This is a genomic window from Luteimonas sp. MC1825 (assembly GCF_014764385.1).
Taxonomy (GTDB): Bacteria; Pseudomonadota; Gammaproteobacteria; order Xanthomonadales; family Xanthomonadaceae; genus Luteimonas.
Genome location: NZ_CP061714.1, coordinates 2,488,233 through 2,599,484, shown reverse-complemented (window position 1 = coordinate 2,599,484; position 111,252 = coordinate 2,488,233). Strand labels below are relative to the sequence as shown.

General features: G+C 71.1%; 106 protein-coding genes, 1 tRNA gene and 1 pseudogene (2 of these 108 running past the window's edge). 73 read left to right on the top strand and 35 right to left on the bottom strand.

Annotated features, from left to right (window positions below; genetic code table 11):
- Positions 1-71: the beginning of a ShlB/FhaC/HecB family hemolysin secretion/activation protein gene (locus IDM46_RS12175; protein ID WP_221441888.1), read on the bottom strand. 1,588 nt of this gene lie to the left of the window's left edge; only the first 71 of its 1,659 coding nucleotides appear in the window; the start codon lies at positions 69-71; its stop codon lies off the left edge, out of view.
- A gap of 527 nt (positions 72-598) precedes the next feature.
- Between IDM46_RS12175 and IDM46_RS12170 the strand changes: the two genes are divergently transcribed.
- Both IDM46_RS12170 and IDM46_RS12165 read left to right on the top strand, forming a co-directional pair.
- Positions 599-1,024 carry a DUF2231 domain-containing protein gene (locus IDM46_RS12170; RefSeq protein WP_182824431.1) on the top strand — a complete coding sequence of 142 codons (426 nt, stop codon included), beginning with the start codon at positions 599-601 and terminating at the stop codon, positions 1,022-1,024.
- A complete protein-coding gene (locus IDM46_RS12165) occupies positions 1,021-2,313 on the top strand; it encodes a sorbosone dehydrogenase family protein (protein WP_185115869.1) in 1,293 nt (430 codons plus the stop codon). The genes IDM46_RS12170 and IDM46_RS12165 overlap by 4 nt, the downstream gene beginning before the upstream one ends.
- Before the next feature lie 393 nt (positions 2,314-2,706).
- Here IDM46_RS12165 and IDM46_RS12160 read toward each other — a convergent pair whose 3' ends face one another.
- Complete coding sequence (locus IDM46_RS12160) at positions 2,707-3,345, bottom strand: TetR family transcriptional regulator (RefSeq protein WP_185115868.1); 639 nt, start codon at positions 3,343-3,345, stop codon at positions 2,707-2,709.
- A gap of 196 nt (positions 3,346-3,541) precedes the next feature.
- Between IDM46_RS12160 and IDM46_RS12155 the strand changes: the two genes are divergently transcribed.
- Genes IDM46_RS12155 through IDM46_RS12145 form a run of 3 tightly spaced genes read left to right on the top strand, consistent with a single transcriptional unit; the run spans position 3,542 to position 9,389 of the window.
- The gene (locus IDM46_RS12155; protein WP_305067745.1) at positions 3,542-4,786 is read left to right on the top strand and encodes an efflux RND transporter periplasmic adaptor subunit; all 1,245 of its coding nucleotides are present in this window, start codon (positions 3,542-3,544) and stop codon (positions 4,784-4,786) included.
- A 3-nt stretch (positions 4,787-4,789) separates the two neighbouring features.
- The gene (locus IDM46_RS12150; RefSeq protein WP_185115866.1) at positions 4,790-7,942 is read left to right on the top strand and encodes an efflux RND transporter permease subunit; all 3,153 of its coding nucleotides are present in this window, start codon (positions 4,790-4,792) and stop codon (positions 7,940-7,942) included.
- The gene (locus IDM46_RS12145) at positions 7,935-9,389 is read left to right on the top strand and encodes an efflux transporter outer membrane subunit (RefSeq protein WP_185115864.1); all 1,455 of its coding nucleotides are present in this window, start codon (positions 7,935-7,937) and stop codon (positions 9,387-9,389) included. The genes IDM46_RS12150 and IDM46_RS12145 overlap by 8 nt, the downstream gene beginning before the upstream one ends.
- Before the next feature lie 76 nt (positions 9,390-9,465).
- Here IDM46_RS12145 and IDM46_RS12140 read toward each other — a convergent pair whose 3' ends face one another.
- On the bottom strand, positions 9,466-10,647 hold the full coding sequence (locus IDM46_RS12140; RefSeq protein WP_185115862.1) for a TerC family protein: 1,182 nt from the start codon (positions 10,645-10,647) through the stop codon (positions 9,466-9,468).
- 161 nt (positions 10,648-10,808) lie between these two features.
- Here IDM46_RS12140 and IDM46_RS12135 point away from each other — a divergent pair, with 161 nt between their 5' ends.
- Positions 10,809-12,326, top strand: a complete 1,518-nt coding sequence (locus IDM46_RS12135) for a glucan biosynthesis protein G (RefSeq protein ID WP_185115861.1) — start codon at positions 10,809-10,811, stop codon at positions 12,324-12,326.
- Positions 12,323-14,218 carry a glucans biosynthesis glucosyltransferase MdoH gene (gene mdoH, locus IDM46_RS12130; RefSeq protein WP_223877971.1) on the top strand — a complete coding sequence of 632 codons (1,896 nt, stop codon included), beginning with the start codon at positions 12,323-12,325 and terminating at the stop codon, positions 14,216-14,218. Before IDM46_RS12135 ends, mdoH begins: the two co-directional genes overlap by 4 nt.
- Before the next feature lie 82 nt (positions 14,219-14,300).
- Here mdoH and IDM46_RS13605 read toward each other — a convergent pair whose 3' ends face one another.
- Positions 14,301-14,666, bottom strand: a complete 366-nt coding sequence (locus tag IDM46_RS13605; protein ID WP_185115860.1) for a hypothetical protein — start codon at positions 14,664-14,666, stop codon at positions 14,301-14,303.
- Positions 14,667-14,991: 325 nt separating this feature from the next.
- On the opposite strand from IDM46_RS13605, the gene IDM46_RS12120 reads away from it, so the two are divergent.
- From IDM46_RS12120 to IDM46_RS12105, 4 genes are all read left to right on the top strand, one after another.
- A complete protein-coding gene (locus tag IDM46_RS12120; RefSeq protein WP_185115858.1) occupies positions 14,992-15,264 on the top strand; it encodes an energy transducer TonB in 273 nt (90 codons plus the stop codon).
- Between the two features lie 66 nt (positions 15,265-15,330).
- Entirely contained in the window at positions 15,331-15,999 is a 669-nt protein-coding gene (locus IDM46_RS12115; RefSeq protein WP_185115856.1) for a dienelactone hydrolase family protein, read from the top strand.
- A gap of 4 nt (positions 16,000-16,003) precedes the next feature.
- Positions 16,004-17,056 (top strand): histidine kinase, encoded by a 1,053-nt coding sequence (locus IDM46_RS12110; protein ID WP_185115854.1) that lies wholly within the window; start codon positions 16,004-16,006, stop codon positions 17,054-17,056.
- The gene (locus IDM46_RS12105; protein ID WP_182824454.1) at positions 17,053-17,781 is read left to right on the top strand and encodes a LytTR family DNA-binding domain-containing protein; all 729 of its coding nucleotides are present in this window, start codon (positions 17,053-17,055) and stop codon (positions 17,779-17,781) included. Before IDM46_RS12110 ends, IDM46_RS12105 begins: the two co-directional genes overlap by 4 nt.
- Before the next feature lie 48 nt (positions 17,782-17,829).
- On the opposite strand, the gene alr is transcribed toward IDM46_RS12105, so the two are convergent.
- Positions 17,830-18,912 (bottom strand): alanine racemase, encoded by a 1,083-nt coding sequence (gene alr, locus IDM46_RS12100; RefSeq protein ID WP_185115853.1) that lies wholly within the window; start codon positions 18,910-18,912, stop codon positions 17,830-17,832.
- Complete coding sequence (locus IDM46_RS12095; protein ID WP_185115851.1) at positions 18,912-20,198, bottom strand: D-amino acid dehydrogenase; 1,287 nt, start codon at positions 20,196-20,198, stop codon at positions 18,912-18,914. The genes alr and IDM46_RS12095 overlap by 1 nt, the downstream gene beginning before the upstream one ends.
- A gap of 119 nt (positions 20,199-20,317) precedes the next feature.
- Between IDM46_RS12095 and hemC the strand changes: the two genes are divergently transcribed.
- Positions 20,318-21,232, top strand: a complete 915-nt coding sequence (hemC, locus tag IDM46_RS12090; protein ID WP_182824460.1) for a hydroxymethylbilane synthase — start codon at positions 20,318-20,320, stop codon at positions 21,230-21,232.
- A 94-nt stretch (positions 21,233-21,326) separates the two neighbouring features.
- Here hemC and IDM46_RS12085 read toward each other — a convergent pair whose 3' ends face one another.
- The 5 genes from IDM46_RS12085 to IDM46_RS12065 form a co-directional block, all read right to left on the bottom strand.
- A complete protein-coding gene (locus IDM46_RS12085; protein WP_182824462.1) occupies positions 21,327-22,010 on the bottom strand; it encodes a DUF481 domain-containing protein in 684 nt (227 codons plus the stop codon).
- Positions 22,011-22,103: 93 nt separating this feature from the next.
- A complete protein-coding gene (locus IDM46_RS12080; protein ID WP_185115850.1) occupies positions 22,104-23,060 on the bottom strand; it encodes a DmsC/YnfH family molybdoenzyme membrane anchor subunit in 957 nt (318 codons plus the stop codon).
- A gap of 9 nt (positions 23,061-23,069) precedes the next feature.
- Positions 23,070-23,801, bottom strand: a complete 732-nt coding sequence (locus tag IDM46_RS12075) for a 4Fe-4S dicluster domain-containing protein (RefSeq protein ID WP_185115849.1) — start codon at positions 23,799-23,801, stop codon at positions 23,070-23,072.
- Between the two features lie 7 nt (positions 23,802-23,808).
- Positions 23,809-25,581, bottom strand: a complete 1,773-nt coding sequence (locus tag IDM46_RS12070) for an SLC13 family permease (protein ID WP_182824469.1) — start codon at positions 25,579-25,581, stop codon at positions 23,809-23,811.
- A complete protein-coding gene (locus tag IDM46_RS12065) occupies positions 25,578-28,442 on the bottom strand; it encodes a molybdopterin oxidoreductase family protein (RefSeq protein WP_221441886.1) in 2,865 nt (954 codons plus the stop codon). Before IDM46_RS12065 ends, IDM46_RS12070 begins: the two co-directional genes overlap by 4 nt.
- 115 nt (positions 28,443-28,557) lie before the next feature.
- Here IDM46_RS12065 and IDM46_RS12060 point away from each other — a divergent pair, with 115 nt between their 5' ends.
- Entirely contained in the window at positions 28,558-29,526 is a 969-nt protein-coding gene (locus tag IDM46_RS12060) for a YafY family protein (RefSeq protein WP_182825262.1), read from the top strand.
- A gap of 25 nt (positions 29,527-29,551) precedes the next feature.
- Here the strand turns inward: IDM46_RS12060 and IDM46_RS12055 are convergent, their stop codons facing one another.
- Positions 29,552-30,172: a lipocalin family protein gene (locus IDM46_RS12055; protein WP_185115846.1), complete on the bottom strand. Its 621-nt coding sequence runs from the start codon at positions 30,170-30,172 to the stop codon at positions 29,552-29,554.
- A 422-nt stretch (positions 30,173-30,594) separates the two neighbouring features.
- Here IDM46_RS12055 and IDM46_RS12050 point away from each other — a divergent pair, with 422 nt between their 5' ends.
- The 12 genes from IDM46_RS12050 (at position 30,595) to IDM46_RS11995 (ending at position 42,970) form a co-directional block, all read left to right on the top strand.
- Positions 30,595-32,709 (top strand): prolyl oligopeptidase family serine peptidase, encoded by a 2,115-nt coding sequence (locus IDM46_RS12050; RefSeq protein WP_185115844.1) that lies wholly within the window; start codon positions 30,595-30,597, stop codon positions 32,707-32,709.
- Positions 32,706-34,886 (top strand): S9 family peptidase, encoded by a 2,181-nt coding sequence (locus IDM46_RS12045; protein WP_185115842.1) that lies wholly within the window; start codon positions 32,706-32,708, stop codon positions 34,884-34,886. The genes IDM46_RS12050 and IDM46_RS12045 overlap by 4 nt, the downstream gene beginning before the upstream one ends.
- A gap of 56 nt (positions 34,887-34,942) precedes the next feature.
- A complete protein-coding gene (locus IDM46_RS12040; RefSeq protein ID WP_182824480.1) occupies positions 34,943-35,350 on the top strand; it encodes a YbaN family protein in 408 nt (135 codons plus the stop codon).
- A 55-nt stretch (positions 35,351-35,405) separates the two neighbouring features.
- The gene (locus IDM46_RS12035; RefSeq protein ID WP_182824482.1) at positions 35,406-35,690 is read left to right on the top strand and encodes a lipoprotein; all 285 of its coding nucleotides are present in this window, start codon (positions 35,406-35,408) and stop codon (positions 35,688-35,690) included.
- Between the two features lie 52 nt (positions 35,691-35,742).
- Positions 35,743-36,555 carry a diaminopimelate epimerase gene (gene dapF / locus IDM46_RS12030; RefSeq protein WP_223878081.1) on the top strand — a complete coding sequence of 271 codons (813 nt, stop codon included), beginning with the start codon at positions 35,743-35,745 and terminating at the stop codon, positions 36,553-36,555.
- On the top strand, positions 36,552-37,226 hold the full coding sequence (locus tag IDM46_RS12025; RefSeq protein WP_182824486.1) for a DUF484 family protein: 675 nt from the start codon (positions 36,552-36,554) through the stop codon (positions 37,224-37,226). Before dapF ends, IDM46_RS12025 begins: the two co-directional genes overlap by 4 nt.
- A 39-nt stretch (positions 37,227-37,265) precedes the next feature.
- Positions 37,266-38,192 (top strand): tyrosine recombinase XerC, encoded by a 927-nt coding sequence (gene xerC / locus IDM46_RS12020; RefSeq protein WP_185115841.1) that lies wholly within the window; start codon positions 37,266-37,268, stop codon positions 38,190-38,192.
- Positions 38,193-38,266: 74 nt separating this feature from the next.
- Complete coding sequence (locus IDM46_RS12015) at positions 38,267-39,169, top strand: amidohydrolase family protein (protein ID WP_185115839.1); 903 nt, start codon at positions 38,267-38,269, stop codon at positions 39,167-39,169.
- Between the two features lie 47 nt (positions 39,170-39,216).
- Positions 39,217-39,768, top strand: coding sequence for an ATP-dependent protease subunit HslV (gene hslV / locus IDM46_RS12010; protein ID WP_182824492.1), 552 nt, complete (start codon positions 39,217-39,219; stop codon positions 39,766-39,768).
- An 8-nt stretch (positions 39,769-39,776) separates the two neighbouring features.
- A complete protein-coding gene (gene hslU / locus IDM46_RS12005) occupies positions 39,777-41,168 on the top strand; it encodes an ATP-dependent protease ATPase subunit HslU (protein ID WP_223878080.1) in 1,392 nt (463 codons plus the stop codon).
- A 14-nt stretch (positions 41,169-41,182) separates the two neighbouring features.
- Positions 41,183-41,623 carry a hypothetical protein gene (locus tag IDM46_RS12000; RefSeq protein WP_185115838.1) on the top strand — a complete coding sequence of 147 codons (441 nt, stop codon included), beginning with the start codon at positions 41,183-41,185 and terminating at the stop codon, positions 41,621-41,623.
- 141 nt (positions 41,624-41,764) lie between these two features.
- Positions 41,765-42,970, top strand: a complete 1,206-nt coding sequence (locus IDM46_RS11995) for a VCBS repeat-containing protein (RefSeq protein WP_185115837.1) — start codon at positions 41,765-41,767, stop codon at positions 42,968-42,970.
- 22 nt (positions 42,971-42,992) lie between these two features.
- On the opposite strand, the gene IDM46_RS11990 is transcribed toward IDM46_RS11995, so the two are convergent.
- On the bottom strand, positions 42,993-43,448 hold the full coding sequence (locus IDM46_RS11990) for a nucleoside deaminase (protein ID WP_185115836.1): 456 nt from the start codon (positions 43,446-43,448) through the stop codon (positions 42,993-42,995).
- Between the two features lie 86 nt (positions 43,449-43,534).
- On the opposite strand from IDM46_RS11990, the gene ubiE reads away from it, so the two are divergent.
- The 3 genes from ubiE to IDM46_RS11975 all read left to right on the top strand — a co-directional run bounded on the left by ubiE (position 43,535) and on the right by IDM46_RS11975 (position 47,202).
- Positions 43,535-44,296, top strand: coding sequence for a bifunctional demethylmenaquinone methyltransferase/2-methoxy-6-polyprenyl-1,4-benzoquinol methylase UbiE (gene ubiE / locus IDM46_RS11985; protein ID WP_182824499.1), 762 nt, complete (start codon positions 43,535-43,537; stop codon positions 44,294-44,296).
- A 73-nt stretch (positions 44,297-44,369) separates the two neighbouring features.
- Entirely contained in the window at positions 44,370-46,424 is a 2,055-nt protein-coding gene (locus tag IDM46_RS11980; RefSeq protein WP_185115835.1) for a M1 family metallopeptidase, read from the top strand.
- A gap of 16 nt (positions 46,425-46,440) precedes the next feature.
- Positions 46,441-47,202 carry a hypothetical protein gene (locus IDM46_RS11975; RefSeq protein ID WP_185115834.1) on the top strand — a complete coding sequence of 254 codons (762 nt, stop codon included), beginning with the start codon at positions 46,441-46,443 and terminating at the stop codon, positions 47,200-47,202.
- A 6-nt stretch (positions 47,203-47,208) separates the two neighbouring features.
- On the opposite strand, the gene IDM46_RS11970 is transcribed toward IDM46_RS11975, so the two are convergent.
- Entirely contained in the window at positions 47,209-48,576 is a 1,368-nt protein-coding gene (locus IDM46_RS11970) for a hypothetical protein (RefSeq protein ID WP_182824503.1), read from the bottom strand.
- 2 nt (positions 48,577-48,578) lie between these two features.
- Complete coding sequence (locus IDM46_RS11965; RefSeq protein ID WP_182824505.1) at positions 48,579-49,511, bottom strand: carbohydrate kinase family protein; 933 nt, start codon at positions 49,509-49,511, stop codon at positions 48,579-48,581.
- Between the two features lie 274 nt (positions 49,512-49,785).
- Here IDM46_RS11965 and IDM46_RS11960 point away from each other — a divergent pair, with 274 nt between their 5' ends.
- The 15 genes and pseudogenes from IDM46_RS11960 to IDM46_RS11890 all read left to right on the top strand — a co-directional run bounded on the left by IDM46_RS11960 (position 49,786) and on the right by IDM46_RS11890 (position 66,928).
- Positions 49,786-50,829: a rod shape-determining protein gene (locus IDM46_RS11960; RefSeq protein ID WP_182824508.1), complete on the top strand. Its 1,044-nt coding sequence runs from the start codon at positions 49,786-49,788 to the stop codon at positions 50,827-50,829.
- A 23-nt stretch (positions 50,830-50,852) separates the two neighbouring features.
- Positions 50,853-51,761 (top strand): rod shape-determining protein MreC, encoded by a 909-nt coding sequence (gene mreC, locus IDM46_RS11955; protein WP_182824510.1) that lies wholly within the window; start codon positions 50,853-50,855, stop codon positions 51,759-51,761.
- On the top strand, positions 51,758-52,240 hold the full coding sequence (gene mreD, locus IDM46_RS11950) for a rod shape-determining protein MreD (protein WP_182824512.1): 483 nt from the start codon (positions 51,758-51,760) through the stop codon (positions 52,238-52,240). The genes mreC and mreD overlap by 4 nt, the downstream gene beginning before the upstream one ends.
- Positions 52,237-54,081: pseudogene (gene mrdA / locus IDM46_RS11945) on the top strand (penicillin-binding protein 2); the annotation flags it as partial. The gene mreD and the pseudogene mrdA, both read left to right, overlap by 4 nt.
- A gap of 128 nt (positions 54,082-54,209) precedes the next feature.
- Entirely contained in the window at positions 54,210-55,325 is a 1,116-nt protein-coding gene (rodA, locus tag IDM46_RS11940) for a rod shape-determining protein RodA (RefSeq protein ID WP_185115833.1), read from the top strand.
- Positions 55,326-55,387: 62 nt separating this feature from the next.
- The gene (gene mltB, locus IDM46_RS11935) at positions 55,388-56,527 is read left to right on the top strand and encodes a lytic murein transglycosylase B (RefSeq protein WP_185115832.1); all 1,140 of its coding nucleotides are present in this window, start codon (positions 55,388-55,390) and stop codon (positions 56,525-56,527) included.
- On the top strand, positions 56,524-57,942 hold the full coding sequence (locus IDM46_RS11930; RefSeq protein WP_185115831.1) for a septal ring lytic transglycosylase RlpA family protein: 1,419 nt from the start codon (positions 56,524-56,526) through the stop codon (positions 57,940-57,942). Before mltB ends, IDM46_RS11930 begins: the two co-directional genes overlap by 4 nt.
- A gap of 64 nt (positions 57,943-58,006) precedes the next feature.
- Positions 58,007-59,230: a D-alanyl-D-alanine carboxypeptidase family protein gene (locus IDM46_RS11925; RefSeq protein WP_185115830.1), complete on the top strand. Its 1,224-nt coding sequence runs from the start codon at positions 58,007-58,009 to the stop codon at positions 59,228-59,230.
- Positions 59,231-59,314: 84 nt separating this feature from the next.
- A complete protein-coding gene (locus IDM46_RS11920) occupies positions 59,315-59,593 on the top strand; it encodes a DUF493 family protein (RefSeq protein ID WP_182824525.1) in 279 nt (92 codons plus the stop codon).
- Complete coding sequence (gene lipB / locus IDM46_RS11915; RefSeq protein WP_185115829.1) at positions 59,581-60,264, top strand: lipoyl(octanoyl) transferase LipB; 684 nt, start codon at positions 59,581-59,583, stop codon at positions 60,262-60,264. Before IDM46_RS11920 ends, lipB begins: the two co-directional genes overlap by 13 nt.
- Positions 60,261-61,268 (top strand): lipoyl synthase, encoded by a 1,008-nt coding sequence (gene lipA / locus IDM46_RS11910; protein ID WP_182824529.1) that lies wholly within the window; start codon positions 60,261-60,263, stop codon positions 61,266-61,268. Before lipB ends, lipA begins: the two co-directional genes overlap by 4 nt.
- Before the next feature lie 175 nt (positions 61,269-61,443).
- Complete coding sequence (locus tag IDM46_RS11905; protein ID WP_185115828.1) at positions 61,444-63,630, top strand: carboxy terminal-processing peptidase; 2,187 nt, start codon at positions 61,444-61,446, stop codon at positions 63,628-63,630.
- A 108-nt stretch (positions 63,631-63,738) separates the two neighbouring features.
- Positions 63,739-64,680 carry a drug/metabolite exporter YedA gene (gene yedA, locus IDM46_RS11900; RefSeq protein WP_182824533.1) on the top strand — a complete coding sequence of 314 codons (942 nt, stop codon included), beginning with the start codon at positions 63,739-63,741 and terminating at the stop codon, positions 64,678-64,680.
- A gap of 26 nt (positions 64,681-64,706) precedes the next feature.
- A complete protein-coding gene (rarD, locus tag IDM46_RS11895; protein WP_185116093.1) occupies positions 64,707-65,570 on the top strand; it encodes an EamA family transporter RarD in 864 nt (287 codons plus the stop codon).
- Positions 65,567-66,928, top strand: coding sequence for an FAD/NAD(P)-binding protein (locus IDM46_RS11890; RefSeq protein WP_185115827.1), 1,362 nt, complete (start codon positions 65,567-65,569; stop codon positions 66,926-66,928). The genes rarD and IDM46_RS11890 overlap by 4 nt, the downstream gene beginning before the upstream one ends.
- Here IDM46_RS11890 and IDM46_RS11885 read toward each other — a convergent pair.
- Genes IDM46_RS11885 through IDM46_RS11865 form a run of 5 tightly spaced genes read right to left on the bottom strand, consistent with a single transcriptional unit; the run spans position 66,903 to position 71,702 of the window.
- Complete coding sequence (locus IDM46_RS11885) at positions 66,903-67,202, bottom strand: hypothetical protein (protein ID WP_185115826.1); 300 nt, start codon at positions 67,200-67,202, stop codon at positions 66,903-66,905. The two genes, IDM46_RS11890 and IDM46_RS11885, sit on opposite strands and share 26 nt — an antisense overlap.
- Positions 67,199-68,524 carry an ABC transporter permease gene (locus IDM46_RS11880; protein WP_185115825.1) on the bottom strand — a complete coding sequence of 442 codons (1,326 nt, stop codon included), beginning with the start codon at positions 68,522-68,524 and terminating at the stop codon, positions 67,199-67,201. Before IDM46_RS11880 ends, IDM46_RS11885 begins: the two co-directional genes overlap by 4 nt.
- A gap of 23 nt (positions 68,525-68,547) precedes the next feature.
- Positions 68,548-69,714: an ABC transporter permease gene (locus tag IDM46_RS11875; RefSeq protein WP_185115824.1), complete on the bottom strand. Its 1,167-nt coding sequence runs from the start codon at positions 69,712-69,714 to the stop codon at positions 68,548-68,550.
- A gap of 21 nt (positions 69,715-69,735) precedes the next feature.
- Complete coding sequence (locus IDM46_RS11870) at positions 69,736-70,428, bottom strand: ABC transporter ATP-binding protein (protein WP_185115823.1); 693 nt, start codon at positions 70,426-70,428, stop codon at positions 69,736-69,738.
- Between the two features lie 35 nt (positions 70,429-70,463).
- Positions 70,464-71,702 carry an efflux RND transporter periplasmic adaptor subunit gene (locus IDM46_RS11865; protein WP_185115822.1) on the bottom strand — a complete coding sequence of 413 codons (1,239 nt, stop codon included), beginning with the start codon at positions 71,700-71,702 and terminating at the stop codon, positions 70,464-70,466.
- Positions 71,703-71,990: 288 nt separating this feature from the next.
- On the opposite strand from IDM46_RS11865, the gene IDM46_RS11860 reads away from it, so the two are divergent.
- Genes IDM46_RS11860 through IDM46_RS11845 form a run of 4 tightly spaced genes read left to right on the top strand, consistent with a single transcriptional unit; the run spans position 71,991 to position 75,957 of the window.
- Complete coding sequence (locus IDM46_RS11860) at positions 71,991-72,173, top strand: hypothetical protein (protein WP_185115821.1); 183 nt, start codon at positions 71,991-71,993, stop codon at positions 72,171-72,173.
- Positions 72,174-72,217: 44 nt separating this feature from the next.
- Positions 72,218-74,071 carry a CIA30 family protein gene (locus IDM46_RS11855; protein ID WP_185115820.1) on the top strand — a complete coding sequence of 618 codons (1,854 nt, stop codon included), beginning with the start codon at positions 72,218-72,220 and terminating at the stop codon, positions 74,069-74,071.
- 18 nt (positions 74,072-74,089) lie between these two features.
- Positions 74,090-75,358, top strand: coding sequence for a sensor histidine kinase (locus IDM46_RS11850; protein WP_185115819.1), 1,269 nt, complete (start codon positions 74,090-74,092; stop codon positions 75,356-75,358).
- Entirely contained in the window at positions 75,355-75,957 is a 603-nt protein-coding gene (locus IDM46_RS11845) for a response regulator transcription factor (RefSeq protein WP_182824555.1), read from the top strand. Before IDM46_RS11850 ends, IDM46_RS11845 begins: the two co-directional genes overlap by 4 nt.
- Positions 75,958-76,327: 370 nt before the next feature.
- On the opposite strand, the gene IDM46_RS11840 is transcribed toward IDM46_RS11845, so the two are convergent.
- The 7 genes from IDM46_RS11840 to IDM46_RS11810 form a co-directional block, all read right to left on the bottom strand.
- Complete coding sequence (locus tag IDM46_RS11840; RefSeq protein WP_185115818.1) at positions 76,328-77,707, bottom strand: leucyl aminopeptidase family protein; 1,380 nt, start codon at positions 77,705-77,707, stop codon at positions 76,328-76,330.
- The gene (locus tag IDM46_RS11835; RefSeq protein WP_185115817.1) at positions 77,704-78,450 is read right to left on the bottom strand and encodes an HAD family hydrolase; all 747 of its coding nucleotides are present in this window, start codon (positions 78,448-78,450) and stop codon (positions 77,704-77,706) included. Before IDM46_RS11835 ends, IDM46_RS11840 begins: the two co-directional genes overlap by 4 nt.
- Before the next feature lie 20 nt (positions 78,451-78,470).
- Positions 78,471-79,628 (bottom strand): AI-2E family transporter, encoded by a 1,158-nt coding sequence (locus tag IDM46_RS11830; protein ID WP_223877970.1) that lies wholly within the window; start codon positions 79,626-79,628, stop codon positions 78,471-78,473.
- 19 nt (positions 79,629-79,647) lie between these two features.
- The gene (locus tag IDM46_RS11825) at positions 79,648-80,121 is read right to left on the bottom strand and encodes a hypothetical protein (RefSeq protein ID WP_185115816.1); all 474 of its coding nucleotides are present in this window, start codon (positions 80,119-80,121) and stop codon (positions 79,648-79,650) included.
- Between the two features lie 13 nt (positions 80,122-80,134).
- Complete coding sequence (locus tag IDM46_RS11820) at positions 80,135-80,683, bottom strand: phage holin family protein (RefSeq protein WP_255486536.1); 549 nt, start codon at positions 80,681-80,683, stop codon at positions 80,135-80,137.
- A 96-nt stretch (positions 80,684-80,779) separates the two neighbouring features.
- Positions 80,780-81,142: a hypothetical protein gene (locus IDM46_RS11815; protein ID WP_182824563.1), complete on the bottom strand. Its 363-nt coding sequence runs from the start codon at positions 81,140-81,142 to the stop codon at positions 80,780-80,782.
- 23 nt (positions 81,143-81,165) lie between these two features.
- Positions 81,166-82,620 carry a Do family serine endopeptidase gene (locus IDM46_RS11810; protein WP_185115815.1) on the bottom strand — a complete coding sequence of 485 codons (1,455 nt, stop codon included), beginning with the start codon at positions 82,618-82,620 and terminating at the stop codon, positions 81,166-81,168.
- Positions 82,621-83,075: 455 nt separating this feature from the next.
- On the opposite strand from IDM46_RS11810, the gene IDM46_RS11805 reads away from it, so the two are divergent.
- From IDM46_RS11805 to IDM46_RS11795, 3 genes are all read left to right on the top strand, one after another.
- On the top strand, positions 83,076-85,235 hold the full coding sequence (locus IDM46_RS11805; protein WP_185115814.1) for an adenosylcobalamin-dependent ribonucleoside-diphosphate reductase: 2,160 nt from the start codon (positions 83,076-83,078) through the stop codon (positions 85,233-85,235).
- Between the two features lie 132 nt (positions 85,236-85,367).
- Complete coding sequence (locus tag IDM46_RS11800) at positions 85,368-86,015, top strand: histidine biosynthesis protein HisIE (RefSeq protein ID WP_185115813.1); 648 nt, start codon at positions 85,368-85,370, stop codon at positions 86,013-86,015.
- Between the two features lie 65 nt (positions 86,016-86,080).
- Positions 86,081-86,818 carry an NrdJb gene (locus tag IDM46_RS11795; protein ID WP_182824572.1) on the top strand — a complete coding sequence of 246 codons (738 nt, stop codon included), beginning with the start codon at positions 86,081-86,083 and terminating at the stop codon, positions 86,816-86,818.
- A 50-nt stretch (positions 86,819-86,868) separates the two neighbouring features.
- Here the strand turns inward: IDM46_RS11795 and IDM46_RS11790 are convergent, their stop codons facing one another.
- Positions 86,869-87,363, bottom strand: a complete 495-nt coding sequence (locus IDM46_RS11790) for a hypothetical protein (protein ID WP_185115812.1) — start codon at positions 87,361-87,363, stop codon at positions 86,869-86,871.
- A gap of 70 nt (positions 87,364-87,433) precedes the next feature.
- Between IDM46_RS11790 and IDM46_RS11785 the strand changes: the two genes are divergently transcribed.
- Positions 87,434-88,546 (top strand): hypothetical protein, encoded by a 1,113-nt coding sequence (locus IDM46_RS11785; RefSeq protein WP_221441884.1) that lies wholly within the window; start codon positions 87,434-87,436, stop codon positions 88,544-88,546.
- Positions 88,547-88,556: 10 nt separating this feature from the next.
- On the opposite strand, the gene IDM46_RS11780 is transcribed toward IDM46_RS11785, so the two are convergent.
- A complete protein-coding gene (locus tag IDM46_RS11780) occupies positions 88,557-90,560 on the bottom strand; it encodes a pyridoxal-dependent decarboxylase (protein ID WP_223877968.1) in 2,004 nt (667 codons plus the stop codon).
- Between the two features lie 125 nt (positions 90,561-90,685).
- On the opposite strand from IDM46_RS11780, the gene IDM46_RS11775 reads away from it, so the two are divergent.
- Both IDM46_RS11775 and IDM46_RS11770 read left to right on the top strand, forming a co-directional pair.
- A complete protein-coding gene (locus tag IDM46_RS11775; RefSeq protein ID WP_185115810.1) occupies positions 90,686-91,552 on the top strand; it encodes an EcsC family protein in 867 nt (288 codons plus the stop codon).
- Positions 91,553-91,582: 30 nt separating this feature from the next.
- Positions 91,583-92,053, top strand: coding sequence for a YbjN domain-containing protein (locus IDM46_RS11770; protein WP_182824580.1), 471 nt, complete (start codon positions 91,583-91,585; stop codon positions 92,051-92,053).
- 28 nt (positions 92,054-92,081) lie between these two features.
- Here the strand turns inward: IDM46_RS11770 and IDM46_RS11765 are convergent, their stop codons facing one another.
- Positions 92,082-92,351 (bottom strand): hypothetical protein, encoded by a 270-nt coding sequence (locus tag IDM46_RS11765; RefSeq protein ID WP_182824582.1) that lies wholly within the window; start codon positions 92,349-92,351, stop codon positions 92,082-92,084.
- A gap of 124 nt (positions 92,352-92,475) precedes the next feature.
- On the opposite strand from IDM46_RS11765, the gene IDM46_RS11760 reads away from it, so the two are divergent.
- Positions 92,476-92,895 (top strand): hypothetical protein, encoded by a 420-nt coding sequence (locus IDM46_RS11760; RefSeq protein ID WP_182824584.1) that lies wholly within the window; start codon positions 92,476-92,478, stop codon positions 92,893-92,895.
- Positions 92,896-92,907: 12 nt separating this feature from the next.
- Here the strand turns inward: IDM46_RS11760 and IDM46_RS11755 are convergent, their stop codons facing one another.
- Positions 92,908-94,119: a PQQ-dependent sugar dehydrogenase gene (locus tag IDM46_RS11755; protein ID WP_182824586.1), complete on the bottom strand. Its 1,212-nt coding sequence runs from the start codon at positions 94,117-94,119 to the stop codon at positions 92,908-92,910.
- Between the two features lie 316 nt (positions 94,120-94,435).
- Here IDM46_RS11755 and IDM46_RS11750 point away from each other — a divergent pair, with 316 nt between their 5' ends.
- From IDM46_RS11750 to IDM46_RS11735, 4 genes are all read left to right on the top strand, one after another.
- Complete coding sequence (locus tag IDM46_RS11750) at positions 94,436-94,804, top strand: EF-hand domain-containing protein (RefSeq protein WP_185115809.1); 369 nt, start codon at positions 94,436-94,438, stop codon at positions 94,802-94,804.
- 329 nt (positions 94,805-95,133) lie between these two features.
- Positions 95,134-95,847: an HAD family hydrolase gene (locus IDM46_RS11745; protein WP_182824590.1), complete on the top strand. Its 714-nt coding sequence runs from the start codon at positions 95,134-95,136 to the stop codon at positions 95,845-95,847.
- A 74-nt stretch (positions 95,848-95,921) separates the two neighbouring features.
- Positions 95,922-96,347, top strand: coding sequence for a copper resistance protein NlpE N-terminal domain-containing protein (locus IDM46_RS11740; RefSeq protein WP_182824592.1), 426 nt, complete (start codon positions 95,922-95,924; stop codon positions 96,345-96,347).
- Positions 96,348-96,366: 19 nt separating this feature from the next.
- Positions 96,367-96,915 carry a hypothetical protein gene (locus IDM46_RS11735; RefSeq protein ID WP_182824594.1) on the top strand — a complete coding sequence of 183 codons (549 nt, stop codon included), beginning with the start codon at positions 96,367-96,369 and terminating at the stop codon, positions 96,913-96,915.
- Here IDM46_RS11735 and IDM46_RS11730 read toward each other — a convergent pair.
- Positions 96,912-97,409, bottom strand: a complete 498-nt coding sequence (locus tag IDM46_RS11730; RefSeq protein WP_182824596.1) for an acyl-CoA thioesterase — start codon at positions 97,407-97,409, stop codon at positions 96,912-96,914. The two genes, IDM46_RS11735 and IDM46_RS11730, sit on opposite strands and share 4 nt — an antisense overlap.
- A 120-nt stretch (positions 97,410-97,529) precedes the next feature.
- Between IDM46_RS11730 and dusA the strand changes: the two genes are divergently transcribed.
- The 5 genes from dusA (at position 97,530) to IDM46_RS11705 (ending at position 102,219) form a co-directional block, all read left to right on the top strand.
- Positions 97,530-98,534, top strand: a complete 1,005-nt coding sequence (gene dusA / locus IDM46_RS11725; RefSeq protein WP_185115808.1) for a tRNA dihydrouridine(20/20a) synthase DusA — start codon at positions 97,530-97,532, stop codon at positions 98,532-98,534.
- Between the two features lie 10 nt (positions 98,535-98,544).
- A complete protein-coding gene (locus IDM46_RS11720) occupies positions 98,545-99,456 on the top strand; it encodes an arginine deiminase-related protein (protein ID WP_185115807.1) in 912 nt (303 codons plus the stop codon).
- A 137-nt stretch (positions 99,457-99,593) separates the two neighbouring features.
- Positions 99,594-99,986 carry a hypothetical protein gene (locus IDM46_RS11715; RefSeq protein ID WP_182824602.1) on the top strand — a complete coding sequence of 131 codons (393 nt, stop codon included), beginning with the start codon at positions 99,594-99,596 and terminating at the stop codon, positions 99,984-99,986.
- Between the two features lie 82 nt (positions 99,987-100,068).
- Positions 100,069-100,755 (top strand): response regulator transcription factor, encoded by a 687-nt coding sequence (locus IDM46_RS11710; protein WP_182824604.1) that lies wholly within the window; start codon positions 100,069-100,071, stop codon positions 100,753-100,755.
- Positions 100,756-100,803: 48 nt separating this feature from the next.
- A complete protein-coding gene (locus IDM46_RS11705; RefSeq protein WP_182824606.1) occupies positions 100,804-102,219 on the top strand; it encodes a sensor histidine kinase in 1,416 nt (471 codons plus the stop codon).
- A 6-nt stretch (positions 102,220-102,225) separates the two neighbouring features.
- Here IDM46_RS11705 and IDM46_RS11700 read toward each other — a convergent pair whose 3' ends face one another.
- Together IDM46_RS11700 and IDM46_RS11695 are read right to left on the bottom strand one after the other, a co-directional pair.
- Positions 102,226-103,020 carry a M90 family metallopeptidase gene (locus IDM46_RS11700; RefSeq protein ID WP_182825274.1) on the bottom strand — a complete coding sequence of 265 codons (795 nt, stop codon included), beginning with the start codon at positions 103,018-103,020 and terminating at the stop codon, positions 102,226-102,228.
- On the bottom strand, positions 102,987-103,253 hold the full coding sequence (locus IDM46_RS11695; protein WP_182825337.1) for a hypothetical protein: 267 nt from the start codon (positions 103,251-103,253) through the stop codon (positions 102,987-102,989). The genes IDM46_RS11700 and IDM46_RS11695 overlap by 34 nt, the downstream gene beginning before the upstream one ends.
- Positions 103,254-103,370: 117 nt before the next feature.
- Between IDM46_RS11695 and birA the strand changes: the two genes are divergently transcribed.
- The 4 genes from birA (at position 103,371) to IDM46_RS11675 (ending at position 106,123) form a co-directional block, all read left to right on the top strand.
- Positions 103,371-104,411 (top strand): bifunctional biotin--[acetyl-CoA-carboxylase] ligase/biotin operon repressor BirA, encoded by a 1,041-nt coding sequence (gene birA, locus IDM46_RS11690; protein ID WP_185115806.1) that lies wholly within the window; start codon positions 103,371-103,373, stop codon positions 104,409-104,411.
- Positions 104,408-105,160 (top strand): type III pantothenate kinase, encoded by a 753-nt coding sequence (locus IDM46_RS11685; protein WP_185115805.1) that lies wholly within the window; start codon positions 104,408-104,410, stop codon positions 105,158-105,160. The genes birA and IDM46_RS11685 overlap by 4 nt, the downstream gene beginning before the upstream one ends.
- A 9-nt stretch (positions 105,161-105,169) precedes the next feature.
- A complete protein-coding gene (locus tag IDM46_RS11680; protein ID WP_185115804.1) occupies positions 105,170-106,015 on the top strand; it encodes an SPOR domain-containing protein in 846 nt (281 codons plus the stop codon).
- 32 nt (positions 106,016-106,047) lie between these two features.
- A tRNA-Thr gene (locus IDM46_RS11675) sits at positions 106,048-106,123 on the top strand.
- A 3-nt stretch (positions 106,124-106,126) separates the two neighbouring features.
- On the opposite strand, the gene IDM46_RS11670 is transcribed toward IDM46_RS11675, so the two are convergent.
- Positions 106,127-106,669 carry a hypothetical protein gene (locus tag IDM46_RS11670; protein ID WP_185115803.1) on the bottom strand — a complete coding sequence of 181 codons (543 nt, stop codon included), beginning with the start codon at positions 106,667-106,669 and terminating at the stop codon, positions 106,127-106,129.
- Between the two features lie 149 nt (positions 106,670-106,818).
- On the opposite strand from IDM46_RS11670, the gene rocF reads away from it, so the two are divergent.
- The 6 genes from rocF to IDM46_RS11640 all read left to right on the top strand — a co-directional run.
- Positions 106,819-107,742 carry an arginase gene (gene rocF, locus IDM46_RS11665; RefSeq protein WP_185115802.1) on the top strand — a complete coding sequence of 308 codons (924 nt, stop codon included), beginning with the start codon at positions 106,819-106,821 and terminating at the stop codon, positions 107,740-107,742.
- 144 nt (positions 107,743-107,886) lie between these two features.
- Positions 107,887-108,042 carry an entericidin A/B family lipoprotein gene (locus tag IDM46_RS11660; protein WP_185115801.1) on the top strand — a complete coding sequence of 52 codons (156 nt, stop codon included), beginning with the start codon at positions 107,887-107,889 and terminating at the stop codon, positions 108,040-108,042.
- A gap of 241 nt (positions 108,043-108,283) precedes the next feature.
- A complete protein-coding gene (locus IDM46_RS11655; protein WP_182824620.1) occupies positions 108,284-108,484 on the top strand; it encodes a CsbD family protein in 201 nt (66 codons plus the stop codon).
- Positions 108,485-108,623: 139 nt separating this feature from the next.
- Positions 108,624-109,961 (top strand): tryptophan--tRNA ligase, encoded by a 1,338-nt coding sequence (locus IDM46_RS11650; RefSeq protein ID WP_182824622.1) that lies wholly within the window; start codon positions 108,624-108,626, stop codon positions 109,959-109,961.
- Positions 109,958-110,284, top strand: coding sequence for a hypothetical protein (locus tag IDM46_RS11645; protein ID WP_182824623.1), 327 nt, complete (start codon positions 109,958-109,960; stop codon positions 110,282-110,284). Before IDM46_RS11650 ends, IDM46_RS11645 begins: the two co-directional genes overlap by 4 nt.
- A 29-nt stretch (positions 110,285-110,313) precedes the next feature.
- On the top strand, positions 110,314-111,252 hold the 5' portion of the coding sequence (locus tag IDM46_RS11640) for an MBL fold metallo-hydrolase (RefSeq protein ID WP_182824625.1). 15 nt of this gene lie beyond the right edge of the window; 939 of the gene's 954 nt are visible here — the first part of the coding sequence; the start codon lies at positions 110,314-110,316; the stop codon falls past the right edge of the window.

The window sequence follows — 111,252 nt, the reverse complement described above, 5'->3', positions numbered from 1 at the left end:
CCGGCACCGGGGAGCTGTTGCGCGACGGCGCCGTGGCTGATGGCGAGCAGCATCAGCGGCAACAGTTTCATTCGTGGATTCATGGCGTGCGTCCTGGCGGTGTCGGCCGCCGGGCCACGTGCGCGTAAGTGGCTCCGGGCAGTCGCTGGAGAGGTGGGGGGTGGGGGATGCGCTGCGCGGCTCGGGCGCGGCGTCTGGAGGCTGGCAAGGCGCAGGCGCTCACAGCACCCGCGGCTGCGGATGCGGTGCGAAGGCGGTATGCGGATGGCCCCTGTTCCTGGAACGTGTGCAGCGTCTTGTGCCGAAACCTGATTCGGCGACGCTGAGTTCCAGCCTTGCGTGGTGGAGCGGCACGGACGGGCCGTGTGGATGGAGCGGCAACCCCGGGCGCCTGGCGGCCGGTTGGATCGCAGTGAACACGGCCATTACCGGCCAGCCGGTCTGAATCGGCTGTGAAATCGTGGCCGGCCGCGCAATCGGTCCGCATTGTTCCAGTACCGTCGCGCCATGGGTACGCGCGGGTTGTTACCCTTCCCGGGCTCATCCGCGCCCGCACGTGTCAGCTGCCGGCGCTTCCCAACCTTCAAGGAGAAACGCCGTGGCTGTCGCTGCCGAGCGTCGTTATCAACGCGCAATCCATCCGCTGCATGCGTTCCTGCTTGCCGCGGCCTTCCCGCTGTTCCTCGGCGCGATGGTCACCGACATCGCCTACGGCCGCACGTTCGAGATCCAGTGGAGCAACTTCGCGTCCTGGCTGCTCGCCGGCGCGCTGGTGTTCGCGGCCTGCGCACTGCTGTGGAGCGTGGTCGACTACTTCCGCGGTGACCGCGGCACGCGCCCGCTGGTCTACATGTTGCTGCTGCTTGCCACGTGGGTCGTGGGCTTCATCGCCTCGCTGGTCCACGCCAGGGACGCGTTCGCCATGATGCCGACCGGCCTGGTGCTCTCGGTGATCGCCACCGTGCTCGCGGGCGCCGCGGCCTACCTCGGTTTTTCCGCCATCCGCGTGGGAGACAGGGCATGAAGCACCTGAAGCTGTTCACGGCCATCGGCCTCGTCACCCTGCTCGGCGCCTGTGGCGGCGGCAGCGATCCGGACCCTGCGCAGTACGGCGCCAACCCCGAGCTTCCGAAGCAGGAACGCGGCCTGATGCCCGACATGGTCATCGCGAAGCCGGCGGAGTGGGGCGACCTGGTGCCGAGCGTGCCGCAGGGCTACGCGATCAAGGCGATCGCCACCGAGCTCAACATCCCGCGGCAGACGCTGGTGCTCCCCAACGGCGACATCCTGGTAGCCGAGGGCCGCGGCGGCAACGCCGGCAAGCTGAAGCCCAAGGACGTGATTGCCGGACGCATCAAGGCGCAGGGCAATACCAAGGTGAAGAGCGGCAACCGCCTGACGCTGCTGCGCGACCCCGATGGTGACGGCAACTACGAGCGCAGCGTGTTCGCCGAAGAACTCAACGCGCCGTACGGCCTCGCGCTGATCGGCAACACGCTGTTTGTCGCCAACCAGGATGCGCTGGTGAAGTTCGACTACCAGGACGGCCAGGTGCGCGCGAGCGCGCCGCCGGTCAAGGTGGCGGACCTGCCTTCGGCGATCAACCATCACTGGACCAAGTCGCTGACGGCGAGTGCCGACGGGCGTTTCCTGTACGTCGGCATCGGCTCCAACAGCAACATCACCGAGCGCGGCATGGTGGCCGAAGCCGACCGCGCGCTGGTGTGGGAAATCGACGCGCAGACCGGCGCGCACCGGCCGTACGCGACCGGCCTGCGCAACCCCACCGCGCTGGCCATCGAGCCGACCACCAGCCAGCTTTGGGTGGTGGTGAACGAGCGCGACGAGCTTGGCCCGAACCTCGTGCCCGACTTCCTGACTTCGGTGCGCGAGGGTGGGTTCTACGGCTGGCCGTACAGCTACTGGGGCCAGAACGTCGATCCGCGCGTACGTCCGCAGGACCCGGAAAAGGTCGCCGCGGCGATCACGCCGGACTACAGCCTCGGCTCGCACGTGGCCGCGCTGGGCCTGGACTTCTCCACCGCCACGATGGGCGCCGGCTTCGCCGAAGGTGCCTTCGTGGGTGAGCACGGCAGCTGGAACCGCAACGACCCGGTCGGCTACAAGGTCATCTTCGTGCCCTTCAGCAACGGCCGTCCGTCGGGTCCGCCGGTGGACTTCGTTTACGGCTTCCGCGGCGAAGACGGCAAGACCCGTGGCCGTCCGGTCGGCGTGACCGTCGACCCGCGCGGCGCGCTGATCGTCGCCGACGACCTGGCCAACACCATCTGGCGCGTGACCCCGGCGCTCTGAGTCCGGTCCGCTGCAAGACAAAGGCCCACCGTCGCTGGTGGGCCTTTTTTTTGGTCCCTTTCCTGTCGAGTGAAGGCGTGGCGCTGATTGGGCGCCGGGTACCAAGGCCCTTGAGGACTCATGTCCCCCGGCGATGGCCTTGCGGCCATCGCCTCCTCCTTGACTTTGCCCTCAAGGGCCTTGGCACCCGGTCCGCGCAGTACGCGGTGGCGCCAGAGCACAACCCGCGTTCTGGTGCATTGCTCTTCGGTACCTGCCGTCAGCGCCGAGCCCCGAAGTGGCCGGGAGGCCTTCGCGGGAAAGTAAAAGAGGAGGCATCCGCCGCCAGGCGGATCCGGGGGCGAAGCCGCGAAGGCCTCCCGGCCACCGCGGCGAGGCCGCAAGCAGCTGCGGTCAGTCGCGCGGCAGGCGCGCGGCGGCGGTGGCCATCGCGCCGAGTGCCAGGTCCACGGCGCCCATGCCGTCGCGCTGCAGGTCGACGTGCTCCGGATCCACCAGGTAGGCGCGCATCACGCCCGAGATCATGAAGTGCAGGGCCATCGCGCAGGCGTGCGCGCTCATGCCGGCGCGCAGCTGGCCGAGGTCCTCGGCGCGCTTGAAGGCGGCATTGATGCGCGCGTGGGTGTTGCGGAAGCCGGCCTGGCGCAGGTCGTGGACCTGGGTGGTCTCGGCGCTGATCTCGCAGCGCAGCTCGATGACCTCGATGGCGTTGCGCACGTGCGGCTTGTCGACCACGTCCGCAAACGAGGCGCGCAGCTTTTCGCGGAGGTCGGCCAGCGGCGTCGAGCCCTCCGGGCGCGATGCGTACTCCAGCCCGTGCAGGAAGGGCACGGTGACGCGGCTGATCACCGCCTCCAGCACGTCGGTCTTGTTCTTGAAGTGCCAGTAGACCGCGCCGCGGGTCACTCCGGCGCGCACCGCGATCGCCTCGAGGCTGGTGCGCGACATGCCGTGCTCGCGGAAACACGCTTCGGCCGCGTCGAGGATGCCCTCGCGCGTGACCAGCGCTTCCTCTTTGGTTTTCCTGGCCATGGCGGCTGAACGCTCCTGTGCGAGATGAGAGTGTAGCCCACTTACATACATCCATGAATGGTTGTATATTGCGCCGTCCCCATTCAGACCAGCCCTTCGCCCTGTACCAACGAGGCGGAACAGGCGCTGGCTTTCCCTCATTCCAGCACGCCAAGCGAGCCGACCCATGTCCCAGCACCGCCGTCGCCACCTCCTGATGCCCCTTTCCGCCGCACTCGCCCTTGCGCTCGCCGCCTGCGGTGGTGGGCAGGACCCGCAGCAGGCGCCCAGGCCGGCGGTGACCGTTGCCACCCTCGCCGCGCAGCAGGTCACCCTGACCCGCGAGCTGCCGGGGCGCACGCATGCGTGGCTGGTGGCCGAGGTGCGGCCGCAGGTCAATGGCCTGGTCGCCAGGCGCCTGTTCACCGAAGGCGCCCTGGTGGAAGCCGGCCAGCCGCTGTACCAGCTCGATGACGCGACCTATCGCGCCGCCGCCAACAGCGCGCGTGCGCAGCTGGCGCGCGCCGAGGCCACGCGCACCGCGGCCCAGCTGACCGCGCGGCGTACCGCCGAGCTGGTCAAGATCGATGCCGTCAGCCGCCAGGACAACGACAACGCCCAGGCCGCGCTCAAGCAGGCCGAGGCCGATGTCGGTGCCGCGCGCGCCGCGCTCGACGCCGCCAACGTCCCGCTCGGCCATGCGCGCATCACCGCGCCGATCAGCGGCCGCATCGGCAAGTCCAGCGTTACCCAGGGCGCGCTGGTCACCGCCAACCAGGCCGCGCCGCTGGCCACGGTGCAGCAGCTCGATCCGATCCACGTCGACCTCACCCAGACCAGCGCGGAGCTGCTGCAACTGCGCAAGGCGCTGGCCGCCGGCACGCTGGAAAGCACCGCGTCGCTGCCGGTCACCATCCTGCTCGAGGACGGCACGGCCTACGCGCATCCCGGCACGCTGAAGTTCTCGGAAGTCTCGGTCGATCCTGGCACCGGCAGCTTCTCGGTGCGCGTGGAGGTCGCCAACCCCGACCAGGTGCTGCTGCCCGGCATGTACGTGCGCGCGGTGGTCGGCGCCGGCGTGCGCAACGACGCGATCCTGGTGCCCCAGCGTGGCATCGGCCGTGACGCCAAGGGCAACACCACGGCGATGGTGGTGGGCGACGACGGCACGGTGTCCGTGCGCCCGGTGCGCGTGAGCCAGACCATCGGCGACGCCTGGCTGGTCGAGGACGGCCTCGCCGCCGGCGACCGCGTGGTGACCGCCGGCCTGCAGAAGATCAAGCCGGGCGACGCGGTGGAAGTGACCGCGGACGTTGCCGACGCGAAGCAGGCGCAGCCGGCCATCGCCGCGCCTGCAGCCGCCGACACCGCCAATGCCAATGCCGATGCCGCTGACGCGGCCACCCCCGCCTCCTCCGGCGCCACCGCACCGGCGGCCGGGGCTTCGGCCTCGAAGGAGTAAGCAATGGCTCGTTTCTTCATCGATCGCCCCATCTTCGCGTGGGTCATCGCGATCATCATCATGCTTGCCGGCGTGCTCGCGCTGACCTCGTTGCCGATCTCGATGTACCCGACCGTGGCGCCGCCTTCGGTCGAGGTGCGCGCGACCTATCCGGGCGCGTCGGCCAAGGTGGTCGAGGATTCGGTGACGCAGATCATCGAGCAGAACATGAAGGGCCTCGATGGCCTGATCTATTTCTCCTCGAAGTCGTCATCCAACGGCATGGCGCAGATCACGCTGACGTTCGACAGCGGCACCGATCCCGACATCGCCCAGGTGCAGGTGCAGAACAAGCTGCAGCTGGCGATGCCGCTGCTGCCGCAGGACGTGCAGCGCCAGGGCGTGAACGTCTCCAAGTCGACGTCGAGCTTCCTGCAGGTGGTCGGCTTCGTGTCCGAAGACGGCAGCATGAACGCCAACGACATCGGCGACTTCATCGGCACCAACATCGTCGACCCGATCAGCCGCGTGCCGGGCGTGGGCACCACCCAGGTGTTCGGCGCCAAGTACGCCATGCGCATCTGGCTGGATCCCAACAAGCTGCACACCTACGCGCTGTCGGTGGCGGAAGTGACTGCTGCCATCCAGGCGCAGAACGCGCAGGTCGCCATCGGCCAGCTGGGCGGCGCGCCGTCGGTCGAGGGCCAGCAGCTCAATGCCACCATCAATGCGCAGGACCGCCTGCAGACACCGGAGCAGTTCCGCAACGTGGTGGTGCGCGCCGAAGCCGACGGTTCGGTGCTCAAGCTGGGTGACGTGGCGCGCGTGGAGATCGGCTCGGAGACCTACGAGTTCATCAGCCGCTACAACGGCCAGCCGGCCAGCGGCCTGGCGATCTCGTTGGCAACGGGGGCCAACGCGATCGAGACCGCGGCGGGCGTGAAGCAGGCGCTCGCCGAACTCGAGCCGTACTACCCCGAGGGCCTGGTGTCGGTGATTCCCTTCGACACCACGCCGTTCGTGCAGGTGTCCATCAAGGGCGTGGTCGTCACGCTGATCGAAGCGATCGTGCTGGTGTTCCTGGTGATGTACCTGTTCCTGCAGAACTTCCGCGCCACGCTGATCCCGACGATCGCGGTGCCGGTGGTGCTGCTGGGCACGTTCGCGGTGCTCGCGGTGCTGGGCTTCTCCATCAACATGCTGACCATGTTCGCGATGGTGCTGGCGATCGGACTGCTGGTGGATGACGCCATCGTGGTGGTCGAGAACGTGGAACGCATCATGAGCGAGGAAGGACTCTCGCCGCTCGAGGCCACGCGCAAGTCCATGGACCAGATCACCGGCGCGCTGGTCGGCATCGGCCTGGTGCTGTCGGCGGTGTTCGTGCCGATGGCCTTCATGTCCGGCTCCACCGGCGTCATCTACCGGCAGTTCTCGGCGACCATCGTGTCGGCGATGCTGCTGTCGGTGGTGGTGGCGATCGTGCTCACGCCGGCGCTCTGCGCCACCATGCTGAAGCCCATCGAGAAGGGCGTGGACCACCATGGCACCGGCCTGGCCGGGCGCTTCTTCGGCTGGTTCAACCGCGGTTTCGACCGCACCAGCGGCAAGTACCGCGGCGGCGTGCGCCGCATGCTCGGCAGCCCGAAGCGTTCGATGACCGTGTTCGCGCTGCTGGTGGTGGTGATGGGCGTGCTGTTCGTGCGCCTGCCCAGTTCGTTCCTGCCCAACGAGGACCAGGGCGTGCTGATGGCGCTGGTGCAGACGCCGGTCGGCGCCACCCAGGAGCGCACGATCGAGGCGCTCAAGGAACTCGAGGACCACTTCATCGCGAACGAATCCGACATCGTCGAATCCGTGTTCTCGGTGCAGGGCTTCAGCTTTGCCGGCATGGGTCAGAACGCCGGCATGTCGTTCGTGAAGCTCACCGACTGGGGCGAGCGCAAGGAGGCGTCGGAGGGCGCGTTCGCGCTCGCCGGCCGCGGCATGGGCGCGATGAGCCAGGTCAAGGACGCGCAGATCTTCGTGTTTCCGCCGCCCGCCATGCCCGAGCTTGGCATCGGCGCCGGCTACACCTTCTTCGTCAAGGACAACGGTGCGCAGGGGCATGAGGCGCTGATCAATGCGCGCAACCAGATGCTCGGCGCCGCCAACCAGAGCCCGCTGCTGCAGGCGGTGCGCCCGAACGGCCAGGAGGACACGCCGCAGTTCCGCATCGACATCGATACCGAGAAGGCGAGCGCGCTCGGGCTGTCGGTGGGTGCGATCAACTCGACCCTGGCCGCGGCCTGGGGCAGCGCCTACATCGACGACTTCATCGACCGCGGCCGCGTCAAGCGCGTGTACCTGCAGTCGGATGCGCAGTTCCGCATGACGCCGGACGATTTCAGCCTGTGGTCGGTAAAGAACAACCAGGGCGAAATGGTGCCGTTCTCGGCGTTCGCCAGCTCGCACTGGGACTTCGGCTCGCCGCGCCTGGAGCGCTACAACGGCGTATCGGCGGTCGAGGTCCAGGGCGAGCCCGCGCCGGGCGTGGCTACGGGCGACGCGATGCTCGAGATCGAGCGCCTCGCGGCTGAGCTTCCGCCGGGCTTCGGCATCGAGTGGACCGCGTTGTCCTACCAGGAGCGTGAGGCGGGTTCGCAGACGCCGCTGCTGTACGCGCTGTCATTGCTGATCGTGTTCCTGTGCCTGGCCGCGCTGTATGAAAGCTGGACGGTGCCGACCGCGGTGTTGCTGGTGGCGCCGCTGGGCATCCTCGGCGCGGTGCTGGCCAACTCGATGCGCGGCATGGAGCGCGACATCTACTTCCAGGTGGCGATGCTCACCACGGTGGGGCTGACCAGCAAGAACGCGATCCTGATCGTCGAGTTCGCCAAGGCGAACGTGGAGCAGGGCATGGAGCTCATCGAGGCCACCATGCAAGCGGTCCGTGACCGGCTGCGCCCGATCATCATGACCTCGCTGGCCTTCGGCCTCGGCGTGCTGCCGCTCGCCATCGCAAGCGGCGCGGGCTCGGGCGCGCAGCGCGCCATCGGCACCGGCGTGCTGGGCGGCATGCTGGTGGGCACGCTGCTCGGCGTGTTCTTCATCCCCCTGTTCTTCGTGGTGGTCAACCGCCTGTTCAGCCGCAAGCAGCACGCACCCGTCGCCACTGGAGTCGACCAGCATGCATAAGCCACTGCACGCGAGCCTCGCGCTGGCCATCGCGCTGGCGGTCTCCGGCTGCGCCACGCTGGTGCCGGCCACCCCCGCCGCCGCACCCGCGATCCCCGTGGAATGGCCGCTGCCCGCGACCACGCGCGCGGGCCAGGCCGGCGCGTTCGCGCCGGCCGATCCGGCCATTGCCGCGCTGCCCATGGCCGATGTCGGCTGGCGCGACTTCCTCGCCGACCCGGCGCTGGAGGCCGTCGTCGCCCAGGCGCTGGACAGCAACCGCGACCTGCGCGTGGCGATCCTCAACGTCGAGCGCGCGCGCGCGCAGTACGGCATCCGCCGTGCCGACCGCATGCCGTCGCTCGGTGCCAGCGCCACCATGGAGCGCGTCGGCGGCGATGTGCCCGACAGCGAGTCGTACGTCGCGGGCATCGGCCTGGCGGCGTTCGAACTCGACCTGTTCGGGCGCGTGCGCAACCTTGGCGAGGCGGCGCTGCAGCAATACCTGGCCACCGCCGAGGCGCAGCGCAGCACCCAGCTGTCGCTGGTAGCCGAAGTCGTCGGCGCATGGCTGGCGCTGGCCTCCGACCAGGAGCAGCTGCGCCTGGCGGAATCCGCGCTGGAGACCTACGAGCGCACGCTGTCACTCACCGCGCAGCGCCAGGCGCTGGGCGCCACGTCGGCGCTCGAGGTGGAGCAGGTGCGCACCCAGGTGGAAGGCACGCGTTCGGATGTCGCGCGCCTGCAGGGCCAGGTGGCATTGGACCGCAACGCGCTCCACCTGCTGGCCGGCGCGCCGGTGCCGCCCGAGCTGCTGCCGCTGCGTGATTCAGGCGCCGTGGTCGGCCTCACCGCGCTGCCGGCGGGACTGCCGGCGGAAGCACTGCTGCGCCGGCCCGACGTGATCGCCGCCGAGCACCGACTGCATGCCGCCAGCGCCAACATCGGCGCGGCGCGCGCCGCGTTCTTTCCGTCGATCTCGCTGACCGGCAGCGTCGGCTCGGCCAGCGATGCGCTGTCGGGTCTGTTCGACAGCGGCACCAGGGCCTGGAGCTTCATGCCGCAGGTCAACCTGCCGATCTTCCAGGGCGGACGCCTGCGTGCCGGCCTCGGCGTGGCCACCGCCGAACGCGACATCGCGCTTGCGGAGTACGAAAGGGCGATCCAGGTCGGCTTCCGCGAGGTCGCCGATGCGCTGGCGCAGGCGGACGCGCTGGCCCGCCAGGTGCGTGCGCAGCAGGCGCTGGTTGATGCCGCCACGCGCGCCGAATCACTGGCGCAGGCGCGCCACGCGGCCGGTCTGGACAGCTCGCTGGTGCGGCTGGATGCGCAGCGCGCGCTGTACGCCACGCAGCAGGCGCTGGTGGCCACGCGCATGGCCGAACAACGCAACCGGGTCACCCTGTACAAGGTGCTCGGTGGCGGCTGGCAGGAGCGCTCGACGGTCGCAGCCGCGCGCGTGGACTAGGGCCCGACCACGCACACGGGCCAGTCACCGGCACGCCGCGCTTCACTGCGCGGTGTGGGTGCCGCCGTCGCAGGCCTCAGCCGCGCTGCGCGGCGTGCACGCGTTCGACGTCGTGCTGCAGCCGCTTCGGGTGGGTGATCATCGCCTTGAAGCGCGGCTCCAGCGCGTGCACGCGTGCCTCGGCCGCCACGACCTGCGCATGCAGGCGCGCGCGCTCGGCGGCGGGGGCATCGTCGCCGAGCGCAAGGTAGTCGCCCACGTGCCGGCGCAGTTCGGTGACCGCGGCCTTGGCCCTGCCCTTGGGGCTGAGCAGCGACGCGAGCACCGTGACCACCAGCAGCCCGACGATCACCACCAGTGACAGCCCGGTGCTGATCTCGATCACCGGCACCGGGTCGCCATCGTTGATGAACGGCAGGTTGTTCTCGTGCAGCGCGTGCAGCACCAGCTTGACGCCGATGAAGCCGAGCACCGCCGCCAGGCCGAGTGACAGGTACACCAGCCGCTCCAGCAGCCCGCCTACCAGGAAGTACAGCTGCCGCAGGCCGAGCAGCGAGAACGCCGTGGCGGTGAACACGATGTAGATGTTCTGGGTGAGGCCGAAGATCGCCGGGATGGAATCGAAGGCGAACAGGATGTCGGTGCCGCCGATGGCCAGCATCACCAGCAGCATCGGCGTGAGCGCGCGCTTGCCCTGCCAGGTGGTGAACAGCTTGTCGCCGTCGTAGTGCGGGCTGGAGTGGAACACCTTGCGCACCAGGCGCACCACGATGTTGGGCTTCTCGTCCTCCTCGCCATGGTGCTGCGGCTTGAGCAGGTTGCCCGCGGTGAGCAGCAGCGCCAGGCCGAACAGGTAGAACACCCACGAGAAGCGCTCGATCAGCGCCGCGCCCAGCAGGATGAACACCGTGCGCGCGATCAGCGCAAAGGTGATGCCGAACAGCAGCACCTTCTGCTGGTCCTCGCGCGGCACCTTGAAGCTGGCCATGATCACCAGGAACACGAAGATGTTGTCGACCGACAGCGCCTTCTCGGTGACATAGCCGGAGAAGTACTCCGCGCCCATCGTGGCACCGCCCCAGTACCAGACCCCCGCGCCGAACAGCAGGGCGATCCCGACGTACAGCGCGGACCACACGGCGGCTTCGCGCAGGCTGGGTGCGTGCGCCTTGCGCACGTGGAAGAAGTAGTCGAAGGCGAGCAGCGCGACGATCAGCGCGATCGTGGCTTCCCAGACGAGCGGGGAGGTGGTCGGCATGCGCGGCCCTGGTGTCGACGGAGGCGGGGATTTTCGCACGCGGGTGTGATGCGCCGTGTCGTGGCGCGCGCGGCGCCGGCGTCAGGGCGGCGTGAATCGCGGGGCAGCAGCACGCCCCGGTTCATTGCTACATTGCCGCCTCCGCCCCCCGCGCCGCGCCCTTGCAACGTCGACAACTCCTCCTCGCCGGGCTTGCCCTGCCGCTCATCGCCGCCCTGCCGGCGCCGGGCCGGGCGCGCGCGCCAGTGGCCGCCGCGGGGTTCGATGCCGGCACCGTGCCGGCCATCGCGCGCAGGCTGGCCGCCGCACCGCACGTGCCGGTCCCGCGCGCACTGCCGCGTGCCCTTGCCGGACTCGGCTACGACCAGTACCGCGACTACCGCTTCCGCGGCGCGCGCGCCCTCTGGCGCGACGACGGCCTGCCGTTCCAGCTGCAGTTCTTCCATCGCGGCTACATCTTCCAGGACCGGGTGGACATGCACCTCGTAGAGGACGACCGCACGCGGCCGTTCCCGTATGCGCGCGAGCTGTTCGACTTCGACCACGGCGTGCCGAAGCCGCCGGAAGGCGAGGACATCGGCTTCGCCGGCTTCCGCGTGCATGCGCCGGTGCAGCGTGCCGGCCATTTCGACGAACTGGCCAGCTTCCTCGGCGCGAGCTACTTCCGCGCGGTGGCACGCGGCCTTGGCTACGGACTGTCGGCGCGCGGGCTGGCGCTGGGCAGCGGCGACCCGGGCGCCGAGGAGTTCCCGGTGTTCCGCGACTTCTGGCTGGAACGCCCGGCCGCGGGTGCCACGGGGCTCGTGGTGCACGCACTGCTCGATTCGCCGCGCGTCGCCGGTGCCTTCCGCTTCGTGATCACTCCCGGCGACGAGACGGTGTTCGAGGTCGACGCGCGCCTGTACCCGCGCGTCGCGCTGGCCAATGCCGGCATCGCGCCGTTGACCAGCATGTTCGAGTTCGACGCGCATGACCGCGTCGGCGTCGACGACGTGCGCCCCGCGGTGCACGACTCCGACGGGCTGGCGCTGTGGACCGGTGGCGACGAGCAGGCCTGGCGTCCGCTGCGCAATCCGGCCTCGCTCGAGCACAGCGGCTTCCAGGACCGTGACCCGCGCGGCTTCGGGCTGATGCAGCGCAAGCGCGATGCCGGCGAGTTCCAGGACTTCGAGGCCGGCTACGAGAAGCGCCCGAGCTGCTGGGTGGAGCCGCTGGACGCCTGGGGCGCGGGTGAAGTGCACCTGGTGGAGATCCCCACCGGCGACGAGTTCAACGACAACATCGTGGCGTTCTGGCGGCCAGCCGAGCCGCTGGCTGCCGGCCGCGAGCATCGCTTCCGCTACCGCCTGCACTGGTGCCGCGACCACGCCTGGCATCCGCGACTGGCGCGCGTGGCGGCGACCCGCAGCGGCGCGCTGGATGCCGCCAAGGGCCGCCTGTACGTGGTGGATTTCGCCGGCGGCGAGCTCGATGGCCGCGCCGACGGCGTGCGCGTGCAGGCCAGCGCCTCGGCCGGCATGCTGCGCAACGCGGTCACCTACCGCAACCCGGATACCGGCGGCTGGCGCATGAGCTTCGAGCTCGAGCCCGGCGCGGCGCGCGCGATCGAGCTGCGAGCCTGGCTCGAAGACGACGATGGGCGGCTGTCGGAGACCTGGCTGTCGCGGTGGACGCCGTGAGCACAGCCCAGGTACCCGGCGCGACCATCCCCGGCAACCTGCCGCCGGAGTCGCCGCTGGCGATGCCGGTGCAGACGCTGGCCGCGGGCACGCTGCGCAGTCCGCCGTTCCCGACGCGGCCGCCGAACATGCGCTGGCGGCGATTCGCGGTGATCGGCAGCGCGGTCAGCGTGACCCTGTTCGCGGCCTACCAGATCTGGTGGCTGCTGCGCGGCAACGGTATCGATCCGCTGGAAGGCACGCTGCTGGTGCTGTTCGTGCTGCTGTTCGCGTGGATCGTGCAGGCGTTCGTCGGCGCGATCGCGGGCTTCGTGCTGGTGCTGCAGAAACGCCCTGCGCGGCTTGGCATCCGCCCCGGCGACCCGTTGCCGGCGCTGGCCTCGCGCACCGCGCTGCTGATGCCGATCTACAACGAGGAGCCCGGGCGGCTGATGGCCGGCCTGCAGGCCATGCACGAGTCGCTGGCCGCGACCGGGCGCCTGGGCCACTTCGATTTCTTCGTGCTGAGCGACACCCGCAGGCCGCAGCTGCAGCAGGAGGAGCGCGCCGCATTCGCCGCGCTGCGCGCGCGGCTGGGCGCGGAGGCCCGCGTGCACTACCGCCTGCGCGACGACAACAGCGAGCGCAAGGCCGGCAACATCTCCGACTGGGTGCGGCGCTGGGGTGGGGCCTATCCGCAATTCCTGATCCTCGACGCCGACAGCCTGATGACCGGCGACACCCTCGTGCGCCTGGCCGCGGCCATGCAGGGCCACGACGACGTGGCGCTGATCCAGACGCTGCCGGTGATCGTGAACGGCAGCACGCTGTTCGCACGCATGCAGCAGTTCGCCGGCCGCGTGTACGGGCCGGTGATCGCCTACGGCGTGGCCTGGTGGCATGGCGCGGAGAGCAACTACTGGGGCCACAACGCGATGATACGCACGCGCGCGTTCGCAGAATGCGCTGGGCTGCCGGAGCTCCGCGGGGTGAAGCCGTTCGCCGGCACCGTGCTCAGCCATGACTTTGTCGAAGCCGCGCTGCTGCGCCGCGGGGGCTGGGCGCTGCACATGATTCCCGCACTCGCCGGCAGCTACGAGGAAGGCCCGCCGTCGTTGACCGACATGCTGGTGCGCGACCGCCGCTGGTGCCAGGGCAACCTGCAGCACGGTGCGGTGCTGCCGGCGCGCGGCCTGCACTGGGTCAGCCGCTGGCACCTGTTGATCGGCATCGGTCATTACTTCACCGCGCCGATGTGGGCGATGCTGATGATCGTCGGCATCGCCATCCCGCTGCTGCACGCGGGATTCTCGTTCGGCCAGGTGTCGCTGGAGGGGTTCACGCCCGCCGGCTACTGGCGCGAGCAGGACGAGGACCGGTTCCTCGGCGTGTTCGCGCTGACCATGTCGATGCTGCTGTCACCGAAGCTCATGGGCTGGCTGGCCACCATGGTCGACCCGGTGATGCGCCGTGGCTGCGGCGGCGCGCTGCGCTCTGCCGCCGGCGTACTGCTGGAAACCCTGCTTGCGGCGCTGATGGCGCCGGTCACCATGTACGTGCAGTCGCGCGGCGTGGCCGAGGTGCTGGCCGGCCGCGACTCGGGCTGGGAATCGCAGCGCCGCGACGACGGCAGCCTGCCGCTGCGCGAACTGCTGCGCCTGTATGGCGGCATGACGCTGTTCGGCATCGGTGCCGGGCTTGCCGCGTGGATGGTGTCGCCGGCGCTGGCGGCGTGGCTGGCGCCGGTGGTGCTGGGCCTGGTGCTGTCGATCCCGATCGTCGCGCTGGGTGCATCGCGCGCCGCCGGCGCGTGGCTGCGCCGCCACCGTGTGTTCGCCACGCCCGAGGAACTGGCGCCACCCGATGTGCTGGTGCGCGCGAATGCGCTGCGCGCGGCGCCGTCGCGGGACTGAAGCGCGACTGCAGCGGCAGCGTCATCGATGCGGCCTAGGCTTGCCCCGTTAAGCCACGGGGGGCTTGGAAATGAGGCTTGGACTACCGGTTGCGGCGCTGGCCGCGGCCCTGCTTGCATGCGCCTGCCAGCCGCAGTCGCCGCCCGCCGCCGGGGCGGACGCGGTGGACGGTCCGGGCACCGCCACCGGTTCCACCGCGGCGCCGGCCGTGGACCTGTCGCGGCGGCCGATCGATGAGCTGAAGGCGTCGGGAAGTCGCGCGCTGCGCGAAGGCCGGCTGCATGCGCCGGCCGGCGACAGTGCCATCGAGTACTGGCTGGAAGCCAGGCGTCGCGATCCCGATGACGCCGCCCTCGCCAGTGCGATCACCGACCTGCAGCCCTACCTGCTGATCGCGTGCGAGCAGGCGATCGCGCGGCGCGACGTCGGCGCGGCGCAGCGGCTGCATGGCTTGATTGCCGCGAGTGATCCGCACGCGCCGGCCCTGCAGCGGCTGGCCGGCGCGATCGCCGGCGTGGAGGCCGATATCGAAGAAGGCGCGAAGGCCGCGCGCGAACAGGACATGCGCCTGGCGGCCGTGGAGGTGCAGCGCGTGCGCGCCGACGCCGATGCACGCGCTGCGGCCACGGTGCGGGGTGCGACACCTGCCGGAGCGGGTCCGACGCCCGCGCTGCCGCCGCCAGCAGCCCCGCAACGTCCCCCGCCGCTGGCGGACGGCGACGCCGGGCCTGCGCCGGCAGGGGCGTTGCCGCCTGCGGCCGAGCGCAGCCGCGGTGGCGGAGTCGCCCGCGCCGGTGCCGCGCCTGCTGCACCAGCCCGCGCCGCGGTATCCCGCGGCGGCGCTGAACCGTCGCGTCGAAGGCGCGGTGCAGGTGGGTTTCACCATCCGCCCCGACGGCTCGGTCACGGCCGCGCGCGTCGTCAGTGCGACCCCGCCCGGCGTGTTCGACCGTTCCGCGCTGGCCGCGGTCGGCGAGTACCGCTTCGCACCCGGCGGCAGCAGCGTGGCCTCCGCGATCACCGTGCGCTTCTCGCTCGACCAGTAGCCGCGGCGCGGCGGGCCCGGCGGGCGTGCCATGCATAATGGCGCGCCAACCCTGCCGAGCGCCGCCATGCTGCTGGACTGCATCGAACACGAGACCGGGCCGTCACCCGCATGGAGCGTGATCTGGCTGCACGGCCTGGGCGCGGACGGCAACGATTTCGCCCCCATCGTGCCGCAGCTGGTGCGCCGCGACTGGCCGGCGCTGCGCTTCGTGTTCCCGAATGCGCCGGTGCGCAAGGTGACCATCAACGGTCGCATGGCGATGCGTGCCTGGTACGACATCGTCGACGCCGACCTCGACCACCGCGCCGATGAAGCCGGCGTCGACGAATCGGTGGCGCAGGTGGAGGCGCTGATCGCGCGCGAGGCCACGCGCGGCGTGGCGCGCGGGCGCGTGCTGCTGGCCGGGTTCTCGCAGGGCGGGGCGGTCACGCTGGCTGCCGGACTGCGGAGTGCGGCGCCGCTGGCCGGGCTGGTGGCGCTGTCCGCCTACGTGCCGTCCGCGCACAAGGCCCGCAGCGTGCTTGCCCAGGCGGCCGTGCGCGCGCCGGTGTTCTTCGGCCACGGCAGCCAGGATCCGGTGGTGCCGTTCCAGGCCGGGCAGCGAAGCGCGGCGCTGCTGCGCGAGCTGGGCTTCGACGTCGACTGGCGCGCCTATCCCATGCCGCATTCGGTGTGCGCCGAGGAGATCGCCGATCTCGGTGACTGGATGTCGCGCCGCTTTACCGCGGGCTGAGGCGATGGGCGACCCGCGCGCCGACGAGCCGTGGTTGCCCGACCTGTGCCGCCTGCCGCGGCTGGGTGCGATGCTCGGCATGGCGCAGCTGGTGGTCGTGGTGGTGGTGCTGGTGCCCGACGCCGGCTCGCGCTGGGACCTTGCACGCGTGCTGTCGACCAGCGGGTTCGCGCTGTGGCTGGCGCTGTCGGTGTCGGTGCTGCTGTGCGTGTCGCGACGCACGCTGTCGCGCCTGCCGCGGCGCACCGGAGCGCTGGCGGCGGTGGCGCTGTCGGCGCTGGTCGCGGCGGTGGTGGCGGCGATCGTGCACGCCCTGTTCGCGAGCGTCGGCGATGCCGGCGGCTGGCCGTCATCGTTGCGCTTCGTCAGTGGATCGGCCGGCGTGGTCACGCTGATCACCGCGCTTGCGCTGCGCTACTTCTACGTCATCGACCGCTGGCAGGCGCAGCTCGCCGCGCATGCCCGCGCCGAGGCCGACGCACTGCAGGCACGCATCCGCCCGCACTTCCTGTTCAACAGCATGAACATGATCGCCACCCTGCTGCGCCGCGATCCCGACGTCGCCGAGCGCGCGGTGCTCGACCTGTCCGACCTGTTCCGCGCCGCGCTCGGCGCGGGCGAAGGTGATTCCTCGCTCGCCGAGGAAGTGCGCCTGGCCGAACGTTACCTGGGCATCGAGCAGCTGCGCCTGGGCGAGCGCCTGCGCGTGGAATGGCGCAAGGCCGAACCGTTGCCGTGGGACCTGGCGATGCCGCGTCTGGTGCTGCAGCCGCTGCTGGAGAACGCCGTGCTGCACGGCATCTCGCGCCTGCCCGAAGGCGGGACCGTGCTCATCGAGGCCGCCGTGGACGGCGATACCCTGCGCCTGCGCGTCAACAATCCGTCGCTGCCGCCGCACGTGCCCGGCGTGCACGGGGCCGGCCACGCGCAGCGCAACATCGCGCACCGGCTGGGCTATGCGTTCGGCCCGCGCGCGCGGATGACCTGCGGCTGGGACGCGGGCTACTATGCCTGCGAGCTCAGCCTGCCGCTGCAGCCCGCCAGGAGGACGCCTTGAAGGTCGTCATCGCGGACGATGAACCGCTGGCACGCGAGCGCCTGCGCACGCTGCTCGCCGCGCTCGACGGCATCGACGTGGTGGCCGAGGCCGGCGACGGACGCAGCGCGCTGCAGGCCTGCGCCGAGCACGAACCCGACCTGGTGCTGCTCGACATCGCCATGCCCGGCATCGATGGCCTGGAGGCCGCGCGCCACCTGGCCGCGTTCGAGCCGCGCCCGGCGGTGGTGTTCTGCACCGCCTACGACGCGCATGCGCTGTCGGCGTTCGACGCCGCGGCGGTCGACTACATCGTCAAGCCGGTGCGCCCCGAGCGCCTCGAGGCTGCGATCGCCCGCGTGCGCACGTTCACCGCCGGCCTCGAGCGCAGCCGCGCCGATGCGCCCGGCAAGCTCCGCACCCACCTCTGCGCACGCCTGCGCGGCAGCCTGCGCCTGATCCCGGTCGAGGACGTGCGCTACCTTCAGGCCGAGGAGAAGTACGTGGTGGTGCACCACGCGCGCGGCGAGGACCTGATCGAGGAGTCGCTGAAGTCGCTGGAGGAGGAGTTCGGCGAGCGTTTCCTGCGCATCCACCGCAACTGCCTGGTCGCGCGCCACGAGCTGGTCGAACTCAGGCGCGACCCGGAAGGCCACGTGCACGCGATCCTGCGCCACGGCGCCGAGCCGCTCGAGGTCAGCCGCCGCTGCGTGGCGCAGCTGCGCGAGATGCTGCGCGAGCGCTGAGCGGCGACAGGCGCCGCAGCGCCAGGCATTGCCTTCGCGCGACAGTGGTCAGAGGCGCTGGATCGTCTGTCGCGTCGCCCGCTTCAGCCCGGTCAGCAGCCGGTACGGGCTGTTCCCGCTGCGCGCCGCGACTTCGGCCACCGGCAGGCGCGCGCCCCACAGTTCGATATCGCTGCCGATGCCGGCGCCGGGGTGGTCGGTCAGGTCGACGGTCAGCATGTCCATCGAGACGCGCCCGATCAGCTCGCCCGGTTGGCCGTCGATGATCACCGGGGTGCCGGAGGTCGCGTACTGCGGATAGCCGTCGGCGTAGCCGGCCGCCACCACGCCCACGCGCGTCGGGCGCGAGGTGATGAAGGCGCCCGCGTAGCCGATCGGTTCGCCCGCGGCGAGCTCGCGCACCGCGATGACCTTTGACGCCAGCTCCATCACCGCGCGCAGCGGCTCGGCCTCCGCGCACGGCGCGTCGAGCATGTGCGAGCCGTAGAGCATCAGGCCCGGGCGCACCCAGCCGCCGCGTGCCGCTGGCCAGGCCATCAGCGCGGCGGAGTTGGCCAGGCTGGTGGTGGTGCCGGGCGGAAGCCGCGCCAGCATCGCGTCGAACGTGGCCAGCTGTTCGGACGTGCTGGCGTGGCCGAGTTCATCGGCGCGCGAGAAGTGGCTCATCGCGACCATCCCGCCCACCCACGGCAGTGCGCGCAGGCGCCGCCATGCACCGGGATAGTCGTCGGGTGCGAGGCCCAGGCGGTGCATGCCCGAGTCGAGCTTCAGCCACACCGGCAATGGCTCCCGCAGCGGATGGCGCTCGAGCACGTCGACCTGCCAAGGCGAGGCGACGACCGTCCACAGCGCATGGCGTTCGATCAGTGGCAGCTCGTCGGCGTCGAAGAAGCCTTCCAGCAGCAGGATGGGCGCGCGGATGCCGGCCTCGCGCAGCTCGATCGCCTCCTCGATGCAGGCCACGCCAAAACCGTCGGCTTCGCCGTCGAGCGCGCGTGCGCAGGCCACTGCACCGTGTCCGTAGGCGTCGGCCTTGACCACGGCCAGCGCCCTGCCGCCGCCGAGCGTGCGCGCGTGGCGGTAGTTGTGGCGCAGGGCGTCGAGGTCGATGGTGGCGCGCGCGGGGCGCATCAGCGCAGCCCCGTGGGCGCGGCGGGCCAGGGGCGCCCGTAGCGGGAGATGTCGAGGCCCTCGCTGTCGATCGCGGGCGCACGGCCGTCGACCAGGTCGGCCAGGTAGCGCCCCGAGCCGCAGGCCATCGTCCAGCCCAGGGTGCCGTGCCCGGTGTTGAGCAGCAGGTTGCGGTACGCCGTGGGGCCGACCACGGGCGGGCCGTCCGGCGTGGAGGGGCGCAGGCCACTCCAGAAACTGGCGTTGGCAAGGTCGCCGCCATCGGGATACAGGCTGCGCACCACCATCTCCAGGGTGTCGCGGCGGCGCTGCGGCAGCGACAGGTCATAGCCGCTGACTTCGGCCATGCCGCCGACGCGGATGCGATCGTCGAAGCGGGTGATGGCCACCTTGTAGCTTTCGTCGAGCACGGTCGAGTGCGGAGCCAGCCCGGGGTCCGTGATCGGGATCGTCAGCGAATAACCCTTGAGCGGGTACACCGGCAGGCGGATGCCGAGGGGCGCGAGCAGGCGTGGCGACCACGCGCCCAGCGCCAGCACATAGCGGTCGGCGGTTTCGGTCCGGCCCTGGATGCGCACGCCGGCGATGCGGTCCCCGTCGCCCAGCAGGGCTTCGACGTCCTGCCCGTAGCGGAACTCGACCCCCGCGGCCTCGGCCATCGCCGCCAGCCGGGTGGTGAAGAGGTGGCAGTCGCCGGTTTCGTCGCCCGGCAGGCGCAGCGCACCGGCCAGCGTATCGGCGACCCTGGCCAGCGCCGGCTCCACGCGGACGATTCCGGCGCGGTCGAGGAGCTCGTAGGGCACGCCGTACTGGCGCAGGATCGCGATGTCCTTGGCGGCACCGTCGAGCTGCGCCTGCGTGCGGAACAGCTGCGTGGTGCCGAGCGTGCGCTGCTCGTAGGCGATGCCGGTATCGCGGCGCAGCTCCTCCAGGCAGGCCCGGCTGTACTCGGCGAGCCGCACCATCCGCGCCTTGCTGATGGCATAGCGGTGATGGGTGCAGTTGCGCAGCATCTGCCACATCCAGCGGTACTGCGCGGGGTCGGCGGTCGGCCGGATCGCCAGCGGCGCGTGCCGCGACAGCAGCCAGCCCACCGCCTTCAGCGGGATGCCCGGCGCGGGCCAGGGCGAGGCGTAGCCGGGCGAGACCTGGCCGGCATTGGCAAAGCTGGACTGCATCGCGGGGCCGGTCGCACGGTCGATGACGACGACCTCGTGCCCCTGTTGGCGCAGATACCACGCGCTGGTCACTCCGATCACACCGGAGCCCAGGATCAGGATACGCATTGGGATTGACTCGATGGGCCGGGCGGCCAGTGGTTGCGGCGTGGCCGACGGGTTCATGGAATGCGCCAGTATATGGATCGAAACCCGCGCCGGCCTGTGCGGAAGGCGATAATGGCGCGGTGAACACCCTCCGCATCGCCACCCGCAAGAGCCCGCTCGCCCTCTGGCAGAGCGAACACGTCGCCGACCTGCTGCGCGCCGCCCACCCCGGGATCGTGGTGGAGCTGGTGCCGATGTCGACCCGCGGCGACGAAGTGCTGGACCGCTCGCTGTCCGCGATCGGCGGCAAGGGCCTGTTCCTCAAGGAACTGGAACTCGCGATGCTGCGCGGAGAGGCCGACTGCGCGGTGCATTCGCTGAAGGACGTGCCGATGGAAGTCGACGCGCCGTTCGCACTGCCGGCGTTCCTGGCGCGCGCCGACCATGCCGATGCCTTCGTCAGCAACCATCATGCAAGCCTGGCCGCGCTGCCCGAGGGCGCGCGCGTCGGCACCTCGTCATTGCGCCGGCAGTCGCAGCTGCGCGCGCTGCGCCCGGACCTCGAGATCCGCGACCTGCGCGGCAACGTCAACACCCGCCTGGCCAAGCTCGATGCCGGCGAGTACGACGCGATCGTGCTGGCCTGCGCGGGTCTCGACCGCCTCGGCTTCAGTGCACGCATCCGCATGCGCCTGGATGCGCCGGACTGGCTGCCGGCGCCGGCGCAGGGCGTGATCGCGATCGAATGCCGCGGCGACGATGCCGCGGTGATGGCGCTGTGCCGCGCCCTCGACCACGCGCCCACCCGCACCTGCGCGTCGGCGGAGCGCGCCCTCAACCTGGCCCTGCACGGCTCCTGCCACGTGCCGGTCGCCGCATTCGCACGCCTTGAAGGTGACACGTTGCGTCTGGACGGCCTGGTGGGCAGCGAACACGACGGGCGCAGCGTCCGCGCCAGCGCCCAATCCCCCGCGTCGACGCCCGACGCGCTTGGCCAGGACGTCGCGGCGCGCCTGCTCGCCGCCGGCGCCGCCGAGTTCCTTCCCCCCAGGTAACCCCGGCCGCGACCAACCAGCCCCGATCGCCCCTTCGCGCCTTCGCGCCTTCGCGCCTTCGCGCCTTCGCGCCTTCGCGAGAAACCGCCCCCGCCTAGAACCGGTAGCGCAGCTGCAGCGAACCTTCGGTGGCCGTTGCGCCGCGTCCACCGTCGCCGGCGCTGTCGTGGCGCAGCTCGAAATTCGAATGCAGGGTCCATTGCGGCTGCAGGCGCAGGTCCACGCCGATCACCTGCCGGGTGGTGGTGTTCAGGCGGCCGGTCTCCACCAGGACCCGCTGGGTCAGCAGCGCGTTGTCGCTGAGGTTCTGCCGCAGCTCGAGGCGGCCGCGGGCGATCGGGCCTTCGCTCGCGGTGCCATGGTCGGCATAGGGCTGCAGGCGGTAGCCGGTGCCGAATTCCACGCGGAGATTGGTGTCCGGCGTGCGCACGGCCTCGTAGCCGAAGCCGGCATCGAAGCGCGAGTGGCTGCCGTGCGTGGTGCGCCAGTCGCGGCGCGACGCCGGCGAGTACAGCGGATAGCGCCGCGCCGCGATCGCCGGCAGCCGTATCGGCAGCAGCGGGTCCAGCGTGCCGGGTGCCTTGGGCCGGGCGATGCGCGTGAACCGCGTCGGCGCGCGCCAGCCGGCGTCGTTGCAGACCAGCTGGTAGCAGGGGCGGCGCAGGTCGGCGCGCCCGGCCGCCACGGCGAACAGCGCCGGCTCGCCGGGGGACTCCGGCAAGGGCGCGATCAGCACGGGCGGGGCGGCAATGGCCACCCACAGGGCGGCGGACAACATGCCGTAGGGCTCCGATGGAAACGATTACCGGGCAATTATCGCGTCTTTTAGACGCCGTTCAAAGGCGATGCCCCCGGAATACGGCGGTGCGGTTCAGTAATACGCCGAAACCACATGGCGCGCCTGTGCGAAAAACAGCCAGCGTTCCACGAAGGCCGCGGCCAGCAGCCCGAGGGCGGCCAGCAGCACGCCGGCAACCGGGGACAGCAGGGCGGTCGCCACCAGCAGGGTCGCCAGCAGCGGCGCCGCGACCAGCGCGAGGCTGGTGGCGATCCGCAGCCGCAGCGCATGGCGGCGGGCCACCGCGAACACCATCTCGCGGGTGATGTAGTTGGCCTCGGTGTGCGGATGCTCGAACACCCTGGCGTCGCGGCCCGGCAGGCCGAGCGCGGCGCCGCGCGCGGCCGGCGCGCCGGCACCGTCGATCGCCAGCCAGTACAGCCACTTCAGCCCGGCCAGCAGCGCGCCCAGGATCGCCAGGCTGGCGAGCATCATCGCGGGCCCCTGCCCGCGCAGCATCGCGGCCATCACCAGGAACTGCAGCGCAAGCCCGGTCAGCAGGGCAAACAGCAGGTACACCGGCACCACCAGCGGATGGCGCCACGCCGGGATCGGCTTGAGCGAGGCGTAGATCATTGCCGTGCAGGCCACCGTGGCCAGTGCCTGCACCGCGAGCAGCAGGCCGAGCAGCGCCAGCCACGCGGCGCGCGATGCGCCGGCCGGCATCCACACAAGCAAGGCGATGACCGCGAGCGCGGTCACTGCGGTGGCGATCGCCAGCACGCCCTCGCGCGACAGCCACGAGGTGCGCCATTGGCTGAGCGCGCGCCAGGCGCGGCGTGGCTGGCCGAGGTGGCCGAGCGAACTCAGCAGGCCCGCCGTCGACAGCACCAGCCCCAGTACCACGCCGGCGAACTGCACGCCATCCAGCGCGGTGGACAGCCCGCCGCGCAGCGCCAGCAGTGCGATCGCGATGCCGGTCCACGCCAGCAGGCCATAGCCGGCGCCGGAGAGCGTGGTGAAGAAGATGATCGACAGTGCGGGTCGCATCGGGGTCTCTCAGCGCCGGAACGTGCGGGCCAGCCAATGTAGTGGCGAGGCTGCACGCGTGGCTGTGTCGGGCTCCGCGCTTTCGCCATCGCCGCGCCGCGGTCGCGGCGGCAGGTAGCGGTTTACCGGCTGGTAGCCGAGTTCCGGCAGCAGCGCCACGCCGCCGCGTTCGGCGACCAGCTTCGACACCGCCGACGCCGGGTCGCCGAGATCGCCGAAGTGCCGCGCGCGCGTCGGGCAGGCCTGCACGCAGGCCGGCTGGCGCTCGGCCTCCTCGAGGTTCACGTTGTAGATGCGGTCGACGCACAGGGTGCATTTCTTCATCACCCCCTCGACCTCGCTGTACTCGCGCGCGCCGTAGGGGCAGGCCCAGCTGCACAGCTGGCAGCCGATGCACGTGTCCTCGTCGACCAGCACGATGCCGTCCCCGGCGCGCTTGTAGCTGGCACCTGTCGGGCACACCGTCACGCACGCCGGCGTCTCGCAGTGCAGGCAGCTGCGCGGGAAGTGCAGGGTCATGGCCGGCTGGGCCTCCGCCTCCGCCAGCTCGTAACTGTGCACGCGGTTGAACCACACGCCGGATGGATCCTTGCCATAGGGGTGTTCGTCGGTGAGCGGCCCGGCGATGCCGCCGGCGTTCCACTCCTTGCAGCTGGTCGCGCAGGCGTGGCAGCCGACGCAGGTGTCGAGGTCGATCACCAGGCCCATCTTCCTCGGCGACGGCGGTGGCAGGCTGGTCATCGTGGCCTCACGGCGAGAAGGGAAAGTAGCGCGGGATCAGCACGATCGCCATCGCGATGAAGATGACGTTGAGCGGCAGCCCCACTTTGAGGAAATCCTGGAAGCGGTAGCCGCCGGCGGCGTAGACCATGGTGTTGGTCTGGTAGCTGATCGGCGTGGCGAAGCTGGTCGACGCCGCGAACGCCACCGCCACAAGGAACGGCTTGCTGTCCAGGCCGAGCGATTCGGCGGTGGCGATGGCGATCGGCACCACCAGCGCGGCCGACGCGTTGTTGCTCATGATCTCGGTCAGCACCGAGGTCAGGATGTAGATCACCGCCAGCGTCGCCACCGGCCCGAAGCCGCCGACCACGTCGATCGAGAAATCGGCGACCAGCGCCGCCGCGCCGCTGTTCTGCAGTGCGATCCCCAGCGGCAGCACGCCGGCCAGCAGCAGCACCACGCGCCAGTCGATGGCGGCGTAGGCGTCTTCCGGCTCCAGCACGCGCAGCAGGATCAGTGCGACGCAGCCGAAGATCGCCGAGGCCACGATGCTCATCCAGCCGGCGGCGGCAACCGCGACCACCGCGGTCAAGATGCCGAGCGCCAGCAGCGCGCGGCGGATGGAGCTGCGTTGCTGGGGGCGCTCGGCGAGCAGCACCAGGCCGGGGTCGGCGCGCATCAGGTCGAGCGCGCTTTCCGGCGCATCCAGCAGGAACACGTCGCCCATCGCCAGCGGCACCTGGTCGAGTGGCTGGCGGATCGACAGGCGATGGCGGTGCAGGCCCTGGACGCGCGCGTGGTAGACGTGGGCGAAGCGCAGGCCGGCGAGCGTATGGCCGATCAGGTGCGAGCCCGGGGCGACCATCGCTTCGGCGTGCACGCGTCCGTCGTCCCCGCCCGCGTCCTCGAGCCCGCGTGCCACCTCGTCGAACTTCAGCTTCAGCTTGCGCCGCGCCGCATCGATGTCCGGCCAGGCACCGCGCACCAGCATGCGGTCGCCGGGCTCGATCAGCGTGTCGCGCGGCGCGGGCAGCGCGGTGCGGCCACGGAAGAGCTCCAGCACCACCACGTCGCCGCTGGTGTGCGGCAACAGGTCGCTGGCGCGCTTGCCGACCGCGCCGGACTTGTCGGACACCAGCAGTTCGGCCACGTAGCGGCCGGCATGGCCGCTGTCGGCCTGGTGCGGGACGCCGAGATCGGGCAGCAGGAAGCGCCGCGCGATCATCAGGTACACGGTGCCCACCACCACGAAGACGATGCCCAGGCGACTGAACTCGAAGATGGTGAAGCCGGCATGCCCGGCCTGGCGGGCCATCGAATCGACCAGCAGGTTGGTGGAGGTGCCGATCAAGGTGCACACGCCGCCGAACTGCGCGGCGTACGACAGCGGGATGAGGAACTTCGACGGCGGCAGGTTGTTGGCCACCGCGGCCGCGATGATCAGCGGCAGGAACACCGCCACCGCCGCCGTGTTGTTGATGAACGCCGAGACCGCCGCGGTCAGTACGATCATCACCAGCGCGAGCAGCCAGCCCCAGCGGATGCGCGCGATGGCCTCGCCCAGGCGGTTGAGCGAGCCGCTGCGCTGCAGGCCGGCGCTGAGCACGAACATGGCCGCCACCGTGACCGTGGCCGGGCTGCTGAATCCCGACAGCGCTTCTTCGGTCGTGACCAGGCGCAGGGTGAGCAGCGCCGCCAGGACCAGCATCGCCACCACTTCCGGCGGCAGCTTCTCGCTGACGAACAGCGCCACGGCGCCGGCGAGGACCAGGAAGGTCAGCAGCATCTCCTGGGTCATCGTCGGCGCGCACCGTAGCGGAGCGGACCGTCGGGCGCGTCACCCAGCGGCAGCGGCGCGAACTGCGGCTGCGCGCTTTGCGAATGTCCGGCATCGGCCTTGCGGATCGACACGCGCAGGTCGAACCACGCCGCCTGGCCGGTGACCGGGTCGGCATTGGCGTAGTCGCCGCGCGGGGTGCGGTCCGAGATGAGGTGGTTGAGCAGGAAGCCGGTGTCGCCTTCCGGTGCGTCCTTCGCCAGCCGCCAGGCACCGCGGCGCTTGCCGATCGCGTTCCAGGTCCACACCGTGTCCGGCTGCACGTTGCCGGCGAATTTCGCCTGCACGGTGATCTCGCCGTTGTGCGAGGCGACGGTGATCCAGTCTTCGTCGGCGAGCCCCAGGCCCGCGCCGGTGTCGGGATGCAGGTACAGCCAGTTGCGCGCGGCGATCTGCCGCAGCCACGCGTTCTGCGATCCCCAGGCGTGGTACATGAACATCGGTCGCTGGGTCACGGCGTTGAGCGGATAGGTCTTGCGGCTGGTCTGGTCGTGCTCGAACGGCTCGTACCACATGGGCAGCGGGTCGAAATACGTGGCCACGCGTTCACGATGTTCCTCGGGCGGCTGGTGCTCGCCGTGGCCCAGGGCGGCGAGCCGGAACTTCTGCAGCGGTTCGGCGTAAAGCTGCAGCACGATCGGCGCGGTGGAGCCGATGAAGCCCAACCTGTGCGCCCATTCGAGATAACCGCGGTTGGCCATCTTGAAATAGCGCGCGTGCTCGGGGATCTCCTCGCGCCAGAAGCCGCCGTTGTCGATGTAGCGCTGCAGCTGCTCCGGGTTGGGCGCGCCCTTGCCGTGCAGGTCGCCGTCCTCGCCGCGCCAGCCGGCGAGCAGCCCGACGCCCGGCGTGCGTTCGTGGCGGACGATGTAGTCGGCGTAGTCGCGGTACGCAGGCGAGCCGTCGGCGTGCACCATGCCGGGCAGGCCGAGGCGCGCGCCCAGATCGAGCAGCACCGACTGGAAGCCGCGCACGTCGCGCGCGCGCCCGTCGCTGCCGTCCTGCGTGGCGGGATCGAACACCGGATGGCGCATCGCATCCGCCGCGCCGTCGGCATCCGAGATCGGCCGGTCGAGCATGCTGATCGCGTCGAAGCGCTCGAGGTACGTCGTGTCGGGCAGCACCAGGTCCGCGTAGGCGACCATCTCCGAGGCGTAGGCGTCGGAATAGATGATGTGCGGGATGCGGTACGTGCCGTCGGCGTCCTTGTCGGTCAGCCAGCGCATGGTCTCGCCGGTGTTCATCGCCGAGTTCCAGCTCATGTTGGCCATGAACATCATCAGCGTGTCGATGCGGTACGGATCACCGGCGTGGGCGTTGCGGATCACCGTGTGCATCATGCCGTGCGCCGACAGCGGATAGGCCCACGAGAACGCGTGGTCGATGCGGCGTGGCCGGCCTTCGGCGTCGACCAGCAGGTCCTCCGGGCCGTGCACGAAGCCGAGCGGGCCGGCATCGAGCGTGCCGTCGGCGCGGCGGGTCTTGCCCGGGCGGTTCGGCGGCGGGATCGGCTTCGGATAGGGCGGCTGGTAACGGAACGAACCCGGCGCATCCACCGCGCCCAGCAGCAGCTGCAGCAGGTGCAGCGCGCGGCAGGTGTGGAACCCGTTCGAATGCGCGCTGATGCCGCGCATGGCGTGCAGCGACACCGGGCGCCCGGGCATGTCGGTGTGTTCGCGGCCCCAGGCGTCGGTCCAGGCGATGGGCAGTGACAGCTTGCTGTCGAACGCGGCCGCGGCGAGTTCGCGCGCGATGCGGCGGATGGTGTCGGCGGGAATGCCGCAGCGTTCGCAGACCGCGTCCGGCGCGTATTGCGGATCGAGATAGCGTTCGGCGACGAGCTGGAACACGGGCACCGCGCTGCGGCCGTCGTGAAGCCTGTACTCGCCAACCACCGCCGGCGAGATGTCGATGCTGTCGGCGGGCTGCAGCCCTCCTTCACCGGCCGATCCCACCCAGCAGAGCGCCTGTCCCGCGGCATCCCGTACGAACAGCCCGTCCCCGGCCGCGCCCGGGTCGCGCACCACCAGCCAGTGCGCGTTGGCGTAGCGCACCAGGTAGTCCAGGTCGATGCGGTCCATGCGCAGCAGCTCGTGGATCAGCGCGAACGCGAACAGGCCGTCGGTGCCGGGGCGGATGCCGATCCACTCGTCGGCGATCGCACCGTAGCCCGAGCGCACCGGGTTCACCGCGACCACCTTGGCACCGCGGGCCTTCAGCCTGCCCAGGCCGAGCTTGATCGGGTTGGAGTCGTGGTCTTCGGCGACGCCCCACAGCATCAGGTACTGCGTGTGCTCCCAGTCCGGCTCGCCGAATTCCCAGAACGAGCCGCCCAGCGTGTACAGGCCGCCGGCGGCCATGTTCACCGAGCAGAAGCCCCCGTGCGCGGCGTAGTTGATGGTGCCGAACTGCTGCGCCCACCAGCCGGTCAGCGCCTGCGACTGGTCGCGGCCGGTGAAGAACGCAAGTTCGTCCGGATTGCGCGCGCGCACCGACGCCAGCCACGAGGTGGCGAGCTGCAGCGCTTCATCCCATTCAACCTCGCGGAATTCACCGCTGCCGCGTTCGCCCACGCGCAGCAGCGGCTTGGCCAGCCGCGCCGGCGAGTAGTGCTGCATGATCCCGCTGGCACCCTTCGCGCACAGCACGCCCTGGTTCACCGGGTGCGCGGGGTTGCCCTGGATGTAGCGCACCTTGCCGTCCGCCAGCCAGACCTTGATGCCGCAGCGGCAGGCGCACATGTAGCAGGTCGTGGTCTTGACCTCGTCACCGGGCGAGGGCGAGGTGTCGATGGCGGGATCGTTCGGGGCGGATTCGCGCATGCGCCCCATTGTGCCCATGTGCCCGTGATCGCGCTGGCGTCGTCGGGGCGGCGCGCGACGAGGCAGAATAGCCGGGCAGCCGGCGGTGCCGGCCATCGTCGACAAGGGCCCCTGCATGGACCGCTACGAACGCATCCTCTCGCTGCACCGCATCCTGAAGTCGGCGCGCTATCCGGTGACGGTGGCGCGGATGCAGGACGAGCTCGGATGCTCGCGCGCCACCGCCTACCGCGACCTGGCCTTCCTGCGCGACGCACTGATGGCACCGGTCACCGGCGACGGCGATGCCGGGTTCCGCTATGCGGCCGAGGACAGCGACCGCTTCGAGTTGCCCGGACTGTGGCTGAACTCGGACGAGCTGCACGCGCTGCTGGCCGCGCAGCAGCTGCTGTCGCGCAGTGGCGGCGGCGTGCTGTCGTCGGCGCTGGCGCCGCTGCAGTCGCGCATCGACAAGCTGCTGAGCCAGCATGCCAGCGGCAAGCGCCTGCCGATGGAGCGCGTGCGCGTCATCCCGCACCGCACCCGGCGCCTCGACGAACACGCGTTCCGCGTGGTGTGTTCGGCGGTGCTGGAGCGCCGGCAGCTGGCCTTCGAATATCGTGCGCGCTCGACCGGCGAGAAGACCCGGCGCACGGTGTCGCCGCAGCGCATCACGCATTACCGCGACAACTGGTACCTCGACGCCTGGGACCACGAGCGCGAGGCCCTGCGCAGTTTTTCCGTGGACCGCGTCGTGCATGCAAAGGCGCTGGAGGCGGTGGCGACGGATGTCGACGAGGCCGAGCTCGACCGCCACCTCGGCGGCAGCTACGGGATCTTCTCCGGGGCGCCCAAGGGCGTGGCCACCATCATGTTCAGCGCCAAGGCCGCGCGCTGGGTGGCCGACGAACACTGGCACTCGCAGCAGCAGGGGCGGCACCTCGCCGACGGCCGCTACGAGCTCAAGGTGCCGTACAGCGCGCCGCGCGAGCTGCTGATGGACGTGCTGCACTACGGCAGCGACGCGGAGATCATCGAGCCACCGTCGCTGCGCGAGCAGGCGCGCACCCTGCTGGCGCTGGCACTGGCGAACTACGAAGGCTGAGCGCGGACCCGCGGGCCGCGGTGCGTCAACGCCGGGAGGTCGGCGCAGCGGCGGGCTCGAAGCCCAGCTTGCCTTCCTGTGCCGGCACCTGCGGCACACGCCGCAGCTTGTCGGTGTTGACGCCGTGGCGGCCGATGCGCTTCTCGAGCTCGAGGTAGGCGGCATCCTCGACCACCTGCGCGCGGGTGAGGATCCAGGCGATGTCGCGCCCCTGCGCATCCATCAGCATCCAGCTGCCGTCCTCGGCGACTTCGAGGATGCGCAACTTGCCGGGCACCACGCCGAACAGGCGGACGCTCCACACCAGGTCACTGTGGCCGCTGCGGCGCGCGGTCATGTCGTCGCTCTCTTCGGGTTCGGCGAAGCCTTTGCGCCAGGTGCGGTGCACGGCCACGTGCCCGTCGCCATCGGCCGTGAAACGGACCCGGTGCGCCACACGGCCACGCTCCCCGAACCATGGCACGCGCGCCGCCACATGCCAGTTGCCCATCAGCGCATCCAGCGCCTGTGCCGGGACCGTCTCCGCGTGCTCGGCCACGGCCGGGCCGCGGGTTGCACCGCACGCCGCCAGCAGCAGCCCCAGCGCGGACGCGGCGAGCAGGTGGAACATCCGGAGGGCGGGGCGGTGATTCGGTTTGGCGGTCATCGTGTGGTCCATGAAGTCGGCGCAGCATCGACCAGGCGTGGCGAACGCGGTGTCAACGCCGGTCGCAGTCCCTGAGATGGCCGCGGTCGAAGCTGCGCGTCCATTGTGGAGGATTGCCATGACCGTTGATTGTCACAGTTCAGCGCGGCACGCGCGCCGTGCCGCCGCGGCCGCCGACGGCGACTGGCTGTCCCGCGCGCTGCTCGGCCTGGTGTTCGTGGCCGTGGTGGCGCTGTTGTCGCTCCCGCAGGCGCGCGCCGGCAGCACCACGTTCGGCTGGCTCGCGCTGTGGCTGCCGGGCCTGCCCGCCTGCGCCTGGCTGGCGCTGGCAGCGGCGCGCCGGGCCAGGACGTCCGGCCGCCGCCAGGCCGTGGACGCTGTGCTAGCGTGGCCGGCCACGTCCGCACTGCTGGAGTTGCCGTATGCCCAAGCTGTCCCACGCCTGCCTGTTTGCCGCACTGGCGGCCACCGCGTTCGGCGCACTCGCCCAGCCAAAGGAGTCCGAAGTGGTCGATCCGCACCAGTGGCTGGAGGACGTGGAGGGTGAGAAACAGCTCGCCTGGGTCCGCACGCAGAACGCCGTGGCCGAAGCCGAGCTCGCCGCCACGCCCGGGTTCAAGTCGCTCGAGGCGGAGCTGCTGGGCATCTACGACTCCGACGACAAGATCCCCGGCGTCTACAAGCAGGGCGCGTGGTACTACAATTTCTGGAAGGACAAGCAGCACGAGCGCGGCCTCTGGCGCCGCACCACGCTCGACGAATACCGCAAGCCGCAGCCGAAGTGGGAGACGGTCCTCGATCTCGACGCGCTGAACAAGGCCGAGGGCGAGAACTGGGTCTGGCACGGTGCCGACTGCCTGAAGCCCGCCTACGAGCGCTGCCTGGTCGCGCTGTCGCGCGGCGGCGCCGATGCCGACGTCACCCGCGAGTTCGACCTGTCCACGCGCCAGTGGGTGGACGGCGGGTTCTTCCGCGAAGAAGCCAAGGGCGGCCTGCAGTGGATCGACCGCGACACGGTGTATGTCTACACCGATTTCGGCGACGGGTCGCTGACCAGCTCGGGCTATCCGCGCATCGTCAAGCAGTGGACCCGCGGCACGCCGGTGGCGTCGGCCACGGTGGTGTACGAGGGCAAGCCCGACGACATGTACATCGCGGCCATGCGCGACCACACGCCCGGCTTCACGCGTGATTTCGTCAGCCGCACCCTGGCCTTCTACAACGACGAGCTGTACCTGCGGAACGCCGACGGTTCGCTGGCCAAGGTCGACGCGCCCAATTCGGCCAAGAAGGGTGCGCACCGCGAGTGGCTGACGCTCGAGCTGCGCGAGCCCTGGGACGTCGCCGGCAAGTCCTACAGGGCCGGCTCGCTGCTGGCGGCGAAGTTCGACGACTACATGGCGGGCAAGCGCGAGTTCCACGTGCTGTTCGAGCCCACCGACACCACCTCGCTGGCCGGTGCCACCTTCACCCGCAACCACCTGGTGCTGAACGTCCTCGATCATGTCAAGAACCGGCTCAGCGTGCTGACCCCGGGCGCCGACGGCTGGACGCGCCGCGAGTTCGCCGGCGCGCCGGAGTTCGGCACGGTGGCGGTCACGGCGGTGGACGACGAGGATTCCGACGCGCTGTGGATGACGGTCACCGACTACCTGACGCCGAGCACGCTGTCGCTGGTCGAGGTGGGTGGACAGCCGGAAGTGCTGAAGAGCATGCCCGTGTTCTTCGATGCCTCGACGCATGAAATCGCGCAACACTTCGCCACATCGAAGGACGGCACCAGGGTCCCGTACTTCCTCGTGCACCCGAAGGGCATGGCGCTCGACGGCGGCAACCCGACGCTGCTGTACGGCTACGGCGGCTTCGAGATCTCGCTGACCCCGGGCTACTCCGGCAGCGTGGGCAAGGGCTGGCTGGAAAAGGGCGGCACCTACGCGGTCGCCAACATCCGTGGCGGCGGCGAATACGGTCCGCGCTGGCACCAGGCGGCGCTCAAGGCCAACCGCCACAAGGCCTACGAGGACTTCGCCGCCGTCGCGCAGGACATGATCACGCGCAAGATCACCTCCCCGGCGCACCTCGGCATCCGCGGCGGCAGCAACGGCGGGCTGCTCACCGGCAACATGCTGACGCAGTACCCGGAGCTGTTCGGCGCGGTGGTCATCCAGGTGCCGCTGCTGGACATGCAGCGCTATCACAAGCTGTTGGCGGGCGCATCGTGGATGGCCGAGTACGGCAATCCGGACATCGCGGCGGAGTGGGCGTTCATCCAGAAGTTCTCGCCCTACCATCTGTTCGATGCGGCGAAGGACTACCCGCCGACGCTGATCCTCACCTCCACGCGCGACGACCGCGTGCATCCGGGCCACGCGCGCAAGATGCACGCGTTGATGTCGGCAGCCGGCAAGGACGTGCGCTATTACGAGAACATCGAGGGCGGCCACGGCGGCGCTGCCAACAACCGGCAGGCGGCGCACATGGACGCGCTGTACCTGACCTTCCTCTGGCAGCAGCTCGGCAAGCACGCCACCCCATGAAACCCATCGCACTCGCAGGCCTGTTGCTCATGACCACCACCACCCACGCCGCGGCGCCCACGCCGCCCGACGTCGAGAAACGCCAGCACGAGGTGCGCGCACCGCACGGCGCGGTGCGGGTCGACGAGTACTACTGGCTGCGCGACGACAGCCGCGAGGACAAGGCCATGCTGGCCTACCTCGGGGCCGAGAACGCCTACGTCGACCAGGTGATGGCGCCGCTGAAGCCGGTCGAGGACGCGCTCTACGACGAGTTCGTCGCCCGCATCAAGCAGGACGACGCCAGCGTGCCGTTCCGCGAGCGCGGCTGGTGGTATTACCAGCGCTACGAGACCGGCAAGGACTATCCGGTGCACGCGCGGCGCAGGGATGCCGACGGCCTCGGCGCCGCCGACGTCATGCAGCTCAATGACGCCGGCGATTTCGCCGCCGAGCAGGTGCTGCTCGACGTCAACACCATGGCCGCCGGCAAGGACTACTTCAGCGTCGGCGTGTACGAGGTGAGCCCGGACAACCGCATCCTCGCGTGGGCGGACGATGCGGTCGGCCGCCGCCAGTACACGATCCGCTTCCGCGACCTGGAGACCGGCACGGACTATCCCGAGTCGATTCCCGGGCTGTCGGCGGACATGGTCTGGGCCGATGACAACCGCACGCTCTTCTACGTCGAGAACGACCCGGAAACCCTGCTCACCGTGCGCGTGAAGAAGCACGTGCTGGGCACGCCGGTGGCCGACGACGTGCTGGTCTACGAAGAGAAGGACGACAGCTTCTACATGGGGCTGTCGCGCACGCGCGACGACCGCTTCATCTGCATCGGCGTGGAGAGCACGGTAGCCAGCGAGCTGCGCTGCACGCCTGCCGCCGCTCCTGGCGCGTTCACCGTGCTGGCGCCGCGCGAGCGAGACGTGGAGTACGACGCGGACCACTTCGACGGCCGCTGGGTGATCCTCACCAACGCGCCGGACGCCGAAGGCAACAAGGCGCCGAACTACCGCCTCGCCACCGCGCCCACCGGCGCCACGTCGCGCGCGGAGTGGAAGGAGTGGATCGCGCACCGCGACGACGTGCTGCTCGAGGATTACGAGCTGTTCGACGGTTTCACCGCGATCGCCGAGCGCTCCAACGCGCTCGAGCGCGTGCGCGTGCTGAAGGCCGGTGGCGACGAGTACGTGGCCGCCGACGAGCCGGCGTACTCGATGGGTCTGTCCATCAACGCCGAACCCGGCACGCCGTGGCTGCGCTACGGCTACACCTCGCTGACCACGCCGGCCACCACCTACGAGCTCAACGTGCTCAGCGGCGAGCGCCGCCTGCTCAAGCAGCAGCCGGTGATCGGCTACGACCCGTCGAAGTACGCGACCGAACGCAGCTGGGCGACCGCGCGCGACGGCAGCCGCATCCCGGTGTCGCTGGTCTATCGCAAGGGTTTCAGGAAGGACGGCAGCGCGCCGCTGCTGCAGTACGCGTACGGCAGCTACGGCATGTCGATGGACCCGGGCTACAGCCTGACCACCACCAGCCTGCTCGACCGCGGCATGGTGTACGCCATCGCCCACATCCGCGGTGGCCAGGAGATGGGCCGCAAGTGGTACGACGACGGCAAGCTCGGCAACAAGATCAACACCTTCACCGACTTCATCGACGTCACCGACCACCTGGTGGCCGAGGGCTGGGCGGCGAAGGACCGCGTGGCGGCCTACGGCGGCAGCGCCGGTGGCCTGCTGGTGGGCGCGATCGCGAACATGGCACCGGAGAAGTACCGGCTGATCCTGTCGCAGGTGCCGTTCGTGGACGTGGTCACGACCATGCTCGACCCGACCATCCCCCTGACCACCAACGAATACGACGAGTGGGGCAATCCGGCGCGCAAGGCCGACTACGACTACATGGTCCGTTACTCGCCGTACGACAACCTCGAGGCCAGGGCCTATCCGTCGATGTTCATCGGCACCGGCCTGTGGGATTCGCAGGTGCAGTACTGGGAGCCGGCGAAGTACGTCGCCCGCCTGCGTGACCTGGACACGTCGGATGCGACGGTGCTGTTCCGCACCAACATGGACGCCGGCCACGGCGGCAAGTCCGGGCGCTTCCGCCGTTACCGCGAACTGGCCGAGATGTACGCGTTCATGCTCGACCAGCTCGACGTGGACGGCGGCGCCGCAGCGACGCCTTGAGCCGCTCCGCGCGCGGCAGGGCGCCCGTCGCCCGCCACGCGCGGCATGATGCCGCCATGCCTGGCAGGTCCGACCGACGCGTGCGCTTCCGCTGGGCCTGGTGGCTGCTCGCCTACGTGGCGCTGGGCCTTGGCCTGGTGGGGATCGTGGTGCCGGGGCTGCCCACGGTGCCCTTCATCCTGCTGTCGGCCTGGGCGGCGGCGCAGGGCTCGGCGCGCCTGCACCGCTGGCTGCTGGCGCATGCGCGCTTCGGGCCGATGATCCGCGACTGGCATGAGCACGGTGCGGTGACCCGGCACTCGAAGTGGATGGCAAGCGGCGCGATGCTCGCCAGTGCGCTGTTGCTGCTCGCCCTGGCCTGGCTCACCGGCTATGCGCGCTGGTGGGCGGTGGCACTGCCGATCGCGTGCATGGCGCTGGTGGCCGCATGGCTGTGGCGCCGGCCCGAGCCGCCGGCCCGGTAATACGCCGGCCCGCCGGCCGGTCGTCATGGCCACGGCCCGGCGCTAGACTGCGCGCATGAACATTCGCCCCTTGCTCGCCGCCACCCTGCTGTCCACGCTGCTGCTGTCCGCCTGCGGCAACAAGGGGTCGCTGATCCCGCCGCCGCCGCCCGGGGCCGAGCCCGCGCCGTCCGCGGCGGCGATCGATGCCGGTGCCGAAGCCGACCCGCGTCCCGTGGACGAACTCGACCCGCCGCTGCCGACCGAGCCGGTAACCGTTCCGGTCGACGTGCCGGTGGATGGCGAAGAGCCGCCCGCCGTCGACGACGGCGACGACGGCGACGGCGACGGCGACGGCTGAGGTCGTGCCGGTCGCGGCCATCCCCGCCGCGGCGCCGCTGCGCTTCAGCAAGATGCACGGCGCGGGCAACGATTTCGTGGTGCTCGACCTGCGCGGCGGCGCGGCCCCGCCCGATGCCGCGCTGTGCCGGCTGCTCGCCGACCGCCACCGCGGCGTCGGCTGCGACCAGATCCTGACCATCGCCAGCGCGCGCGACGCGGGCGCGGTCGCCTCCTACGCCATCTGGAACGCCGACGGTTCGCCGTCGCAGCAGTGCGGCAATGGCGCGCGCTGCATCGCCGCCTGGCTGGTCCGCGCCGGCGCCGCCGGCGACGCCTTCATGCTCGACAGCCCGGTCGGGCGCCACCACGTGCGCATGCTCGGCGACGGACTGGTCGAGATTGAAATGGGCGCGCCGGACTTCACCCCCGCGGCGGTGCCGCTGGCCGGCTTCGCCGCCGCTGCCGATGCGTACGAACTCGGGTTCGAAGGCACCGCGTTGCGCTTCGGCGCGGTCTCGATGGGCAACCCGCACGCCGTGCTCGAGGTCGACGATGTCGACGCCGCGCCGGTGGCGACGCTCGGCCCGGCGCTGCAGCGCCACGCGGCGTTTCCGGATTCGGCCAACGTCGGCTTTGCCCAGGTGCTGGCCGCGGACCGCATCCGCCTGCGCGTGTTCGAGCGCGGCGTCGGCGAAACGCTGGCCTGCGGCAGCGGCGCCTGCGCCGCGGTCGCGGTGCTGTCGCGGCGCGGCCGCGTGGATGGCGCGCGTGGCGTGACCGTTGCGCTGCCCGGCGGCGAGCTGCGCATTTACCATGGCCTGGACGGCGGCATCCGCATGGCGGGTCCGGCCACGTTCGTCTACGAAGGAAGATTCAACGCATGAGCGAGACCGGCGAGAAGATCGGCGCACACGAGGTCGCGGCCTGGCTGCGGCGCCACCCGAAGTTCCTGCAGCAGTTCCCGGACCTGGCAGGCAGCCTGGTGGTGCCGCGCGAGGACGGCCCGGCGGCATCGCTGGCCAGCTACCAGCTCGAAGTGCTGCGCGACAAGAACCGCGAGCTCTCGCGCCGCCTGCAGGACCTGTACGCGGTGTCGCAGGAAAACGAGCGGCTCGCCGTGCGCACCCACCAGCTGACCCTGGCGCTGATGCGCCAGCAGGACCCGGCAGGCGTGGTGCGCGCGATGGTGGCCACCCTGGCCGAGGACTTCAACGGCGACCTGGTGCGCGTGGTGCTGTTCGCGCCGGTGGCCGCGCTGGGCGACGAAGAATGGCTGCAGGTGATCGCGCGCGACGACCGCGTGCTGCAGCCGTTCGCCGACTGCCTGCGCGATGGCGAACCGCTCTGCGGCCGCCTGCACCCCGACAAGCAGGCCGTGCTGTACGCCTCGCGTTCCGACGACGTGGCGTCCACCGCGCTGCTGCCGGTCGAGGGCGTGGGCCTGGTGGCGGTGGGCAGCAGCGACGCCAACCGCTTCTATCCCGGCATGGGCACGCTGTTCCTGCGGATGATGGGCGAGGCCTTCGCGGCGGCGCTGCTGCGCCAGCGCGATTAGTCTCGCGAAGCCGCGAAGACGCCGAGGGAGAAAGAAGGCATGGCTGGGGTGGATGCGGGGAGTGCGGTGGCCGCAGGACCGCATCCGGCGATCGACGACTTCCTGGCGCATCTTGAAGTGGAGCGCCGCGCGTCGGCGCACACGCTCGATGCCTACCGCCGCGACCTGCAGGCGCTGGCGCACTGGGCGGAGGGGCAGGGCGGCTCCGGACTGCTGGAACTGCAGTCGCTGCAGCTGCGCGCGTTCGTTGCCGACGAGCATCGCCGCGGCCTGTCGCCGAAGAGCCTGCAGCGGCGCCTGTCCGGCTGCCGCAGCTTCTATCAGTGGCAGCTGAAGCACGGCCGCATCGCGGCCAATCCGGCCACCGGCGTGCGCGCGCCCAAGGCGTCACGCAAGCTGCCGCAGGTGCTGGATGCGGACGAAGCCGTGGCGCTGGTCGAAGTGCCCACCGACGCGCCGCTCGGATTGCGCGACCGCGCGTTGCTGGAGCTGTTCTATTCCTCCGGCCTGCGCCTGGCCGAGCTGCGCAACCTGCGCTGGCGCGAGCTGGACCTTGCCGACGGCCTGGTCACCGTCACCGGCAAGGGCAACAAGCAGCGCAGCGTGCCGGTCGGCTCGCATGCCTGCCGTGCACTGGCCGCCTGGCGCGCCGACACCGGTGCCGCGGCCGATGCACCGGTGTTTCCCGGCCGTGGCGGTGGTCCGATCAGCGCGCGCGCCGTGCAGTTGCGCCTGCGCCTGCTGGCGCAGCGCCAGGGCCTGTTCAAGCGCGTGCATCCGCACCTGCTGCGGCATTCGTTCGCCAGCCACATGCTGGAGTCCTCGGGCGACCTGCGCGGCGTGCAGGAGCTGCTCGGCCACGCCGACATCGCCACCACGCAGATCTACACCCACCTCGACTTCCAGCACCTGGCCAAGGTCTACGACGCCGCGCACCCGCGCGCGAAGCGACGCGCAAAGGACTAGGCGGCACGCCTGGCGCTGGCCGTCGCGCCCGCCACCCCGCGTAGTACACATGGATGTCCACCGGGAATCCCGCCATGCGCCTGACCTTGCTCGCGTACCTGCTGTTCCTCGCCGCGCCGCTGGCCGCGCACCCCTATGACGGCCCGATCATCGACGTGCACCTCCACGTCGGCCCGGCTGCGCCCGGCGCGCCGAACCCCGCCACCGGCGAGGCGACGACGGCCGCGACCGATGCCGACCGCGAGCGCCTCACGCTGGAGCGCATGCGCCGCCACGGCATTGTGCTCGGCCTGGTCAGCGGGCCGGATGCGTACATGGCCAGCATGCGCCAGGCCGGCGGCGATGCGATCCGCGCCGGCGCGTTCATGGATGATGGCCGCACGCGGCTGCCGCCGCCGGAGGTGCTGCGCAAGGCGTTTGCCAGCGGCGAACTGCAGGTGCTGGGCGAGATCGGCGCGCAGTACCACGGGCTTGATGCCGGCGACGCCTGGTTCGAGCCTTACCTGGCGCTGGCCGAGGAGTTCGATGTCCCGGTCGGCATCCACACCGGCCTGGGCCCGCCCGGCACGCCGTATGGCTGCTGCCCGGAGTTCAGCGTGGAGCTCGGCAACCCCAAGCTGCTGGAGCCGATGCTCAAGCGCCATCCGAAGCTGCGCGTGTGGCTGATGCACGCCGGCTGGCCCTACCTGCAGGAAACCAAGGCGCTGATGTACGTCTACCCGCAGCTGCACGCCGATGTGTCGGTGATCAACTGGATCATCCCGCGCCAGGAGTTCCACGATTACCTGCAGGCGCTGGTGACCGCGGGGCTCGGCGAGCGGCTCATGTTCGGCTCCGACCAGATGGTGTGGCCGGAAGCGATCACCCTGGCGGTGGAGGGCGTGGACAGCGCGGCGTTCCTCACGCCGGCGCAGAAGCGCGCGATCTTCCACGACAACGCCGCGCGGTTCTTGAAGCTGGGTGCCCCTGGAGGTTGATGCGGGGCATCACGGCCCCATCTGGGAGGTTCAGACCCGGAGGCCGCATGGACCCCAGCCAGAACCCCAATGTCTTCCACGCCACCACCATCGTGTCGGTGCGCCGCGACGGCCGCGTCGCGATCGCCGGCGACGGCCAGGTCACGCTTGGCCACACGGTGATGAAGTCCAATGCGCGCAAGGTGCGCCGCCTCGGCCGTGACGGCCAGATCCTCGCAGGCTTTGCCGGCGCCGCCGCCGATGCGTTCACCCTGTTCGAACTGTTCGAATCCAAGCTCGAGAAGCACGGCCAGCTGACCCGCGCCGCCGTCGAGCTCGCCAAGGACTGGCGCACCGAGCGCCGTTTCGGGAAGCTCGAGGCGCTGCTCGCGGTGGCCGACAAGGACACCTCGCTGATCATCAGCGGCACCGGCGACGTCATCGAACCCGAGGACGGGCTGGTCGCGATCGGCTCCGGCGGCCCCTACGCGCTGTCCGCCGCGCGCGCGCTGCTCGCGCACACCGCGCTCGATGCAAAATCGGTCGCCATCGAGGCGCTCAACATCGCCGGCGACATCTGCATCTACACCAACCGCAACGTGGTGGTCGAGGAGCTTTGAACATGCGCATGAAAGTGGACAATTCGCACGCCTCGATGACCCCGCGCGAGATCGTGCAGGAACTCGATCGCCACATCATCGGCCAGCAGGACGCCAAGCGCGCCGTCGCGATCGCGCTGCGCAACCGCTGGCGCCGCGCGCAGCTTGATGACGAACTGCGCAACGAAGTGATGCCCAAGAACATCCTGATGATTGGCCCCACCGGCGTCGGAAAGACCGAGATCGCGCGTCGCCTGGCGACGCTCGCCAATGCGCCGTTCGTGAAGGTCGAAGCCACGCGCTTCACCGAGGTCGGCTATGTCGGCAAGGACGTCGAGCAGATCATCCGCGACCTCGCCGACACCGCGGTCAAGCTGTACCGCGAGCAGGCCAAGCAGAAGGTGCGCACCCAGGCCGAGGAGCGCGCCGAGGACCGCATCCTCGATGCGCTGCTGCCGCGGCGCGAAACGCCGGCCGCGGGCTTTGGATTCAATCCGGGCGCGCAGCCCTCGACCACCGTCGACATCGGCGCCGAGCCGTCGCGCGTGGAGTCCGAAACGCGGCAGAAGCTGCGCCGCCAGCTGCGTTCGGGCGAGCTCGACGACCGCCAGATCGAGATCGAGCTGAGTGCCAATGTCGGCGTCGACATCATGACCCCGCCCGGCATGGAGGAGATGGGCCAGCAGCTGCGGCAGATGTTCTCCAGCCTCGGCGGCGGCAAGACCCAGAAGCGCAGCGTGAGCATCCGCGCCGCGCGCCCGCAGCTGGTCGAGGAAGAGGCAGGCCGCCTGGTCAACGAGGACGAGGTGCGCGAGGCCGCGATCGAGGCCTGCGAGCAGCACGGCATCGTGTTCATCGACGAGATCGACAAGGTCGCCAAGCGCAGCGAGGGCATGGGCGCCGATGTCAGCCGCGAAGGCGTGCAGCGCGACCTGCTGCCGCTGGTCGAAGGCTCCACGGTCAGCACCAAGTACGGCTCGGTGAAGACCGACCACATCCTGTTCATCGCCTCCGGTGCGTTCCACCTCGCCAAGCCCAGTGACCTGATCCCCGAGATGCAGGGCCGCTTCCCGATCCGCGTCGAGCTGTCGGCGCTGACCAAGGATGACTTCGTGCGCATCCTCACCGAGCCCAAAGCCTCGCTGACGCGGCAGTACGTCGAGCTGCTGAAGACCGAGGGCGTCAACCTGGAGTTCGCACCCGATGCCGTCGACCGCCTCGCCGAGATTGCGGCGCAGGTCAACGAGCGCCAGGAGAACATCGGCGCGCGTCGCCTGCACACCGTGCTCGAGCGCCTGCTCGATTCGCTGAGCTTCGAGGCGCCCGACCGCAGCGACCGCGTGGTGATCGACCGCGCCTACGTCGACGCGCAGCTCGGCGAGCTGGTGCAGGACCAGGACCTGAGCCGCTACATCCTTTGAGGAGGGGCATGCCCATGTCCAGGTCTCCGATGATCGCCGCCGCCGCCGTCGCGATGGCCCTGCTGCTCGCCGCGGCGCCGGCATCCGCGCGTGGCGTTTCCTGTCGCCTCGATTTCGACATGTCCGGCTGGTCGGTGTTCTACAAGACGGCGTCGGGTACGGGCCGGGTGCGCTGCGACAACGGCCAGGCCATGGCCGTGCGCATCAGCGCCAAGGGCGGCGGCCTGACCATCGGCAAGTCCGAGATCCGCGGCGGCCGCGGCGAGTTCTCGGGCGTGAACAACATCCGCGAGGTGCTCGGTACCTACGTCGCCGCCGAGGCGCACGCGGGCGCGGTCAAGTCCAGCAAGGCGCAGGCGATGACCAAGGGCGAGGTGTCGCTGGCGCTGGCCGGCACCGGCGAGGGCTGGGACCTGGGCGTGGCCTTCGGCGGGTTCACCATCGAGCCGCGCTGACGCGGCAGATCCGGTCGGCCACCGCGCGACGTGGAGCCCCGGGAACAGCCCGGATCGCCGCCGCAGTGGCCGCGGGTGGCTGCGGCCGGCGTTGCGCCTTGGCAGGGCCGCCCCCCGTGCGGCAACGCCGAGGCCATCGCCATGCACCGGGAACCACCCGCCTTCCTGCTTCTCGCAGCGCTCCTCGCCGCCGCGTGCGCGGCACCCGTGGACGCGGCTCCGGCCGTGGTCCCCGATGTGGTCAAGACGCGGATCAACGAGGTGGTTGCGGCCTGCGCGCGTGCCGGCGGCCGCCTGGGCGACGTGAGCGGGCAGGGGCGCTTCGTCATCCCCGCCGACTTCAACGGCGACGGCCACACCGATTTCGTGGTGTCGGAAGGCAACGTGCCCTGCGACGGCGCGCCGGCGCTGTTCCGCGAGAACGGACTGGCGCGCGTGGAGCTCTATACCGGCACCGGCACGGCCAGTGCGCAGCTGGTGTTCGCCGATCACCTGCTGGCGTACCGCGTGCTCGCCGGTAGCCCGGCCAGGCTTCAGATCGCGCGCCGTGGCGAGGCCTGCGGGGGCGGCAGTGGCGCAGCCAACCAGTGCGGGGCCGAGTTGCGCTGGAACGCCGCGCAGGCACGCTTCGACGAAGTGCCCACCGGCAGCCGCGGCGCAGCGGCGCAGGGCACGGCCTCCGGTCCGGCGGCCACGCCAGTTCCGGTGGCGGCGAATGCACGCACCGCCCACCTCGAGCGCTGCCGCGCCGGCGAGCGCCGGGACAATCCGAAGAAGGCCGCCGCGGATATCGACAGCGCCTGCGGCGACCTGTGGGACAAGATCGAGGCGGCCGGGCCACTTGCGGACGTGATGCTGGCCGCGGTGCCGGCGCGCGCCGGCGAGCCGCTCACGCTGGCCGATCTCCGCGCGCGCGTGCCGGCCGCGCGCTGGGGCGCGGGCGCGCCGGTCTCCGGGGCGACGGCCACCGCGGCCACCGGCCGCCTCGGCGCGCTGGACGCCTGGGTTGGCGGTACCGCCAGCGCGCCTAAATCGCTCGCGCTGGGCTGGAGCGAAGTCGGCGCCGACCCGCCTTACGACCTGCCCGGCGCACTGGCCGCGCGCGGGGCGAAGCTTGAGCCGCTGGGCTGCTACCACTTCGGCGCCGGGGAAGTGAACGCGGTCTACGTGGTCAACGCGCCCGGTCGCCCGCCGTTCGCGCTCACCATCTACACCCGTGGCGCACCCGTCGCGCAGGCCACGGCCCAGCAGAACATGAGCGTCGCGCTCGACGGCGTGCTGCCGACGCGCGCCAGCCTGCGCGCGGAGCACCGGGACCCGCCGTGGGAAGATCCCTGCACGGTGTAGTGCGCTGCGCGGTGGGCGTGGCTCACTCCTCGCCGATATCCTCGTTCCACAGTCCCGGATTGGCGTCGATCCACTCGCCCATCATGGTGATGCAGCGCGGATCATCCAGCACCACCACCTCGGTGCCCGTTTCGCGCAGCCAGTCCACGCCACCGGCGAAATTCACCGCCTCGCCGACCACGACGGTGCCGATGTTGAACTGCCGCACCAGCCCGCTGCAGTACCAGCAGGGCGCGAGCGTGGTGACCATGATCGTGTCGCGGTAGCTGCGCTGGCGGCCGGCCTTGCGGAAGGCGTCGGTCTCGCCGTGGATCGAGGGGTCGCCTTCCTGCACGCGACGGTTGTGGCCGCAGCCGAGCAGGCGGCCGTCGCCGTGGTACAGCGCGGCGCCGATCGGGATGCCGCCCTCGGCCAGGCCCTGGCGGGCTTCGGCGATGGCGGTGTCGAGCAGGGCGCGGTAGTCGGGGGTATCGATCATGGTGTCGGTGCGGGGCGGGGACGGCCTGCGATCCTGCCACGGATCGCGCCGCGCCGGCCCCGCGGCCACGGTGCGATAATCGCCGCATGAACGAACACGACGAGCGCCCCGGCACCACCCACTTCGGCTTCCGCGACGTGCCGGTGGCCGACAAGCAGAAGCTGGTGGGCGAGGTGTTCTCGTCGGTGGCCGGCAACTACGACCTGATGAACGACCTGATGTCGATGGGCATCCACCGGGTCTGGAAGCGCTACTTCGTGGCCACCGCGCAGGTCGGCCGCGGCGCGCGCGTGCTGGACCTGGCCGGCGGCACCGGTGACATCGCGGCGCTGCTGCGCGACCGCGTCGGTGAATCGGGCGAACTGGTGCTCGGCGACATCAACGGCAGCATGCTGCGCGTCGGCCGCGACCGCATGGTCGACCGCGGCAACGTGCGCGGCTTCGAGTACGTGCAGTGCAATGCGCAGGCGCTGCCGTTCCCCGATGCGAGCTTCGACCTGGTGACCATCGCCTTCGGCCTGCGCAACGTGACCGACAAGGACGCGGCGCTCTCCGAGATGCTGCGCGTGCTCAAGGTCGGCGGCCAGGCGCGGGTGCTGGAGTTCTCGGAGGTCACCATGGACTGGTTCAAGCCGATCTACGACTTCCACTCGTTCAAGGTGCTGCCGCGGCTGGGCCGGCTGTTCGCGCAGGACGCCGACAGCTACCGCTACCTCGCCGAGTCGATCCGCAAGCACCCGCCGCAGGAGGCGCTGAAGTCGATGATGGAGGCGGCCGGCTTCGCGCGCTGCGGCTACCGCAACCTGACCGGTGGCATCGTCGCCATCCACGACGGCTACAAGGCCTGAGCCACCTGCCACGGGGGCGATGGCGGCAGTCGGGCTAGAATCGGGGCCTGTTCCAATCGCGGACCCCCGTCCCATGACCTTCAGCCGTACCCTCCGCCTGGCCGCGTTCGCGGCGCTGGCACTTGCCGCCGTTGTCGCCTGCAAGCGCGAACCCACGCCGCCGCCGTCCACCGCCACGCCGCCGCCGGCCGCGGCGGCCACCAGCGGCGACTACGACGAGCACTCCTACGCCGAGCCCGACAAGGTCGCCATCGACGACCTGGCGCTGGCCCTGGCGATCGATTTCGACACCCGCACCCTCGCCGGCACCGCCACCTACACGCTCGACTGGCGCGACCCCGAGGCCATGGAGCTGGTCCTCGACACCCGCGACCTGGCCATCGAGCGCGTGGAAGGCGAGGCCGAGGGCGGCGCCTGGCAGCCGCTGCAGCACACCCTGGCCGCGCGCGACGCGCTGCTCGGCAGCAAGCTGACGATCGCCGCGCCGGAGCGCAACGCGCGCATCCGCGTCAGCTACCGCACCTCGCCCGAGGCCTCCGGGCTGCAGTGGCTGGATGCGGCGATGACCCAGGGCAAGGCCACGCCGTTCATGTTCAGCCAGTCGCAGGCGATCCACGCCCGCTCCTGGGTGCCGCTGCAGGACACGCCGCGCGTGCGCTACACCTACAGCGCCGAGGTCACCGCCCCGGCCGAGGTGATGGTGCTGATGAGCGCCGACAACGATCCGGCCGCCGCGCGCGACGGGTCGTACAGCTTCCGCATGCCGCAGAAGATCCCCTCGTACCTGATGGCGATCGCCGCCGGCGACCTGGTGTTCAAGCCGATCTCGGCGCGCTCGGGCGTGTGGGCCGAGCCCGCCGCCGTGGACGGCGCGGTGGCCGAGTTCGCCGACACCGAGAAGATGATCGCCACCACCGAGGCGCTGTACGGGCCGTATCGCTGGGAGCGCTACGACCTGCTGCTGCTGCCGCCGTCGTTCCCGTTCGGCGGCATGGAAAACCCGCGCCTCTCGTTCATCACGCCAACGGTGGTCGTGGGCGACAAGTCGCTGGTGTCCTTGATCGCGCACGAGCTGGCGCACAGCTGGTCCGGCAACCTGGTCACCAACTCCAGCGCCAAGGATGGCTGGCTCAACGAAGGCTTCACCAGCTACGTCGAGAATCGCATCGTGGAGGCGCTGTACGGCAAGGAGCTGTCCGACATGGAGTACGTGATCGCGCGCAACGCGCTGGCCACGGAGATCAAGGACATGCCGCCCGAGCTGCAGGCGCTGGCGGTGCGCCCGGGCGTGATGAAGGACCCCGACGAAGGCCTCAGCGGCGTGTCCTACGACAAGGGCGCGTGGTTCCTGCAGTTCCTCGAGGAGCGCTTCGGCCGTGCCGAATTCGACGTGTTCCTGCGCGGCTACTTCGACCATTTCGCGTTCCAGAGCATCTCCACCGCGACCTTCGTCGACTACGCGCGCACCCACCTGCTCGAGAAGTATCCCGGCAAGGTGACCATGGCCGAGTTCGACACCTGGCTGTACGAGCCGGGTATCCCGGCCGGCGCGCCCAAGGTGCTGTCGCGCCGCTTCGGCGTGGTCGACACCGCGCGCCTGGGCTGGCTGGGCAGCGCGCAGCTGCCGCCGCCGGTGATCACCGACGCGTGGGTGACCCAGGAGTGGGTGCACTTCCTGGAGGGCATGCCGGAGACGCTGACCACCGTGCAGCTGTCGCAGCTGGATACCTCGTATGCGTTCACCGGCACGCCGAACGGCGAGATCGCGATGCGCTGGTATCCGCTGGCGGTGCGCAGCGGATATGTACAGGCGAACCCGGCGATCGCGGCGTTCCTGCAGAAGATCGGCCGCCGCAAGCTGATCATGCCGACCTACGAGGCGCTGGTCGCCACCGAAGGCGGGCTGGCGCTGGCGAAGGATGTGTTCGCCAGGGCGCGTCCGGGCTACCACCCGATCACCACCGCGTCGGTGGAGAAGGTGATCGCCGAGGCCAAGCCCGTGGCAAGTAGCGGGATGGCGCCGGCTCCGCCCGCGATCGATGCGACGGTCGTGGCACCCGAGCCCGAGCGTCCCGCGATGCCGGTCGCCGATGGCGATCCGACGCGTCCGGCGCCGGCGAAGCGTTGAGGCGGGCGTGAAGCGCATGTCAGTCCGCGCCAGTGCGTTCCGCCACACGGCGCGTCCCGTGGTGCTGGCGGCGGCGGTGGGTGGCGCGCTGCTGGTGCTGACCGCCTGCCAGGACCCGGCGGCGCAGGCCGAGGCGCAGGCGGCCGCGCAGGCACAGGCCGGCGAGGCCGCCGCCGACAAGGCCGCGGTCGAGTTCGATGCCGCCTTCGCGGCGGAGAACTGGCCGCTGGCCAAGGCCCACGGCGACCTGATCCTCGCGCGCCATCCCGATACCGCTGCCGCCGCGCGCATCGCACCGCTGCACGAGCAGGCCGGGGCGCGCGCCGAGTCGATCCGCGAGGACAAGCGCCTCGCCGGCCTGTGGACCTACAACGTCGAGCCGGTCACCGGCGGCACCCAGCTGTCGGCCGCGATCTACACCCGTGACCGCGTCGACAGCGACGGCAGCGGCGCAAGGCCGGTGCGCCTGATCTTCCGCGACCATCCGTCGTGGGGACGCAGCAGCTACCTGGTCATGGAAGCCGGCGACTTCGACTGCTACGGCGCCTGCCGCGTCGCGGTCACCGTGGACAGCGCCGCGCCGGTGCGCATGGCCGCCAACCGCCCCGACACCGACGAGGCGATCGCCATGTTCATCGACGACGAACGCGCGCTGTGGCGGATGCTCGACGGCGCGAAGGCGCTGTCGGTGGAGTATCCGGTCAAGGCCGGCGGCACGCGTACCGCGGTGTTCGAGGTGGGCGGGCTGGACCGCGCCAGGCTGGCCGGCTGGAAGTAGCCGGCGTCAGTCGAACCAGAGCAGCGGCAGGTCGGCGTTGAGCGAGATGTTGCGGAAGTCGCCGGTGGCACGTGCCACGGCCTCCACGTCATGGCAACCCGGCGCCAGCGCGCGCTTGCCGGCCGCCAGGTAGCTCGCCCCGATGGTGCGCGTGCTCACCGAGTGCGGACGCGGCCCAAGCGTCTGTTCGCTGGCGGCACCCACGTCCTGGCCGTTGATGCGGATGCGCAGCGAGACCGTGCCACCCGGATCCGCCTCGTCACCCTGGATCCGGCTCTTGGCGGAGAACAGCACCACGCCGCTGTGGCCCGGCGGGATGCAGGCGCGCCCCCGGCCCAGCACCACGTCGCCGCCGGCCGGCGGGCACTTCTCCGGGCGGAAGCCGTTGGTCCCGACGCAGACGTAGGCGTAGCGGCGGTGCTGGCCCTTGGCCGCGTAGTCGTGCGCGGGTGCCAGCCCGCGTCCGGTCACGCGCATGCCCCCGGCCAGGGTGATGAGCCGCGTGCCGGCACCCACCCGGTAGCGGGCGGCGTTGGTGCTCGCCATCAGCGGCCGGTAATACGGCGACTCGCTGGCGACCAGCTGCACCGTGCTGTCAGCCGGCGGCGACGGGTACAGCGCCTGCGCGAACATCGGGGCCTGCACTTCTGCGCCGAGCGCGAACAGGTCGTTGATCGACCAGGTCGCCGTGTCCAGCGGTGATTCACGGCCGTTGAGGAAGATCCCCCACATCGCATCGCCCGGGGAGTCCGACACGTAGCTGTGCCCGGAGGCCATCGCCACCACGGGTCCGGCGGCATTGCGCGCCGCCGCCGTCAGCAGCGCGCGCCGGCCGCGCTCCGGGATGGGCGTGCCCTCCGGTGTGTCGCGGGTATCGAACGCGAGCCACGGCGAGGCCCCGGGCAGGCGGGCGGCGGCCACGTGGGTGGCCGCGGTGGTCACGATCGAGAGGTTCGCGCCCGCCATGACCGTGGCCCGGCCATCGACGGTGCGCGCATGCAGCGCGACACGCACCTTCCCGGCCGGGACGCGCACCGCCCCGATCGCGTTGAACGCATGCCGGTTGGGCGCCCGGGAGCCGCGCCAGTCGATGATGCTGTCGTTGGACACCGGCTTGCCATTGACGGTGATGTAGGCGTTGGCCTGTGCGGCATCGAGCGGCGCGTACACGCCGTCCGACTGCAGGTACAGCCAGCCGGCGCGGGGCACGTGGACGGTCGCCTCCAGCAGCGGGCCGGAACGGCCGGCGACGATGCGGTCCGCCGCCAGTTCCAGGTAACGCGATTCGGGGCCCGCGCCGCGCGCCGGCAACCACGTTGCATCCGCCAGCAGGGCGGCCGCGGCGACCAGGCATCCCGCCAGACGGATGGGCATGCCTAGAGGGCGTAGCCGAACTGCTGGGTGAACTGCGCGGCGAACTCGTCGTAGTCGAAGCGCTGGTTCTGCGTGCCGGGGTGCTCCACCTTCAGCGCGCCCATCAGGTTGCCGATGCGGCCGATGGTTTCCCAGCCGTAGCCCTTCTCGATGCCGAACAGCAGGCCCGCGCGGAACGCGTCGCCGCAGCCGGTCGGGTCGGTGACGCGGGTCTCGTGCGCGGGCGGCACGTCGTAGGTCTTGCCATCGGCGTAGATCACCACGCCCTTGGGGCCGCGCGTGGTGATATAGGCCTTGACCTTGCCGGCGATGGTCGCCTCGTCCCAGCCGGTGCGTTCCTGCAGCAGGTTCGACTCGTAGTCGTTGACCGTGACGTAGTCGGCCTGCTCGATGAAGGCGCGCAGCTCCTCGCCGTTGAACAACGGCATGGCCTGGCCGGGGTCGAAGATGAAGGGAATGCCGGCCTCGGCGAATTCCTTCGAGTTCTGGATCATGCCTTCGTAGCCGTCGGGGCTGACGATGCCGATGGTCACGCCGGGCACGTCGCGCACGTGGTTCTCGTACGAACGCATCATCGCGCCCGGGTGGAAGGCGGTGATCTGGTTGTTGTCGAGGTCGGTGGTGATGAACGCCTGCGGCGTGAACAGCTCCGGGATTTCCTTGACATGGCCCAACGGGATGCCGAGATCGGCGAAGTACTCGCGATAGGGGCCGAAATCCTGGCCGACGGTGGCCATCGGGATCGGGTCGCCGCCCAGCAGCTTGAGGTTGTAGGCGATGTTGCCGGCGCAGCCGCCGAACTCGCGGCGCATCCGCGGCACCAGGAACGAGACGTTCAGGATGTGCACCTTGTCCGGCAGGATGTGGTTCTTGAACTGGTCGGGGAACACCATGATGGTGTCGTAGGCCAGGGAACCGCAGATCAGGGCAGGCATCGGGAAGGTGCTCCAGGGGCTGTTGCCGGCGGCTACGCCGGTTGGTTGTGTGATGGGGGTCCGCGACCGGCAGGGCCGCCGGGCATGCCACTGCCGCCCCTGTCGGGCCGGCTGGCCGCACAGGTTAGCCGCTGCGGTCGTGCGCGGCCAAGCACGGCGCATCGCGGGCAGCGGTTCTCCTTGCCCGGGACTGGGGCCGCGGTTACGCTTGCTGATCCCGTTTTCACGGGAAATCCCCCCTGTTCCCCTGCCTCCTGACGGACGTCCGCCCCCGATGTTCAAGAAGTTCCGCGGCATGTTTTCCAACGACCTGTCCATCGACCTGGGCACGGCCAACACACTCATTTTCGTCCGCGGCCAGGGAATCGTGCTCAACGAACCCTCGGTGGTGGCCGTGCGCCAGGACCGCTCCGGCGGCCAGAAGGCGGTCGCGGCCGTCGGCAGCGAGGCCAAGCAGATGCTGGGCCGCACGCCCGGCAACATCACCACGCACCGGCCGATGAAGGACGGCGTGATCGCCGACTTCACCTACACCGAAGAGATGCTCAAGCACTTCATCCGCAAGGTGCACAAGTCGCGCTTCCTGCGCCCCAGCCCGCGCGTGCTGATCTGCGTGCCGGCCGGCTCCACCCAGGTGGAGAAGCGCGCCATCAAGGATTCGGCGCTCGAAGCCGGCGCCCGCGATGTCTCGCTGATCGAGGAGCCCATGGCGGCCGCCATCGGCGCCGGCATGCCGGTCACCGAGGCGCGCGGCTCGATGGTCGTCGACATCGGCGGCGGCACCACCGAGGTTGCGGTGATCGCGCTCAACGGCATCGTCTACTCGCAGTCGGTGCGCATCGGCGGCGACCGCTTCGACGAGTCGATCATCAACTACGTGCGCCGCAACCACGGCATGCTGATCGGCGAATCCACCGCCGAGCGCATCAAGCTCGAGGCCGGCTGCGCCTACCCGCAGGACCCGGTGATCGAGATCGAGGTTTCCGGCCGCCATTTGGCCGAAGGCGTGCCGAAGATGATCAAGATCAGCTCGGCCGAAGTGCTGGACGCGTTGCGCGAGCCGCTGGCCGGCATCGTCAGCGCGGTGCGCCAGGCACTCGAACTCACCCCGCCGGAGCTCTGCGCCGATGTCGCCGAGCGCGGCATCGTGCTCACCGGCGGTGGCGCGCTGCTGCGCGACATCGACCGCCTGATCAGCGAGGAGACCGGGCTGCACGTGCAGGTCGCCGAGGATCCGCTGACCTGCGTGGCCCGCGGCGGTGGCCGCGCGCTGGAGCTGCTGGACATGCACGGGAACGAGTTCTTCGCGTCGGAGTGACCTGACCGTCCACGGCCCAGACAGTGTCCTCCTACGCCGGCCCCGCCGCCCCGCGCTCCAGTGACGTCGCCGGCACGCTGAGGCTGCTGGCGTACCTCGCGCTGTCCATCACCCTGCTGGTGTTCGACCATCGCGGCGACTGGCTGGCCCAGGCCAGGTCGCACGCCAGCGTGGCGATGCAGCCGGTGTGGTGGCTGGCCGGGCTGCCGTCGCGGCTTGGCGAAAGCGTGCGCGACGACGCCGCCACGCGCACGCGCCTGGCCGAGGAGAACCGCCGCCTGCGCAATGAGCTGCTGGTCGGCGCCGCGCGCCAGGCGCGGCTGCAGGTCGAGGCGGAAGAAAACGCCCGCCTGCGCGGCCTGCTCGGCGCGGCCGAACGCGGCGGGCTGGACGTGCAGTTGGCACCGATCCTGGATGTCGACCTCGACCCCACGCGCCAGCGGCTGATGCTCAATGCCGGCACCGGCCTGGGCGTGCACCGCGGGCAGAGCGTGATCGACGCCGGCGGCCTGGTGGGGCAGGTGATCGAGGCCACCCCGACCACGGCGGTGATCCTGTTGTTGACCGATCCCGACCACGCCGTGCCGGTGGCCGTGGCGCGCACCGGCGTGCGCCTGATCGTCTATGGCACCGGCCGCAGCGACCGGCTGGAGCTGCGCAACGTGCCGCTGTCGAGCGACGTCCGCGCCGGCGACGTGCTCATCACCTCCGGCCTGGGTGGCCGTTTCCCGCCCGGTTTCCCGGTGGGCACGATCGCCGCCCTGCGGCCCGACGACAGCCGCGCGTTCCTGGTCGGCGACGTGCACGCGGCCGCGCAGCTCGACCGTGGCCGCGACGTGCTGCTGCTGCGCGACCGCGCGCCGGGCCGCGCGCCGCCGCCGGCCGCACCTGCCGCATCGGATGCGCCGCCCGCGCCGGGGGCCACGCCATGACCCGCGGCCGCAGCTGGGTGCTGCCGGTCGCCGTGCTGCTGGCGCTGCTGCTGGGCCTGTTGCCCATGCCGGAGCTGCTGCAGCCGTTCCGCCCGTACTGGCTGGCGCTGGTGGTCGCCTACGGGGTGATCGAGGACAACGACAGGGTCGGCCTCGGCTTCGCGTTCTGCGTGGGCGTGGTGGCCGACCTGGCGTTCGGCGGCCTGCTCGGCGAGCAGTCGCTGCGGCTGGTGGTGATGGCGTTCATCCTGCAGCGCTTCCGCACCCAGCTGCGCTTCTTCCCGATGCCGCAGCAGGCGCTGGCGATCGGTGGACTGCTGCTCAATGACCGCGTCATCAGCACCGTGCTGCATCTCGCGCTCGGCGAGCCGCTGTTGCCGCTGGCCTACTGGTGGGCGCCGCTGCTCGGCATGCTGCTGTGGGCGCCGCTGTTCCTGCTGCTGGACGCGCTGCGCATCGGCCGCGGCGTGCGGCGATGATCGGCGGCCGGGCGCGGACGCGCCTGCGCAATCCGCAGGCCGAGGCGCGGCTGTTCCGCAGCCGTGCACTGGTCGGATTCGTCGTGGTGGTGCTGGCGCTGGGGGGGCTGGCGGGCTGGTATTTCAAGCTGCAGGTGCTCGACCACGACGTTTACGCCAAGCGTTCGCAGGCCAACCGCATCAAGCCGCGGCCGGTGGTGCCCGGGCGCGGGCTGATCTACGACCGTGCCGGGCGGATCATCGCCGACAACGTGCCGGCCTACCGCCTCGACGTGACCCCGGAGGACGCCGGTGATCCCGAGGCGCTGCTTGCCGCGCTGTCGAAAGTGGTGGAGCTGTCACCGCAGGACCTCGCGCGCTTCGAGGCGGAGCGCCGCACCACCCGGTCCTTCCGCGCGATCACGCTGAAGCTGCGCATCAGCGACGAGGAGGCGGCGCGTTTCGCGGTCGAGCGCTGGCGGTTCCCGGGTGTCGAGCTGGTGCCCTACCTCAACCGTCGGTACCCGCAGGGCGACCTGCTGGCGCACATCGTCGGCTACGTCGGCCGCACCGACGAGAGCGACATCGTGAAGTTCGGCGAGGCGCATGCGGTGTTCACCCACACCGGGCGCACCGGCCTGGAGCGCTACTACGACGAGGCGCTGCGCGGCGTGGTTGGTTACGAACAGGTGGAAACCAATGTCGAGGGCCGCGCGCTGGGCCGGGTCGGCATGCTGCCGGCGTCGGCGGGCGCCGACCTGCGGCTGTCGGTGGATGTGGAACTGCAGCGCGCGATGGCGCTGGCCTTCGGCGGGTTGCACGGCTCGGCGGTCGCCGTGGACCCCGCCACCGGGCAGGTGCTGGCCATGGTCAGCCTGCCGAGCTACGACCCCAACCTGTTCGTCAACGGCATCGCCAGCGCCGACTACCGGCGCCTGATGGACGATCCGGCGCGGCCGCTGTTCAACCGCAACGTGCTCGGCGGCGGGCCGCCGGGGTCGACCATCAAGCCGTTCGTCGCCCTTGCCGGCGTGGACAGCGGCGTGCGCACGCCCGACAGCAAGGTGTTCTCCACCGGCGAGTTCTTCATTCCCGGGCAGAGCCGCGGCTATCGCGACGCCGGGGCCGGCGGCGGCTGGGTGGACCTGCGCGATTCGATCTCGCGCTCGATCAACTACTACTACTACAAGCTCGCCTACGACATGGGCATCGCGCGCTTTGCCACGTACATGGCGCGCTATGGTTTCGGCCAGCCCACCGGCATCGACCTGACCGGCGAGACCAGCGGCATCGTGCCGTCACCGGAATGGAAGGCGTCGCGCACCAGCGAGCCCTGGTATCCGGGCGAAACCGTGATCGCCGGCATCGGCCAGGGCTACTGGGTCGCCACCGCGCTGCAGCTTGCGCGCGGCACCGCCGCGATCGCAAACGGCGGCACCCTGCATCCGCTGCGCCTGGTGTCCGAGCGCCGCCTGGCCTATGACGCGCCGTGGACGCCGTTGCCGCGGCTGCCGGCGCCGGGGATCACCGACAACCCGGCCCACCTGCGCGCGGTGCAGGAAGGCATGGTCAACACCATCCATGGTCGCGGCACCGCGACCGCCATGGCCCGCGGCGCCGAATACCGCATGGCCGGCAAGACCGGTACCGCGCAGAAGATCAGCCGCAAGGGCACCGCGCGCATGGATCCGCGCAGCCTGCCCTACCACCTGCGCCACCAGGCGCTGTTCGTGGGTTACGCGCCGGCCGAAGCGCCCACGATCGCGGTGGCCGTTGTGGTCGAGCATGGCGGCTACGGCGGCACCACCGCGGCGCCGATCGCGCGCAAGATCTTCGACGCCTGGCTGCTGGGCACCATGCCCGAACCGGCCGACGGCACCGAGGCCGCGGCCGACGCGTTGCCGGCGGTCACCTTCGACACCGTGGTGTCGACCCTGCTGCCCGGAGCGCACGCGGTGGCGGTCGCTGCGCCGGCGGTCGAGGCCACCCCATGAACGTCATCCTGCGCTGGCTGCTGGACCTGCTGCAGGGCTTCGTGCGCAGCATCGACTGGATCCTGCTCGGCGCCCTGGCGGGACTGATGGCCGCGGGCCTGGCGGTGCTGCACAGCGCCGGCGGTGGCGAGACGGTGCTGGTGAAGTCGCAGGGTGCGCGCTACGTGGTCGGCCTCGGCATCATGTGGCTGCTGTCGCGCGTGCCGCTGCTGCGCCTGCGGGGCGCGGCGCCGGTGGTGTTCGCACTGTCGCTGCTGCCGCTGGTCGCGGTGCTGTTCCTCGGCACCGGGCGCAGCGGCGCGCACTGGCTGAACCTTGGCGTGTTCTATTTCCAGCCGGCCGAACTGCTGAAGCTGAGCCTGCCGATGGCGGTGGCCTGGTACCTCAACAACGGCCCGATGCCGCCGGGCTTCGCGCGCACGCTGACGGCGATGGCGATCGTCGGCGTGCCGACCGGGCTGATCCTGCTGCAGCCCGACTTCGGCACCGCGATGCTGGTGGCGGCCAGTGGCGGGTTTGCGCTGTTCCTGGCCGGCATGTCGTGGTGGTGGCTTGTGGCGGCGGCCGGCGGCGTGGCCGCGGCGGCGCCGGTGGCCTGGTACTGGCTGCTGCGGCCCTACCAGAAGGACCGCATCCTCACCTTCCTGGATCCGGAATCCGATCCGCTCGGCACCGGCTGGAACATCATCCAGTCGAAGATCGCGATCGGCTCCGGCGGGCTGCGCGGGCAGGGCTGGGGCGAGGGTTCGCAATCGCATCTCAACTACGTGCCCGAGCACACCACCGACTTCATCTTCGCCGTGTTGTCGGAGGAATTCGGCTGGCTGGGCGTGGTCACGGTGCTGTCGCTGTACCTGGTGGTGGTGGGCCGCTGCCTGTGGATCGCGGCCGAGGCGCGCGACGGCTTCGCGCGCCTGCTGGCGGGCGCCCTCGGGCTGGGATTGTTCGTGTACGTGCTGGTCAATGGCGGCATGATCTCGGGCCTGCTGCCGGTGGTCGGCGTGCCGATGCCGCTGCTGAGCTTCGGCGGTACTGCGGCGGTGTCACTGCTGGCCGGCATGGGCGTGGTGATGGCGGTGCACGCCAGCGGCCAGGTGCGCGCGCGACGCTGAGCCGAAACGGCGTCTGAACGGCTGCCGCAGGCCGGCGAGGGTGCGTGCTAACCTCGCGCCCGATGATCCGAAGCCCCCGATTCCCGCTTTCCCGACCGCGCCTGTTGCCGGTATTGGCCGCGCCGCTGCTGTTCGCCGCCTGCGCACCCACGGCGATCTCGCGTGCACCCGTGGCACCCGCGGCCACCACGCCACCGGCGGTGGCGGCCACGGCGCCTGGCCTGCTGCCGGCCGTGCCACAGCCGCCGGAACGCCCGGTGGCGCCGCCCGCGGTCACCGATCCGGCGCTCGGGCGCGAACAGCGCATCGCCGCGTTCGTCGACTACACCGCCGACACCTACGGCGTGGACCGCCAGCGCATCCGCGCCGCGCTGGCCACGGCGGAGCACAAGCAGTCGATCATCGACGCGATGTCGCGGCCGGCCGAGGCCGTGCGCCCGTGGCGCGACTACCGCCCGATCTTCATGAACGACGCGCGCATCAACGGCGGGCGTGCGTTCTACGCCGAGAACCGCGCCGCGCTCGATCGCGTGGCCGCCGAGACCGGCGTGCCGGCCGAGTACATCGTCGCCATCATCGGCGTCGAGACCAGCTATGGCCGCATCACCGGCAACCACCGCGTGCTGGATGCGCTGTACACGCTGGCGTTCGGGTTCCCGAAGCGCGCGCCGTTCTTCGCCGGCGAGCTGGCGCAGCTGTTCGCGCTCACCGCCGAGGAGCCGCAGCTCGACCTTGGCGCGCTGAAAGGCAGCTATGCCGGGGCGATGGGCATGGGGCAGTTCATGCCGTCCAGCTACCGGCTGTGGGCCAAGGATGGCGATGGCGACGGACAGCGCGACCTGCTTACGCACAAGCCCGACGTGTTCGCGTCGATCGCCAACTATTTCGTGGTCCACGGCTGGCAGCGCGGCGCGCCGGTGGTGGCGCGCGCGACGCGCGACGCCGCCGCGGCCGACTTCAAGCCCGACAACCTGGAGCCGGTGCATCCACTGCCCGCGCTGGCGGCGCGCGGCTACCGGCCGCAGTCCGGGCAGCCGCTGGCCGAAGGCGCGACGCTGCTGTCCTTCGACGGCGAGGCCGGCCCCGAGTACTGGCTGGGCTACCGCAACTTCTACGTGATCAGCCGCTACAACCGCTCGCCGATGTACTCGCTGGCCGTGCACCAGCTCGCACAGGCGATCGCCGGCCGGCCGGCGCAATGATCGGGCGGCATGCCGCTGCCGGCTGGGGCCTTGCCGCCGCCGTGCTGCTGCTGGCCGGCTGTGCCGGCACCCCGAAGAAGACGGCCGACGCGCCCGCCCCCGCGCCCGGACGCGCGCCGGATACCGCGGCTCAGCGCGATGCCGGCCGCAAGGTGTCGCCGTACGCACCGGCCGCCGAGGATCCGTCCACGCGCGGCGACTACGTCGCCGGCGGCCTGTACAAGCCGGGTGTGCGCGACACGCTGCCCGACTACCTGCCCGACGTGGATGCCATTCCCGAGCCCGAGGTGGTCGCCCTGGCCCGATCGCGCCATGGCAACCGTTCGCCGTACTCGGTGCTCGGCAAGTCGTACCGGGTGCTCGAAGATGTCGACGGGTTCGTCGAACAGGGCCTGGCGTCGTACTACGGGCAGAAATTCCACGGCCGCAAGACCTCCAACCAGGAGGTCTACGACATGTACGCGTTCACCGCCGCGCACAAGTCGCTGCCGCTGCCGAGCTTCGCGCGCGTCACCAACCTCGACACCGGCAAGTCGGTGGTGGTGCGGGTCAACGACCGCGGGCCGTTCCACGATGGCCGGGTGATCGACCTGAGTTACGCGGCGGCGGTGAAGATCGGCGTGCATCCGCGCGGCACCGGCCGCGTCGAGGTGCGTGCGCTGAGCGCGGCGGAAAACGCGCGCGGGACGCGCGACACGCGCGTGGCCGAGCAGGTCGATCCTGCCACCGGCCTGCCGCCGGGCGTGCGCGTCGCCACCGGAAAGCCGCAGCCCGCGCCGCCCAGCGCCATCGATGGCCTGGTGCAGGCGCTGCCAGCCACGGCCGCTGCCGTCCCCGCCAAGGCGGTCGCGACGGCGGCGACGACGGTGCCGGCCAGCGTGGCGACCGCGACCACACCGCCGCCCGCCGCCGGCGGCGACTGGCGCTTCGACATGCGCCAGGACGGCAAGGCGATGAGCGCCGACGAGTTCGATGCCTGGATGAAGTCGCGCCGTGCGCGCGTGGCGACCGGACGTGCCGGCACGCCGGATCCCTACGGCTCGGCGGCACCGGCGAAGGCCGGGGCCGCGGTGCCCGCGCGTGGCGCCGCCGCGCCCGCACGCGAAACCGTCGCCGCCGCACGCCAGGCCGATGCCGCGCCGGTGCCGGTGCCCGCGGCCGACGCGGCATCGCGCGTCGGTGCAGGCGGCGTGCTGCTGCAGGTCGCCGCCTTCGGCTCGCGAGACAACGCGCAGCGCGCACTCGCCATGCTCGAGCGCGCCGGCATCGCCGCCGCGCGGCTGCACGACGGCACCGCCTCCGGGAAACCGGTGTGGCGACTGCGCGTCGGGCCTGTCGCCCATGCCAGCGTCGCCGACCTCAGCGCACGCGTGGCCGGTCTCGGCTTCGGCGCGCCGCACGTCGTGCGCGAGTAGACTTCCGTCCTTTGTCCCTGTCGTCCCGGTCACGGATGGCCGTAATCCCGGAGTTCCATCCCCGATGAATGCCCACGCCGTCCGCGTCGCGCTGATCACCCTTGTCTCCACCGCCGCGCTCGGCCTTGCATACGCCCAGACCCCGGCGTCCGCGCCGTCACCCACGCCGTCGCAGCCGGCCGCGCTCAGCGACGAGCTGCCGGTGCCGGACGCGCCACCGGTCACCGGAACCGCGTGGTTGCTGATGGACCACGCCACCGGCCAGGTGCTCGCCGGCCACAATGCCGACGAACGCGTCGAGCCGGCCAGCATCACCAAGGTGATGACCAGCTACGTGATCGCCGCCGAGATGAAGGCCGGCAAGGTCGGCGCCGACGACGACGTGCTGATGAGCGTCAACGCCTGGCGCACCGGCGGCGCCGGCACCGATGGCAGCTACAGCGGCTTCGAGGTCAACAAGACCGCGAAGCTGGTGGACATGGAAAAGGGCATGGTGGTGCAGTCGGGCAACGACGCCGCGATCGCGCTCGCCGAGCACGTGGCCGGCAGCGAGGAGGCGTTCGCGATGCTGATGAACGCGTACGCCAAGCGCATCGGCATGAAGAACTCCAACTTCGTCAACGCGCACGGCCTGTCGGCGCCGGAGCACTACTCCACCGCACGCGACCTGGCGCTGCTCGGACGCGCGCTGGCGCGCGATTTCCCGCAGGAGTACGCGTACAACAAGATCAAGGAATTCACGGTCGGGCCGATCACCCAGCGCAACCGCAACCTGCTGCTGTGGCGCGACCAGAGCGTCGACGGCATCAAGACCGGCCACCATTCGGGTGCCGGCTACTGCCTGCTGGCGTCGGCCAAGCGCGGTGACCAGCGCCTGGTGTCGGTGGTGATGGGCTCCACCAGCGAAAACCAGCGCGCGGTGGATTCGCAGGCGCTGCTCAACTGGGGCTTCCGCTTCTTCGAGACCCACAAGCTCTACGAAGCCGCCAAGCCCGTGGCCACCCAGAAGGTGTGGAAGGGCCAGCTCGACGAGCTGAGCCTGGGCGTCGCCCAGCCGCTGCTGGTGAGCGTGCATCGCGGCAAGTACGCGCAGCTCAAGCCGACCATGGACGTGCCCAAGACCCTGGTCGCCCCGATCGCCAAGGGCCAGGCCATCGGCACGGTGCGCGTGAGCCTGGACGGCAAGGTCGTGGCCGAAGCGCCGCTGGTGGCGCTGGAAGGCGTGGAGGAGGCCGGGTTCTTCAAGCGCCTCTGGCACGAGCTGCTGATGTGGTGGCAGACCGTCTGACGTCGCCCGTCGCCGCCGTCCGGCAACGCCCGGGCGGCCGCGTGCGGTGCTTGGATTCCGCGCCCTGGTCCCCATAATCGGCCGATGGCCATCAAATCCGACAACCCCGATCACGGCTTCCAGTTTCCCGGTGATTTCGAGATCACCGCGGTAGGTCCCGTCACCGCCGGCCTCGAGGTCGAGGTGCCCAACCTGCTGCGCGCCGCCGGCCTCACCGTGCTGCACGAGACCGTGACCACGCGTGCCTCGAGTGGCGGCAGGTTCGCATCGGTCAAGCTCAGCTTCCGCGCCAACTCGCGCGAGGAGTACGACTCCGCGCATGCCGCGCTGCGCGAGCACCCCGAGGTGAAGTGGACGCTGTAGCGCCGGCCTTGCGCCCCGCGGCCGTGCGCGACCTCGGTCGCCAGCCCTACGAACCGGTGTGGCGCGCGATGCAGGCGTTCACCGACCGCCGCGACGAGGACACGCGCGACGAACTGTGGGTGGTCGAGCACGATCCGGTGTTCACCCTGGGCCAGGCGGGCAAGCCCGAGCACGTGCTGCTGCCCGGCGACATCCCGGTGCTGCACGTCGACCGCGGCGGCCAGGTGACCTATCACGGCCCCGGCCAGCTGGTGGTCTATCCGCTGCTCGACCTCAAGCGCCTGAAGATCGGCGTGCGCGACTACGTCTGCCGCATCGAGCAGGCGCTGATCGACACCCTGGCCGGCTGGGGCATCGTCGCGCAGCGCCGCGAGGGCGCGCCCGGGGTCTACGCCGGCGACGCCAAGATCGCCGCGCTCGGCATCCGCGTGCGCCGCGGCTGCACCTTCCACGGCCTGGCCTTCAACATCGCGATGGACCTCGAACCGTTCCACCGCATCAACCCCTGCGGCTACGCCGGGCTCGAAGTGACCTCGGTGGTAGAATGCGGCGGTCCCGCAAGCCTCGACACCGCCCGGACCGCGCTGCTCGCGGCCCTCGCCACGCAGTTCGGCCTGGCAACGTTTGAAGCGCCTCGAGAAGCGGTTTTTGCCACGGCCACGAGATCATGACCAACACCTCCGCCAAGTCCATCCCGCTCGCCGTCATCGCCGATGCCGGTGCGCCGTCGCTGGTGCCGGGGGTGAAGCAGGTCGCGGGGGACAAGATCGGGCGTTCGCCGGTGGAATTCGTGGATACGCCGGTGCTGCGCAAGCCGTCGTGGATCCGGGTGCGCATCCCGTCCAACGGCGCGGTCGCCGCGCTCAAGGCCAAGCTGCGCGAGAACCGCCTGGTCACGGTGTGCGAGGACGCCAGCTGCCCGAACATCCACGAGTGCTTCGGCCACGGCACCGCGACCTTCATGATCCTGGGCGACGTGTGCACCCGCCGCTGCAGCTTCTGCGACGTCGCCCACGGCCGGCCCAAGCCGCCCGACGCCGACGAGCCGCGCCGCCTGGCGGAGACCGTCGCCGACATGGGCCTGAAGTACGTGGTGGTGACCTCGGTCGACCGCGACGACCTGCGCGACGGCGGGGCCCAGCATTTCGTCGACTGCATCGCGGCGATCCGCGCCCTCACCCCGACCACCAAGGTCGAGGTGCTGACCCCGGACTTCCGCGGCAAGGGGCGCATGGACCGCGCGCTGGAGATCCTCGCGGCCGATCCGCCGGACGTGTTCAACCACAACGTCGAGACCGTGCCGGAGCTGTACCGCAACGTGCGTCCGGGAGCCGACTACCAGTGGTCGCTGACCCTGCTGCAGCGCTTCAAGGCGCAGCACCCGGGCGTCACCACCAAGTCGGGGATCATGCTCGGCCTCGGCGAGACCCTGGAGCAGGTGCAGGGCACCCTGCGCGACCTGCGCGCGCACGACGTGGACATGGTCACCATCGGCCAGTACCTGCAGCCCAGCGCACACCACCACCCGGTGTTGCGCTACTGGACGCCGGAGGAGTTCAAGGCCTTCGAGGACTACGGCATGGCGCTGGGCTTCACCCACGTCGCCTCGGGTCCGCTGGTGCGCTCGTCCTACCACGCTGACCGCCAGGCCGCGGGTGCCGGAGTGGCCGGCTGAGACAGCCGCGCCGCGGCCGCCACCGCGCTTGTCCATCGTTCACACCCATGCCCATTCACGCGGTTAGAGTGGGTTTGCGCCTGCCCCGATGCAACTTCCAGCACTGTTCCCGGCACCAAGGGCAGGCGATCGTGCACCAGGCGCCACCCGCACCGCGAGCAACGAGCGAATACGAATGAAAGCCAGGCAAGCCATTTCCATCTCCGCGATCGTCCTGGCACTCGCCACCCCGCTGGCGCTGATGGCGCGCGCCGACGGCGGCGCCATCCCGGCCGTGCCGACGGCCGACCACGCCACCACGTCCAAGCTGGTCTACGGCCTGCTGTCCGACAGCCGCTATGCCTATCGCCCGCGCGCGCTGGACGCGGCGATGTCGGCCGACATCTTCAAGCGCTACCTGGAATCGCTCGACGGCAACAAGCTGTTCCTCTCCGCCGGCGACGTTGCGCGCTTCGCGCGCTACGAGCCGCGCATGGGCGATGCCGTGCGCCAGGGCGACGTGGGCCCGGCCTTCGAGATCTTCGCGCTCTACAAGCAGCGCGTCGACGAGCGCGTCGCGTATGCGCGCGGCCTGCTCAAGCAGGACATCTTCGACTTCAACAGTGACGAACGCTGGTATTACGACCGCGAGGACGCGCCGTGGGCGGCCGATGGCGCCGAGCTTGACGGGCTGTGGCGGAAATCAGTGCGCAACGACTGGCTGCGCCTGACGCTGGCGGGCAAGAGTGCCGCCGAGATCCGCGCCACGCTCGACAAGCGCTACGCCAACATCGCCACCAGCATCGCCCAGCTCAATGGCGAGGACGCGTTCCAGAGTTTCCTCAACGCCTACACCGCGTCGATCGACCCGCATACCGACTACTTCAACCCGCGCACCGCCAAGCTGTTCACGCAGAGCATGTCGCTGTCGCTGGAAGGCATCGGCGCGCAGCTGCAGCGCCAGGACGACGTGGTCGTGATCCGCGAGCTGATTCCCGGCGGGCCGGCCGCGACCAGCAACAAGTTCACGCCCGGCGACCGCATCGTCGGCGTCGGCCAGGGCACGAGCGGGCCGATGGAGGACGTGATCGGCTGGCGCATCGATGACGTGGTCGAGAAGATCAAGGGCAAGGCCGGCACCCAGGTGCGCCTGGACGTGGTGCCGGTGGAAGCCGTGCTCGACAGCGCGCCGGTGCGCATCACCCTGACGCGCGCCAAGGTGCGCCTCGAGGAGCAGGCGGCCAAGTCCAAGGTGCTCGACATTCCGGGCGTGCAGGGCGCGCCGGCCAAGCGCATCGGCGTGATCGAGCTGCCGGCGTTCTACCAGGACTTCGAGGGCCGCCGCAGCCGCGACGGCGACTATGCGTCGGCCACGCGCGACGTGGCGCGCATCCTCGGCACGTTCCGGACCCAGGCGGTCGACGGCGTGGTGCTCGACCTGCGCAGCAACGGCGGCGGCTCGTTGAACGAGGCGGTCGAACTGACCGGCCTGTTCATCGACCAGGGCCCGGTGGTGCAGGTGCGCGAGTCCGGTGGCCGCGTCAGCGTGGAAGCGGACCGCAAGGCCGGCGTGTCGTGGGACGGCCCGCTCGCGGTGCTGGTCAACCGCGGCTCGGCCTCCGCCTCGGAAATCGTTGCCGGTGCCATCCAGGACTACGGCCGCGGGCTGGTGATCGGCGAGACCACCTTCGGCAAGGGCACGGTGCAGAACCTGGTCGACCTCGACCGCTGGCCGGCCAACGAAGGCAAGCGCTACGGCCAGGTCAAGCTGACCATCGCGCAGTTCTTCCTGCCCGGCGGCAGCAGCACGCAGAACAGGGGCGTGGTGCCCGACATCAGCTTCCCGGTGACGGTGGATGCCAGCGTGTTCGGCGAGAGCACCTACGACAACGCGCTGCCGTGGACGCGCATCGCCGCCGTGCCGCACACGCGCTACGGCAATTTCGCGCCGCTGCTGCCGCGCCTGGACGCGCTGCACGCCGCACGCGTGGCGAAGGACCACGAGTTCCGCTGGTTCTCGCAGGACGTGGCCGAGTTCCGCGCCGAGTCCGAGAAGAAGTACATCTCGCTCAACGTGGCCGAGCGCCGTGCCGAGCGCGACCGCCAGGACGCCAAGCGCAAGGAGCGCCAGGCCGAGCGCAAGCGCCTGGGCCTGCAGCTCGACCCGCTGGCCGACATCGACAGCGACGACGGCCTGACCGCCAACGAACGCGACATCGCCCAGGACACCGCGCGCGAAGCCGCTGCCGAGAAGCGCCCGGATCCGCTGCTGCGCGAGTCGGCGGCGATCCTGGCCGATGCGGTGCGGCTGCTCGATGCCGACCGCAAGCTGTCGTCGACCGTGTTGCCGGAGTCAACCGGCCCCGGGCTCTGGGCGCGCTGAAACGCCTGCCGCGCTTCGGCGCGGCGTGAGCCTGCAGTGCCCGGCCGCCGCCAGGCCCGTCCCGGCCGCGCTTCTCCCCCTCCGATACTCCTACGCCCTGGACCTTGCATGGGTGCTGCCCCGTTTCCGGCTCCACGCAACGCCACCGGGCCGTCCGTCGTGCTTGCGCTCGCGGCGGTGTACCTCGTGTGGGGTTCGACGTACCTGGCGATCCGCTTCGCGCTGGAGGGCGGCTATCCGCCGCTGCTCATGGCGGGCGTGCGGTTCCTGGCCGCCGGTGGCGTGTTCTACGCCTTCCTGCGCCTGCGCGGCGTGCCCGCGCCGACGCGCGCGCAATGGCGCGACCTGGCGGTGATGGGCCTGCTGCTGCTGGGACTCGGCAACGGCATGGTATGCATCGCCCAGCAGACGGTGTCGTCAGGCCTGGCGGCGGTGGCGGTGGCGTCTGCGCCACTGTGGATCGCGCTGTTCGCCAGCCTGCGCGGGGAGCGGCCGACGCGGCTGGAACTGTCCGGACTCGGCATCGGCTTTGTCGGCGTGCTGTGGCTCAACGCGGGCAGTTCGCTCACCGGTTCGCCGCAGGGGATGCTGGCGCTGCTGGTCGCGCCGCTGGCGTGGGCCTGGGGCTCGGTCTGGAGCCGCGGCCGTGCGCTGCCGACGCCATTCATGGCGGCGGCCGGGCAGATGCTCTGCGGCGGCGTGCTGATGCTGGTCGCGGGCCTCGTTTTCGGCGAGCGCATCACGGCCATGCCCACGCCGAAGGCGAGCCTGGCGCTGGCCTACCTGGCGGTATTCGGCTCGATCGTCGGCTTCACCGCCTATGCGTGGCTGCTTCAGAACGTGCGCACCACGCTGGCCAGCAGCTATGCCTATGTCAATCCGGTGATCGCGGTGCTGCTCGGCACGTGGCTGGCGGCGGAACGCTTCAGTGGCCATGACATCGGCGCGATGGTGGTGATCCTGGGCGGGGTGGTGGTGATCACCGTGGGCAAGGCGCTGCGCGGCCGTCCGCGCGCGGCCGCTGCCGTCGCCGGCACGCCCGAGCCGTGACACGGCTCGACGGCAAGGGCGTGTGGATGGCGGTCGGCGCGTTCGTGCTGTGGGGCGTGATGCCGCTGTACTGGCACCTGCTCAAGGTGGTGCCGTCGCTGCAGATCGTGCTGCACCGGATCGTGTGGAGCGCGGTGCTGGTGGCCGCCTGGCTGTTCTGGAAGCGGGGCGGCGGCTGGCTGCGCGCGGTGCTGGCGCAGCCGCGGCTGGCGGCGATGCTCGCGGCCAGCGGCCTGCTGATCGCGTTCAACTGGGGGCTCTACATCTGGGCGGTGAACGCTGGCCACGTCATCGAGACCAGTCTCGGCTACTTCATCAATCCGCTGCTCAACGTGGTGATCGGCGTGGTGTTCCTGCGCGAGCGGCTCAATCCGGTGCAGTGGCTGTCGGTGGCGATCGCCGCCGCGGGCGTCGCCTGGCTGACGTTCAACTACGGCAGCTTCCCGTGGATCGCGCTGACCCTCGCCGGTTCGTTCGCGCTGTACGGCGTGATCCGCAAGTTCGCCGCGGTCGACGCCGTCGCCGGCCTTGGCGTGGAAAGCGCGTACCTGTTCCTGCCGGCGCTGGCGGCGCTGGCCTGGTTTGAATGGCAGGGCACCGGCGGCTTCGTCGGCGGCTGGGGAGTGGGCGTGGACCTGCTGCTGGTGCTCGGCGGCGCGCTGACCGCGCTGCCTTTGGTGGGATTCGCCTATGCGGTGCGGCGCGTGCCGCTGTCGATGGTCGGCGTGCTGCAGTACATCGCGCCGACGCTGCAGTTCCTGATCGGGCTGCTGGTGTTCCAGGAGCATTTCGACCGCGACCGCGCGATCGGCTTTGCGTTGATCTGGGCGGCGCTGGCGGTATTCATGATCGACGGCATCCGCCGCGCGCGCTTGGGCGGCCGCGCATGACGCCTGCACCCTACGACCTCGCCATCATCGGCGGCGGCGCCGCGGGCGCGCTGGTGGCGATGCACTGCCTGGCGCGCGACCCGGGCATGCGCATCGCCATCGTCGAGCCGCGCGCGGCGCTGGCGCGCGGCGTGGCGTATTCGACCACCCGCGACGAGCACCTGCTCAACGTCACCGCCGACCGCATGGGCTGGCACGCGGACCTGCAGGGCGATTTCGTGGCGTGGCTGCAGGCCGTGGATGGCGAGGGCGCCGCGGACGTGGGCCACGACTTCATGCCGCGCCGCCGCTTCGGCGACTACCTCGCCGCGCGCCTCGCGGACGCGGCCGCCAGCGGTTCGGTCGTGCACGTGCACGAGCACGCGGTCGCCTGCGAAGACGCCGGGCGCACGGTGCTGCTGGCGTCGGGCGAACGCCTGCATGCCCGCGCCTGCGTGCTGGCCACCGGCAATGCGTCGCGCCCGCTGCCGTGGCCCGTCCCAGCGGAGGTCGCGGCGCGCGTCTGCGAGGCCTGGGACCTGGCGGCGATCGCCGCGATCCCGCCCGACGCGCGTGTCGCCATCGTCGGCACGGGCTTGAGCATGGTCGACATCGTGCTGGCGCTGCGCGGGCAGCAACATCGTGGCGCCATCACCGCGCTGTCGCGGCACGCCCTGCTGCCCCTGCCGCACGAGCCCACGCACATGGCGCTCGATGTCGACATCGATGCACTGGCGATGCTGCCGCTGCGGGCACGCATGCGCCGGCTGCGCGCGCTGGCGGCGGAGGCCATGGCCGGCGGCCTGCCGTGGCAAGGCGTGATGCAGGCGCTGCGCCCGTACGGCGTGCGGCTGTGGCAGTCGCTGTCGCCCGCCGACCAGGCACGCTTCCTGCGCCACGTGGTGCGCGGCTGGGACGTCCACCGGCACCGCATCGCGCCGCAGGTCGTGGACATGCTGGATGCGATGCGCGCGGACGGGCAGTTGCGCGTGGACGCCGCGCGGCTGGCGGCGATCACCGCGGACGGCGGGCAGGTCGTGCTGCACGCGGCGGCGCACGGGGCCGGCGCGGCGCGTTGCTGGCAGGTGGACCATGTGGTCAACGCCACCGGCATCCAGTCGCGCTTCCCGGTGGCGGGCGATGCGCTGCAGGCGTCGCTGCTGGCAGCCGGCCTGGCGCGGCCCGGCCCGTTCGGCCTCGGCGTGGATGTCGATGGCGACGGTGCGCTTCGCGACCGCCACGGCACGGCCGGCGCACACCTGTTCGCGATCGGCAGCCTGCGCATCGGCGCGGAGTGGGAAAGCATCGCCGTGCCCGACCTGCGCCTGCAGGCGGCGCGCATCGCCGCCCGGCTCAGGCCCGCAGCGCGATCCAGCTGATCGCCGCGCTGCCGGCGACCGCGATCGCCAGCCCCGCGTTGCGCCATGCGCGCGCCCTGCGGCGCAGCCGCCGCACGCGCTCGTCGTTGGCCGCGCGGGCCTCGGCGATCAGCGGCGCCACCTCGGCCTCGGCGCGCGCGTAGGCCTTGCGGTCGTCGCGCGCCTCGGCCGCGAGCGCGGCATCCTCGTAGGCCTCGAACGCGCGCCGCTGCAGGTCCTGCAGGCGCGCCTCCAGTTCCGCGTTCGACAGTGCCTGGAGGTCGCGGCCGGTCATGCCGCACGCAGGGCGTCGGTCACCGGCATGGTCGCCGCGCGCAGTGCCGGGAACAGGCCCCCGACGAATCCGATCGCCAGCGCCCATTTCAGGCCTTCCCACAGCAGCGCGGGCGACACCTTGAACTCGAACGAGAGCTGGGCGACGCCACCGGCCAGGGTGGATGCCGTGTAGCCGTTGAACACCAGCCAGGCGATCGCGCCGCCCAGCGCGCCGCCGAGCGCCGCCAGCAGCATGGTCTCCAGCAGCACCGCGACCACCACCGGCACGCCGCGGAAGCCGATCGCGCGCAGGGTGGCGATCTCGCGCGCGCGCGAGGCGACGCTGGCGAACATGGTGTTGAGCGCGCCGAACACGGCGCCGATCGCCATGATCGAGCCGACCACGATGCCGATGATGCGCAGCACCTTGGACACCCCTTCCGACTGGTCCTGGAAGTAGTCGAGCGTGGTCTTGGCCTCGACCTGCAGCCGCGGGTCGGCGGCCAGCGTGGCCTTGAAGGCGTTGAACGCGGACGGATCGGACAGGCGCGCGAACACCGAGGCGCGGCTGCTGCCGCGACCGTAGGTGGAGGCCACCACCTCCGCGTCGGCCCAGATCTCCGACTCCATCGAGTCGCCGGATTCGAACACGCCGACCACGGTCCACGGCTGGGTGCCCAGGCGCAGTTCGCTGCCCGGGTCGAGGCCGGTGAACTGGCGGCGCGCGCCCTTGCCGACCACCAGTTCGCGCTTTCCGGGTTCGAAGCGCCGACCCTCGACGATCTCCAGGTCCGGCCGCACCGCCCAGGCCATGTCGCCGACGCCGCGCAGCTGCACGCTGCCATCCTCGTCGGCGCCGCCACCACGGACCGGCAGGTTGGCCGCCACCACCAGTTCCGGCGACGCCATCGGCCGTCCGTCGGCATCACGCGCGATCTCGGGGGCGCGCTCGATGGTGGTGATCGCGTCGCGCGTCATCACCGACATCAGTTCTGCCGCCGATCCACCGCGCAGCACGATCGCGGTCCGTTCGTCGCCGCTGCTGCTGACCGTGTGCCGGTAGCCTTCGGCCATCGCCAGCAGCGCCACCAGCACGCCGACCACGCCGGCGATGCCCACGATCACCACCGAGGACGAGCCGATGCGCTGCGACAGCGTGCTCACCCCGACCATGGTGACCGAGGCCGCCTGCCGGCCGCTGCGGGCCAGCAGCATCCACAGGGCGAACGCCGCGGCCGCGCCCAGCAGCACCCACCACGGCAGCAGGATCCATGCGGCGAGGACCAGGGCGATCAGCAGGACCAGGCCGGCGGCGCGGAGCATCTTCTTCAAACGATTCATCTGCATGTCCTCGGGATGGGTCTTCAGCGACCCGCCAGGGCGTCGACGATGTTCAGGCGCATGGCGCGGATCGCCGGCAACGCCCCCACCAGCAGGCCGATGGCGAGCATCAGCACCAGGCCCAGCAGCCAGCTCTGCAGGCCCACCGGCGGCAGGCTGATCATGCCGCCACTGCCGGCCGACACCGCCGGCCCGATCACCGCCGCGAGCCCGAGGCCGAGCACGCCGCCGATCACCACGATCAGCATCGATTCCGCCAGCACCATCCACAGCACGCTGCTGCTGGAGAACCCGATCGTCTTCAGCACCGCGAGTTCGGAGGTGCGCTCGCGCACCGCCTGCGCCATGGTGTTGCCGGTGAGCAGCAGCAGGGTGAAGAACACCGCGCCCATGATCGAGCCGACGATCAGGCCGACGTCGGCCATCTGCTTGAGCTGCGAGGCCATCGCCGCCTGCTCGCTCATCGACCTGGTCTCGTGCGGCGAGTTGAGCGACAGCGCGTCGATCGCTTTCGCCGCCGCGTCGCTGCGGCGCACGTCGGAGACCCGGCTGATGTACCAGCCGACGTCACCGTCCACATACGGCGTGGACTCCTCGAAGTAGTCGTAGTGCATCAGGATCAAGGCCTCGGTGAACCCGGCGCTCTTCTTGTCCTTGGCGCGCAGCACCCCGACGATGTCGAACGCCCAGTCCAGGCTGCCATCGCTGTTGGGATAGATGCCCGACTGCAGCGGCACGCGCTGCCCGACCTTCCAGTCGAAGCGCTTCATCATGGTCTCGCCGACCAGCATGCCGGTGCGGTTGCGCTTCCAGGCCTCGACCTGTGCCGGATCGACTTCGATCTCGGGGTACAGGTCCAGGTAGTTCGGCGCCACCGCGAACGTGAACAACTGGTTCTTCGGCCCCTGGTAGGTGCCGCCGAACCAGTTGGCGTAGGTCACCGCCTCGATGTTGTCGATGTTGGCGATGCGCCCCTGCAGCGAGATCGGCAGGGTCTCGATGAACGAGAGCTTCGACGAGGTCTGCAGCCGCTGCGCACCGTCGGCGTTCTGGCCGAGCTGGGCGAAGCTCGAGCGGATCCCGTCGAGCAGGCCGAACAGCAGGAAGGCCGCCACAATCGAGGCGAGCGTCAGGAAGGTGCGGGTCTTGCGCCGGAACAGCGCGGCCCAGACCAGGTGGAAATACTTCATGTCGGCGTCCTCGGTGCTGCGTCAGGCCGCGTGGTGCTGCTGCTCGACCAGGCTGCCCTTGTCGAGATGCAGGGTGTGGCTGGCGTACTCGGCGGCCTTGGGGTCGTGGGTCACCATGACGATGGTCTTGCCGTGCGTGCGGTTGAGTTCCTGCAACAGGCTGAGGATGTCCTCCGCGGACTGCCGGTCGAGGTCGCCGGTGGGCTCGTCGCAGATCAGGATCGTCGGGTCGGACACGATCGCGCGCGCGATCGCCACGCGCTGCTGCTGGCCGCCGGAGAGTTCCGCCGGCTTGTGCGTGGTGCGGTCGGACAGGCCCACCAGCTGCAGCGCGATCTGCGCGTTGCGCTTGCGCTGTGCTGCGCCGAGTTTCGTCAGCAGCAGCGGCAGCTCGACGTTCTTCTGCGCGGTAAGCGCCGGCATCAGGTTGTAGAACTGGAACACGTAGCCGACGTTGCGGCTGCGCCAGCTCGCCAGCTGCCCAGCGCCCATGCTGTCGATCCGCTGGCCGTCGATCTCGATCTCGCCGCCGGTGGGCGCATCCAGTCCGCCGATGAGGTTGAGCAGCGTGGTCTTGCCGGAGCCGGACGGCCCCATGAGCGCGACGAAATCGCCCGCGGCGATGTCCAGGTCCAGGCCGTGCAGCACCTCGACCTTCTCCGGGCCGCGCTGGTAGGACTTGGTCAGGTTGCGGATCGATACCAGGGTGGTCATGGCCATGCCTCGTGTTGGTTGCAAGGGTGTCGCGGTCAATCGGTGGCGATGCGCAGCCGGTCACCGTCGCGCAGGTCATCGGGCGGATCGAGCACGACGGTCTCGCCGGGCGCGAGCCCGGACAGCACCTGGCGGTCGCCGCCGCTGCCACCCGCAGTGGTCCGGATGCCGCGCAGTTCGGCGCGGTCGTCGGCGGCGACCACGAAGGCGACATCGCCGCCGTCGCGCGACGCGACCGCCGCGGCCGGCACGCGCACGCCGCGCGGCTGGTCGGCGGCCGCTTCGGGGGCGCGCTCCAGGAAGCTCACGGTCACGCCCATGTCCGGCACGATCCGCGGATCCTTGTCCTTCAGCGCCACGCGCACCTTGACCGTGGCCTTGCCCCGGTCGGCGGTGGGGATGATCGCGATCACCTCGGCCGGGATCTTCCAGTCGGGATAGGCGTTGAGCGTGGCCTCGACCGGCATCTTCGGCTGCACGCGGCCGATGTAGGCCTCGCCGACGTCGACCTCGACCTCGAGCGAGTCCATGTCGACGATGGTGCCGATGCCGGTGCGGGTGAAGCCGCCGCCGGCCGACAGCGGCGACACGATCTCGCCGGGCTGCGCGGCCTTGGCGATCACCACGCCGGCGAATGGCGCGCGCACCACGGTGTTGTCGACGCCGATGCCGCTGATGCGCAGCTGCTGGCTGGCGACCTGGGCATTGCGCTGCGCGGTGGCGAGCTGCGCGCGCAGCGCGTCGCGCGCAGCGATCGCCTGTTCGTGCTGCGCGCGCGACACCAGCTGCTGCTGCACCAGCGACGACAGCCGCCGGGCGTTGGCCTCGGCTTCGACCAGCTGCGCGCGGATGCCGTCGGCCTGGCTGCGGGTGGCACCGAGCTGGGCCTGCGCGAGGTCGCGCTGTGCGTCGGCATCGATCGGGTCGAGGGTCGCCATGACCTGGCCTTCCTCGACGCGCTGGCCTTCCTCGATCAGTACCTCGCGCACGCGGCCGGTGATCTTCGACGACACCGTCGCCATGCGCCGCGCCACCACGTAGCCGCTGGCGTCGAGCACCGACGCGGCGCCGCCGCCGCCGCCCGAGGAGGCGACCACCGGCGCGGTCTGCACCTCGACGCCGCGGTCGCGGGCCAGCAGTGCCCATGCCGCGCCGGCGACCAGCAGCAGCACGATGGCGATGGCGATGCCGATCCACAGCCCGCGCCGCGATGGCGGCGGCGGAGCCTTGCGGTCGATCCTCAATTCCCTGAGCAGGTCGGCGTTGGTGTTCATATGGTCATCTGGACGGAGGGACGCTGCGGAGTGTGACCGAGTGTGTCCGCCGCAGGATGCGGTGTCAGGTGACGCCTGTCACCCGCGATGCCTGACCGCCGCGACTGCCGGCCGGTGCGCACGGCGACCAACATGGCGTCGTCCATTCGCCGAGGGTCCCAGCATGTACCCGTCCGATCACGCGCCACTCGCCCACCTGAAGGGCGCGCGCAGGCGCCATGGCGCGGTCGTCGCGCTCGATGGCGTCGACCTCGAGCTGCACCGCGGTGGCTGTGGCTGCCGCTGGCGATGCTGCCGGATGCGCTGGCCCGGCTGGCACCGGTGTGGCCGTCCTACCATCATGGCCAGCTCGCGCTGAAGGTGGTGGGCATGGACGCCGGCCAGCCGGCGGCGCTGCACCTGGGCGTGCTGGCGGTGGTCACGATCGGCTTCTTAGTCCTCGCCCGGGCGCGCCTGGCGCGTCATGGCTGACCCCCATCCGTTTGCCTTCGCTGCTGGTCCCAAGGAGTGTTGCCATGAATCGCTGGCCTGAAATCCTCGCCGCGGGCGCCATCGCCGCCGCCATTGCCGGTGCCGTGCTGGCCCAGGGTCCGTCGCCGGACACGCAGCGCGCCGTCGCCGTCGCCGCATTGCCATCGGGAGGCGAGGGCGCCGCCTTCGCCATTACCGGCGTGCGCGTGTTCGACGGCGAGCGGGTGTTGCCCGCCGCCAACGTCGTCGTCCGCGATGGCCGCATCGCGGCGGTCGGTGCCGGCGCCGCCATCCCGGCCGGCATCGGGGTCGTGGACGGCGCGGGCCGGACCCTGCTGCCCGGCTTCATCGACGCGCACACGCACAGCTGGGGCGAGGCGCAGCGCGACGCCCTGCGCTTCGGCGTCACCGCCGAGCTCGACATGTTCGGCGACTGGAACCGCATCCCGGCGCTGCGCGCGCAGCGCGAATCGCTCGATGCCACCGCACAGTCCGACCTGTGGACCGCCGGCGCCACCGTGACAACCGCGGGCGGGCACGGCACGCAGTACGGCTTCCCGGTGCCCACGCTTGCCGCCGACGGCGATGCCGCGGCCTTCGTCGCCGCGCGCGTCGCCGAGGGCTCGGACTACATCAAGCTGATCGTCGAGGATTTCAGCACCCACTCCGCCGAGCGCCGCCTGCCGACGATCACCCCGGCGCAGGTCGCCGCCGCGATCGCCGCGGCGCATGCGCACGACCGGCGCGCCGTGGTGCATGCGTCGTCGCAGGCGGATGCGCTGCATGCGGTCGAATCCGGCGCGGACGGCCTGGTGCACGTGTTCCATGATGCCGCCGCATCGCCGGCCTTCGTCGCCGCGACCCGTCGCAGTGGCGCGTTCGTGGTGCCGACGCTGTCGGTGATCGCCGGGTTCGCGCAGGACGCCAGCGGCAGCGCGCTTGCGGCGGACATGCGCCTGGCGCCGTGGCTGGGCGTGGAGCAGCGCAGCGCGCTGCAGTCCACGTTCCCCGGCGCGCCGCGGCCGGCGGCATTCGACAACGCCCTGCGCAGCGTCGCCGCGCTGCATGCCGCGGGCGTGGACGTGCTTGCCGGCACCGACGCCGGCAATCCCGGCACCGCGCACGGGGCCAGCGTGCACGGCGAGCTGGCGCTGCTGGTGCGCGCCGGCCTGACGCCGGTCGAAGCACTGGCCGCGGCCACGTCGGTCCCGGCGCGCCGCTTCGGTCTCGACGACCGCGGCCGCATCGCGCCCGGACTGCGGGCCGACGTACTGCTGGTCGATGGCGATCCCACCGCCGACATCGCCGCCACGCGCGCCATTGCCGGCATCTGGAAGAACGGCCACGCCGTCGCGCGCCCGCGCATGGACCAGCCGGCCACCGCGCCGGCGATCGCCGCCGGCGCGCTGCTCGCCGACTTCGAGGACGGCGGCACCGGCGTGCGCTTTGGCCACGGCTGGCAGCTCACCACCGATGCCATGGCCGGCGGCACCTCGATCGCGGAGCAGGCCTGGGCGGCGGAGGGCGCGGCCGGTTCGCGCGGCGCGCTGCGTGTGGCGGGCGAGATCCGCCCCGGCTTCGCCTTCCCCTGGGCCGGCACCATGTTCCATCCCGGCGCGCAGCCGATGCAGCCGGTCGACGCCTCGGCGCGCAGCGAGCTGGTGTTCCAGGCACGTGGTGACGGCCGCGGCTACCAGGTGATGCTGTTCTCGGGGCCGTCGATGCAGGCGATGCCGAGCATGCAGGCATTCACCGCCGGACCGGAATGGCGCGAGGTGCGGATCCCGCTGGCGGCATTTGCCGGTGCCGACGTCGCCACGCTGCGTGCGCTGGCGATCACCGCCGGCCAGCCGCAGGGTGCGTTCGAGCTGTACATCGACCAGGTCGAGCTGCGCTGAGTGGCGCATCATCGCGCCATGGATCATGCAGGCGCGCCCAACGCGAAATTGCCCGGTTGGCGCGCCTGGTTGCGGCCGGCGCCCGATTCGGCGCTGGCGACGGCGCGGCGGCAGGGCCGTTCGGCCTGGACCGAATGGGTGCACCTGATGTGGTCGGCGTGGGTGTTCACCACGCCGCTGTTCACGCCGGACGGCTACAGCGCGCGCTGGGTGCTGCTGACGCTGCTCTCCTACCCGCTGTTCGTGCTGCTGTACGCGCTGGTGCTGCTGCGCCCGGAGCGCCAGGCCTGGCGACCCGCGATGGCGATGATTGCGCTCGCGACGCTGCTGCTGCCCTGGTACGCGTCGGGCATGAGCTATTTCGTGTTCGGCTGCGTCATGTTGCGCAGCCAGCGCGCGCGTTCGCTGCTCCGCTACTTGCTGCTGCTGGCCGTGCTCAATGCCGCGTTCGTCGGCTTCGCGCTGTGGCTCGGGTATCCGTGGCAGGCGGTGGTGTGGCTGCCGCTGGTGGCGCTGATCGTCGGCACCGTGGTGCATGTCGAACACGCCAACCACGCCACCGATGCCGCACTCAGGCTGTCGCACGACGAAGTGCGCCGCCTGGCCGCGCTCGCCGAGCGCGAGCGCATCGGCCGCGACCTGCACGACCTGCTCGGTCACACGCTGTCGCTGGTGGCGTTGAAGTCGGACCTGGCGGCGCGCCTGGTGGAGCGCGACCCGGCGGCGGCGCGCGCGGAGATCGATGCGGTGAGCCGCGTCGCACGCGACGCGCTGGCGCAGGTGCGTTCGGCGGTCAGCGGCATCCGCGCGGCGGGCATCGCCGCCGAACTGGCCTCGGCCAGGCTGCTGCTCGAGTGCGACGGCGTGGCGCTGCGCCACGACTGGGATGAAAGGGGACTGGCCGGCGGTGCGCTGCCGCCGCGCGTGGAGAACACGCTGGCGCTGGTGCTGCGCGAAGCGGTGACCAACATCCAGCGCCACGCGCGCGCGCAAAGCGCGGAGATCAGCATGCGCGCCACCGACGACGGCATCGCGCTGCGCATCCGCGACGACGGTCGCGGCGGCGCGATCGTGCCCGGCAACGGCGTGGGTGGCATGCGCGAGCGCGTCGAGGTGCTCGGCGGACGCCTGGAGATCGGCCCGGCAGGCGGGCACGGCACGCTGGTGGAGGCCTGGCTGCCGCTCCCGGCGCAGCCTGCCGGCGACAACGAGCACGGCCCCGACCACGACCACCCTGATGGCATTGCCGACGCCGGCCTGCGCCCCGCCACGGGTGGCGGCGCATGATCCGCATCGCGCTTGCCGAGGACCAGGCCCTGCTGCGCGGCGCGCTTGCGGCGCTGCTGGCGATGGAGGACGACATCGAGGTGGTGGCGGTGGCGGCGGACGGCGAGGCCGCCTGGCGCGACCTGCAGCGCACATCCCCGGATCTCCTGGTCACCGACATCGAGATGCCCGGCCTTACCGGCCTGGAACTCGCGCAGCGCATCCAGCGCCACGGGCTGGCGACGAGGGTCGTCATCGTCACCACCTTCGCCCGCGCCGGCTACCTGCGCCGCGCGCTGGATGCCGGCGTGCACGGCTACCTGTTGAAGGACGCGCCGATCGAGCGGCTGGCCGAGGCGCTGCGCCGGGTGCACGCCGGTGGCCGCGCGATCGACCCGCAGCTGGCGCTCGAGGCCTGGTCGGAGGCCGACCCGCTCAACGAACGCGAGCGCCAGGTGCTGCGCCTGGCCGGCGAGGGCCAGGCGGCGTCCGAGATCGCCGCCACGCTCGGCCTGTCGCACGGCACGGTGCGCAACTACCTGTCGGAGGCGATCGGCAAGCTCGGCGTCGGCAACCGCATCGAGGCGTACCGCCTCGCGCGGCAGAAGGGCTGGCTGTAGCGCGCTGCGCCGGTGTGGGGCCGGGCGCTTGCGCCGGGTACCAATGCCCTTGAGGACTCATGTCCCCCGGCAATGGCCTGCGGCCATCGCCTCCTCCTTGACTTCGCCCTCAAGGGCATTGGCACCCGGTACGTCGCAGCACGCGGGGTTGGAGAGGCACACCTCGCGATCTTGTGCCTGGCTCTGCTCTGTTCTGCTCTGCTCTGTCGGCCCCCCCGCCGCGACCGCGCCCCGAAGTGGCCGTGAGGCCTTCGCGGGGAAGTCAAGGAGGAGGCATCCGCCGCGAGGCGGATGCCGGGGGACATGAGCCGCGAAGGCCTCACGGCCACGGCCTCCGGGCCACGTCCACACGGGCCCCGAGAATCGGACCTCAGCCGGCGGCGCGTGCCTTGAGCATCGCGTAGGCGGCGCGCAGCCCGAGCGCCTCGCCGCCCGCCGGGCGACCGGGGCGGTCGCTGTCGTTCCAGGCGTAGGTGTCGAGGTGTGCCCACGGCATGTCCTTGGGCACGAAGCGCTCCAGGTACAGCGCCGCGGTCACGCTGCCGGCCATCTTCGAGCCGGCGTTGGCCATGTCCGCGACCTTGCTGGTCAGGTAGCGCAGGTAGGGGCGCCACAGCGGCATGCGCCACAGCGGGTCGCGGACCTGCATGCCGGCGTCGAGCCAGGCCTGCGCCAGCGCGTCGTCATTGCTGAAGAGCGCCGGCAGGTCCGGGCCGAGCGCGATGCGCGCGGCACCGGTGAGGGTGGCGAAGTCGAGGATCAGGTCGGGCGCCTGTTCGCCGGCATAGGCCAGCGCATCGCCCAGGATCACGCGGCCCTCGGCGTCGGTGTTGTCGATCTCGACGCTCACCCCGGTGCGGGTGGCAATCACCTCGCCAGGGCGGAACGCGTCCGGGCCGATCGCGTTCTCCACCGCCGGCACCAGCAGGGTGATGCGCAGCGGCAGCCTGCGCGCCATCACCAGTTCGGCCAGCGCGAGCGCGTGCGCGGCGCCGCCCATGTCCTTCTTCATGTTGCGCATGCCATCGGCGGGCTTGATGTCCAGGCCGCCGGTGTCGAAGCACACGCCCTTGCCGACGATCGCCACGTGCGGGTGCGACGCGTCGCCCCAGCGCAGCGCCAGCAGGCGCGGCGCGCGGTGCGAAGCGCGGCCGACGGCGTGGATTGCCGGGAAGTTCCGGGCCAGCAGGTCGTCGCCGGTGATCGCCTCGAACGCCGCCCCGTGCACCTCGGCCATGCCGCGCGCGATGTCCTCGAGCTGCTCCGGTCCCATGTCCTGCGTCGGCGTGTTCACCAGGTCGCGCACGCGCACGCAGGCGGCGAGGATGTCGCGGGCTTCGGCATCGGGCTGCGCCAGCACCAGCCGCGCCGGCGCGCGCGCGCGCGCCTTGTAGCGGTCGAAGCCGTAGCTGCCGAGGCCCCAGCCGAGCTGCAGGGCGTGCAGTGCAGCGTCGTCGAGGGCGGCCGCCGGCACCCAGTCGCCGCCGGGCAGCGCCATCGGCGCGTGCGCGTAGCTGGCGGGGTCGAGGCGGTCACCGATGCCGAGCACGGCGCTGGCGGTGCGGGCGTCGCCGGCGGGCAGCAGCAGGTGGCTGCCAGGGGCGGCATCGAACCGGTTGGCATCCAGCCAGGCACCGACGGCAGCCGGCTGCGCGGCACGCCAGGTGGCGAGCCCGTCGCGGTCGACGAGGTGCAGCGGCTGTGCGGCGGACGTGGCGTCGGCAGGCGCGTGGGTCGGCGTGGAACTCATGCGGGGGTACTCCGTGTGTCGTCGCCCGGCGCGGCGGTCGCCGCCTCCAGCCAGTCGGCCAGTCCGGACAGGGTGTCGAAATTCAGGTCGGGCGTCGCCGAGCGGTGCCGCCAGGGGGCCAGGCGTCCGTCGGCGCCGCGGCGGTTGATCCAGCAGCTGCGCAGCCCCGCGCGCGCGGCGCCGGCGACGTCGGCCTCGGGATGGTCGCCGACATGCAGCACCTCGGCCGGTGCGACGCCCACGTGCGCGCAGGCGGCGAGGAAGATGCTCGCGTCGGGCTTCGCCGCGCCGTGTTCCTGCGCGCTGACGCTGCCGGCGAAATGGTGGCGGATGCCGATGCGGCCGAGGTCCGCGTTGCCGTTGCTCAGCGCCACCACCGGCACGCGCGCACTGATGCGCGCCAGGGCGTCGCGCGCCTCGGGGTAGAACTCGACCTCGTTGCGCGCGGCGAAGAACACCTCGTACGCCGGGTCCACCAGCGCCAGGTCGGCGCCGCTCTCGCGCAGCGCGTGCTCGATCGTCAGCCGGCGCAGCGCCGACATGTCATGCGCCAGCTGCGGGTGGCGGGCATGCATCTGCTCGCGCAGCGCGCGCATGGCGGCGACCGGGAACATCGCGGCGGTGGCCGGGCAGTGCACGCGCATCCAGTCGTCGAGCGCATGCTCGATGCGCACGCCGATCGGCGCGAACGGCCACAGCGTGTCATCGAGGTCGAGGGTGATGGCGCGGACGTCGAAGCCCATGCCGCCATTGTACGTGGCGCCTACTCGAGCAGCCTGGCCCAGCCTTCGAGTCCGTCGATGCGCGAGACCACCAGTTTCGCGCAGGCCAGCAGCGGGACCGCCAGCAGCAGGCCGATGATGCCCCACAGCGCCCCGAACACCATCAGCGCGAGGATCAGCACCAGCGGCGACAGGCGCATGCGCTGGCCAAGCACCAGCGGGGTGAGGATCTGCCCTTCCAGGGTGTGCAGCCCGAGATAGATCGCCGCCGGCAGCAGCGACGGCCCGATCTCCTTCCAGGTCACGAAGCCCATCACCAGCATCGCCACGATGCCGATCATCGGCCCCACGTACGGCGCGAAATTGAGCAGCATCGCCAGCGTGCCCCACAGCAGCGCTTCCTGCAGGCCCACGCCAAGCCCGACATGCAGGATCGCCGCCAGCAGCAGGCCGACGGCGGCGTTGATCAGGGAAATGGTGAACACGTAGCGCGAGATCTCGCGCTCCACCGACTGCATGATCTCCACGGTGACCCGCTGCCGCTGCCGCGTGGGCAGGAGCGCGATCGCGCGGCGCTGCAGGTCCTCGCCGAACACCATGAAGAAGAATGTCAGCAGCACCACCGCGAGCACCGAGGCCACCACCCGCGGCGCCTTGTTGAGGATCGCGTAGGGGTCGTCGACCTGCGTGCGGACCACTTCCTGCCGGCGACTGCCGTCCTCGCCGCCGGCCAGGCGCGCGATGTCCTCGGCCACGCGGTTGGCTTCGTGCACGGGCTTGGCCAGGTCACGCAGTTCATTGCCGAGCTGCCGCATCTGCCTGGGCGCTTCCTGCATCCAGTCGATCGCCGGTGCCAGCAGCTGCTGACTGAGCAGGCCCGCACCGGCCAGGCCGCCGGCCAGCACCAGCAGCGCCGCCAGGAAGCGCGGCACGTACAGGCGGCGCAGTGCCCGGATCACCGGATTGCCGATCAGGGCGAAGAACATCGCCAGCAGCACGGGCAGGATCACGCCCTGTGCCACCCAAAGCGTGTAGCCGATCGCGAGGATCGCCAGCACCAGGGCGGCCGGCGACGCCGCCGGACGCCGCGTCGGCACGGCATCGGGGGCGCCGGCGGCCGCAGCCTGGATCACCGCCTGGCCCGGTGGCACGGGCGGCGTGTGGGGCGCCGGCATGGCGGGCGCTGGTGTTTCGCTCATGTGGATCCGCTCCCGCGGGTCAGCGTCGTTCGGAAACGTCGGTGGCGGCTTCGGCCGGAACGGGCGGGCGGTCCCACGCCGGATCGGCGCTGTAGCGGCGTTCGCTTGGCGACAGCGGCGCTGCCGCCGCGGCCTCGGTCACGCCGGCCGGTGACCCGGCGGCGGCCGCGACTTCCGCTTCGGCCCCCTTCGCCGCGCTCTCGGCCCCTTCGGCCGCGAACTTCGCCTGCAGCGCGCCGACCAGGCCGGCCACGCTGCTGGCCATCTGCAGCCAGCGGGCGCTGCCCCCGCCGATGGCGCCGGCGGCATGCACCGGCCGCGCGCGCCCGACCAGGAAGCCGGCGAGGGCGCCCGCGATGACGATGCGGGTCGGCGTCAGGGTCTCGCGCCAGGTGCTGCCGAGCACGCGAAAGTCGGCCGCGACCTGGCGTTCGCGGGCCTCCAGGGCGTCCTCGGCCTGTTCCACCTTGGCGAGCAGCTTGTCGAAACTCACTGGCCTGGTCTCCTCATGGCGGGGTCACGTCCACGCCGCGCTCGTCGCGCACCGGTGCACGTTCGGCCTCTTCGCGCACGCGGATTTCCGCGGCCCGGGCCGATTCGGCCGAACCCGCGCCAGGCACGAGTTCCGACAGCTCGCCGATGCCGAGGCGGGCAAGCTGGCGGCGCGTGGTCTTGAGGCGGGTGTGTTCGAAATAGTCGGCGGCCTTGCGCACCGCAAGCCAGGCGCCCACGCCGCTGAGCAGCGCGCAGCTGCACAGCGCGACCCACCACGGCAGGCCGAACTGGTTGCTGAGCAGCACGATCAGCGCCGCCATCAGCAGCAGCCAGGACGACGCGCCGAACACGACCGCCACGCCCGCGAACGCGATGCTGCGCCCGGCGGCGCTGCGGGCCAGCGAGACATCGGCCACCACCAGGCTGCGGAAGGCCTTGGCGGCCTCGCCGGCGGCGTCCAGGCCGGACTTGCCGGTGTCACGCAGGCCGCGCAGGGATTCGATGAGATCGGGGGGCGGGGCACCGTCCGCGGCACGCCGGGACGCGCCCGCGCCCGGCATGCCGGCATCATCGCGGCCCGGGGCCGCGGGGTCGGACCAGCCGCCGGGCGTGCTGCCCGGCGGCGCGGACGGGGGCGGGGTTCCCTGCACGCCGGATTACTTGTCGCCGCTGCGCGCGAGCTTGGCGATGATCCAGCCGGCGGCGAAGGCGACGCCGAAGGAGGCGATCGGACGCTCGCGGATCAGGTCGGCGGCGTTGTCGAGCAGGTCACGGCCCTTGTCGAGCAGCTGGTCGACCTTCTCGGTGCCGGCACCGGCCACTTCTTCCAGGGCCGAGAGGCCGGCCAGCGCGCCGTCGGCCAGGTCCGACTTGAGGTTGGCCTTGCCCAGGCGCAGCTCTTCACCGGCCGCGGCCGCCGCGCCGCGCAGCGCGTCGGCGGAATCGACGGCCGCCTGCTTCACGTGGCCGCCGGCGGTGGACAGGTTGGTCTTCAGGTTTTCAGTGTGGGTCGGGGTCATTGCAGTCATCTCTCTCTGGGGGGTCATTCGATGGCCAGGTTGCCCTGGTTGCGACCGCGCTGGATGCGCAGCACAAGTGATTGCGGTGGATCGGCCAGCGCGGTGCGCAGGCCGGCGAGGTCGCCGGCGAGTACACGCCCGACGGCCAGCACCACGTCGCCGCTGCGCAGGCCATTGCGCGCGGCGCGGCTGTCGGGCGCCACGTTTTCGACCAGCACGCCACCGGCGCCGCCGCGGCGCAGGGCCTCCGGGAGGTCGGCGAACGAGGCGCCGGACAGGCGCGGGTCAAGCTGCTGCCCGGTGATCACCCGCGGCTGCTCGCGCAGCGTGGTGGCGACCTGGCGCGTCGCGCCGTCGCGGCGCACCTCGAGCGTGACCCGGGCATTGGCCGGCTGCAGGCCCTGGAAGTTGCGCAGCGCCTCGCTGTTGGCGAGCCGCTGGCCGTTGGCGCTGACGATCACGTCGCCCGGCTGCAGGCCGGCTTCGGCCGCGGCGGAACCGGGATAGACGCGGGTCACCACCGCACCGCGGCTGCCCGCATCGAGGCCGAGGCTGGCCGCGAGGCGGTCATCAAGGTCCTGGCTGTCGAGGCCGAGCGAGCCGCGACGGACCTCGCCGGTGGACGCCAGCTGCTGCATCACGTCGCGTGCCAGGTTGGCCGGGATCGCAAAGCCGAGGCCGATGTTGCCGGCCATGCTGCCGCGCGGATTGAAGCTGGCGGTGTTGATGCCCACCAGTTCGCCGCGCAGGTTGACCAGCGCACCGCCGGAATTGCCGGGATTGATGCTGGCGTCGGTCTGGATGAAGTTCTGGAATCCCACGCCGGGCACGTTGCTGCGCCCGACCGCGGACACGATGCCCGAGGTCACCGTCTGCCCGACGCCGAAGGGATTGCCGACCGCGACCACGAAATCGCCGACTTCCAGTGCGTTGCTGTCGGCGAGCGGCATCGCCTGCAGTGGAGTGCCGTCGGGACGCACCGGGATCTTCATCAGCGCGATGTCGGTGTCGCCGTCCGAGCCGACGAACTCCGCCGCCAGCGTGCGACCGTCGGCCAGCGTGATCGACACCTCGTCGGCGCCCTCGATCACATGGTGGTTGGTCAGCACGTAGCCGCGCGCGGCGTCGACGATCACGCCCGAGCCCAGCGATTCGTTGATCCGCTCCTCGGGGATGTCCGGGAACATCCGGCGGAAGAAGGGATCGTTGGCGAAGGGGTTGTTGATGCGCACGCGCTGCCGGGAATGCACGCTGACCACGGCCGGCGTGACGCCGCGCAGCATCGGCGCCAGCGACGGAAGGGCCTGGCCGGCCACCTGGCCGGGCAGGCCCCCGACCATCGGCACCGACGCCACGGCGGACGCAGGCGCCGCCTGCGCCGGGCTGTCCAGGCCGCTGCGGATCGCGGTCGCGGCAAAGCCACCGAAGGCGGCCGCGGCGGTCAGGGCGAACAGGGTGGTACGAGTGGATGGGCGCATCGGTGTCTCTTTATGGCGGTTGCGAGGTCTGGGAGCCGTGAAGTGTCGCGCGGCGCCGGGGGCGGGTCGAGGCCACGCGGGTGTGTCGTACGTCTCATGTTCAGTGCGAACGGCAGCCGCACGCGCTTCCCGTGGAGGCCGTGGAATGGATTTGACTTCGTCCCTGCTCGCGCTTAACGTCTTCCCCGCGGCCACAACATGTTGGGGTCTGAAACCCACGCAGGGCCCAGTGGTTGTTGAATGGGCTCCCGGCAACGCAGAATCCACGGGGGGGTGGTTCCGCATGCAGGACCTCGCAGCCGGCCACCACGAACGATGACATGTCGCATGGCGTGCGCTGCCCGCCAGCGGCTTTGCCGTCGGCGCGATCCGCCCCCCGCGGTCCGCGACCGGCATCACAACAGGACAGGGCCCGCGCACACGCAGCCGGGCAGCGACGAGGAGATAGGAGCAGCATGAGCACGGTTCGCCTGGAGGCTGTAAAGAACACCATGGCCGGCAAGGAGCAGGACATCCCGATGCAGCCGGCCTCGGCCGACATCTGGGACAAGAAGTACCGCCTCAAGACCAAGCAGGGCGATGCCGTCGATGCCGACATCGATGGCACCTACCAGCGCGTGGCGCGTGCGCTGGCCGAGGCCGAGCCGAATGCGGACAAGCAGAAGCACTGGAACGAGCGCTTCCTCTGGGCGCTGCGCCGCGGGGCGATCCCCGCCGGCCGCATCACGTCCAATGCCGGAGCGCTGGCCCACAAGCCGGCCACCAGCACCATCAACTGCACGGTCAGCGGCACCATCGTCGATTCGATGGACGGCATCCTGGAAAAGGTCCACGAGGCCGGGCTGACGCTGAAGGCCGGCTGCGGCATCGGCTACGAGTTCTCCACGCTGCGCCCGCGCGGCGCGTTCGTCGCCGGTGCCGGCGCCTACACCTCCGGCCCGATGTCGTTCATGGATATCTACGACAAGATGTGCTTCACGGTGTCGTCGGCCGGCGGTCGCCGCGGCGCGCAGATGGGCACCTTCGATGTGGGCCATCCGGACGTGCGCGACTTCATCCGCGCCAAGCGCGAGGACGGGCGCCTGCGCCAGTTCAACCTGTCGCTGCTGGTGACCGACGGCTTCATCGACGCGGTCAAGGCCGACGGCGACTGGCCGCTGGTGTTCCCGGTGAGCGACAAGGAAACCGACGACGTCGACATGGCCGACCCCGCGCAGGTGGTGTGGCGCGAATGGCCGCAGCACGCCGGCTACATCGTCCGCGACGACGGCCTGGTGGCGTGCAAGGTCTACGGCCACATCCGCGCGCGGCACCTGTGGGACATGATCATGGTCTCGACGTACGACTACGCCGAGCCGGGCTTCATCCTGATCGACCGCGTCAACGAGATGAACAACAACTGGTGGTGCGAGACCATCCGCGCCACCAACCCCTGCGGCGAGCAGCCACTGCCGCCGTACGGCGCCTGCCTGCTCGGCTCGGTCAACCTGACCAACTTCGTGCATGGCGCGTTCACCGAGCAGGCGACGTTCGACTGGGAGGAATACAAGGAGGTCGTGCGCGTGTTCACGCGCATGCTCGACAACGTGGTCGAGGTCAACGGCCTGCCGCTCGAGGAGCAGCGCCGCGAGATCATCCGCAAGCGCCGCCACGGCATGGGCTTCCTCGGCCTGGGCTCAACGCTGACCATGCTGCGCATGAAGTACGGCTCGAAGGAAAGCTGCGAGTTCACCGAGCGCATCGCCCGCGACATGGCGCTGGCGGGCTGGGAAACCGGCCTGGCGCTGGCCGCCGAGAAGGGTCCGGCGCCGATCATGGAGGAGCGCTTCGAGGTCACCGCCGAGATGCTGCGCAAGCGCCCGGAGATGGCGCGAGACGGCTGGAAGATCGGCCAGGAAGTCCCCGGAAAGGTCCTGCACGCGCGTTACTCGCGCTACATGCAGCGCATCGCCGAGGTCGCCCCGGAGCTCGTCGAGCAGCTCGCCGAGACCGGCGCGCGCTTCACCCACCACAGCTCCATCGCGCCTACCGGCACGATCAGCCTGTCGCTGGCCAACAACGCCTCCAACGGCATCGAGCCGTCGTTCGCGCACCACTACAGCCGCAACGTGATCCGCGAAGGCAAGAAGTCGAAGGAAAAGGTCGACGTGTTCTCGTACGAGCTGCTCGCCTACCGGGTGCTGGTCAACCCGAAGGCGATGCCGTTCAGCGAGGAGGCGGACGCCAAGCTGCCGGACTATTTCATCAGCGCCGACGACATCAACCCGAAGGAGCATGTCGACGTGCAGGCCGCGGCGCAGAAGTGGGTCGACTCGTCGATCTCCAAGACCGCCAACGTCCCCACCGACTACCCCTACGAGGACTTCAAGGACATCTACCTGTACGCCCACGCGCAGGGCCTGAAGGGCTGCACCACGTTCCGCTTCAATCCCGCCGCGTTCCAGGGCGTGCTGGTCAAGGATTCCGACCTCGAGAACACCCTGTACCGCTTCGAACTCGAGGACGGCAGCACGGTCGAGGTGAAGGGCAACGAGGAGATCGAATACGACGGCGAGATGCACAGCGCCGCCAACCTCTTCGACGCGCTCAAGGAAGGCTATTACGGCAAGTTCTGACCCGCGCGCCGCCGGCGCCCGGGCGCGGGGGCGGACCGCCGTGGACTCCGCGTTTGCATGCACCGAACGGCTTCGCGCTACATTTCGCCCCGCGGGCGCTTTGCCCGCCACACGACCGACGAGGGGAACAAGATGAGCAACGGCAACGGGGTCGCCACGACCCTCAGTAATGCCGCCGAGGCCGTCGCCGACAAGGCGAAGGAACTCGGTGCGGCGGTGTCCAAGGGCGCCGCCAGCGCGGTGAAGACGGCGAAGACCACGGCGAAGAAGGCCGAGAAGGCCGTGGCCAAGTCCGCCGGCAAGGCGAAGAAGGCGGTGACCAAGCGCGTGGCCAAGGCCAAGCGCAGCCTGGCGGCGACCAGTGCCAGCGCCAAGGCCGAGGCCGGGACGCTGAAGCGCAAGGGCGCCGGCAAGAAGGCCACCGCCAAGAAGGCCACCGCGAAGAAGGCCACCGCCAAGAAGGCCACCGCGAAGAAGGCGACGGCGAAGAAGGCGACTGCGAAGAAGGCGACGGCGAAGAAGGCCACCGCGAAGAAGGCCGCCGCGAAGAAGGCGACGGCGAAGAAGGCCACCGCGAAGAAGGCTGTCAAGAAAACCGTGAAGAAGGTGGCCAGGAAGACCGCGGCCACCAGGTCCGCGGTCAAGAAGGCCACCCGCAAGGTGGCGAAGAAGGCCGCCGGCAGCAGGGCCGCGGTGAAGAAGGTCGCGAAAAAGGCTACGAAAAAGGCCGCGAAGAAGACCACCAAGAAGACTGGCGCGCGCAAGTCGGCGGCCAGGTAAACCCGCCAGGTCCTCCCCCGCGCATGGGGGAGGACGGGCACCAACGAACACCAGGAACCCGCGTCATGGCCGTCAAGATCGAGAAGAAAATCACCGGATACACGGTCGTCACCGCAGCCGACAGGGACAAGGCCGCCAGCGCAGCCGATCGCGCGCCCGCCGACGCCGCGCTGCCCACCGCCGAAGTGATCCAGATGCACGAGCGCATCGAGCGCCCGGAAATCCTGATCGGCAACACCTACAAGATCAAATCGCCGCTGGTCGAGCACGCGGTGTACGTGACCATCAACGACATCGTGCTCAACGCCGGCACCGAGCACGAGTCGCGGCGGCCGTTCGAGATCTTCATCAACTCCAAGTCGATGGACCACTTCCAGTGGATCGTCGCGCTGACGCGCATCATGAGCGCGGTGTTCCGCAAGGGCGGCGACGTCACCTTCCTGGTCGAAGAGATGAAGGCGGTGTTCGATCCTCGCGGCGGCTATTTCAAGGCCGGAGGCGTGTACATGCCGTCGCTGGTCGCCGAGCTCGGCGCGATCGTCGAGGACCACCTGAAGTCGATCGGCATGATCCACGACCCGGACATGAGCTCAGCGCAGCGCGCGCTGATCAACGAGAAGCGCAAACAGTACGAGGACCGCGCGAGGAAGAGCAACAACGCCGACGAAGACGTCGCGGTGACCGGCGACGGCACCACCTTCCCACCCACCGCGACCATGTGCCACAAGTGCAGCACCAAGGCGCTGGTGCTGATGGACGGCTGCGCGACCTGCCTGAACTGCGGCTACTCGAAGTGCGGCTGAGGCCGCGATCGCGGTAAACGGACGGGCGGCAGGCGCGCCCGGGTCGCGGCCTAGCGCGCGCGCCCCGACGCCTGCAGCGCCCTGACGCGTTCGATCTCCGCGGGCAGTCGCTGCTGCAGCATCAGCAGCAGCTCCGCGGCGGCGGTGCCATCCAGCGCCGCGCCGTCGCGCGCGAGCGCGGTGACGCGCGTCGTGGAGCGCCGGATGTCGGCCGACAGCGGCACGGCGCGGGTCAGCAGCAGGATGTCCTGGCCGCGATAGCTGACCGCGTGGAGGTCGAGCATCTCCGAGCGGCCTTCGAGCCGGACGCCGCCGCTGCGCACAAGCAGCTGGCCGACCGCGTTCCAGGTGTCGAGTCTGTCCGCCGTGATCAGGAAGCCGTCACGCAAGGCGGACGGCGGCTGGACGGGCGCGACTGCGTCGGTGTGCGCCGCGCCATCACTGCGCGGCGCGGTACCGCAGCCTGCGGCCAGCAGCAGCACCGTGCACATCGCCGCCCCCGTCCATCGGGTACTGCGCGGCAGTCGCGGCGGCAATCGGGTCATGGCGCGATCATACTGGGCAGGATTGCGCCGGGGGGCGCGGAAGGGGAATGCGATGGGACGTACAACGGGCATGGCCGCCGCCATGGCGCTGGCGCTGCTGCTGGCCTGGCCGGACGGGGTGTTTGCGGCCGACAAGAAGGTCGGCAACGACAAGGGCTCCGCGGTGCTTGCCGGCGACGTCATCCGCTGGCTGCTGCCGTGGCGCGTGGGCCTCACCCTGCGCTATGCCGCGGAGGACTACGACGACGAGCGCGACGGCGACAGCCGCGAGCGCACGCGCGTCACCGGCATCGAAACCGTCAGCATCCGCGAGGCGCGCGACGACGGTTACCTGCAGGCATGGTCGTTCGCGGACACGCGGTTCGAAGTGCTCGAGGGCGAGCCGGCGGCCGCCGACGTGATGCAGGGCTTCATGGAATCGCTGGCCGACCTCGAGCTCCAGGTCGAGCTCGACGGCGCCGGCAACTACGCCGGTATCCGCAACCTGGCGGGCATTTCCGCGCGCATGCGCCCGGCGATGGAGCGGGCGATTTCCGCGTCAGTGGAGTCCGGGCTCGCCGCCATGGACGCGGGCCAGGAGGCCACCACCGACCCGGCGGCGCTGCAGGCCGCGCGCGCCGCCGCGGACGAGGCGATGGCGGGCATGCTGGACCGGCTCGTCTCACCGGACGTGCTGGGGCCGCTGCTGTCGGAGGACGCCGTGCGCTACAACGATTTCGTCGGCGCGGAACTCGAGGACGGCGTTGAATACGCGGTCGACGTCGACCTGGAGAATCCGCTGTCCGGGGGGAGCCTTCCGGCGCGCGTGACGTTCGGCGTGCACCTGCGCGAGTCCGATCCCGACGACGTGTTCCTGGAGTGGACCACGCGCGTGGACCCGGAGGCCGCCGCCGCGGCGGCGCGCAATTTCGCCGGCATGCTGCTCGAGTCGATGCCGGAGGAGGCGGCCGCGCAGTTGCCGGCGCAGATGCCCGCGGAACTGTCGATCATTGAAAGCGGCTTCGTGCTGTTCCGCAGGTCGACCGGCGTGGTCGAGATGCTCGAGGCCACGCGCACGGTGCGCGCCGGTGGCGAGCTCAAGGTCGAGCGCCGCCGCATGCGCCTGCTGGACGGCGACCACGCTCACGAATGGGCGGGCGACGGCCCGCCTACGCCGGCGGAGGCACCGGCCGACGCAGCGTAGGCCGCGCGCCTCAGGCGCAGGCGCTTCGCGCGTCCGTGGCCAGCGCCGCCGCGACCAGGCCCTCGAGGTGGTCGAAGTAGCCGCGGATGTAGCCGCCGCCGGCGGGGCCGGCGTCGAGCAGGAACGGGTTCATCAGCGTGTGGCGCAGGATCACGATGCGATCGCGGTCCTCGCTGCCGTCGTCGAGCGCGTCGCCATCGAGCTCGAGCGCGTGCAGCACGCGCGCGGTGTCGGATGCGCCCATGGCGTCGGGGCGGAGCGTGGTCATCGAGCCGAAGTACTCGCCGCGCTGGGTGGGCTGCGTGGCATCCGCGCGCAGCGCGCGGTGCAGGCCGCGCACGAAGCGGTTCATGCGCGCGACGTCGCGGTTGCCGCGCGGATTGAGTGCCAGGCAGACCAGGTTGCAGTCCGGGGTGAACGGCACCAGTGCCGTGGCGAGGGGCGCGATGCGGGCGACGAAGCCGCGCGCTTCCTCCATGAAGGCCTCGGTGGCCAGCAGCCCCTGCGCCGGCAGTCGCCCGAAGTGCGCGTGGTCGAGCGGCAACACCTTGTGCGTGACGTAGACCGCCGCCGCGTTGGCGCCGGGCTTGGAGCCTTCCGGGATATAGCGGCCGAGCTGGCCATGGCGCTGGAAGTAGTCGCTGCCGGGCGTGCCGTCGAACACATAGTCGGCGTCCTCGGCGAGCAGCCCGATCGCGCGCTGGTCGCGGCACAGGAATGCGCCGGCGCCATAGGGCAGGTGGCCGAGCTTGTGCGGATCGATGGTGATCGAATCCATGCGCGGGATGGCGGCGAACGCGGCGTGCACCTTGCGCCGCGGGAAGTCGCGGAAGCCGGCGCCGACCTCCGCCTGCGTGCGCAGGCGCCCGTCGGTGTCGCGGAACAGCGCCGCGAGGTAGCCGCCCCAGGCGGCGTCGAGGTGCAGCGACAGGCCCAGGCCGCGCGCCTGCATGCGCGCACGCGCGTCGGCCAGGCGGTCGAGCGGGTCGATGGTGCCGAACTCGGTGCTGCCGAGCACGCCGACCGCCATCAGCACCGGCTGCCGGTGGCGCAGGCAGTCGTCCAGCGCGTCCTCCAGCGCATCCACGTCCAGGCGCATCGCGCGCCCCGGCACCAGCTTCAGCTGCGCACGCCCCAGGCCGAGCATCTTCATGCCCTTGCTCCACGAGTAGTGCACGGTGGCCGGCGCGAACACCAGCGGCGTGGACAGCGCCTTGTGCCGCTCGAGGAATCCGACCAGGCCCAGGGTCTCGATGCGCTGCGCGTCGACGCGGCGCTGCCAGGCCACGCGCTCGCGCGCCGGCAGGCCGTCTCGCCAGGTGCACCAGGCCGCGTACAGCGCGGTCGCCCCGGCCGGTCCGGTGTTGAACGCCTCCCAGTCATCGCCGGGCACGCCGGGCAGCGGCACCGATGCCGCGCGCAGCGCGACCGGGAAGGCCTTGAGCGCGAGCGCAAGGCGCAGGCCCTGCACGTTGGCCAGCGTGCCCCCGGAGGTGAGGTGGCCGAAGGCGCAGTCGGCCGCGGCCGGGTCGGCCGGGTAGCCGACCATCGCCGCCAGCTGCAGCCCCGCCTTGAGCTCGAGGTCGATGGTGATCGGCGCGGCATCGGCGCTGACGTTGTTGGGGTTGTAGGGCAGCGCCAGCATCTGCGCGGCCAGCCCGGGGATCAGCAGGTCGCTGACCATGTGCCCGAGGTAGCGCGGGCTGTGGAACGGCACGCTGCGCTTCAGCGCCGCCGACAGCAGGTGCAGCTCGCGGCGCAGGCGCGACTCGAAGTCGATGTAGTCGGGCCGGCGGTTGGCGCCGGTGGGGATGGCCGGTGGATCCTCGGGATGCAGGTTGCGGCGCCAGTACACGTGGTCGCGCAGGAACTCGACCACCAGCGATTCCAGCAGCTGGTCGTTCTCGCCGTAGGGGCCGAGGAAGCAGGGATACAGCACGGGATCGGTCATGGCGGAGGCAGGCAGGCGGGCGTTGGCGGGGGTGAGCTTGTCGGCGCGGCGCCGCGTGCGCATTGAGCGAGGTCAAGCGCAGCCGTGGCGGTGCGGCCCCGGCGCAAGGCTGCTAGCGTGTTGGCATCCGCAGGAGATCCCCATGTTCCGCCTCACCGCACCTGCATCCGCCGCCCGCGGTGACGCCCATGTCTGACACATCCTTGCCCGCGCCCGTGCCGCCGCCGCTGCTGGATGCGGACGACCTGGCCGCGCTGCGCGCCGCGCGCACCCTGCTCGAGAATCCCGGACTGGCCGCGCAGCTGGCCAATGCCGTCGGCGCGCCGCTGGAGTACGTGCTCGCGCGGCGGCTGCCCGCGGCGGTATCGCGGCTGGTCGATACGGCCACGCGCAAGGCGCTGGACCAGTCGCTGCGCGTGGCCCTGGCCACGCTCGCCAGGGACGCGGCCCCGCGCCCCGCGCGCACGCGCAGCCACACCTTCGCCGCCGCGGCCGCCGGCGCCGCCGGCGGTGCCTTCGGCATGGCCGGCCTGGCGGTTGAGCTGCCGGTCACCACCACGCTGATCCTGCGCTCGATCGCCGATGTCGCGCGCAGCGAGGGCGAAGCCCTCGATGATCCGCAGGCGACGTTCGCCTGCTTCGAGGTGCTGACCATGGGCGGGCGCGGCAGTGCCGACGACGGCAGCGAGTCCGGCTACTTCGCCGCGCGCGCCCTGCTCGCGCAGCAGGTCGCGGCGGCTGCCCAGCACGTCGCGGCGCACGGCATGGCCGGCCAGGGCGGGCCGGCGATCGTGCAACTGCTGGCGGCCATCGCGTCGCGGTTCTCGGTCAACGTCAGCCAGAAGCTGGCGCTGCAGGTGGTGCCGGTGGTGGGCGCGGTCACCGGCGCCACGCTCAACACGGTGTTCATGCGCCACTTCCAGCGCATGGCGCGCGGGCATTTCGTGGTGCGCAGGCTGGAGCGCCGCCATGGTGCGGACACGGTCCGGCGCGCCTACGCGTCACTCGCCGCTGAGCTGCCGCCCCCCGATGCCAAGCCGACGCGCCGCCGGTAAGATCGCCGCTTGACCACAGGGGAGTTGGACATGGGGAAGACCGCAATGAACGGCGTGCTGGCACTGTTGCTGGCCGCGGGACTGCCGATGGCGCCTGCGCACGCCGCAGGCGGCGGAGTGACCGGGCCGCAGGTCGTGGCCGTGCTGGCGCAGATGGATCTCGAGCCGGAGCTCACCACCGACTCGGTCGGCGATCCGATGGTGAAGTTCAGGATCGGCGGGTTGAATGCCTTCGCCAACTTCTACGACTGCAACGCCGGCACCTGCGGCTCGCTGCAGCTGGAGGTCGGGATCGACATGCCCGACGGCGTCAGCCTGCAGATGGCGAACGTGCTCAACACGCGCTATCGCTACATCCGCGTCCACCTCGACGACGAGATGGATCCGTTCATCCAGTACGACTTCGAAGTGCTGCACACCGACCCCGCGGCGCACATCACCAGCCAGGTCGAGCTGTACGGCGGACTGCTGGAAAAGGTCACCGAAGCGATCGACTTCTGACCACGGCCGCGCGCCTGCGCGGCGGGACTCAGGCGCGGCGCAGTGCCGGGAACTGCGCGGTCATGCGCGCACCATCGGCCAGCCCCCAGCGGATGCCGATGCGGCGCAGACGCGCCGAGGTCGCCTCGCGCAGCTCCTCGGGGGCGCGGCGCATGATCGCGTCGTGCCGCTCGGCCCAGGCGTTGGCATAGGCGAACAGGTCCCGGTGGTGCAGCTGCAGGTCGGCCATCTGGTGCTCGAGCTCGGCGATCGCGCTGTCGAGTTCGCATTCGGTCATGGCGGGGCTGGCGTCGGACATCGGGATCGGGTGCCGGTTGCGGGACATGGCGGTGCGTGCCGCCCACTATGTCAGTCCGATGTTCAGGATGCATGAATCGCGCCGCAAGCGCGGATAATGGCGCTTTCGCCAGAGAGTGGTCGCCATGCGTGGAACGGGAACGGGAACGGGTTGGCTTGCGGTGGTGCTGGCGTCCGGGCTTGTCGCCTGCGGCGCGCAGCCGCCGGAACAGCCGCGCGGCGTGGAAGATGCCGTGCCGCCGCCGCCGCGCATGGACTTCACCGCCAAGAGCAAGGTGCCGGTGCGGCTGGACATGCGCGCCACGGCCGACGGCGGGCGCGTGGCGCCGTTCGCCGGCGGTTACCGGGTGGACGTCGAGTTCGAGGGCGCCGCCACCACGCGTTGCGCGGTGAGCCGCGGCGGCATCCCCGAGATCGCCCCCGGCAGCAGCCACGAAGTCGCGCTCATGTGCAGCAATGCGGTGCGCCTGGCCGAAGGCGGAAGCCGCGGCTTCCGCCTGATCGAGGATGGCCGGGAGGTGGGCAGCGGGGTGGTGCTGCCCTGACCGCGCCGCGGGTCAGTCGCCCGCGGCCTCCAGCTTCAGCAGCCGGCCCAGCGAGCCGTCGCGGCCACCATCCTCGAGCAGCCACAGCGCGCCTTCCGGGCCCTGTTCCACGGCACGGATGCGCGCGCCCATGTCGAAGCGCTCGGCCTCGCGCGCGCTGTCGCCCTCGAAGGCCACGCGCACCAGCGACTGCGACGACAGCCCGCCGATGAACGCGCTGCCCTGCCACGCCGGGAAGGCGCTGCCGGAATAGAACAGCAGGCTCGACGGCGAGATCACCGGGGACCACGAGATCGCCGGCGCCTTGAATTCGGGGCGCGTGTCGTGGTCGGGGATGTCGCGGCCGTCGTAGTGGTCGCCGTTGGAGACCACCGGGTAGCCGTAGTTGGCGCCGCGCTCGACGAGGTTGAGCTCGTCGCCGCCCTTGGGCCCCATCTCGGTGTTCCACAGCCGGCCCTGCGCGTCGAAGTCGATGCCGAGCACGTTGCGGTGGCCCAGCGACCAGACCTGCGCCGCCACGCCGCCCTGCGCGGCGAACGGGTTGTCGGCCGGAACGCTGCCGTCGTCCTCCAGGCGGATGATCTTGCCGAGGTTCGACGCCATGTCCTGCGCCGGGTCGAAGGCCTGGCGCTCGCTGGAGCTGATCCACAGCTTGCCATCAGCGCCGAACAGCAGGCGATGGCCATAGTGTCCGTTGCCGGACACCTTGGGCACCTGGCGCCAGATCACCTTGAGGTCTTCGAGGCGGCCACCGTCGGCGTCGGCCACCAGCCGCGCGCGCGCCACGGCCGCGCCGCGCTCGTCGCCGCGGCCCGGCTCGGCGTAGCTCAGGTACACCAGCCCGTTGTCGCTGAAGCGCGGGTGCGGCAGCACGTCGCCCAGCCCGCCCTGGCCACCGTAGGCGACCTCGGGCACGCCGGTGATGGCCGTGCTGGCGCCGCTCTGCACGTCGACCAGGCGCAGCGCGCCCTTCTTCTCGGTGACCAGCAGGCGCCCGTCCGGCAGGAAGGCCATCGCCCACGGCTCGTCGAACTTGGCGATCACGTCGACCGCGAACGGACGCGCCTCGGCATCGGCGCGGCTGGCATCGGTGGCGGCGTCCGCGGGCGACGAGGCCGCGCCGTCCACCGTGCCGGCGCCGGGTGCACGGGCTTCGCCGTCGCGATGGCAGGCGGCGCCGGCCAGGGCGAGCGCGCATGCGGCGGTGAGGACGAGTCGGTTCATCGCGGGTCTCCGTGGCGGTGGCCGGCCAGTATCCGGCAGCGATGCGCGCGGCGCACCCCCGGATGTAAACGTTGTGTTGCGTTCACGCGCTGCGAGGTTGCCCGGGCTGCCTTTCGCCGCGCCACAGCGTGTTGCACTCCGCGGCCTAGCGTGGATCGCGACGGTTTTGGTTAAAGCAGTGTGCAGACGACCGCTTGTGCACGGTGGAGCGTTAATCCGCGCGCCGGCAGGGTGGCGTTGCGGAACGGATCGACGATTCACCCGCAACCACCACCGAACCGGTGGATGCCCCCGCATCCACGAAGGAGATGCCCTGATGCAGATTTCCCCCAAGCCGCTTGCCGCCCTCGTTGCCCTTGGCGCCGCGCTCGTCCTGCCGGTCGCATTCGCGCAGAGCGAGCCGAGCCCCGAAGTCCGCGAAACGCAGGCCGCCGCCGCGTCCGCCGCCACGGCGGACACGCAGGTCGCGTCGCCGACCGGCGAGCCGCGCCAGATGAGCTGGGCCGATGTCGACACCGATGGCAACGGCTCGATCTCGCTGACCGAGTCCGCGGCGATCGCCAGCCTGGCGCAGGTGTTCGCGCAGGCCGACGTGGATGCCGACGGCGAGCTGACCGCCGACGAGTACAAGGCCTACGTGGCCAAGGCCGGGCCCGAGGCACCGAAGGCCGACGACGAGGGCTGAGGCAGCCCCGCACGACGTTTCATCAAGGGGGGGCGGCGCAATGCCGCCCCCTTTCTTGCGTTCGTCCCGTATCTGACGGAAGGCGAGCGGTCCGCGTCATTGTGCGTTGCGCGCATGGCTCTGGTACCCGCGGCACAACGCCCAGCCCCGAAGTGGCCGGGAGGCCGTCGCGGGGAAGTCAAGGAGGAGGTATCCGCCGCCAGGCGGATGCCGGGGGACATGAGCCGCGACGGCCTCCCGGCCACTACAGGGGTCCTGCAGGCGCTTCGCGTGTCCTGCAGGCGTCGCCAATGCACCCAGGCCGGAAGCCACCCGGCGATAATGTCGCGATGACCACCATCCGCATGGTCGGCTTCGATGCCGACGACACCCTGTGGCGCAGCGAGGACTATTTCGCCGCCGCGCAATCCACCTTCGAATCGATCGTCGGCGCCTACGTCGGCGCCGACACGTGCACCACCGAACGCCTGTACGCCATCGAGAAGGCCAACCTCGCCGTGTTCGGCTATGGCGTGAAGGGCATGGCGCTGTCGATGGTCGAGGCGGCGATCGAGATCACCGCGTCGCGCATTTCCGCAACCGACCTGCAGCGCATCGTGCAGATGGCCAAGGAGATGCTGCGCCACCCCGTCGACCTGCTGCCGGGCGTGCGCGCCGCCGTGGAGCAGGTGGCCGCGGAGTATCCGGTGGTGCTGGTCACCAAGGGCGACCTGTTCCACCAGGAGGCCAAGGTGCGCGACTCCGGCCTGTCGCATCTGTTCCGGCGCATCGAGATCGTCAGCGAGAAGGACGTGCCCACCTACCGGCGCCTGCTGGAGGAGTTCGCGATCGCGCCCGAAGCGTTCGTGATGGTCGGCAATTCGCTGCGTTCCGACATCGCGCCGGTGCTCGAGTTGGGCGGCTGGGGCGTGCACGTGCCCTACCACCTCACCTGGGAACACGAGCGCCAGGCCGACATTCCCGCCGATGCCGCGCGCCGGCTGCGCAGCCTCAGCCACGCCAACGAACTTCCCGACGCGCTGCGCGCGATCGCCGCAGGCTGAACGCACCGGCGCGCACCGCCACGCGGCGTGCGACCGCGGTCCACGCGCCGCGCCGCCTGCGGCACAATCAGCGGATGGCACGCCTCCCCGCAGTCCTGCTGATCCTGCTCGCCTTGGCCAGTGCCGGCTGCGAGCCGGCGCGCGGGCCCGATGCGCAGTTGCCCGCGCTGGGTGGCGTGGACGGCCGCATCGAATGGCGTGGCACGCTGCCGTGCGCGGATTGCGAGGGCATCGACACGCAGCTGGTGCTCGAGCGCCAGGGCGAGGCGCGCCAGTACGCGCTGGTCGAGGTCTATATCGCGCTGGACGGCAGCATGCGCTTCGAGGAAACCGGCGCCTGGCGGCTCGACGACGCCCTGCTCAGCCTGGAGCCGGCCACCGGTGGCCTCCGCCGCTACGCGCTGCAGCGCGACGGCACCCTGCAGGCACGTGATGCCGCGGGCATGGCGTTCCCCGGGCGCGAAGGCGACATCCTGCAACCCGCGGCCGCGCGGCCATGACCACGTTACGGAGCCACCCATGATCCCCCGCAGCCTGCTGTTTGCGTCCCTGCTCGGCCTGTCGGCGCTCGCCGGCGCGACGCCGCAGGCGACCGCACCGAAGCCGGTGCCTGCGCCTGCGCCGGTCGCCGGCACCGACGTCGAACGCGCAGCGGGCACCGCTGCCACGCCGGCGTCCGCGTCCGAGGCCAGGCCCGGCACCGGCGATCCCGCCATCGACCACCTGCTCACGGACATCAACGCCTACGCCGCGCGCCACCGCGACGCCTTCATCGACGAACTGGTGCGTTATTTCGATGCGCCGCGGCCGCTGGTCACCGACCTGCTGGTGGGGGAGCGCCGCTGGAGCGCGGGGGACGTGTACTACGCCTGCGCGCTGGCACGCGTCGCCGGCCGGCCCTGTCGCGCACTGCTCGACGCCTGGGCTGCGGACAGCTCGCAGGGCTGGGCGCCGATCGCGGCGCGCATGGGGGTGACCAAGGGCTCGCCGCAGGCGCGCCGCCTGCGCGTGGGCATCGGCGAGAGCTACGTGCGCTGGGCACGGCCGCTGCCGGTGGATACGCGCTAGCCGGGGACCGCCGCGTCCGGAGCGAAACGCGCGACGGTGTCCTCGATGCCCTTGCTCAGCGCCATCACCTTTTCGGCGTATTCGCAGAGGCGCAGGTCGGCATCGCTGGTCGGCGTCCAGCCCGGCACTTCGAGCGGCGTGCCGGTATCGCGATCGACTGCGACGAAGACGATGACGCAGTGCGTGCACAGGCGATCGTCGCCGCCCATCGGGTCGCGCGCACGCACGTCCACGCCGAACTGCATCGACGTGCGCCCGGTACGGACCAGGCGGGCCGAAACCGTGACGAGATCCGAGATCCGGATCGGCGCCACGAACCGGATGCCGCCGACCGCGATGGTGACGCAGTAGTGGCCACTCCATCCGACGGCTGCGGCAAAGCCGGCCTGGTCGATCCACTTCATCACGGTGCCGCCGTGCACCTTGCCGCCGTAGTTGACGTCGGTCGGTTCGGCAAGGAAGCGCAGGGTGAGGTGGTGCGTGCGTTCGGCCATCCGGCAGCCATTTTTTCGGGAAGTCGGGAGTCTACGTCGGATCCCCGGCCGGGTCCGGATTGCCGCGGTGTACCCTGTCGGCCGGCCGCCAACCGCATCGATTCGACAGACAGCAGCTCCATGACGAACACAGAACACGGGCGCTACGCGGCGTCTGCGCGCCTTTCGGTCGCGCCGATGATGGATTGGACCGACAGCCACTGCCGCGTCTTCCATCGCCTGCTCGCGCCGCACGCCCGCCTGTACACCGAGATGGTGCACGCCAACGCAGTGATCCATGGCGACCGCGTCAGGCTGCTGGCGATGGATCCGGTCGAACACCCGGTGGCGCTGCAGCTCGGCGGCAGCGAGCCGGCGCTGCTGGCGCAGGCATCGCGCATCGGCGCCGACCACGGCTTCGACGAGGTCAACCTCAACGTCGGCTGTCCGTCCGACCGCGTCCAGGCCGGGCGCTTCGGCGCCTGCCTGATGCGCGAGCCGGCACTGGTCGCCGATTGCGTGGCGGCGATGATCGCCGCCTGCGACGTGCCGGTGACGGTGAAGTGCCGGCTGGGCGTGGACGACGACCACGAGTACGCGCGGTTCCTCGCCTTCGTCGACGCCATCGCCGCGGCCGGCTGCCGCACGTTCGTGGTGCATGCGCGCAATGCCTGGCTGAAGGGCCTGTCGCCGAAGGAGAACCGCGAGGTCCCGCCGCTGCGCTACGACTGGGCCTACGCGCTGAAGCGCGAGCGTCCGGGGCTCACGGTGATCGTCAACGGCGGCATCGCCGACGCCGACGAGGCGACCGCGCACCTCGCGCACGCCGATGGCGCGATGCTGGGGCGCGCCGCGTACCACGACCCGTGGCTGCTGCACCGGCTCGACGTGGCCTGGTTTGGCGGCGAGCTGTCGACACGTGCCGACGTGCTGCGCTCGATGCGCCCCTATGTCGAGGACCAGCTCGCGCGCGGCGCGCAGCTCAAGCACATCAGCCGCCACCTGCTCGGCCTGTTCCATGGCGAGCGCGGCGGCCGCGCCTTCCGCCAGGTGCTGAGCGAGGGCGCGCACAAGCCGGGGGCCGGCTGGGATCTGATCGAGGCGGCGCTGGCACCCACCCGGGGCGACGCGCGCGCCGCCGCATGAGAAACCCACGATGCTGACCCGCGACACCACTGCGTTCCTCGCGTTCGCCGCCAATTGCCCAGCGGACTTCGGTCCGGCCACCGCGCGTGCCGCCTTCCTGGTCGCGCCGGACGGCTTCGGCCACGCCGTGGAGTCGGCGTCCGACAACCGCTACATGGCCGAGGCGGCGGGCTTCGATGCCACACGCGCATCCGCGCAGCACCGCGACCTGCAGCGCGCGCTGTCGTCGGTGCTGCCCGCGGTCTGCTTCCCCGGTGATCCGGACGCGCCCGACGCGCTGTTCCCCAACAATGTGTTCGCCACCGCGCGCGGCACGCTGGTGGTCGGCCGCATGCGCCATCCAGTGCGCCGGCAAGAGGCCGGGCGGGCGGATATCCGCGGCTTCTTCCGCGACGTCCTCGGCTACGCCGAGCGCGACCTGTCGCAACAGCCGCATCCCTGCGAACTGACCGGCGCGCTGGTCATCGATCGCGCCCGCGGCCTGGGCCTGTGCGGCCTGTCCGAACGCTGCGACGAGGCCGGTGCGGGGCTCATGCATGACGCCCTCGGACTGCGCGCGACGCTGATGTTCGACCTCGCTCCGGGCGAGTACCACGCCAACGTGGTGCTCGCGGTGCTGGCCGCCCGCGCGGCGTTGATCTGCCCGGACGGGTTTGCCGATCCGGGCGTGGTGGAGGCCATCGCCCGGCTGTACGCCCCGCACGCGATCCTGCTGTCGGCTGCCGAGCAGGCCGCGTTTGCCGGCAATGCCATCAGCCTGTCCGGGGACGTCGCCTGGATGAGCGACCGCGGTGCCCGGGCCCTGTCGCCGGCAAGCCGGGCGGGCCTGGCCGCGGCCGGGTTCGCGCTGCGCAGCGTGCCGCTGGATGCGATCGAAGCGGCGGGCGGCTCGTTGCGCTGCTGTGTCGCCGAGATCTTCTGAGCCCACGCAGCTGAACACCAGCGAGGGCCAGCGGATAAGTTAAGGACCAATTCACGGCCCGCTTCCGAGAATGCCTGCCTGCTCCATGCGCGACCGTTCTTCCGTGTAACCTTCTGTAATTACTTGGATTTGCTCCCATGCCCGTCCGCAGTGCCCGCGCCTTCACCCTGTGCCTGATCGCCGCCCTGGCGGCGGTGGCGGCCGGCGGCGTGGCGCATGCCGATGACGGGCGTCGCGGCGGCAAGGGCCAGGGAGCGTCGCGCGGCGCTGCCGAGGGTGCCCCGCAGGCCCGTCGCGATGCCGGCGCGCGCGGTCCGCAGGCCGCGCGCCAGCGCCAGCGCGACGCGCTCGCCGAGTCGGTGCGCGAAGCGTCGCGCCGCGGCCAGGTGCTGAGCGCGGAGAGCGTTCCATTCGACGGTCGCAACATCAATCGCGTCAAGGTCATCGACGATCGCGGTCGCGTCCGTGTCTACATGGATGATCCGCAGTCGAGCGGTCCGCTGCGCCGTACACGCGGTGACGACGACTGAATGCGCAACCTAGGTAGCATGGTGGGCATCGCCGCGCCCGATACCCCGGGCCGCCGCCGCACGCTATTTCATGGAGACGCACATGCGCATTCTTCTGGTCGAAGATGAAGCCCCCCTGCGGGAAACCCTCGCCGCGCGCCTGAAGCGCGAAGGCTACGCCGTGGATGCCGCGCAGGACGGCGAGGAAGGCCTGTACATGGGGCGCGAAGTCCCGTTCGACGTCGGCATCATCGACCTCGGCCTGCCGCGGATGTCGGGCATGGAGCTGGTCAAGGCGCTGCGCGACGAAGGCAAGCAGTTCCCGGTGCTGATCCTCACCGCGCGTTCCAGCTGGCAGGACAAGGTCGACGGGCTCAAGCAGGGCGCCGACGATTACCTGGTCAAGCCCTTCCACGTCGAGGAGCTGCTGGCGCGCATCAACGCGCTGGTGCGCCGCGCCGCGGGCTGGAGCAAGCCGACGCTGGAATGCGGCGCGGTGGTGCTGGACCTCGCCGCGCAGACGGTGACCGTCCATGGCGTCAACGTCGACCTGACCAGCTACGAGTACAAGGTGCTCGAGTACCTGATGATGCACGCCGGCGAGCTGGTCTCGAAGGCCGACCTGACCGAGCACATCTACCAGCAGGACTTCGACCGCGACTCCAACGTGCTCGAGGTGTTCATCGGCAGGCTGCGCAAGAAGCTCGATCCGGACGGCACGCTCAAGCCGATCGAAACCGTCCGCGGCCGCGGCTACCGCTTCGCGATCCCGCGCAGCAGCGAAGCCTGAGCGCTGCGGGCGCCGACGGCGCCCGCGTGACGGGGAGGGGAACGCGGCATGCCGCAGGCAGAGCAACGGAGACTGCACTGGCGGCCGCGCTCGCTGCAGTCGCGCCAGCTTCTGGCCGCGAGCATGGGCCTGCTGGCGTTCCTGGCTCTGGCCGGCTTCGCGCTTGACCGCGCATTCGTCGACGTCGCGGGCCAGGGGCTGCGCGATCGGCTGAAGAGCTATGCCTACGCCTACGCCGGCGGCACCGAGTTCGCCCGCGACGGCTCCCTGATCGCACCCTATGTGCCGCCGGATGGCCGCTTCGACCGGCCTGGCAGCGGCCTGTACGCCGAGATCGTGCTGCCCAACGACAGCTGGAGTTCCGGTTCGGCGCGCGGACCGCAGCTGCCGGACGCCGGCATGCTCGATCCGCTGGAGGAACGCTTCGAGGGCCCCCTGCCGATCACGCGCAGCGACGGCCAACCCGGCGAGGTGTTCCGCTTCGGCATCGGCCTGGTCGACGCCAGTCGTGGCCCGGATGCCGAGTTCCCGTATGCGATCTACATCATGGAGGACGCCGGCACGCTGCCGCGCCAGGTGCGCGTGTTCCGCGCCGCGCTCTGGCGCTACCTCGGCATCGCCGGCCTGATCCTGCTGCTGCTGCAGGGCCTTGTGCTGCGCTGGAGCCTGTGGCCGCTGCGCAAGGTGGTCGCCGAGCTCAAGCGCGTGCAGCGCGGGCAGGCACACCGCATGAGCGAACTGCACCCGCGCGAACTGCAGCCGCTGACCGACAGCATCAACGCGCTGGTGGAGAGCGAGCGCGAGAACCTCGAGCAGCAGCGCAACACCATGGCCGACCTCGCGCACAGCCTGAAGACGCCGCTGGCGGTGCTGCGGTCGCGGCTGGAAAACGATGCCAGCCACGGCGAGCTGCGCGACGAGGTCGAGACCCAGGTGCGGCGCATGAACGACCTCGTCAGCTACCAGCTCGGGCGCGGAGCGGCCGGCGGGCACAAGCTGTTCGCCGCGCCGGTCGAGATCGAATCGCATGCCGAACAGATCGTGCGCGGCCTGGAAAAGATCTACGCCGCCAAGGGCACGGTCTGCGAGTTCGAGATCGACCCGGCGGCGCGTTTCCACGGCGAGGTCGGCGACCTGCAGGAACTGCTCGGCAACCTGCTGGAGAACGCCTTCAAGTGGGCGGGTTCGCGCGTCCTGCTCACCGCGAGCCCCGGGGCCACCGCTGCCAACCGCCGCCCTGGCCTGGTGCTCGCCGTGGACGACGACGGGCCGGGCATTCCGCCCGAGCGCATCGCCCACGTGCTGCAGCGCGGGGTGCGCGGCGACGAGCGCGTGCACGGCCACGGCATCGGCCTGTCGATCGTGCAGGACATCGTGCGCAGCTACCGCGGTGAACTCGAGGTCGGCCCCTCGCCGGAACTTGGCGGGACGCGCTTCCTGGTCAGGCTGCCGCCCGGGCTTTGAGCGGCGTCAGCCGCGGGCGGCGAACGGAGAGGCGCCGTACAGGCGCCTGAGGTGCGTGGCCACCACCGGCAACTCGTGCTCCAGCAGGGCGGGGTCGCTGAAGTGGTATTCGCTGCAGACCGCGAAGAACTCTTCCGGCGCCTCGGCGGCATAGGGATCGATGGCGGTGTCCTCGCCGCGGTCGACGCGCGCCGCGAACGCGTCGTAGGCCTGCTGGAAATCCCGCGCCCACTCGCGTTGCCAGTCGCGCGGCAGCGGCGGTGTGCCGTCGAGCGCGCCGTCGAGCGCGTCAAGCTTGTGCACCATCTCGTGCACGGCCACGCAGTAGCCGTCGCGCGGGGTGGCGAGGTCGGAGGCGACGTCCGCCCATGACAGCACCAGCGGGCCGTATTCCCACGACTCGCCGGCCAGTTCGTCCTGCCATTCGTGCATCACCCCGGCGGCGTCCACGTGCCGGCGGTCGACGCGGAACGCATCCGGGTACACCAGCACCTGCGACCAGCCATGCAGGCCTTCGACGCCGAACTCCAGCAGCGGCAGGCAGCACAGTGCGGCGAGGGTGGCGCGCTGCGCGTCGTCGAGCGCGAGGCCGGCCAGCGGGGTGATGGTCTTCTCGTGCAGGAAGCGCGCGGCGAGGCCGCGCAGGCGGTCGGCGCGTGCGTCGTCGAGTGCGGCCAGCAGCGGGATGTCACGGCGCAGCGCGCGCCACAGGGATGCATCGATATCCGGCGGCGCGCGCCGGAACAGGCGCCTGATCACGCCATGCCTTAGCGGAACATCCCCGGCAGGAAGCTGTGCCAGCGCGGACGCGTCACCTGCGGCTCGGCGCCGCGGGTCATCACCGGCTTGTCGCGGCTGGCGCGCTTGCCGGCACGGGTCGGATCCACGTCGGCCTCGTCCTCGTCCACCTGTCCGGGGCAGTCGGTGCCGCCGCCGCCACCCGCGGACGCCATGCGGATGTCGCGTGCCTGCGCAGGCACCGCCAGCAGGGGCAGGGCGAGGGTCATCACCAGGAGTACGGTTCGGACGGACATGGCGGCAGGCCTGCACGGTGGCGGGTCGAGACCCGGATGATACATGGGATGCGGCAGGCGCGAAGACGGTTGCAGGCCGGGCGTTGCGGCGCGCGGCACGGCCACCATAATCGACGCATGCCCCTGTCCCGCACCCCGCCCCCCACCCGTGAAACCGCCAATCCGGAGCGCGCGCTGCTGCTGCGCCTGCAGCACGGGCCGGTGGCCGGCGACGTGCTCGCTGCCGAGAGTGGCCAGACGCGGGCCGCGGTCTGGAAGCGCGTCGAGGCACTGCGCGCCGCGGGCGTGGCGATCAGCGCCCGGCCGGGCCGCGGCTACGCGCTGGATGCGCCGCTGCAGTTGCTGGATGCCACGGCGATCCTGGCGCAGCTCCCCGACGCGGTGCGCACCGGTGTGGCCGCCCTCGACGTGGCCTGGTCGCTCGACTCGACCAATGCCGAGTTGTTGCGCCGCGACATCCCCGCCACGGGTGTCGAGGTGCTGCTGGCCGAGCGCCAGACCGGGGGCCGTGGCCGGCGGGGCCGCAGCTGGGCATCGCCGCTGGCGGCCAACCTGTACCTGTCGCTGGCGCGCCGCTTCGACGGGGGCCTGGCGCGCCTCGGCGGGCTGAGCCTGGTGGCCGGCGTGGCGGCGGTCGAGGCGCTGCATGCGCTGGGCTACCGCACGGTGCGCCTCAAGTGGCCCAACGACCTGGTGGTGGTGGACGCCGCCCCGCTGGCGCTGCGCAAGCTCGGCGGCCTGCTGGTGGAAGGCGGTGGCGAGCACGCGGGGCCGGTGCGCGCGGTGGTCGGCCTGGGGCTGAACCAGCGCATGCCCGCGAGCGTCGCGGCAGCGATCGACCAGCCCTGGTGCGATCTCTCGGCGTTGCCGCACGGGGCGCCGCCCACGCGCGATGCGGTCGCCGCCATGCTGCTCGCGCACCTGGTGCCGGCTCTGGACCTGTTCGACCGCGACGGCCTGGCGCCATTCGTGCCACGCCATGCGGCCTGCGACGCGCTGGTCGGCCGCGAGGTCGACATCCATGCCGGCGACGGCGTGCACAGCGGGCGCGCCCTGGGCCTGGCCGACGACGGCGCATTGCGCGTGGACGTGGAGGGCCGCGAGCGCCACTTCCACGCCGGCGAAGCCAGCCTGCGCGCGCGCGTGGCCGCGGCATGAGCGACTGGCTGTTCGACCTTGGCAACACCCGGCTGAAGCACGCGCCGCTGGGATCGGCGGCGGGGCTTGGCGAAACGATCGCCGTGGGCCACGACGGCGAGGCGTTCGCCGATGGCTGGCTGGCGGCGCTGCCGCCGCGCATCGATGTCGCCTGGGTGGCCAGCGTCGGCCCGCCGGCGCTCCGCGCGCGCCTGCTGCAGGCGCTGGCACCGCGCGCGCTGCGCGTGGTGCAGGCCACGGTGCAGCGCGAGATGGGCGGGGTGCGCCTCGCCTACGCCGAACCCGCGCGGCTCGGCATCGACCGCGCGCTGGCGATGGTCGCCGCGCATGCACGCGCGCCGGGCTGGTCGCTGGTGGTCGGCGTGGGCACCGCGCTCACCGTGGATCTGGTCGATGGCGACGGTGGCCATCGTGGCGGCCGCATCGCGCCCTCGCCGGACCTGATGCGCGAGGTCCTGCATGCGCGCGCGCCACACCTGCCGCGGGCCGGCGGCGACTACGCCGAGTTCGGCGCCGATACCGGTGCCGCGCTCGCCTCCGGCTGCCTCGGCGCGGCGCTCGGCCTGGTCGAACGCAGCCTGCGCGAGGCGGCGGCGCTCGCTGGCGAGCCAGCGCGCACCTGGCTGCACGGTGGTGGCGCCGCGGCGCTGCTGCCGCACCTCGCCGGCGCGACGCATGCGCCGTCGCTGGTGATCGAAGGCCTGGCGCGACTGGCGCGACTGGCGCGGCGCCCGCCGGTCGCGGGCTAGAATCGCGCCATGCCCGCGCGCGCCCTCGTCGTTCTCCTGCTCATGCTCAATTTCGGCGTCGCCACGTGGTGGCTGCTGCGTCCCGAGCCGCTGCCGCCAACGCCGTGGGTGCAGCCCGCCGACGTGCCGCGCCTGCAGTTGCTGGACGAGGTGGTGGATCCCGGGCAGGGCACGGCAGCCACCGATCCAGGCGTCGATGATGCGGCCGCCGGCGGTAGCGCCGCGGCGACGCGCGAGTCCGGCGTGATCGCCGTGGCCGCGGCGGACGCGGGTACATCCGATGGCGACGCCGGCGCCCAGGCCGGCGTCGCGGATGGCGGTGCGCCCGTCGCGCCGGCAGCGGTGCCCGTCGCCACGCCGGCACCCGCGGCCTTGGTGCAGCGCTGCATGTCGTTGGGTCCGTTCGCGGACGCGGGATCGGTGGCGGCGGCGCGTGCCGCGCTGCAGCCGCTGGGCGCGCAGCGCATGCGCGCACGGGATGTGGTCGATGCACCGCGCGGCTGGCGCGTGGTCATCGCGCCGCAGGCCGACCGTGTCGCCGCCGACGCGCTCGCGGCGCGCATCCGTGCCGCCGGCTTCGACGATCTGCTGGTGGTACCGGGAGGTGACGACGCCAACGGCATCGCACTGGGCCGGTATGGCAGCGAACCGGCTGCACGGCGCCGTGAGGCTTCACTGCGCGCCGCCGGATTCCCGGGGCAGGCCCAGCCCCTGGGCGACGCCCGCACGCGGCACTGGCTTGATGTCGCCGCGGGTGCCGGCTTCGATGCGGCAGCCGCGCGCGACGCCAGTGGCGCCGCGCGGCTGAACGACCTGGACTGCGCCACCTTCGTCGCCGATGGCGGGGCAGGCTAGAATGCCGCGCGCGCCCCGCGGCGCGGCACCATGCCGGCATAGCTCAGTTGGTAGAGCAACCGCCTTGTAAGCGGTAGGTCCCCAGTTCGAACCCGGGTGCCGGCACCATACTCAGGCGTCGTCCATCCGGATGCCGACGTAGGTATCGCCAATGCTCACGCCGGGCGGCAGGCGGCAGCTCAGCGACGTCAGCTGGTGGAAGTCGGTCTGCTCCGGGTCCGCGTCGTCGGGATAGAAGTACAGGTAATTGCTCCCCGGCGTGCCGGATGACACATCGACCTCGAGCGACACGTATTGCAGGTCGGGCGACCCCTCGTAGCCGATCACGCCGGCGCAGCTCACGGTCTGTGGAGCAGCCACGGTGCTGCCGAAGAACACGCCGAACCACCGCACCACCTCGTCGGAGGGAATGGTGCCGGCGCCCGACTGCGCCATGATGGTGGTGAACGCGCAACTCACGTAGGCATCCGACGTGCCCTGGTTGACGACCGCCAGCGGACGCTTGCGCAGGTTGTTGTCCATCACCGGCAGCGCGCCCTGGCACAGCCCGGTGGCGTTGCTCTGGATCTGCAGGTCCTCGATGGCGGCGTTGGCGGACGGGAGCACGGCCGCGAGCAGCAGGCCGCCAATGAGCGATGGTGCAAAGACATTCATGTCGTGTTCCTTGATTTCCTGAGGGATGCGCGCGGCCCGGGTCCATCGGCGCGACGCCGCGCGACACTGGCACACGCCGCGTCGCGGGATTGTGGACCCGGCCCCGCTGCTGCCTGATCATGGCCGCAACCGTCGTCCTGGAGTCGTCCATGTCCATCGCACCGCAGCGCGTGTCCATCTTCGGGGTGCCGACCGATATCGGCGCCGGCACGCGCGGGGCGTCCATGGGTCCGGAGACACTGCGCGTTGCCGGGCTGGTCGACGCGCTGCACGCGCGCGGAGTCGACGTGGTCGACCGTGGCGACCTGGCCGGGCCGCGCAACCCCTGGCTGCCGCCGGATGCCGGCTACCGCCACCTCGACGAAGTGGTCGCCTGGAACCGCGCCGTGATGCAGGCCAGCGTCGCGGAGCTGGCCGCCGGACGGATACCGGTGATGCTGGGAGGCGACCATTGCCTGGCAATCGGCTCGATCACCGCGGTCGCGCGCCATTGCCGCGCACAGGGCAAGCGCCTGCGCGTGCTCTGGCTCGACGCCCACGCCGACTTCAATACCAGCGCCATCACGCCGTCGGGCAACGTGCACGGCATGCCGGTGGCCTGCCTGTGCGGCATGGGTCCGGATGTCCTGACCCGGCTCGGCGGCGACGCACCGGCGATCAGCCCGGGCGAGGTGCGCCAGATCGGCATCCGCTCGGTCGATACCGGCGAGAAGCGGCTGGTGCGCGACCACGGCCTCGACATCTACGACATGCGCTACATCGACGAGGTCGGCATGAAGCGCGTGGTCGAGGAAGCCCTTGACGGCATCGGCGACGACACGCATCTCCATGTCAGCTTCGATGTCGACGTACTGGATCCGTCGATCGCGCCGGGCACGGGCACGCGCGTGCCGGGCGGGGTGAACTACCGCGAGGCGCAGCTGCTGATGGAAATGATCGCCGACAGCGGGCGCATGGGTTCGCTGGACATCGTCGAGGTCAATCCCGCGCTCGACGTCCGCAACAGGACGGCGAAGCTCGCCGTGGACCTGGTGGAGAGCCTGTTCGGCAAGTCCACCTTGATGCGCGAGTGAGGTGACGCGCTGAACCTGAATGCCGTGCTGTCCTCGCCACGCAGCGAGGCCTGAATGCACGCTCCTTTCACGCACCGGTGGCGTTTCATGCAACCTGCGCCGGCGGAACCACTCCCGCGGCCGACGACCCGAAGGAGATTTCAAATGAAGCGTTTGTTCGCCCTGATGCTGATCGCCATGTTCTCGGTTGGTACCCTGTCCGCCTGCAACACCGTCAAGGGTGCCGGCAAGGACGTGCAGAAGGTTGGCGAGAAGGTCGAAGGTGCCGCCGACGACACCGGCGCCACCGACCCGCGCTGAGTTTCGCTGGTGCCCGCCTTGTGCGGGCTCCTGGTACTGCTGGAAGGCCGGCCATTGCGCCGGCCTTTTCTATGCCTGGAGGAAAAGCGTGGAGCTGATGTCGGTGCCCGGGTACTGCATCGGTAAAGGCGCCGCGAACGAAGCCTTGACCTCATGCAAACGCATGTTTCGGCATGATCGTTGCGTGGGTCATCGCAGTGCGATCGGCTCCATTCCCCCAAAGCAACGAGGTAAGAGACACATGAACAAGGACATCATTGCCGGCAAGTGGACCCAGCTGAAGGGCCAGGCGCAGTCGAAGTGGGGTGACCTTACCGACGACGTGTTCGACGAGGCCAAGGGTGACAGCAAGTATCTCGCCGGCAAGCTGCAGGAGCAGTACGGCTGGGAGCGCGAGCGCGCCGAGCGCGAAGTGAAGGATTTCGAGAAGACGCTGGGCTGAGGCCTGCGCAGGTCCGGGCCGCGGCCCTGACACAGCTTCCACTGGACGGGCCGGCAATCGCCGGCCCGTTCGCGTGTCGAGGGGCAGCGCCGGGATGGCGGGCTAAAATGGCCTGCATCACCCCCTGCATGGCGTTCGAATGACCCTCCGCGTCCTGACTGGCATCAAGCCCACCGGCGAACCGCATCTCGGCAACTACGTCGGCGCCATCCGCCCGGCGATCGCCGCCAGTGGCGCGCCCGGGGTGGAGAGCTTCTTCTTCCTCGCCGACTACCACGCCCTGATCAGCACGCAGGATCCGCTGCGCGTGCAGCGCTCGACGCTGGAGATCGCCGCCAGCTGGCTGGCCTGTGGCCTGGAACCCGACAGGGTCTGGTTCTACCGGCAGTCGGATGTGCCGGAGACCACCGAGCTCACCTGGCTGCTGACCTGCGTTGCGGGCAAGGGGCTGCTGAACCGCGCGCACGCCTACAAGGCCGCCGTGGACCGCAACCGCGAGGAAGGCGCCGATGACGATGCCGGCGTCAACGCCGGGCTGTTCATGTACCCGGTGCTGATGGCCGCCGACATCCTGATCTTCAACGCGCACAAGGTGCCGGTGGGGCGCGACCAGGTGCAGCACATCGAGATGGCGCGCGACTTCGGCCAGCGCTTCAACCATCTGTACGCCGCGTCCGGCAGCGAACCGCATTTCGTGCTGCCCGAGGCCGTGGTGGAAGAGCAGGTGGCCACGCTGCCCGGCCTCGACGGCCGCAAGATGTCGAAGAGCTACGACAACACCATTCCGCTGTTCGCCCCGCGCGCCACGCTGCGCAAGCTGATCTTCTCCATCGTCACCGATTCGCGCGCGCCCGGTGAAGCCAAGGACACCGCCGGCTCGGCGCTGTTCCAGCTCTACCAGGCGTTCGCCCGCGACGATGAGACCGCCGCGATGCGCCAGGCCTTCGCCGACGGCATCGCCTGGGGCGAGGCCAAGGAGCGCCTGTTCGAGCGCATCGACGCCGAGATCGCGCCGCTGCGCACGCGTTACGAGGCGCTGATGGCCGACCCCGCGGCGATCGAGCGCACGCTGCGCGCGGGTGCCGCGCGCCTGCGCGAGCAGCACGCGGCGCCCTTCGTCGCGCGCCTGCGGCATGCGGTCGGCCTGCGCGACCTGTCCGCGCTGGACACCTCGGCCGGAAGCGAGGCCGAGGCCGAAGCGCCCGCGCCGGTGTTCAAGCAGTACCGCGAAGCCGATGGCCGCTTCCATTTCAAGCTGGTCGATGGCGACCGGCTGCTGCTTCAGGGTGGCGGCTTCGCCTCGCCGCGCGATGCCGGCCAGCTGGTCGCACGCCTCAAGTCGGGTGATGGCGCGCTGCAGGTGGCCCACGACGGCCGCGTGCGCCTCGGCGACGACGAGGTCGGCACCCTCGGCACGGGCGTGGATGGCGACGCGCTGCGCGCCGCGCTCGCGCATTTCGCCGGAGACGCGGCATGACGCAACTGGTCGAGATGAACCTCGCGCTGATCCTGTTCCTGCCCTGGTTCCTGATCCTCGCGGTGCTGTTCTGGGTGTATCCGCGGCAGCCGCGTGGCGCCGGGCGGCGGCTGTTCGACATCGCGTCGCTGTTGCTCGCGGTCGCGGCCTTCGTTGCCAGCCTGTACTGGGCGCACGCCACCGCCGACAGCAGCCATGGCCGCATGTGGCACCAGATCCTCGCCACCGCCGTGGGCTACGGCGTGTTCCTGGCGGTGATGACGGTCGCGTTCTTCGTGCGCATGCGGCTGTTCGGCAAGCGCCGGCCCGCGCGCGACACCTAGACTGCAGGTCTTTGCGACGGGGACAGGGCGTGGGCGGACGCGACGGCATCACCATCATCGACACCGGCTTCGGCGAGCGGCCGGAGTTCTGCGCAGCCTACCTGCTGGTGGAGGCGGGGCGTGCGGCGCTCATCGACTGCGGCACCCTGCACAGCGTGCCGCGCATGCTGGCGGCGCTCGATGCTGCCGGCGTCGCACGCGACGCGGTCGACCATCTCATCGTCACCCACGTGCACCTCGACCACGCCGGCGGTGCCGGCGCGTTGCTGCGCGAGTTGCCGAATGCGCGGCTGGTGGTGCATCCGCGCGGTGCGCCGCACATGGTCGATCCGGCCAAGCTGATCGCCAGCGCGCGTCAGGTCTATGGCGACAGCCTCTTCGACCTCGCCTATGGCGGGCTGGTGCCGGCGCCGGCGGAGCGCGTGCTTGAAGCCGCCGATGGCCAGGTGGTCGACCTCGCCCGCCGGCCGCTGCTGCTGGCGCACACGCCCGGCCACGCGCTGCATCACCTGGCGGTGTGGGACGCGCGCACGCGCAGCTGGTTCTGCGGCGACATCTTCGGCATCTCCTACCGCGAGCTCGACGTCGATGGCCGTCCGTTCGCGATCCCGACCACGTCACCGGTGCAGTTCGATCCCGGGCAGATGAAGGCCTCGGTGCTGCGCATGCTGGCCGAATCCCCGGACGCCTGCTTCCTCACCCATTACGGGCGGATCACCGATGTCGCGCGCGTCGGTGCCGGACTCGTCGAGCAGGTCGACGCCATGGTCGCGATCGCGCGCACGCTGGGCGATGCGCCGGACCGCCATGCGGTGCTGAAGCGCGAGCTCACCGCACTGTACGTGGAGCGCGCGCGGCGCCACGGCATCGCGGAGGCCGAGTGGCAGGTGCCCGCGCTGCTGGAGATGGACATCGAGCTCAACGCGCAGGGCCTTGCGGTGTGGCTGGCGCGCGAGCGCAGGAAGGCG

Excerpts from the sequence above, each read along its gene's own strand:
- IDM46_RS11990 (WP_185115836.1), bottom strand. The coding sequence starts at position 43,448 with ATGATCGATACCCCCGACTACCGCGCCCTGCTCGACACCGCCATCGCC.
- IDM46_RS11650 (WP_182824622.1), top strand. The coding sequence starts at position 108,624 with ATGACCCTCCGCGTCCTGACTGGCATCAAGCCCACCGGCGAACCGCAT.
- IDM46_RS11790 (WP_185115812.1), bottom strand. The coding sequence starts at position 87,363 with ATGACCCGATTGCCGCCGCGACTGCCGCGCAGTACCCGATGGACGGGG.
- IDM46_RS11695 (WP_182825337.1), bottom strand. The coding sequence starts at position 103,253 with ATGTCCGTCCGAACCGTACTCCTGGTGATGACCCTCGCCCTGCCCCTG.
- IDM46_RS11965 (WP_182824505.1), bottom strand. The coding sequence starts at position 49,511 with ATGCCTGCCCTGATCTGCGGTTCCCTGGCCTACGACACCATCATGGTG.
- IDM46_RS11740 (WP_182824592.1), top strand. The coding sequence starts at position 95,922 with ATGGCACGCCTCCCCGCAGTCCTGCTGATCCTGCTCGCCTTGGCCAGT.
- IDM46_RS11865 (WP_185115822.1), bottom strand. The coding sequence starts at position 71,702 with ATGAACACCAACGCCGACCTGCTCAGGGAATTGAGGATCGACCGCAAG.
- IDM46_RS11685 (WP_185115805.1), top strand. The coding sequence starts at position 104,408 with ATGAGCGACTGGCTGTTCGACCTTGGCAACACCCGGCTGAAGCACGCG.
- IDM46_RS11680 (WP_185115804.1), top strand. The coding sequence starts at position 105,170 with ATGCCCGCGCGCGCCCTCGTCGTTCTCCTGCTCATGCTCAATTTCGGC.
- IDM46_RS12145 (WP_185115864.1), top strand. The coding sequence starts at position 7,935 with ATGCATAAGCCACTGCACGCGAGCCTCGCGCTGGCCATCGCGCTGGCG.
- IDM46_RS11800 (WP_185115813.1), top strand. The coding sequence starts at position 85,368 with ATGAGCAACGGCAACGGGGTCGCCACGACCCTCAGTAATGCCGCCGAG.
- IDM46_RS12095 (WP_185115851.1), bottom strand. The coding sequence starts at position 20,198 with ATGCGTATCCTGATCCTGGGCTCCGGTGTGATCGGAGTGACCAGCGCG.
- lipA (WP_182824529.1), top strand. The coding sequence starts at position 60,261 with ATGACCAACACCTCCGCCAAGTCCATCCCGCTCGCCGTCATCGCCGAT.
- alr (WP_185115853.1), bottom strand. The coding sequence starts at position 18,912 with ATGCGCCCCGCGCGCGCCACCATCGACCTCGACGCCCTGCGCCACAAC.
- IDM46_RS11810 (WP_185115815.1), bottom strand. The coding sequence starts at position 82,620 with ATGCGCCCATCCACTCGTACCACCCTGTTCGCCCTGACCGCCGCGGCC.
- IDM46_RS11745 (WP_182824590.1), top strand. The coding sequence starts at position 95,134 with ATGACCACCATCCGCATGGTCGGCTTCGATGCCGACGACACCCTGTGG.
- IDM46_RS11875 (WP_185115824.1), bottom strand. The coding sequence starts at position 69,714 with ATGAAGTATTTCCACCTGGTCTGGGCCGCGCTGTTCCGGCGCAAGACC.
- IDM46_RS12065 (WP_221441886.1), bottom strand. The coding sequence starts at position 28,442 with ATGCGCGAATCCGCCCCGAACGATCCCGCCATCGACACCTCGCCCTCG.
- IDM46_RS11870 (WP_185115823.1), bottom strand. The coding sequence starts at position 70,428 with ATGACCACCCTGGTATCGATCCGCAACCTGACCAAGTCCTACCAGCGC.
- IDM46_RS11780 (WP_223877968.1), bottom strand. The coding sequence starts at position 90,560 with ATGCGCACGCGGCGCCGCGCCGACAAGCTCACCCCCGCCAACGCCCGC.
- IDM46_RS11660 (WP_185115801.1), top strand. The coding sequence starts at position 107,887 with ATGAAGCGTTTGTTCGCCCTGATGCTGATCGCCATGTTCTCGGTTGGT.
- IDM46_RS11645 (WP_182824623.1), top strand. The coding sequence starts at position 109,958 with ATGACGCAACTGGTCGAGATGAACCTCGCGCTGATCCTGTTCCTGCCC.
- IDM46_RS11890 (WP_185115827.1), top strand. The coding sequence starts at position 65,567 with ATGACGCCTGCACCCTACGACCTCGCCATCATCGGCGGCGGCGCCGCG.
- IDM46_RS13605 (WP_185115860.1), bottom strand. The coding sequence starts at position 14,666 with ATGCAGCCGCTGCGCCGCGCCGACGTCGCGCCGCGCGATCGCCTGCTC.
- yedA (WP_182824533.1), top strand. The coding sequence starts at position 63,739 with ATGGGTGCTGCCCCGTTTCCGGCTCCACGCAACGCCACCGGGCCGTCC.
- IDM46_RS12085 (WP_182824462.1), bottom strand. The coding sequence starts at position 22,010 with ATGTTGTCCGCCGCCCTGTGGGTGGCCATTGCCGCCCCGCCCGTGCTG.
- IDM46_RS11885 (WP_185115826.1), bottom strand. The coding sequence starts at position 67,202 with ATGACCGGCCGCGACCTCCAGGCACTGTCGAACGCGGAACTGGAGGCG.
- dusA (WP_185115808.1), top strand. The coding sequence starts at position 97,530 with ATGACGAACACAGAACACGGGCGCTACGCGGCGTCTGCGCGCCTTTCG.
- hslV (WP_182824492.1), top strand. The coding sequence starts at position 39,217 with ATGGACCCCAGCCAGAACCCCAATGTCTTCCACGCCACCACCATCGTG.
- IDM46_RS12055 (WP_185115846.1), bottom strand. The coding sequence starts at position 30,172 with ATGACCGCCAAACCGAATCACCGCCCCGCCCTCCGGATGTTCCACCTG.
- IDM46_RS11845 (WP_182824555.1), top strand. The coding sequence starts at position 75,355 with ATGATCCGCATCGCGCTTGCCGAGGACCAGGCCCTGCTGCGCGGCGCG.
- IDM46_RS11760 (WP_182824584.1), top strand. The coding sequence starts at position 92,476 with ATGCGTGGAACGGGAACGGGAACGGGTTGGCTTGCGGTGGTGCTGGCG.
- IDM46_RS11960 (WP_182824508.1), top strand. The coding sequence starts at position 49,786 with ATGTTCAAGAAGTTCCGCGGCATGTTTTCCAACGACCTGTCCATCGAC.
- IDM46_RS12115 (WP_185115856.1), top strand. The coding sequence starts at position 15,331 with ATGCTGCTGGACTGCATCGAACACGAGACCGGGCCGTCACCCGCATGG.
- IDM46_RS11840 (WP_185115818.1), bottom strand. The coding sequence starts at position 77,707 with ATGAGTTCCACGCCGACCCACGCGCCTGCCGACGCCACGTCCGCCGCA.
- IDM46_RS12050 (WP_185115844.1), top strand. The coding sequence starts at position 30,595 with ATGCCCAAGCTGTCCCACGCCTGCCTGTTTGCCGCACTGGCGGCCACC.
- IDM46_RS11975 (WP_185115834.1), top strand. The coding sequence starts at position 46,441 with ATGTCAGTCCGCGCCAGTGCGTTCCGCCACACGGCGCGTCCCGTGGTG.
- IDM46_RS11775 (WP_185115810.1), top strand. The coding sequence starts at position 90,686 with ATGTCTGACACATCCTTGCCCGCGCCCGTGCCGCCGCCGCTGCTGGAT.
- IDM46_RS11930 (WP_185115831.1), top strand. The coding sequence starts at position 56,524 with ATGATCGGGCGGCATGCCGCTGCCGGCTGGGGCCTTGCCGCCGCCGTG.
- IDM46_RS11820 (WP_255486536.1), bottom strand. The coding sequence starts at position 80,683 with ATGCCGGGCGCGGGCGCGTCCCGGCGTGCCGCGGACGGTGCCCCGCCC.
- mltB (WP_185115832.1), top strand. The coding sequence starts at position 55,388 with ATGATCCGAAGCCCCCGATTCCCGCTTTCCCGACCGCGCCTGTTGCCG.
- dapF (WP_223878081.1), top strand. The coding sequence starts at position 35,743 with ATGCACGGCGCGGGCAACGATTTCGTGGTGCTCGACCTGCGCGGCGGC.
- IDM46_RS11705 (WP_182824606.1), top strand. The coding sequence starts at position 100,804 with ATGCCGCAGGCAGAGCAACGGAGACTGCACTGGCGGCCGCGCTCGCTG.
- birA (WP_185115806.1), top strand. The coding sequence starts at position 103,371 with ATGCCCCTGTCCCGCACCCCGCCCCCCACCCGTGAAACCGCCAATCCG.
- IDM46_RS12000 (WP_185115838.1), top strand. The coding sequence starts at position 41,183 with ATGTCCAGGTCTCCGATGATCGCCGCCGCCGCCGTCGCGATGGCCCTG.
- IDM46_RS11755 (WP_182824586.1), bottom strand. The coding sequence starts at position 94,119 with ATGAACCGACTCGTCCTCACCGCCGCATGCGCGCTCGCCCTGGCCGGC.
- IDM46_RS11655 (WP_182824620.1), top strand. The coding sequence starts at position 108,284 with ATGAACAAGGACATCATTGCCGGCAAGTGGACCCAGCTGAAGGGCCAG.
- rocF (WP_185115802.1), top strand. The coding sequence starts at position 106,819 with ATGTCCATCGCACCGCAGCGCGTGTCCATCTTCGGGGTGCCGACCGAT.
- IDM46_RS11765 (WP_182824582.1), bottom strand. The coding sequence starts at position 92,351 with ATGTCCGACGCCAGCCCCGCCATGACCGAATGCGAACTCGACAGCGCG.
- IDM46_RS11995 (WP_185115837.1), top strand. The coding sequence starts at position 41,765 with ATGCACCGGGAACCACCCGCCTTCCTGCTTCTCGCAGCGCTCCTCGCC.
- IDM46_RS11795 (WP_182824572.1), top strand. The coding sequence starts at position 86,081 with ATGGCCGTCAAGATCGAGAAGAAAATCACCGGATACACGGTCGTCACC.
- IDM46_RS11735 (WP_182824594.1), top strand. The coding sequence starts at position 96,367 with ATGATCCCCCGCAGCCTGCTGTTTGCGTCCCTGCTCGGCCTGTCGGCG.
- IDM46_RS12060 (WP_182825262.1), top strand. The coding sequence starts at position 28,558 with ATGGACCGCTACGAACGCATCCTCTCGCTGCACCGCATCCTGAAGTCG.
- IDM46_RS11905 (WP_185115828.1), top strand. The coding sequence starts at position 61,444 with ATGAAAGCCAGGCAAGCCATTTCCATCTCCGCGATCGTCCTGGCACTC.
- IDM46_RS12155 (WP_305067745.1), top strand. The coding sequence starts at position 3,542 with ATGCCCCTTTCCGCCGCACTCGCCCTTGCGCTCGCCGCCTGCGGTGGT.
- IDM46_RS12070 (WP_182824469.1), bottom strand. The coding sequence starts at position 25,581 with ATGACCCAGGAGATGCTGCTGACCTTCCTGGTCCTCGCCGGCGCCGTG.
- mreD (WP_182824512.1), top strand. The coding sequence starts at position 51,758 with ATGACCCGCGGCCGCAGCTGGGTGCTGCCGGTCGCCGTGCTGCTGGCG.
- IDM46_RS12035 (WP_182824482.1), top strand. The coding sequence starts at position 35,406 with ATGAACATTCGCCCCTTGCTCGCCGCCACCCTGCTGTCCACGCTGCTG.
- IDM46_RS11880 (WP_185115825.1), bottom strand. The coding sequence starts at position 68,524 with ATGAATCGTTTGAAGAAGATGCTCCGCGCCGCCGGCCTGGTCCTGCTG.
- IDM46_RS11805 (WP_185115814.1), top strand. The coding sequence starts at position 83,076 with ATGAGCACGGTTCGCCTGGAGGCTGTAAAGAACACCATGGCCGGCAAG.
- IDM46_RS12140 (WP_185115862.1), bottom strand. The coding sequence starts at position 10,647 with ATGCCGACCACCTCCCCGCTCGTCTGGGAAGCCACGATCGCGCTGATC.
- IDM46_RS12015 (WP_185115839.1), top strand. The coding sequence starts at position 38,267 with ATGCGCCTGACCTTGCTCGCGTACCTGCTGTTCCTCGCCGCGCCGCTG.
- IDM46_RS11720 (WP_185115807.1), top strand. The coding sequence starts at position 98,545 with ATGCTGACCCGCGACACCACTGCGTTCCTCGCGTTCGCCGCCAATTGC.
- IDM46_RS12150 (WP_185115866.1), top strand. The coding sequence starts at position 4,790 with ATGGCTCGTTTCTTCATCGATCGCCCCATCTTCGCGTGGGTCATCGCG.
- IDM46_RS12110 (WP_185115854.1), top strand. The coding sequence starts at position 16,004 with ATGGGCGACCCGCGCGCCGACGAGCCGTGGTTGCCCGACCTGTGCCGC.
- IDM46_RS12165 (WP_185115869.1), top strand. The coding sequence starts at position 1,021 with ATGAAGCACCTGAAGCTGTTCACGGCCATCGGCCTCGTCACCCTGCTC.
- IDM46_RS11830 (WP_223877970.1), bottom strand. The coding sequence starts at position 79,628 with ATGAGCGAAACACCAGCGCCCGCCATGCCGGCGCCCCACACGCCGCCC.
- IDM46_RS11815 (WP_182824563.1), bottom strand. The coding sequence starts at position 81,142 with ATGACCCCGACCCACACTGAAAACCTGAAGACCAACCTGTCCACCGCC.
- IDM46_RS11860 (WP_185115821.1), top strand. The coding sequence starts at position 71,991 with ATGCTGCCGGATGCGCTGGCCCGGCTGGCACCGGTGTGGCCGTCCTAC.
- IDM46_RS11970 (WP_182824503.1), bottom strand. The coding sequence starts at position 48,576 with ATGCCCATCCGTCTGGCGGGATGCCTGGTCGCCGCGGCCGCCCTGCTG.
- IDM46_RS11710 (WP_182824604.1), top strand. The coding sequence starts at position 100,069 with ATGCGCATTCTTCTGGTCGAAGATGAAGCCCCCCTGCGGGAAACCCTC.
- IDM46_RS11750 (WP_185115809.1), top strand. The coding sequence starts at position 94,436 with ATGCAGATTTCCCCCAAGCCGCTTGCCGCCCTCGTTGCCCTTGGCGCC.
- rarD (WP_185116093.1), top strand. The coding sequence starts at position 64,707 with ATGGCGGTCGGCGCGTTCGTGCTGTGGGGCGTGATGCCGCTGTACTGG.
- IDM46_RS11980 (WP_185115835.1), top strand. The coding sequence starts at position 44,370 with ATGACCTTCAGCCGTACCCTCCGCCTGGCCGCGTTCGCGGCGCTGGCA.
- IDM46_RS11920 (WP_182824525.1), top strand. The coding sequence starts at position 59,315 with ATGGCCATCAAATCCGACAACCCCGATCACGGCTTCCAGTTTCCCGGT.
- xerC (WP_185115841.1), top strand. The coding sequence starts at position 37,266 with ATGGCTGGGGTGGATGCGGGGAGTGCGGTGGCCGCAGGACCGCATCCG.
- rodA (WP_185115833.1), top strand. The coding sequence starts at position 54,210 with ATGAACGTCATCCTGCGCTGGCTGCTGGACCTGCTGCAGGGCTTCGTG.
- IDM46_RS11770 (WP_182824580.1), top strand. The coding sequence starts at position 91,583 with ATGGGGAAGACCGCAATGAACGGCGTGCTGGCACTGTTGCTGGCCGCG.
- IDM46_RS12040 (WP_182824480.1), top strand. The coding sequence starts at position 34,943 with ATGCCTGGCAGGTCCGACCGACGCGTGCGCTTCCGCTGGGCCTGGTGG.
- IDM46_RS12025 (WP_182824486.1), top strand. The coding sequence starts at position 36,552 with ATGAGCGAGACCGGCGAGAAGATCGGCGCACACGAGGTCGCGGCCTGG.
- IDM46_RS11715 (WP_182824602.1), top strand. The coding sequence starts at position 99,594 with ATGCCCGTCCGCAGTGCCCGCGCCTTCACCCTGTGCCTGATCGCCGCC.
- IDM46_RS11730 (WP_182824596.1), bottom strand. The coding sequence starts at position 97,409 with ATGGCCGAACGCACGCACCACCTCACCCTGCGCTTCCTTGCCGAACCG.
- IDM46_RS11670 (WP_185115803.1), bottom strand. The coding sequence starts at position 106,669 with ATGAATGTCTTTGCACCATCGCTCATTGGCGGCCTGCTGCTCGCGGCC.
- IDM46_RS12045 (WP_185115842.1), top strand. The coding sequence starts at position 32,706 with ATGAAACCCATCGCACTCGCAGGCCTGTTGCTCATGACCACCACCACC.
- IDM46_RS12075 (WP_185115849.1), bottom strand. The coding sequence starts at position 23,801 with ATGACCAGCCTGCCACCGCCGTCGCCGAGGAAGATGGGCCTGGTGATC.
- ubiE (WP_182824499.1), top strand. The coding sequence starts at position 43,535 with ATGAACGAACACGACGAGCGCCCCGGCACCACCCACTTCGGCTTCCGC.
- IDM46_RS11785 (WP_221441884.1), top strand. The coding sequence starts at position 87,434 with ATGGCCGCCGCCATGGCGCTGGCGCTGCTGCTGGCCTGGCCGGACGGG.
- IDM46_RS11850 (WP_185115819.1), top strand. The coding sequence starts at position 74,090 with ATGGATCATGCAGGCGCGCCCAACGCGAAATTGCCCGGTTGGCGCGCC.
- hslU (WP_223878080.1), top strand. The coding sequence starts at position 39,777 with ATGAAAGTGGACAATTCGCACGCCTCGATGACCCCGCGCGAGATCGTG.
- IDM46_RS11835 (WP_185115817.1), bottom strand. The coding sequence starts at position 78,450 with ATGGGCTTCGACGTCCGCGCCATCACCCTCGACCTCGATGACACGCTG.
- IDM46_RS12160 (WP_185115868.1), bottom strand. The coding sequence starts at position 3,345 with ATGGCCAGGAAAACCAAAGAGGAAGCGCTGGTCACGCGCGAGGGCATC.
- IDM46_RS11855 (WP_185115820.1), top strand. The coding sequence starts at position 72,218 with ATGAATCGCTGGCCTGAAATCCTCGCCGCGGGCGCCATCGCCGCCGCC.
- IDM46_RS12080 (WP_185115850.1), bottom strand. The coding sequence starts at position 23,060 with ATGCGACCCGCACTGTCGATCATCTTCTTCACCACGCTCTCCGGCGCC.
- IDM46_RS11925 (WP_185115830.1), top strand. The coding sequence starts at position 58,007 with ATGAATGCCCACGCCGTCCGCGTCGCGCTGATCACCCTTGTCTCCACC.